Origin of the sequence: Ensifer adhaerens (genome assembly GCF_002940685.1) — a bacterium.
GTDB lineage: Bacteria > Pseudomonadota > Alphaproteobacteria > Rhizobiales > Rhizobiaceae > Ensifer > Ensifer adhaerens_E.
Window position 1 is genome coordinate 114286 of the sequence record NZ_PNFP01000016.1, and the last position, 91350, is coordinate 205635.

Below are 91350 nucleotides of genomic sequence, written 5' to 3' on the forward strand. Positions count from 1 at the left end.
TCAGACCGATGACCGGCGAGCGCAGCCAGCCGGACTAGCGGCTATCGCAGGACCGCGCGCAATCGCGGGACGGCGAAATCGACGAAGGCCCTGAGCTTCATCGGCACCAGCCCTTGAGGAAGATAGACGAGCTGGACCGGCAGTGCCGGGTGCTCGAAGGCCTCCAGCAGCGGGACGAGCAGACCGTCGGCGACCGGGCGTGCCACCTGATAGGAAAGCACCCGTGTCAACCCGAGACCGGATATCGCCGCGTCGACGGCGGATTCCGCCGTGTTGACGACAAGCCGTGAGCGGATCGGCGCGGCCAGTTCGCGCCCATCGTCGAGAAAGCGCCAGACATGGGCGGCCGTGACGTTCTCGAAGGTGATGCAATCATGGTCGGCAAGTTCGCTCGGGTGCCCGAGCACACCGTGCCGCGCAACATAATCGGGGCTCGCATAGACCACCCGGCGCACCGTGCCGATCTTCGTCGCCACGAGGTTGCTGTCGGGCAGATTGCCGATCCTCAGCGCCACGTCGATGTGATCGTCGACGAGATTGGCAAACCGGTCGCCCAGCGCAAGTCGCATATCGACCTCGGGATGGGCCTTGAGGAAATCGACCACCACGGGAAGCACATGCAGCCGCCCGAAAACGATGGGCGCGGAGACCGTCAGGTCACCCTTGATCGTGCTGTACTCGCCGGCCGCCACCCGCTCCGCTTCCTCAACGCGCGCGAGGATCTCCTTGGCGGCCTCGACATAGGCACGCCCGGCCTCGGTCAGGAGGATCTTGCGGTTGGTCCTGGTGACGAGCTGCGCGCCGAGATGTGCTTCCAGCTCGGAGACCTTCCGGCTGATCGTGGCCAGCGGCACCTTGAGGTGCCGGGAGGCGGCCGACAGGCTGCCGTTTTCGATGACGGCGAGCAGAACCCCCATGGCGTCGAGACGGTCCATCCTATCCTTCCATAATTTGGAAATCAGACTTTCGAAATCGCATTCTACTGCCGAAAATTGGAAAGTCCTAGATTGATCTCGAAGGCGGTTCATCCCGGACCGCCGGAGGGCCGCGACGGTTCTCAAGCTCTTCGAGGACATCTCCCATGAAACTCTACCGCCATCCGCTCTCCGGCCACTCGCACCGGGCGCAGCTTTTCCTGTCGCTGCTCGGCGTGCCGCATGAGTTGATCGACGTCGATCTCAAGGCACGGGCACACAAGGCGCCGGAATTCCTGGCGCTCAATCCCTTCGGCCAGGTTCCGGTGCTCGACGACGACGGCACGGTCATCGCCGACAGCAACGCCATCCTTGTCTATCTCGCCAAGAAGCTCGGTCGCATCGACTGGCTGCCGGAAGATCCGGCCGCGGCGGCGAAGGTGCAGAAGTGGCTCTCGGTTGCCGCCGGCGACATCGCCTTCGGTCCGGCGGCAGCGCGCCTCGTCACCGTCTTCGGCGCCAATCTGCGCGCCGAGGACGCAATCGCCCGGGCACACCGGGTGCTTGCGCAGATCGATGCCGAACTCGCCGGGCACGACTTCCTGGTCGGTGCGCGGCCGACCATCGCCGACATCTCGCTCTATAGCTACATATCCGCAGCCCCCGAAGGCAATGTCGACCTTTCCGACTACGCCCATGTTCGCGCCTGGCTTTCGCGCATCGAGCACCTGCCCGGTTTCGTCGGCTTTGAGAAGACCGCCGTCGGCCTCGCCGCCTGACCCAAGCTCCCCGGGGCGGCAACGCTGCCCCGGTCCTCCTTCCAACCGGGACACCCGACCATGCCGGACAACGCACAGCAGAAAAAGCCGGATTCGCCGTGGCACGAAGGCGAACTCGCCATCCAGCGCAGCCTCGGCGTCGCCGAGCGCATGGATGCGACCGGACGCAATTTCGTGCGCACGTTCATGCCCGAGCAGCACCAGCAATTCTTCCCGATGCTGCCCTTCGCCATGTTCGGGGCCGTCGATGCGAACGGCGATGTCTGGGCGACGATGCGCGCAGCGGAACCCGGCTTCATGCAGGCGCCGGACGCCTGGAACCTCGATATACGGTTGCCGCGCGACCCGGACGATCCGGCCGATGCCGGCATGGAGGACGCGCACTCCATCGGCATGCTCGGCATCCAGCTCGAAACCCGGCGCCGGAACCGGCTGAATGGCGCGATCCGGCGCGACAGCGACGACGGCTTCACGCTCCGCGTCCGCCAGAGCTTCGGCAATTGCCCGCAATATATCCAGCTTCGCCAGTTCGCCTTCGTTCGCGACCCGCACCAGCCGGCCTCGGTGCGCCCGGTGCACGGCACCGCCATCGACGACCGCGCGCGCACCGTCATCGCCAATGCCGACACCTTCTTCGTCGCCTCCTACGTCGATCGTGACAGTGGCGAGCGCCAGGTCGACGTCTCCCATCGCGGCGGCAAGGCCGGTTTCGTACAGATCGGCGAGGACGGGGTGCTGACGATCCCGGACTTCTCCGGAAACCTGTTCTTCAACACGCTCGGCAATTTCATGCTCAACCCGCGCGCCGGGCTGCTGTTCGTCGATTTTGCCACCGGCGACATGCTGCAGATGACCGGTAGCGCCGAGGTCATCCTGTCTTCTCCGGAGGTTGCGGCCTTTCAAGGTGCCGAACGGCTGTGGCGCTTCCGGCCGGAAAAGGTCGTCTATCGCGAGGATGGCCTGCCGCTCCGCTGGGCCTTCGAGGAAGGCGGCTGGTCGCCGAGCCTCTCATCGACAGGCGACTGGGACCAGGCGAAGGTCCGGCTTGAGGCCGCATCGCTTGCCGATGCTTGGCGTCCGTTCCGCATTGCCCGCGTCGAGGACGAGAGCACGACGATCCGCTCGCTCTATCTTCAGCCGGACGATGGCGTCGGGCTCATGGCCCACCAGGCCGGTCAGCACCTGCCCATTCGTATCAACCCTGAAGACGGCCAAAAGCCGCTCGTCAGGAGCTATACGCTTTCCTCGGCGCCGACGGATGGTCTCTATCGCATCAGCGTCAAGAAGGATGGTGCGGTTTCGAGACACCTGCACGGGCTGAAGCCGGGCGATCGGATCGAGGCGCGGGCGCCGGCAGGCAGCTTCACCATCGACGGGACCGAACGGCGTCCCGCCGTGCTGATCGGCGCCGGCGTCGGCATCACGCCGGTCATCGCCATGCTCAAGCACATCGTCACCGAAAGCCGCCGCAAGCGGCGCACACGCCCGACCTGGGTCTTCCAGGCGGCCCGCTCCCTGGAAGAGCGCGCCTTCGATGGCGAAATCGCAAAGCTGGTCGAGGAAGGCGAGGGCAACATTCGTCTGGTGCGGGCACTGAGCCAACCGGCAACGGCCATCGAGAGCCGCGACTATGACATTGCCGGTCGCATCGACCTCAGCCATCTCAAGGCCACCCTGCCCTTCGACGACTACGATTTCTATCTCTGCGGCCCGGCCGCCTTCACCCAGTCGCTCTATGACGGTCTGCGGGCGCTCAACATCGCCGATGCCCGCATCCATGCGGAGGCCTTTGGGCTGTCGTCGCTGACGCGGCGGCCGGATGGTGGCTCCGCCCCTGCAACAGCACCGGCTGCCAGCGCCCCCGTTCACGTCGTCTTTGCCAAGTCGAGCAAGGAGGCGCGCTGGCAGCCGGGCAATGGAAGCCTGCTCGATCTGGCCGAGGCGCGTGGGCTCAGCCCCGAATACGGTTGCCGCAACGGCAGTTGCGGCTCCTGCCGGACGCCGGTGCTGGAGGGTAAGGTAACCTACCCCTCGCAGCCCTCCTTCCCGGTCGCCGAAGGCGAAGCGCTCATCTGCTGCGCCGTGCCGGCGGAAAGCGAGGCGGGCAATCTGCATCTTTCGCTCTGAGCCCTGGTTCGGCTATGGATGATGCACCACATCATCATGCAGTCGACCTCGGCCGAGCGGGATGCGCCATGAACGACCAACAGATACGCGATATCGTGCTCTGGCTCTCCGAACAGGGCCTCAAGGGACTGGACGAGCCGGAACTCTTTGCCGGGTTCTGCGAACAATGTCGGGCAGCCGGTCTCGACCTTGCCCGCGCGCTCGGACTGATCGACACGTTGCATCCCGAATTCGAGGGGCGCGCGTTCCAGTGGAACGATGAAAGCGAGATCACCCCGGAAGTCATCCAGTATGGCTCGACAACCACCGGCGAGGCCCTGCTGAACTGGCAGAACTCGATCTTCTACCACATGCTCTGCGATCAGGCGGCCGAGCGCCGCATCCGGCTCTCGGCCGGCGAAGGGACCACCTACAACATACTGGACCGGTTGAAGGGCGAAGGCCACACCGACTGCGTCAGCATGATCCACCACTTCACCGACCAGGGCCGCGTCGGCGAGATGGACTGTTTCTACTCCTATTGGACCACGCGGAGCGACGGCGGCTTCAGCGAGGATGATATCGCCGCACTCCGTATCCTGCTGCCGACGCTTGCGCTTGCGGTCAAGGCCGGCTCATGCGTGCGCATCATCGGCACCCTTGCGGACGTCTATCTCGGCGCCGACGCCGGCCAGCGCGTCGTCAAGGGCAGCATTGCCCGCGGGTCGGCCGAGCGCATCGAAACGGTGATGTGGTTTTCGGACCTGCGCGGCTATACGCGCATCTCGGACACCGCCGCGCCCGACGAAATCATCCCGCTCCTGAACGACTATTCGGGAACCGTGATCACCGCCATTCACGACCATGGCGGCAGCGTGCTAAAGCTGATCGGTGACGGTGTCCTGGCGATCTTCAATGCCGACGATCCGGGAACCGCCTGCGCCAACGCGATCGCCGCCGAACGGCAGCTGCGCCGCATGCTCGCGGAACTCAACGCCCGCCGGCAAGGCGAAGGCAAGCCGACCACCGAGGTCTATCTCGGGCTTCACATCGGCGAAGTCTTCTACGGCAATATCGGCAGCCAGACCCGCCTCGATTTCACCGTGGTCGGGCCGGCGGTTAACGAAGTGAGCCGTATCTCTTCGATGTGCCGTTCGGTCGAGCGGCAGATGATCATGTCGTCTGAATTCGTTGAGGCCTGCCCGCCGGAAGAGCAGCAACACGCAGTGTCGCTCGGCCGTTTTGCGCTGCGCGGCATCGCCAGGGCAAAGGAGCTCTTTACCTGGGATCCGGAGTTGCCGGTGACGTGAAAAGTCGGCGGTTACTGGCTCATCACGCCTGCCGAGAGGCGCGAGAGATGGCGGTGCTGCAGCTCCACCTGCACCTCGTCCTGAAAGTCCATCACCTGGCGGCGGACCTCGTCCTCCGAGCAGCCGCAGGCGAAAAGTTCGTCGGCAAGCGCCCGGCACCGGCGGCGCCAGAATTGCAGCGCTTCGGCACCGTGCAGGTCTTCAAGTTCGGCGGCAGCGTTGCGGATGGCATTCAATCTCCTTGCCACCGGAAACGGAACAATGGTGTTGGTTTCCGTGGCTTCCACTGATTGATTGCCTGCCATCGTCTCGTTTGCCCCCTGGACTTCATGCGTTGACGTGAACGCACGAAGACGCCCTACGCTGTCGATATCGAGCAACTGCTCCGCCTCCGGTGTCCCCAATCGAAGGCGAACTGCTCTGCTGATTCCATTTCTACGAAGCCTATGGTTAACGTTTCCTTCCCAGCGGTGCCGAAGTGAACCGATTGCGTCTCGCAGGTGCCAGAGACATCGGTCGCGTCACGTGGCCGACACGCTTTCACGCTTTTCTGGGTTGGTTTCGATCCAAAAACATGACATTGAAAATCATCTTTCTATCAGCGCCCCCACGGCGCCCCCGCCCCCAGTGAGTGCACGTGCATGCTGAAGCGTTTCTTCGCGTTCTACCGCCCCTATCGTGGCCTGTTCATCCTCGACTTCTCCTGTGCCGTGCTGTCGGGTCTTCTCGAACTCGGCTTCCCGATCGCGGTGAAGCTGTTCGTCGACCAGCTTCTGCCGAGCCAGGAATGGACGCTGATCCTGCTCTCCTCGGTCGGACTCCTCATCGTCTATCTGCTCAATACCGGCCTGATGGCGACCGTCACCTATTGGGGGCACATGCTTGGCATCAATATCGAGACGGACATGCGTCGCATGGCCTTCGACCACATGCAAAAGCTCTCCTTCTCGTTCTTCGACAACCAGAAGACCGGCCATCTGGTCGGCCGGCTGACGAAGGATCTCGAAGAAATCGGCGAGGTCGCCCATCACGGACCCGAGGATCTGTTCATCGCGGTCATGACTTTCATCGGCGCGCTGGTGTTGATGCTGATGGTGCACTGGCAGCTGGCGCTGATAACGGCTGCCGTCGTGCCGCTGACCGCCTGGGTGACCAGCCGCTACGGCGGACGCATGACGCGGAATTTCCGCAATCTCTACGGCCGGGTCGGCGATTTCAACGCCCGCATCGAGGAGAATGTCGGCGGCATGCGCGTGGTGCAGGCCTTCGCCAACGAAGCGCATGAGCGCAGCCTGTTCGAAACCGACAACCAGAACTATCGCCGCACCAAGCTCGAAGCCTACCGCATCATGGCCGCAAGCACGTCGCTCAGCTACATGAGCATGCGGCTGACGCAACTGATCGTGATGATCACCGGCTGCTATTTCGTGCTGACGGGCGAACTGACGAATGGCGGCTTCGTCAGCTTCCTGCTTCTGGTCGGCGTCTTTTTCCGGCCGGTCGAGAAGATCAACTCGGTGATCGAGACCTATCCGAAGGGCATCGCCGGCTTCAGGCGCTTCCTCGAACTGATGGAGACCGAGCCCGATATCGAGGATCGCGCCGGTGCGGCCGCCGTCGCCGGCCTCAAGGGTGACATTTCCTATCGCGGCGTTTCGTTCGGCTACAGCGCCGAGAAACCGATCATCCAGAACATCGACCTGACGATCCATGCCGGCGAGACCATCGCCTTTGTCGGCCCGTCAGGCGCCGGCAAGACGACGATCTGCTCGCTGCTGCCGCGCTTCTACGAGGTGAGCGAAGGCGCGATCACCGTCGACGGCACCGACATCCGCGATATCACCCTTTCGTCGCTGCGCGGCCAGATCGGCATCGTGCAACAGGATGTCTTCCTCTTCGCCGGCACCATTCGCGACAACATCGCCTATGGCCGGCTCGGGGCGAGCGAAGCCGATATCCTCGACGCGGCGCGGCGCGCCAAGCTCGACCAGATGATCGCCGCCCTGCCCGATGGCATGGACACGGTGATCGGCGAACGCGGCGTCAAGCTTTCCGGCGGGCAGAAGCAGCGATTGGCGATCGCCCGCATGTTCCTGAAAAACCCGGCGATCCTCATTCTCGACGAGGCCACCTCGGCGCTCGACACCGAAACCGAGAGGGCGATCCAGCAGTCGCTTGCCGAGCTGTCCAGGGGACGGACGACGCTGATCATCGCGCACCGGCTGGCGACGATCCGCGATGCCGACCGCATCGTCGTCGTCGACGGCAGCGGCATTCGCGAGCAGGGTCCGCACGCAACGCTGCTTGCCGCCAAGGGCGCCTACAGCCGGCTCTACCACGCGCAGGCGGGCGCCGGCTGAAGAGAGCTGCCGGCGCGGCATTGCATGTGCAGAAAGGGGGCGGTACGAACACAGGCAAACACCGCCCCTGCCCCTCGTCGGACCGATCCGCCAGCGCCATGACCTCTTCTGCACTCTCCGCCCTCGAACGCGCCCTAACCGCCCTGCCGCAAAACTATCCCGGCCCCGGCGGCGTCGCCGGTGTGGTCCGGGACGGGCAGGTTATCCTGCGCCATAGCTGGGGCTATGCGGATCTCAGCGCCCGCAGGCCGATGACGGCGGCAACGCGCATACCGATATGCTCGATCACCAAGCAATTAACCTGCGCCGTGCTTCTAGATGCCGTCGGCGAGCCGGCGAAGCTCGACCGCGCACTCGACGCCTACCTGCCGCTGCTTGAAGGCAAGCGCCCGACCGTGGCCCATCTCTGTCACAACCAGTCGGGGCTGCGCGACTACTGGGCGCTGACCGTGCTCCAGGGCGCCAGGCACGACGGCGTCTTCCGCCGTGAGGACGCACGCCCCCTGCTCTCCTCCGCCCGCTCCACGCATTTCGAGCCGGGCACGCGCTACTCCTATTCGAACGGCAATTTCCGTATCCTCGCCGACCTCATCGAAGAGCATACCGGCCGCTCGATGGCCGAACTCTACCAGCGCTCCGTCTTCGCTCCGGCTGACATGCCGACCGCGGCCCTCACCCCCGACACGAGCCTGCCACCCGGCGAGATCGTCGGCTATGAGGGCAATGAGGCGGTGGGCTACTTCGAGGCGATGAATCGCATCTACTGGGCGGGGGACGCCGGTGTTTCCGCCTCGCTCGACGATATGCTTGCCTGGGAATGTTTCATCGACCGGACGCGTGACGACGAGGGCAGCCTCTATCGCCGGCTTGCGGCACCGCAGGCCTATGCCGACGGCCGCCCGGCTTCCTATGGCTTCGGCCTTGCGCATGAAAATATCGGCGACGTCGCCGTCAGCGGCCATGGCGGCGCGCTTCGCGGCTTCCGCAGCCGCAGGCTTTACGCACCCGCTGAACGCCTTTCCGTCGTGGTGATGTTCAACCACGAAGCCGATGCCTACGCGGCGGCAACGACAGTGATGAAGGCAGCCCTTGGCCATGGGGATGCCGAGCCCGCGGCCGGCACTTGGGATGCCGGCGGCACCGGCAGCTATCTCGACCCTGAAACGGGCCTCGCACTCGTCACCAGGCCCATCGGCCAATCCCGCGTTTCGCTCAGCTTCGCCACGGCTGCCGAATCGCTTGTTGCCGGCCCTGATGGCGGAGCACGCTCGCCGGCCGTTAGCCTTCGTGTGGATGGCACCTCGCTTCACATGGACCGCCCGCGCGAGAACCTCACGGTCAATGCCGCGCGCATTTCCGGCAGCGCGCGACCCGACATCGCCGGCCGCTACCAGGCGGCTGAACTCGACGCCCGTCTCGACATCGTCTCCACCAACGGCGTCTTCTACGGCGGGTTCGACGGTCCGCTTGGCACAGGCGCCATGCATGCCATGCGACCCCTGGCCGAAGATGTCTGGCTGCTTCGCTGCAAACGCTCGATGGATGCGCCGGCACCGGGAGACTGGACCGTGCTCATCCGGCGTGACGCCGAAGGCAAGGTGACGGGGCTGACTATCGGCTGCTGGCTCGCCCGGCGGATCGACTATGCCAAGATCGGCTGATGCGGCGCCCGCGTTGTCGGATATGTTGAGCAGAAGGGCGGCGACATGCCGCCAGTGACCTGGAACCGGAAGACCACAGCGTGAAACAGAAGCGACCGACAGCCGCCCGCGACACCGGTCGACGCCCCGCGGCCGATGCCGGCAAACGCGTGACGATCGCCCGCGCGCTTTCCAAGCTTGGTTACTGCTCACGCACGCAGGCCGAGACGCTCGTGCTTGAAGGACGCGTCAGCATAAACGGACGCAAAGCCCTGGATCTCACCGCATGGGTCGATATCGACAAGGATCGCCTTGCCGTCGACGGTAAGGCCGTCCTTGCCGAAAACAAGGTCTATCTGATGCTGAACAAGCCGCGCGGACTGGTGACCACCCGGCACGACCCCGAGGGCCGACCGACAGTCTTCGATTGCCTGAAGGATATCGATTCCACCCATCTGTCGCCCGTCGGCCGCCTCGACAAGGCGAGCGAGGGCCTTCTGCTCTTCACCAACGACACCGTGCTCGCGCAGCGGCTGCTCGACCCGGAAACCCATGTCGGCAAGGTCTACCACGTGCAACTGGCCGGGCAGATCGGCGACGCCCAGCTAACGCAAATGGTCGCCGGCATTGACGAAGGTGGCGAGACATTGCGTGCGGCCCGGGCCCAAAGTTTGAGGGCGGGCGACCGCAACATGTGGATCGAAGTAGAGCTCGAAGAAGGGCGCAATCGCCAGATCCGCCGCATGCTCGACGCGCTCGGCTTCGAGGTGCTGCGGCTGCTGCGGGTTTCGATCGGGACGGTCGCTCTCGGCGGCTTGCCGAAGGGCGCGACGCGTGCGCTCACCGCGGATGAAATCGCCTATCTGAGGCAGCGCACGGGCCTCTAGGTAAAACCGCGCCGATGCTTCCAGCGTCCGCGATGGGTGGAAATCCACCCACGCCGGTGCCGTCATGTTTCCAAATCCACCCAAAGTCGATCCAGGCTCCTGACAAATGCGTCGGATCATGGGGACAGACCGTTGTCTGTGCTAAGATTGCGTCCGCAAATGGGGGCACCCAGTACCGGCGTGGGAGGAAACCTTGCCGGCTGGCCATGTTTCATCCGGGAGGAAGAAGATGAAAACCCTCAATACATTGCTTGGCGCCGTTGCCGCCCTTTCAATTTTTGCCGTTTCCGCCAACGCACAAACCTATCCCGAACGTTCGATCACCATGGTCGTGCCCTTCTCCGCCGGTGGCCCGACGGATACGGTTGCGCGCCTGGTCGCTGAATCCATGTCGAAGGATCTCGGCCAGCAGATCATCGTCGAGAATGTCGGCGGTGCCGGCGGCACGCTCGGCGCCGGTCGCGTCGCCCAGGCCGATCCGGACGGCTACACCGTACTGCTCCACCACATCGGCATGGCGACCAGCGCGACGCTCTACCGCAAGCTTGCCTATGACACGCTGAACGCCTTCGAATATGTCGGCCTCGTCACCGAAGTGCCGATGACCATCGTCGCGCGCAAGGACCTCGAGCCGACCGACCTCAAGGGTCTCGTCGAATATGTGAAGGCGAACAAGGACACGGTCACCGTCGCCAACGCCGGCATCGGCGCCGCCTCGCATCTCTGCGGCATGATGTTCATGAGCGCCATCGAAACACCGCTGACGACCGTCCCCTACAAGGGCACCGGCCCGGCGATGACCGATCTCCTCGGCGGCCAGGTCGACATCATGTGCGACCAGACCACCAACACCACGAAGCAGATCCAGGGCGGCACGATCAAGGCCTATGCGGTCACCTCGCCCGAGCGCCTCAAGGTCTTCCCTGACCTGCCGACCACCTCCGAAGGCGGCCTGCCGAACCTTCAGGTCGGCATCTGGCACGGCATCTACACGCCGAAGGGTACGCCCGCCGAAGTGAACGAGCGCCTGTCGAAGTCGCTGCAGGTCGCGCTCAAGGATGCCAACGTCGTCGCACGCTTCGGTGAACTCGGCACCGAGCCGTCCTCGGACGCCGACGCCACCCCGGCCGCACTGAAGACCAAGCTCGAAGGCGAGATCGCCCGCTGGAAGCCGGTGATCGAAGCTGCCGGCCAGTACGCCGACTGATCCGTCACTCATCGCGCCGCGCTCTCGATCGATGTCGGAGCGCGGCGGTTCTGACATGGGACGTTCGGGCGGTATCCGAGAGGAGCCGTCAACAGCGGTTGACAGCTGTCAACGCGGTATAGCCCAATGTGCGAACCCGGCGTGAGCCGGCAATGCCAATGCGGGAGGCCGTCAACGCCTCGGCCCGGCTACCCCGCTAAAAGAAATGGGGACACGATGAAATCACTCTCCTTCGATAGCACCAACGCGCTCTGCGGCGGCATCTTGACTGCGGTCGGGCTGTTCTTCGCCTGGCAGGCCTTCAACCTGGAGCTCGGCACCGCCTTTCGCATGGGCCCCGGCTATTTCCCGCTCTTGCTTGCGATCATCCTGACGCTCCTTGGCATCGTGATCCTGGTGCAATCCACGCGCGTCCAGGGGGAGCCGATCGGCGCGATCGCCTTGCGCGGCATGCTCTTCATTCTGCCGGCGCCTGTTTTCTTCGGCCTGACCGTCCGCGGTCTTGGCTTCGTACCGGCCCTGTTCTTCACGGCGCTCATCGCCTGCTTTGCCTCCGGCCGCATGACGCCGCTCATGGCGTTGGCGCTTTCGGCAGCGCTGACCGCGTTCTCGGTCGCCGTATTCAGCTACGGCCTCGGTCTCCCCTTCCAGCGCTTCGGCCCCTGGGTCCAGTTCTAGGAGGCGCGTGATGGAACTCTTCAGCAATCTCGCGCTCGGTTTCGCGACCGCCGCCTCCCCCGCCAATCTGCTCTTCTGCCTGATCGGCGTGCTGCTCGGCACCCTGATCGGCGTCCTGCCCGGCATCGGCGCCACGGCGACCATCGCCATGCTCCTGCCGATCACCTTCCAGCTCGAGCCGGTCTCCTCGCTGATCATGCTCGCCGGTATCTACTACGGCGCGCAATATGGCGGCTCGACCACGGCGATCCTGATCAACATGCCGGGCGAATCCTCCTCGGCGGTCACGGCAATCGACGGCTACCAGATGGCCCGCAAGGGTCGTGCCGGCGCGGCCCTGGCAATCGCCGCCCTCGGCTCGTTCTTTGCCGGCACCGTCTCGACCTTTCTCGTCGCCGTGTTTGCACCGCCGCTGACGGAAATCGCCCTGAAGTTCGGCGCTGCCGAATACTTCTCGCTGATGATCGTCGGCCTTGTCTCCTCGATCGCGCTCGCGCACGGGTCGATCGTCAAGGCACTGGCCATGGTCGCCTTGGGACTGCTGCTCGGCCTTGTCGGCACCGACATCTATTCCGGCACACCCCGCTTTACCCTCGGCATCCGCGAATATGCCGACGGCCTGAACTTCGTGGCGCTTGCCGTCGGCGTCTTCGGCATCGCCGAAATTCTCCGCAACCTTGAAAACGAACGCACCCGCGAGGTGCTGATGGCCAAGGTCACCGACCTGATGCCGACCAGGGACGACTTCAGGCGCATGTTCGCGCCGGTCGTGCGCGGCACCATCATCGGCTCGGCGCTCGGCATTCTGCCCGGCGGCGGAGCGATCCTTGCCGCCTTCGCCTCCTACACGGTGGAGAAGCGCGTTTCGGATCGTCCCGAGGAGTTCGGCCACGGCGCCATTGCCGGCGTCGCCGGTCCGGAAAGCGCCAACAATGCCGGCGCGCAGACGTCGTTCATTCCGCTGCTCACCCTCGGCATTCCCGCCAATCCGGTGATGGCCTTGATGATCGGTGCGATGATCATTCAGGGCATCGTGCCCGGTCCAAACGTCGCCTCCGAACAGCCCGCCCTCTTCTGGGGCATCATCGCCTCGATGTGGATCGGCAATCTGATGCTGGTGGTCCTGAACCTGCCGTTGATCGGGCTTTGGGTAAAACTGCTCAAGATCCCCTACTACGTGCTGTTCCCGATCATCATGGCCTTCTGCTCGATCGGGGTCTACAGCGTCAACTCCAACGTCTACGACCTCTATGCCGTCGCCTTCTTCGGCCTTGTCGGCTACCTGCTCCTGAAGTTGCGCTGCGAGCCGGCGCCGCTGTTGCTCGGCTTCGTCCTCGGACCGCTGCTTGAGGAAAACCTCCGCCGGGCCATGATCCTGTCGCGCGGCGACCCGACCACCTTCGTCACCCGGCCGATCAGCGCCATCCTGCTTCTGATCGCCGCGCTCGTGCTCGTCGTCGTCTTCCTGCCGAGCGTGAAGGCGAAACGGCAGGAGGTTTTTGTCGAGGAGGACTGATCCCTGCCCGCCATTTTCTGGATAATACCAATATAATTCAATAGGTTAATCGCCGCGCTTCCATCCGGATGCGCGGCGATTTCATGACTGCGGCATTCTGCCCCTGCGCGGTTTGCCACATTGAGCTTTATCAAGCCGCTCGCCTATCTCTGGCTCATCGAAACAGGGACAAACCGGGCGATGACACGTCGCGAAAAGACCAGATGGGACAATGCCGTGCGCATGCTGTGCGCCGCGGCCCTGTTCCTGCTTGGTTTTGCCCATCTCGGCCCGGTCCTCGCAACGCCCCTGTCGGCGACCGAGCGGGCGCTTTATGCCCTGCCCGACGGATCCCTGCCCGACTTTTGCCAGACCGGCGCGGACGAAGACGGCAAGGACCGGCCCGGTCATAAACATGTCTGCAGCGCCTGCCGGTTCTTCTTGGCCCTGCTGACGCCGCCGGATGGTTCGCTGAGCGAACGCCTGGAAGGAGACCGCTCTCCCGCAGTTCGCATCACGACGGTTCGATCGACACCACAATTTCACTCGCCGAATGCCAGTCCGCGAGGCCCGCCGCAGGTCGTCACCCGGCTTTGACCTCCGTTGACAGCTGTCAACATCCTCTTCGACGCCGGTCGGCATCGAGGCACGTCGCCTCGTTTGCATCGGTTATGCGGACATTTTTCATGCCAGAAACCCTGATCCCCACCGCCGCTTCGGCGGTTCCTCCTCGTGCGTCCTCGATAAGGCCACCGCGCCCGACGCCACGCAGCCGCGTCGTCGGCGAAAATTCCACCCTTCTCTACGAGGGCGGACGCAACCGTTCGCTCTACCGCGTCGTCGACGGCTGCATCGTGCTTTCGCAGCTTCTCGACGACGGGCGTCGGCAGATCACCGACGTGCTTGGTCCCGGCCGGCTCTTCGGATTCACCGTCGACGGCCGCAACATCGCCACCGCCGAAACGCTCAGCATCGCGCGCATCGAGCCTTTGGGCGACGCCGACCTCAATGCCACCAATCCGACCGTTGCCAGTGAGCTGAAAACGACGCTGCAGCGGATGCAGGTCCATGCCACGCTGCTCGGTCGCAAGACCGCCAGCGAGAAGGTCGCAAGCGCCCTGGTCGAACTGGCGCGCCTGTTCAACCGAACTGGCCGCAATGGCGCCCCTGCCCGGCTGGGCTTTCATCTGCACCTCACCCGCGCTGACCTCGCGGACTGGCTGGGCCTTACCGTCGAAACGGTCAGCCGCTGTCTCAACCGCTTCAAGCGCGAGGGTCTGATCGACTTCAGCCATCCGAAGACGATGCGCGTGCTCGACCCCGAACGCCTCGAGGCCACTGCCGGCTTCACCCGCCACCGGACCGGCGACGCCGCACGGCCCTGAATAAACCTCGCGCCGCCTGTCCCCCCATGCGGCCACCCACGCAAAGGAAAAGCAATGATTGCGAGACTCGTCTACCACGTGCCGGTGTTCGGCTGGATGCTCAAGGAGGCCGTGCAGGGTTCACAGACGGCCAAGGTGCTGTTCCTCGTCAACTGCGCGCTGATCTGGTTGCTCGCCATCGTCACCTTCGGATATCCGGCGATCATCATTCCGGCATTGACGCTCGTGCCCGTGATCTTCGTTCTGTTGATCCTGATCACGACGGGCTGACGCCGATCCACCCCGGCGTCAGTTAGCGCTGCGGAGCGCCCTCAGCTAAAGCACGCCCCAGCCGCGGTAGCGCCCGCGGCCGGTCATTTCACGGATGCCGAGTTCGCGAACAAGGTTCAATGCGCCGCGTGGCGTCACGCCGACGTGCCGGGCGACCAAGCCCGCCGACACGATCGGTCGCGACAGAACGAGCTCGATCAAGGCCGGCAGGCTGCTGTTGGAACGGCGATCGCGAATGCGCATATCCATCTGGGTCTTGGCAAGCGACAGCCGGTCGAGTTCTTTCAGACCGAGTTCGGCCGTCACCGTCATCGCCTCCAGAAAGGCACTCCAGCGGGTCAATGCGTCCTGGGACCGTCGCCGCTCGTGGCGGATCGTCTTCAGCCCGGTGTTGAACGACAACAGATGCGTGGTGACCTTGCCTCTTGTGCGCAGATAGGCGCCAACCATCAGCGACCCCAACCAATGCTGCCGGCGCAAGGGCTCTTTGCGATCCCAGGCGTCGAAGAGCAAGGCGGCGCCGAGGCAGGGCGGCAGTTGATCGGCCGCTGAGAGCATCTGGCGCCAGTCGTCAAGCCGCGCGTCCTCATCCCAATCTTCATCGAAGAGCAGGCCGAGCTGTCCCTCCGGCTCCCGGGCCGTCGCAAGGGCCATCCGCTCCGCGACCTCCAGCGTATCTTGGTCATGCGCATCGAGCAGGCGCTGCGAGCGGGCGATGGCTGCATCGATGGCCGCAAACTCGGCCGCCATCGGATTGCTGTCGCCATCGTCCTCCAAAGCGCGCTCAGGCTCGCGGTCGGGACTATCCGCTATCTGCCGCTTCTGCGGCGGCGGGACATCGACCGGATCCGCGGTTGCGCTCTGTTCGCCCCTGAGCGCGGCGAGCCCTTGGACGGATAGAGCCCAGCCGGGCTCCGCCAGCCAGATGCGTCGGCGGGCTTTCAGGACGGAGTGAGCGATGGTCAACTCATGGGTCGGCGTTCGCGCATCCATGTGGGCGTCATGCAGCACAAGATCCTCGACGTGAACGAGTTCGCCGGCCACCCAAAGAGCAGCAGCCGCATCAAAGAAATGCCCGCGTTCGCGATAGCCGTCCTCCACAACATGGCGGTTCGTGCGCTCATCGAGGCGCGCCAATGCGTCTTCGGCGGAGATCATCAGGGGAATTAGCGTCGGATGGTACGGATCGGAAGACTGGTATCGCATCTTGAACGAAGACGGTTGCTGCAAAAACGGAGCGTAACACGAGAATCATTTCCCCCACAGACAGGAGACGTTTTCTCCACTGATTGAAGACCGGCAGGCTCGCCTTGGTGATCCAAGCGATCGATCGGGGGAAGTACCACGCTGGCCCTGTTGACCTTACCCTATCGCAGGCGTGCTTCCGCCAACGTGTTGACAGCTGTCAACTGTTTTCCGGCACCGCGTTCGAGGAGATAGAAGCGGTCAGCGCGTCCAGTATGATTTGCGCGGTCTCCTGCGGCCCAGCTGAGTTCGCGATCACGCGGCCCAGGGTTTCCAGATTTTTCTCAAGGACTCCAAGCGTCGTTGCGGTGAACCACCGTCTCCAGCGGTGCCCACAGGGTAAAGACATGGACGGACACATTCAGCGGCAGATGGCTTCGGAACAGGGTTATGTTCTCCGGCCGTTCGAAGACGTAATCGAATAGGTGCGTCTGGCCCCCATCTGCACGCAACTGGCAACAAGCGCCGCGCCGGCCCTATAGGTCGATCCAGCCCCCAGGTGGTCCCGCGCGTTGGCGGGCGCGAAGTGGCGCAACGCATCGCCCGAGATGTTTATCGTTCCGTCCCAGCGGTTCGCCAGGATCCGGCTCACTGTCGACTTACCGACACCCCGCCGGTCCATTGATGATTACGACTTGCGCCACTTGTTTGCATCCTTTTGAGCCCAGTCCCGGTTTCTCGGGAGGTGAGGCTGGAATGGAGCGTATCCGCCTACGTTGGGAAGTCTTGCATCTCACAACGTGCCTTTAGCCGGGGAAGGGGGCTTTACAACCCGCAAACGGCCCTGGTTGACAGCTGGCAACAGCTCGCAATTCTGTCTGCCGCTGCGGTCATGCAGATCGAACTTCAAGCGGGACGCAAGACTTTCATCGATCGACTCCATGGAGAGAAGAACGAAGCATTTTCCAACCCGTCCGGGCAACGGAACAAAGCGGACCCTTACTTTCCGTAAGGTATCGAAACGGTAATGTTTTCTGAGGAGTGGGAGGTGTCCGAAAACAGCCTCAAGCGCAAGAATAACCCAGAGATGTCAACGAATCCCTTCTCCTACAGTGTCCCGCATTTCCCCGTCACAGACAAGCCGGAGCATTCCCGAACATGCTTCAGCCTGGGCGCCATTGCTCCTTATCCGCTCATGGCAACAGTTCCCGCCTGGGCCCGCAGACGCGCCGCGAGCATCGCCGACACGGTGAATGTCCGGCCTTTTGCCCGACGCGTCAGGTCACGCAGATATCCCCCGGCGGAATGGATGTGCTCGGACCGTTCGAGCAGGCACGCGAGCACTGTCGCGGTCGTTTGTGGACCAAGCACCGCGCAGGCCTCGTGGTAGGCCTCGGTGCTGATGCCGAGCATCGTGCTGACGACGTTTGCCGCAGCAAACATGTCGCGCCAGCTGCCGATGCGCCCCGTCGGCCCATAGTCTCGGATCTGAGGGCACGCCTTCAGGACCACCGGCAGCGTGGTGAGATGTTCGTGCAGGCGGGCAGGGGAGGGCGACGGTGGGGTCCCCGCGACAATGTCATCATCGGCGTTGCATTGCGTCTCGGCGGCGGCCTCAGCCGAAATTTCCCGGTCAGACCGTTCACAAGCGATTTCAGATTCAGATTGATAATCGGATTCTGAATTCTGTATGTGCCGCTCATTCTGGCGTTCATTGGCAGCCGTATTCTGCGTTTTCAGCAAGTTTTCCAGATAATTAGTCAGATCGTCGCGAAGGACGGAAAGAAGGCCGAGCGCGCGCTCCACGTCGGTGATCGACGGCTTGCGTGAAAGGGCCATATAGACGGTCTGGCATTGCATGTCTGCCTCATCCGCCCGTGCGATATCGGACGGACGCAGGAGTTCGACGAGCTTGACGACGTCACGGCGGCAAAGGCTTAAGCGCTCGCGCATCATCTGCAGGTAACGACGATCGGCTTCCAGCCGCGCCGCTTCCCGAGTGAACTCGGACGCTCGCGTCAGCATCGGTGCGAGGTCGAAGCCAAAGGCCTGGCCGATGGCGCCCTTGCGGTCGCGCCGGGCGTAACGCTTGCCGTTGGGGCTGTCGCGCCGCAGGATGAGGCCGGCCTCGACGAGGGCCGTCAGATGCCGCCTCAGCGTCGTTTCGGCCATGCCATGCGTGCGGAGGGAAAGCTGCGCATTCGATGGAAACACGACGAGCCCGGCGGACGGGTCGAGTTCAGCTTTCGGATAGAAAGACAGCAGTGCATTGAGCACCGCAAGCGAACGGTCGGAAACCCCAAGGCCTGTCTTGGCGGCGCATACCGTTCGAAACAATTTCCACTTGTCGACGCTCCCGTCGTCGACGGCCGGTGCGCTGGAAAGTTGGTGTGCCAACATCCCAAGCGTCATCGACCGCCGCCCGAAGGGCGTCGTGACAATCCCACGATCCATTTTCTTCACCTTTTCCAAGGCAAAAGAAATCCGTTCGCCGAAACGACGTTGAAAACTCTTGACACCGATTCGCGGAAATGGGATTCTCTAGTTGCTACACGAGAGAAGGGTTTCCGCAGCGCTAGTCGTTCGGAAGCCTTTTTCTTTTGCTCAGTTAGTCTCCTGTTTCCTCTTGATATTCGAGGTACAGAGATTTGAGCCTCTGCCTCACGAAATCTGCAAAGCCGGGTGCCGTCTTGCTGTTGAAGGCAAGCGTCGTCTCTCCGTCCGTTTCACGGATACGCACCGGGGTTGTGTTGTCCGGCGCCAGCCATGGGATCGGCTTGGCGCGCGCCTTGGTGGCGCTCAAGAAGGTGCACAGAGCGTCAAAGCGCTGATCGCTGCCGGCCTTCTGAAATTCTCTGCGTTGCATGAAGGCGTCTGCGGCTTCGGGCTTGCCGTCCTGTGCGAAGAGGTCGGCGAGTTCGAACCAACGGCGCCGACCGATCGACGGTGCAGGACCGATGGCCTCGATCGCCGCAATTGGTAGCCGGCGAACAACTGAAATCATCTTCGACAGGGCGGCTTTGTCGACGCCAAGCGCGGACATGATGATCTCGCGCGAAAACCCGCGATCCTCGAGGCGGCTGGCAAAGAGCGCGCGCTCGATGAAGGAAAGATCGGAACGCGCGTTGTTTTCCTGCCCCTGCGAGACGACCAGCTGCTCGTCGTTGAGCGTGCGGACGACGGCACGAACGCTGCTGCCGATCTCACGGGCGGCAGCGAGCCGGCGATGGCCGTAGGCGACCTGGTATCGCCCTTCGGCAGTCGGATGCGGCCGCACCAGGATCGGCACCTGTTGCCCGTGCTCTCGCATCTGATCGGCGAGGCTCAATTGGGCTTCGGCGGCAATGCCGAGGCGATCGGCGATGAAGGATGCGTCGATGAGCGCGGGATCGAGTTCGACGACGGTCAGCCCTTCGGCGAGCTGCCGTTCGAGTTCCTGGGCGCGCTCGACCTTCTGCGTGATGTTCGACAGCGAACGGGTGATGCCGCCGACGGCAGTCGGTGGTCGCGCGCCGGCATTGAGCCCGGCGATCGGCCGGTCATTGCCCGACGCGAGGCTGGCGTCGTCGATGCGCTCGTCCGATATCGCGATCAGGTTCTTGCGGGCCATGGATTACTTCCTCCCCCAGACCTTGCGGACCAGATCCTCGATCTCGCCGTTGACCAGGTTGAGCGAGTCCATGGCGCGATCATAGGTGCCGCGGACAAACTGGGAGCGCTCGACTTCGTAGAGCGTCTGCTTCGTGACGCCGGCATCCGAGATGGCCGTCGATTTCACCATGGCGTTCTGCAGCATGCGATTGCCGAAAATGGCGCGCATGAAACCGGTCATCTGGCTCTGAGGACCGTCGTTGGGTTCGAACCGCGTTCCGAGATACCGCATCCAGTCATAGCTGGTGCGCCCGCCCGCCTTCTCGACGACGCTCATCAGCTCGCTCGTCATCGACAGGAACTGCGACATCGACATGACGTCGAGCATCTGCGGGTGCACTGTGATCAGTACCGAGGTCGCGGCGCACAGCGCCGACATGGTGAGGAAGCCGAGCTGCGGCGGGCAGTCGATGACGACGATGTCGTAGAAGCTCTCGATATCGGCGAGCACGTCGCCGATGCGGGCGAAGAAAAGGGTCTCGGCGGCCCCACCCGTCATCATCGCCTTCGGCGTTTCGTGCTCGAACTCCATGAGTTCGAGGTTGCCGGGAATGAGATGCAGGTTGGCGGTGTAGGTTGATCGCACGATGTCGGCGACCGGTCGCGGGGCGTCATAGCGGATTGCGCCATAAAGCGTTTCGCCTTCGCCGACATCCAGTTCCGGCTGGTGGCCGAACAGGGCAGAAAGCGAGGCCTGCGGATCGAGATCGATCGCGAGGGTGCGATAGCCGCGGAGCGCCAGATATTGGGCGAGATGGGCGGCTGTCGTCGTCTTTGCAGACCCGCCCTTGAAGTTCATGACGGACAGCACCTGCAGCTTTTCATCGCCGCGCCGGTGCGGGACATACTTGCCCGACTTGCCGCCATCGTCGAGAACGCGACGGATGCGTTCTATGTCAGAAACCGCATACAGGCGCCGACCGTTTGACAAGGGCGCCGGGCCGTGGCCCTCTGAAGCCACCTGCCTCAGGTAGCCTTCGCCGATTCCGATGAAGGCGGCCGCCTCGGCAGGGCTGAAGAGGCGCATCTGCTTTTGTGCCTGCGGGGGGAAGATTTTCTTCTGGTGCTGCTGCAACTGATGGGCAAGCTCCAAAGCATCGGCAGCCAGAAGCGTCGGCAGATGCTCCTGTACGTCCTGGCTTTGAATTTTTTGCTGCAGCATTGATATCCCCGAAAACTGCGCAAAAATCGTCATATCCGGACAATATGCGCAGATGCACTATGCTCCGATTCGGCGCGGTTTTACAAATGCATAGCGTTTTGGCCGATGGGCCGCTCTGGCGCGCGAAGGGAGCTGGCGCGGCCCGTTGGGTTGTCCGCGGACAACTGCCGTAAAGGCATCAAACCATCCTCAATTAAATCATAGATTTAATAGACTATTGACAGCCGATCCGATTGTGTCAGGATTGTGTCCAGTAGCGATCGGACGCACGGAGCTTCATGATGTTCTATCTCGGCGGTATGACCCTCGGCTATCTTGCGCCGCCCCCGCCCAAGGCGGCGAAGACAAAACGGCTGGCCGGAGCGGATGTCGAAGTCGCGACGGCCGCCGACAGGACGGCGTGCGAAGACGCCGATCGCAATCAGGCCGATCGCAATCAGGAATGGGCGCGCGCATTCCTGACACCCTGGCACCTCCTCTACTGAGGATCGCAAGGAGGGCGTAACGCGCAGGCGAAACGTTGACAGCTGTCAACGGCGAGAGCGCTTTCTACCGTCGTGGAAAAGCGTGATTGTGAGAGAGAAGGGCTGTTTCGCGGCTGCGAATTGATTAAGTTCGCTGTCATGGACACCAAGCACGATCGATCCGTTTCAAGTGACCCGCCCGCTAGCGGGGCCGACAATCAGGGACAGGCGCTGTCGCTGCACCAGCGCATCCTCGGTGACGTCGAAGGGCGCATTCTTTCCGGCGAGTGGCCGCCCGGGCACCGTATCCCGTTTGAACACGAACTGACCGAGCAATACGACTGCTCGCGCATGACCGTGAACAAGGCGCTGACAGAACTCGTCAAGCGCGGACTGATCGAGCGGCGCCGCAAGTCGGGAAGCTACGTTACCTTTCCGCAGGTCCAGTCCGCCGTCATGGAGATCCACGACGTCAAGCTCGAAGTTCAGTCGCTGGGGCTAGACTACAGTTTCCGCGTGGACGAGCGAAAGGTGCGCAAGGTCGAGGGCAGGGATCGCGAGCGACTGGATCTTCCGACTGCGAGCAAGCTGCTGGACGTGACATGCCGGCATTTTGCCGGCACGCGTCCCTTCTGCTTCGAGGAACGGTTGATCAGCCTTGCTGCCGTTCCGGAGGCGGAGGAGGAACTGTTCGAGGCGGCGGCGCCCGGTTCGTGGTTGCTCGGCAAGGTGCCGTGGAGTACGGCCGAACATCGCATTCGCGCGGTGGCAGCCAGCAAATCGGCAGCGCAGGCGCTCGATATCGCCACCGGCACCGCCTGCCTGGTCATCGAGCGGCGCACCTGGAGCGGGCGGGCGCCGGTCACGCATGTGCGGCTCACCTATCCGGGCGACCGCCACGAGCTCGTTGCGCAATTCGCGCCAAGTCCGATCGGCTAAATCATGTCGGGCCATGTGCGCAGCGGTTCGTGACGACGAACCCGCGCAATAGTGCGTCGCGCGCAGGTTTGCCTAATGCGCCTTAAGATATTGATTTGTCACATGTCGTTATCGCAGCGGCTACGCACTTTTGCGCGACATGCTCCAGTCGCGGGGATCGGTTGTCCGCGGACAACCGATGGATCGCACTTGCCGAGGGGAGGGCGACGCGGCGCCGATTATCCTGCGGCGACGCGCAGCTTCGGTGCTGGTTCGTTGCCGGAAAAAGCGAATACCTCGATGGGTTCACCGATGCCCCTGACCGGGTAGGCGCCGAGATGCTCCATACTGGAGGCGCACCCGGCCAGCTCGACAAAGGCGCGCGACAAGAGCACCGGACGCTTGGTTTCCTTGGTCAGGCTTTCGAGCCTCGAGGCGATGTTGACGGCGGGGCCGATGACGGTGAAGTCGAGCCGGCGGCGCGAGCCGATATTGCCATACATCACGTCGCCGACATGCACGCCGATGCCGTAGCCCAGCGGCTCGCGGCCTTTCGAGAGGTTGTCCTGGTTGAGGGCGGCGATGGCTGCCTCCGCCTCCCGGATCGCCTGGAGCAGATTCTCCGCGGCGTCGGGGTTGCTTAGCGGAAAAATCGCCAGCAGCCCGTCGCCCATGAATTTGAGGATCTCGCCGCCATGGCGCTCGATCGGTTCCGACATGGCGTCGAAATAGGCGTTGAGGAGATCGATCACGTCGTCGCGCGGCCAGAGGTCGGAAAGCTTCGTGAAATTGCGCAGGTCGCAGATCAGGATGGCGGCACCGACGGTGACGCCGCTGCCCCGAGTGGTGGCACCGGCAAGGATCTGTTCGCTCGCGTGCGGGCCGACATAGGTTTCGAGCAGCGTTCGGACGAAGCGGTTCTTCAGCCTGATTTCACTGACCAGTGCCAGCGCCGGGACGATTGCCGAGAGAAAGGCCAGATGCTCGTCCTCAAAGCCGCCCTTCCGGTCGGTGGTAAAGGTGACGATGTGGCGCTTGCCGAGCGTGTGCTCGAGCGGCCAGGCGATGTATTCCGTCAGCCCTTCGGCCCTGAGGTCGGCATAGAGTGAGTTCTGGGCCTGCTCTTCCGTCAAGTCCTCCAGGTTGGTTCGAACCTCCGCGCCACCGTTGTTGATCACGTAGAGCGGGCTGTTGATGTAGAGAGCAGTGTTCTGTGTGCCATAGTCGTAGAGATCGATTTCGCCCTCGGCCAGTCCCTTGCGCCACAGGATACGGGCGCCGAGCCACTGCGGATGGTTGATGCGGAAGTGCAACGTGGCGCGCGCGACGGGAACACCGGCTGCCTGCAGCCGTTCGCCCAGCTCGACAAGGATGTTGTCGATGAAGCGCTCGTTGCGCGTTTCGATGATCAGCCAATCGAGCACGCTTTGGCGTCGGGCCGGCCAGCTGCCATCCTCAGGTGAATTCGAGACGGGCTGCGATGGGGTCTGCATTGCTGTTCTCCATGACGCTCGAACGGGTGAACCCGCGTAAGCCGAACGGTGTATCGCAGCAAATGTGGAGCATCAGCAGCGCCTTGATAAGGGGGCAAGCTGAAAAGCTTTTGAGAAATCTGGGCGGCATGGCCACCTGGTTCTGTCAGGCGATTGGAGCTGCCGGTGCTGCTGCGGGTCGAATCCTGTCGATCAGCGGCAATTGCAGGCGCACCCGGGTGCCGCGCCACGGGCCGGCGAGGATGTCGATACGGCCGCCATGGAGCCGCGCGATCTCGCGGGCGAGATTGAGGCCGAGGCCGGCGCCGGTGGAGCGGGGCCGCAATCGATAGAAAGGCTCGAAGACGCGCTCGCGTTCTTCCGCGGGAATGCCGGGACCTTCGTCGTGGATTTCGAGCCCGCCGGCGCCATCGACGAGCACGGTGATGGTGCCGGCGCCGCCGCCATGTTCGATGGCATTGCGCAGGAGGTTGGCGACAGCCTGTTCGATCTGCCGCGGGCGCGCGGCTACCAAAGCGGCCGGCGCTTCGGCTTCGAATGCCAGCTCGTAGCCGGCTTCGAACGCCAGCGGCGCGAAGTCCGCCGCGATCGCCTTCCCGAGAGAAACGAGGTCCACCGTCTCGACCGGTCCGCCGGCCTGTTCGAGGACCTGCCGGTCAAGAAGCTGCTGGGCGAGATGCGAAAGGCGCTCGATATCCAACCTCAGGCGGGTGGTCTCAGGATCTTCCTGCAAGAGCTCGGCGCGGGTCCGCAGGATCGCGATCGGGGTGCGCAACTCATGCGCCGCATCGGTCAGGAAGCGGTTGCGCTGGTCGTATCCTTCTCCAAGCCGCGCCAAGGCCCTGTTGAAGGCTTGCACCAGAGGAGCGATTTCGGTCGGCACCTCCTCGGTTTCGAGCTGGACAGCGCGATTGTCGATGTCGATGCGCCCCGCCTGGTCGGCGGTCGAGACGAGGCTTTCGAGCGAGCGGCGCACGACGGCCGGCGTCGTCAGCAGGGTGGAGACGCCCATGACCAGAACGATTGGCAACAGGAAACAAAGGACGACGAGGACGAGCGTCGGCATGACCTCCATCCAGGCTGTCCTGCCGTCGAGGTCTCGTGCCATGTCGACATTGATGCTGATCTGCACGTCCAAGGGCCCATTGTCGCGCCGGGAAGAGACGGTCGCGGCAAGGATCTGGACCCGGCCGGCTTCGGTCTCGATATTCTGGAGGACCGCGTCCGGCAACGTTCCGCCTTCCTCGAAGAGCAATTTTGCCCCCTCGACGCGTCGGAGCAGATCATCGCCGGCTTCCTCGTAGGGGGCAGGGACGCTTCCGTAGTGCACGACCTGGCCGGCGCCGTCCCGGACGACGTACCAGAGATTGGGGTAGGATTGGCGAAGCTCGCGCAGTTCCTCGGTATCGCGCACGATCAGCGCGCCGGTCGCGTCGCGCCCGACGGCGCGGACGAGGACATCGGCGGCAGCTTCGTTGTCGACGAGGAGACGCGGCTGGGCGATGAACACGGCCAGAAAAAGCAGGCCGATGAAGACGCACAACGTGGCTGCCTGCAAAAGGATCAGCCGACGAACGAGCACCCATTGCAGCGAGCGCGGACGGGCCTTGGTCATGTCGTGGCGCGCAGGAGATAACCGAGGTTGCGGATCGCCCGGATCTCGACGCCGGCGCCGACGTCGTCGAGCTTGCGGCGCAGGCGCGAAAGATGGGAGTCGAGCGCGTTGGATTCGATCTCGTCTTCCATGGCGTAGACGGATTCCTCCAGCGACGCCCTGAGCACGGTTCGCCCGGGCCGCCGCATCAGTGCCTCGAGTGCCAGCCGTTCCCGGCGCAGGAGGTCGAGAGGCTTGTCGTCCACGGCCGCCTCGCGATGACGGAAATCGTAGATCAACCGTCCGACCTTGGTCTGCTCCGACTTGAGCGTGACCGGCCGGCGGACAAGGGCGCGCAGCCGCGCCATCAATTCCTCGACCGCAAAAGGCTTGGAAAGATAGTCGTCGGCACCGGCATCGAGCCCGCTGACCCGGTCGTTGATCGATCCGAGCGCCGTCAGCATCAGGACCGGCGCCTCGACGCCGAGGCTTCTGAGCTTCGGGATGAGGTCCAGCCCTTCGCCATCGGGCACCCGACGGTCGAGCACGACCACGTCATAGGGCCAGAGCTCGGCGACGGCTTCGGCATCCGCAAGCGTCGAGACGTGATCGACGATCACCTGGCGCCGCGCCAGGGCGGCCTTGAGTGCCGAGGCCATCTCCGGCTCGTCTTCCAGCAGCAAGATGCGCATGTCGGTGTTCCTCCCATGCCCGCATCCATGCGGGTCGCTGATCCGTCACTTCGCCTGCCCGCCCGACGCGTCATTCGCATTCCAGCTTCGGCTGGCGGAAGTTGGTGATATACCAGCGGCCGTGCTGCATCCGGGCGTAGAAGGTATAGAAACATTCCTGTTCCTCGACATAGCCCGGCGTCGAATATTCCTCGTAGCGCATTCCGCGCCGGGTGTCCCTGATTTCACCGCTGGATGTGCCGGAGACGACGTTCGTCGAGATCTTGCGCCACTGATAGGCCCGTTCGTTCCAGCCGAGGTCGAGGATGTTGGTCGGCGGACCATAGTCGATGATGACGGATTCGACCGGCTGGCCGATATAGGTCTTCATCGTGTCGGAAGCACAACCGGTCAGAAATGCGGCAGCGGCGGCGAAGCAGGCGAGGGTGCGAAACCCCTTGATGGCGAACATGGCGGATCCCGGTTTTCCTGCAGCGCCCGTCGTCCAGAGGACGCGCGATGCCAGCAGTGATCGTCGACGTGTCACCCGTCCGGAACGACTGCGATCCGGATCGATGTGACGTTTGATTGACCGGGAGCTAAAGGGCCAAGATTACAGGGGCATTGCAGGGGAGGGGCGGGACTGGCGAAAGCCGCCCGACGAAACGTCGGCAGGGCCGCCTGATGGCGTTCCGAGCGTGGTCAAGCTGCTCCGCGGGCGCTCAGGCGGCGCGGTTCGTTTCATTTTTCCGCTTCGTCACCTTGGGATCCGCTGCGTAGACCAGGCCTGGCGACACGATCCATTCGCCGGAGCGAAGTGCCAGCACGTCAAGGCCGCCGCCAATCAGGCGCGGCGCAACGCCGACGAAACGATAGACAAGGCCATCTCCATCCCGCACGGCTTCCCGTATGGGACGATCGCCCAGATAGCCGATAACCGCCCCCTCGAATGCGACATCCGCCAGCATGAAGTATTCCGTCGGCAGGCGGCGGCTTGTCTTGGAGGAGAGTTTGAACCCGTTCCTGAATTTCATAAGTCTTGCTCGTCATGGGACGCTTTGCGAACCGGGATGGGCCGGTGCGGGCCAGCGTCTGGGCTGTTTGCTGTGTTCGCGCCCGCAGCCAGGCGGTATCCCACCAACGGAAATCGGGCCGATCACTGGAAAGATGTATGCGGCGGCACCGTATGTTCCGGTGCGGCGCGCGCGACGTCTCAAGCCATCGAAAAGCGGCACCAGCATGGCAGGTGGCCGCAGGCGGGCATCGGCCCAGTGCCGCTTTGCTCTTGTCTAGCGCGGATCGGGATAGGGAATCGTTTGGGAAGCTGGGGCGGGAAGATCAGGAAAGCATAAAGGCGAAGCCGGGCGATTGCTCACGGTACGCTAGCAAAGCATCGCGTTTGGCGCATGGCGCAGTTCGCCGCCGAACAACGGGCTGAGCGTCGGTTCGGAAAGCAGAAAACCCTGGACATGGGTTGCACCGGCAGCTTGCGCCGCCTCGAATTGCGCATAGGTTTCAACGCCTTCGACCACCACGACCGGGGCGACGCAGGATGCGAGCCCCACCATGTGGGAAAGGAAACGCTCGGCGTCGGCGCGTCCAAGACGCAGGAAGAACCCGTCGATCTTGACGATGTCGACCGGCAGGGACAGAAGCGCCTCCGGCGTCGAGAAACCCGTTCCGAAGTCATCGACGGCGACACGGTATCCGAGGTCGCGCACGTTTCGCACGAAACGCTCGGCCATCGGAAGGGCCGTGATCGGCAGGCTCTCGGCGAGTTCCAGCACGAGACGCGAAGCCATCCACCGATGGGTGGAGAGCAGGTCCAGGAGAAGCGCCCTGTTGCGTTCGTCGCAGATACTCTCGACCGAGATGTTGCAGCCGAGGTCACCCGCCGGGTGTCGCGCCAGCCAGTCGAAGGCCAGCGTGAGCATGTGCCTGTCGAGTGCGGCGATGCGACCGGCCGCCTCCAGATAGCGAATGAACTCGCTGGCGGTCATGATCTCGCCGTCCGTCCTCACGAGCCTCCCCAGACATTCGGAATAGAGGACAATGCCGACATCGGCGACCGAATTGACGTGTTGCAGTGAAAAGCCGACGCGTCCTTCTCTGGCTGCGTGATCGAAGACTTCCACAACACGATCAAACATTTAAACTCCATGGGATGGGACGCGGTCCTGCTGTGGCCGCCGGCGCCCGGAAGGAGCGCCGGCGGCCACCTGTCGATTACTGGGCGATCTCGGGCTCCGGTTCGACCACAACCACGGTCGGCGCGGGCAGCGTGTTGCGGATTTCGTCGATCTTGCCGACCGTCGGACCTACACCGAGGATCCCTTTGGCTTCCGCGAGCATGTCGTCGGTTACCACGCCGTCCTTGGTGAAGCCCGCAAGCGCCTCGCGCAACGCTTCGTCGCTCAGCGCCGGGTCGGCCGGGATGGCGTCAACGCCGTTTTCCGCCTCGAACTGCGCATAGGCGATTGCGTAGGCGGAGACTGCCGCCATCTTCGGATCGTTCGAATTGAGATAGGCGTGGTAATTGCGGTTGAGTGAGCTGAACCCTCGCTTAGACCCGGGCGCCACCACGGGATCGACCACTGGATCGACCACCGGGGCCGATACGACCGCGACCGATTTGGCGGGTTTCTCGACTTTTGCCGACTTGGCTGCCTTGGTCGCCTTCGTTGCCTTGGTCTTGCTGCCGGAGGTCCCGGATCTGTGCTGCGACTTTCCGCTGGACTTGCCGGTCTTCGTATCCTTGCTTCCGCGGGCGCTGTCGGACTTGCCGTGACTGGAACCGCCACCGTGGCTGCCGCCATTGCCGCCACCGTTGCCGCCACCGCCACCATTGCCACCACCATTACCACCACCGCCGCCGTTGCCGTCCTTGGCGTAGGCGGAATCGATCAGCCCCAAGGTACCGGCGGCCACTGGCGCAACGGCCAGCGTCAAGGCCATGATGCTCCGGGCGATCAGCTTCGTCACAGGCATAGATATCTCCTCATTTCCAACCAGTCGTTCTCATTTGCTTACGGATGGAGGAACGACATTCGATGCGAGGACGATATCTGCGCCTCCGCAGCGGCGCCATCGGTCCCCGACCATTGCCTTTTCGCCTAGGACCTAGGTCCTATTTCCACGGGTCAAAGGTCCGAAGACGGCGGGGGAGATGGCGGTGTCATTGACCCTGTCATGAGAGTGGTTAGGTTGGCGCGGCCTTGCTACAATCGTCGCGCCGCACGAGCCGGCGGCCCGATCCGAGAGACCTGGTGCGCATTCATCGACTCATTACCCGCTGGAATTCGCAATCCCTTGCCAGGCAGTTCCTGCTGATCGGAGGAGCGGTCGCGGCCTTTGCCATGGTGTTGGTGGGTGCCTTCGTTTCCGACAGGATTGAAGATGCGGTCACGCGAAACTCCGCTGCGACGACGGCGCTCTACGTCGACAGCGTGATCGCGCCGCTGCTGCCCGACATGCAGACGAACGAGGTGCTCGACGAAACGGTCGCTCGTGCACTGGACGAGACCCTTGGCCAGGGAGCGCTGGGCGAACGGCTCCTCTCGTTCCGGCTCTGGCGTGCGGACGGCACGCTCCTCTATGCGAGCGACCAGGCCGCTGTCGGCACGAAGGTCGAACTCAGCGGCGAACTGCAGACGGCCTTCTCCGGAAGGATGGTCGCGCGGTTCGACCAGGAAGGGGATGTCGCAGCTGAAAAGGGGGCGGGCGTGCCGGCGCTTGCGATCTACAATCCCGTGCTGCAGCCCTGGTCGGGGCAGGTGGTTGCGGTGTCGGAATTTCATGAAGTCGCCAATGATTTTCAGCAAAGTCTCAATCAGGCCCGCACGCACACCTGGTTGGCCGTAGCAGCCTTCACGCTCGCCTTCTTTGTCGTGCTGTCGGCGATCGTGCTTCGCGGCAGCAAGACGATCGAAAGCCAGCGCCATGCGCTGGCGCAACGCGTCGACGAGCTTTCGGCATCGCTTGCGCAGAACGAAACGTTGCGCGGCCGGCTCCAACGTGCGTCGCAGCGCGCCACCGCGTTGAACGAAAGCTATCTGAGGCGCATCGGTGCGGATCTGCACGATGGCCCCGCCCAGCTCGTCGCCTATGCCTCGCTGAGGCTGGGGAGCGAGACCTTGAAGCGGGCTGCAACCCCAGCGGCCACACGCGAGCGCGAAATTGGTGCGATCAAGGCGAGCCTGGACGAGGCGATGCAGGAAATCCGCACGATCTGCGGTGGCCTGGTCCTGCCGCAGATCGAGACGGCCGGTCTCGCCGAAATCCTGCAGCGTTGCGTAAAGGCTCATCAGCAGCGGACGGGGTCCTCGGTCGAACTCCATCTGACCAACCCTCCTGATCGTCTCTCGCAGGCGGCGAAGATCTGCATCTACCGCTTCGTGCAGGAAACCCTCAACAACGGCTATCGGCATGCGGGCGGCGTGGGACAGCGGGTCTCGCAACGGATCGTCGGCGATCGCGTCACGATCGAGGTTGCCGATGGCGGTCCGGGTTTTGATCCGGACAAAGTTCCGCCCACAAGTCTTGGTCTTGCCGGCCTCAGGGAACGGATCGAAAGTCTCGGCGGAACATTTGAGGTCATCGTGGCCGCGACCGGCACCACCGTTCGCATGACGACCAGCGTCAAGGAGATCTGACAATCATGGTGGCAAGGATACGCGTTGCGGTGGTCGACGATCATCCTCTGTTTCGCGAAGGCGTGACCCGCAGCCTGTCGGAGATCGACGGCTTCGAGATCGTCGCCGAGGGCAGTTCGAAGGACGATGCGATCGAGATAGCGCAGAGCCTCGGGCCGGATGTCATGCTCATGGACATCTCCATGCCGGGCGGCGGGCTGGAAGCGATACCGGCGATCCTGGAGCTCGCCCCGGGGCAGAGGATCATCATGCTGACCGTTTCCGAAGATGGAGACGATGTGACCACGGCGCTCGACCGGGGCGCCACCGGCTATGTGCTGAAGGGGGTCGGCGCAACCGCGCTCGCCGAGGTCATTCGCACCGTGGCGTCGGGCGAGCGCTACGTGGCGCCGACCCTGTCGGCCAAGCTTTTGTCTCCCAAAGTGCCGGCGCCGCCTGGGAAATCCGGTCTGATCGCGAGCCTGACGCCCCGCGAGAAGGAAGTCCTGCAGCTGGTGGCGGCGGGCATGAGCAACAAGCATGTGGCGATCGAGCTGGACTTGCAGGAAAAGACCGTGAAACATCACATGACGCAGATCATGACGAAGCTGGGTGTCGCCAACCGCACCGAAGCGGCGATGGTGCTGCGCGACGCGCGCGAGCTGTAAGCCCCGAACATCGATCGAAACCGTGGATTAGCCGTCGCCGGCCTTTGGCGACGGGCCATCGTTCCGTGCCCGGTGGCGGCTTGGGATGATCGTGCGAAGGGCGCGCCAACGCCATGCGTGCAGTCAAACGCCTGACGAGCAGCAGCGACCTGAAAGAGGCTCTAATGCGCGAAGGTCTGCATGCGCTGCTTGTCGGCCGCCGTCGCGCGCCGGTTGATGATCGTCCGTCCGCGGGCGTCCTTCATGATATAGCGCCCCTTCCTGACTTGCTCGGTTATGCCGCCCTTGTGGCGGATGCCGGTTTCGCTGTCGCCTTCATCATCGACGGCGTCTTTGCTGGTGCGTGAGGCCTTGGAGTTCCCGCCGGAGCGGTTATCGTTGGCACTCCCTTTCCCGTTGCCACTGCCATTTCCGCCGCCGTTCCCACCGCTATTGCCACCGCTATTGCCGCCACTGTTCCCGCCGCTGTTGCCCCCATTCCCGCCGTTGCCGCCGCCGCTGCCACCGCCGTTCTTGGCAAAGGCAGCCGTCTCGGTGATCGACAGGCCTGCGGGCGTCAGGTCGAGCTTGTAGGGAAGGGTGGTTGCCAGGAGGACCGCCGAACAGAAGGATGCAGCAAGAAAAATTCGGCAGTTGGCCATTTCAGTCCTCTGGCGATGGTCGCGACACGCGGGCGGACGCGTTCCGGCGGATACCGGCAGCTCGACTTTGCTCATGGCCGGCATGGCCAGTCAACGTGCGTCTGCACCGGCGGCGCCTTCCCGGACCTTTCCCCGGCAGCGGCCGGACAATCGTCGGATTCCTCTAGGACCAAAGTCCGGCTCCGTGCGTCGCAATTGCCGACCGCCACCGCGGTTCGCGTCGAACGGCGCTCCTGGCACGGCGGGACGATTGGCGCGATCGAAAATGTCGGACCCGCCATCGGATCGGTTCGTTTGGCCATATTCTCGACACCGAGATCGCTGAGGTCTCCGGCAGGCTGGGACCACCTGGCGCTCACGAGCGCCCGCTCCGCGCGTCTCTTCGGAGATCCGGGGCGGGCGTTTTGCGCCTATTGAAAGATCACCACTTGTCACACGACAAATCGACTGGGCACGTCAAGAAGCGCATTGTGCTGCACTTTCCCGGCTTCGAGCCGCTGGATGCCGTCAAGCATCAGGCGCGCTACAAGCGATCGGCGGCAAAGACCGCGAAACTCCAGGATTTTAATGTTGAGGTCGGGCCGGTGCAGATCGAGGGGACCGGCCGCTACTTCGACGTGGACAGCCAGGGCGCCGATTGGCAAACGGCCAGCCGGGTCTTCATCTTCGATCACGACGATATCGTCAGGCGTCTGAACGGCCGCCGCACGTCGCATAGAATGGTCGCCGGCTACCTGAGCGCCGCGCGTGTCGTCTGGGAAGGCGGAGCATTCGGCTATTTTCGGCATGCCTGGCGGTTCGGCCTGTTCTTTCTCTTTCCGTTCCTGCTGGTGGCAATCGGGCTCGTCGTGAGCCTGTTGATCGGCACCGCGCCCTATTGGCTCGCGCTTGAGTCATCGCTTCTGGTCGTGAGCGCAATTGCCGCCTACCTGGCCTTCTTCAGGCTGTTCCTGCCCTGGTCGGACAGGTGGCACACCCTGCACCTCTTTTCCGACTGGGAACTGGCCGTTGCCGTCGCCAGTCTGGAAAAACCCTATGTAAAGCAATGGGTTGAGGACAAGCTGGCGTCCGTGCGCGCTGCTCTCAGCGAGCCGGCCGACGAGTATGTCATCAGCTCCCATAGCATGGGCTCCAGCATCGCCACCCAGGTTATCGGCACCTTGGTGGAGCGGGAACCGGACCTGTTTACGGGAAAACGCGTCGTCTTCGTCACGCTCGGCGGCGCGATCCTGCAATGTGCGCTGCTGCGCTCGGCCGAGGTCTTGCGCGCGCGTGTCGGTGCCATCGCCCGGGTCAAGGATATCTTCTGGTTCGATGTCCAATGCCTGACCGATGCGATCAATTTCTACAGATGCCAGGTCGTGGCACTTGCCGGACACAAGGACGCGCCGCAACCGCCCATCGTCTTCATCCGGCTCAAGCACATGCTGTCGCCCGAGCGCTATCGCCGGATCAAGCGCGACTTCCTGCGCGTCCATCGCCAATACGTGCTCGACGCCGATGTTCGCGCACCCTTCGATTTTACGATGATGACAGCCGGGCCGCTCCCGGCTGCCTCGCTCGCTAGTCCTTCTGACGGTGGCGAACTTGGTTCTGATAACGGAAACGGCGACAGCCGGGCCAAGGCAGCGGGCTGATCGTGTGTCCTGGGGGAGCGGGGCCTTACGGCTTTCGCAAGGACAATCCGCTTTCCCGATCGAACAGGTGCATGCTTTCCGGCCCGAACTCGAAAGAGACGGCCTCCCCAGGATTCGGGCAGACGCTGGCCTTGACCAGAGCACCGATCTCCTTGTCGGCAAACGCGAAGGTCACCAGAGCGTCGTTGCCGTGAAATTCGACGAGATCGGCAATGCCGGAGAGGCAGCCTGAAGCGGTCGCTGTTGGTTGCAGGTCGGCCGGGCGAACACCGAGCACCAGCTGCTGACCATGGCGCAGGCTGAACTTTTCATTCGGAACGACGAAGTTGCCGCCGGCGCTGCGCAGCAACCATGCACCTTCGGTCCTTTCGGCCGTGACGTCGATGAAGTTCATGTTGGGCGTGCCGATGAAGCCGGCGACGAAGAGCGTGCGCGGCCGCTCGTAGATCTCTGCGGGGGTGCCGACCTGTTCGATCGCGCCGCCCTTCATCAAGACGATCCGATCGGCGAGCGTCATCGCCTCCAGCTGGTCGTGCGTCACATAGATCGTCGTGGTCTTCAGCTTCTGGTGCAGCCGCGCGATCTCGACGCGCATGTGATTGCGCAGCTTCGCGTCGAGATTGGAGAGCGGCTCGTCGAAGAGGAAGACGCGCGGCGTCTTGATCATGGCGCGGGCGATCGCGACGCGCTGCTGCTGCCCGCCGGACAGCTCGGTCGGCTTGCGGGCGAGATAGGGCTCGAGGCCGAGCGTTGCCGAAACAGCGCGAATGCGCGTATCGATTTCCGCCTTCGGTACCTTCATGCGCTTCAGCCCGAAGGCGATGTTGTCGTAGATCGTCATATGCGGATAGAGCGCATAGTTCTGGAAGACCATGGCAACGCCGCGGTCGCGCGGCGGCAGGTCGTTGACCGCCCGCCCGCCGATCGACACGGTGCCGCCGGAAATGTCCTCAAGTCCGGCGATCATGCGCAGAAGCGTGGACTTGCCGCAGCCCGACGGCCCGAGAAATACGATGAATTCGTGATCGGCGACATCGAGGTTGAAATCCCTGATCACATCCACGGCGCCGTATTGTTTGTCGACGCCGGAGCAGACGATGTTCGCCATGGCTCAATCCTTCCCACTGTCCATGATGATCTGCAGCTTGATATCGGTCGGTCGCGCCGAGGCGGCTCGCTCGAAAGCCTTGATGCTGTCCTTGAAGCGGAACGTCTCGGTGATCAGCGGCTTCAGGTCGACCTTGCCCGAAGCGATCAGTTGCAGCGCCCGATCGAAGATGTTGGCATAGCGAAACACCGTTTCGATGCGGACCTCCTTCGAGATCGCGCCGGGCACGTCGAACTGAACGGCTTCGACCGGCAGCCCGACCAGCACGATGGCACCGCCCGGGCGTACCAGGTTGAAGATGCCGGAGAATGCCTTTGCGCTGCCGCTCGCTTCAAAGACGACGTCCGCGCCCCAGCCGTCCGTCTCGGCGGAAATCACATCGACAAGAGAACCTTCGGCAATGTTGACCGGGGTGATGCCGGGATATTGCGCGGCGATCGCCAGTTTTTCGGCACTGAAATCGGAAATGAAGACGCGGCTGCAGCCGCCGGCAAGGGCGGCGAGCGCAACCATGATGCCGATCGGGCCACAGCCGATCACGGCCGCGACATCGCCGGGCACGATCCGGGCGCGGGCGGCCGCCTGCATGCCGATCGCGAAGGGTTCGACCATGGCACCCTCGGCAAAGGAGACATTATCAGGGAGCTTGTAGGTGAAGGCGGCCGGGTGGATGACGAAGGGCGCCAGCACCCCATGCACCGGCGGCGTCGCCCAGAAGCGCACCTTGGGGTCGACATTGTAGATGCCGAGCTTGGAAGCGCGGGAGGTCAGTTCCGGAACACCCGGCTCCATGCAGACGCGGTCGCCGACGTCGAGCGTTTCGACATTGCTGCCGACTGCGACGACGGTGCCGGCCGCCTCATGCCCGAGCACCATCGGTTCGCGCACCACATAGGGGCCGATGGCGCCGTGGGTGTAGTAGTGCACGTCGCTGCCGCAGACGCCGACCGTGTGGATGGCGATCTTGACATCATCGGGACCAAGTTCCAGCGGGAGATCGATCTCCCGGATTGCGAGCTTGCCTTTTTGCTCGAGGACCAACGCTTGCATGAAGAATTTCCTTGTTTTTTCAGTCTTGGGATTCATTGGGTCTTGCGCTTGAAGGCGCTGTTGAGCATGCCGCTTAGAACCCCGATGAAGAGCAGCGGCGGGATGGAGAGCAGCACGACGGATGCGTTGAGGATGCCCCAGGGCACGTCGCGACCGAGCTGCGTCAGCTCCGAGGCGACGATCGGCAACGTCTTGGCGTCGGACGTCGTCAGCATCAACGCAATCAGGAATTCGTTCCAGACGAGCACGAAGGCAAAGGCGACAGCGCCGATCAGCGACCGAAGGGCAATCGGCAGCGCGATAAGGAAGAAGATCGCATAAGGACCGTAGCCATCGACGCGGGCAGCCTCCTCGACTTCCTTCGGCACCCGCGCAAAGGCCGGAACACTCAGCCAGATGATGGTCGCGAGCGTCAGCAGCGAATAGGTGACGATCATCGACAGGCGCGTGTCATAAAGCCCGAAATCGAGCCAGATCACCATCAGCGGAATGGCGATCGCTACCGGCGGCAGGAAGCGCAGCGACAGTACGAAGAACTGAATGTCGCGGGACCAGCGGTTGGGATAGCGCGCGATCGCATAGGCGGCCGGCAGGCCGAGGACGGCACCGATCAGCACCGCGGCGGCCGATATCAGCAGCGAATTGACGAGGCCGGCAAAGACGCTTTCGCGACCGAGCACATAGGCGAAGTTGTCGAGCGTTGGCTCGAAGATGAAGAGCGGTGTCGGGGTGACGATGTCGACGCGGTTCTTGAAGGCGTTGAGTGTCGTCCAGACCATCGGGAAGACGGCGGAGAAGGCGGCGAGGCCAAGGATCAGCCGGCCGATGAGACGGCCAATGGTGTGAGCGGTCATCACTGAACCCTCTTCCAGATGAAGGTGAAGGCGATCGAGGTGGCGATCATCATCAGAACCGCCATGCTGGAGGCATAGGAGATGCGGCCGGACTCGATGAAGCCTTGCGAGAAGGCGTACATGTCGAGCGTTTCGGTTGAGATGCCGGGGCCGCCGCGGGTCATGACGTAGATCAGGTCGAAGGCGCGCAGCGACTCGATCATCTTGACGAAGGCAAGCGAGATCAGCGGCGCCTTCAGCATCGGCAGCGCGATGAAGGCATAGATCTCCCAGGTCCGAGCATGGTCGAGTTTTGCGGCCTCGAACGGCTGCGGTGGCAAAGTCTCCAGCAGTTTCAGAACGATGACAGCGAAGAACAGGCCCCATTGCCAGACGTCCACTAGCGCAACGGTCGCAAGTGCCGTCGCCGGATTGGAGAGCAGGTCGAGCGGCTGGCCAGTAATCGCCTTGTAGGGGTAGGTGGCGATGCCATAGAGCGGATGGAAGGCGAACTTCCAGACGAAGGCGGCCGATACCCGCGGCAGGATGACCGGCACCAGAAACAGAAGCGCCAGCAGATTGCGCGTGCGCGGCGAGACGCATTCGAACAGCAGGATGCCAAGGCCGACGGCGATCAGGAGCGTCATGCCGACGGTCACCGCTTCCCAGGTAAGAGAGACGCCGATGGCGTTGATGAAGCGCCGATCCGAGAACAGGTCGATGTAGTTGGCAAAGCCGATAAGATTGCCGTCGGGACGACTGAGCTCCCGGTTCTGGAAGGAAATGTAGATCGCATAAGCCGTCGGCACGAGGGCGAGAACGGCGAGGATCCCCATGGCCGGGGTGAGGAACACCGCCGGCAGGTTGTTTTTTTGGCTCATGTCATGACGTCCTGCGGCTGAACGCGAAACGCGCCACCGATGGTGCGGTGGGCCACCGACCGGCTTTCCGCCTGCCGATGGCCCTGGGAGGAACGGTTACTGGCTGCGGGCAACCAAGTCCTTGGCAAAGCCGTCGAGCTCGTCGAGGCCTTCCTTGATGTCGGTGCGCGTTCCGGTGATCAGCTCCTCGAGGATGATGCCCCAGCGGTCGCCAAGATCAGGCCATTGCGGGTTCTGCCAGAAGTTGACGGCGGTGACCTTGCCGGTATCGGCGAGCGCCTGGCCGAGATCGGGGCCGTAGAGTTCGGCGAATTTCGGGCTGGTCATGATGCTGGTGCGATTGAGTTCGCTAAACTGTCCAGCTTCGAGCCGCCGGGCCTCGTTTTCCTTCGAGGTCGCCCAAGCGACGAACAGACCGGCGCAGGCCTTGGAGGCCTCATCCTTGTTGGCCTTCATGCCGATCGCGAGACCATGGCCGTAGCCGCCGCCCGTCAGCGGTGCCGGAGGCGGCAGATAGCCGACCTTGCCGGCCACCTTCGAGGACTTCGGATCGATCGCCATGCCGACGAGCGGCGTGGATTCGATCAGCATCGCCACCTGGCCGGAGGTAAATGCACCAACCGCTTCGTCCCAGCCGCCGGTCTGGCTGCCCGGTGCCGAGTACTTGAAGAGTTCGAGATAGGTCTCGGTCGCCTTGACCGCCTGTTCGCCGTCAAAAACCGGCGTCTTGCCGTCGAACCAGTTGCCGCCAAAGCCCTTGAAGAATGGCATCCAGCGCCAGACATTGGCGCCCGAACCGCGCTGGCCGCGAAGGGCCGTGCCGTAGATGCCCTGGTCGGGCTGGTTGAGCTTCTTCACTGCGGCAACATATTCATCGAGCGTCTTCGGCGGCGTAATGCCAGCTGCCTCGAGCAGGTCCTTGCGGTAGACCATCAGGTCGCCGCCGCCGGTGACCGGCGCAAACCAGACCTTGCCGTCATAGGTGGCAACCTTCTGCCGGCCCGGATCGAAATCGGCGTAGTCGTATTCCGCCGGATAATAATCCGTCAGCGGCGCGACCCAGCCGGCCGACGCAAACAGCGCCACATTGGCTTCGTCGATGTAGTAGACGTTGTATTTGCCGATGGTCGAGGCGTCGGCCTTGGTCTTGGCGCGCCGATCGTTTTCGTTGAGATAGTCGATCTCGAAGGATGCGCCGCCGGATAGCTTCTCGAATTCGGACTTGTAGTCCTCAAGAAGCGTCAGCCCGTCGCGCGGCTGGGCCAGCACCTTGATCGTGCCGGAGCATTCGGCCGCGACCGCAAGAGTCGTCAGGCCGGTGGAAAAAAGGCATGCAAACGCGATGCTCGAAACGAGCGTTTTGGCTTTAGTCATTGTGAAAAGACCTCCCCAGGTCTGCGATGCGCGCCGGATACTCCTCAGGTCCGGTGCGTCTCCTCATAGCGAACCGTTTCGCTGATCCTGATGATAGACCTTACACTCCGCCGAACTAGCGTGCCCGATGCGGCGATTCTATACTTTCATGCGGAGTTCTACCCACATAGGACTATTTGCAGCGCAGCAAATGCAAGGATTCATCGTTGGCGCCGAAAATTGCGCCTAGGAGCGGGAGGTCCGGCGCTGGCTGGTCAGCCGCCGGTAAGCCGATGGCGTCATCTTGTGCTGACGCAGGAAGGTGCGGTTGAAATTCGAGATGTTGAGATAGCCAACCTCGAAGCAGATGTCGGTGATCGGCATGTCGGTCTCGGCGAGCAGCTTGCAGGCCTGCCAGATCCTCAGCTTGTTCACGTGGTCGGTAAAGGTGTTGCCGGTGTTCTTCTTGAAGAAACGCGAAAAGGCGGTTTCGCTCATCCCGGCGCCTTCGGCGAGATCGGCCAGATGGATGTCGGTGGCGATGTTCTCGTAGATGAAGGCAAGCGCCCGGCGCAGCACATCCAGCGATTCCTGATCGAGTTCCGGCGCGAATTCCGGCGATGACAGCAGCTCGTACTCCTCGGTGTTGACCAGGAGGTCCAGCAACTGGATGAAGAGCGAAAGGCGTGAGAGCCCCTTGAGGCCGCCCATTCGTTCGATCAGGTCCGCGCCCTGCCGGCGGGCGTCCCCGTGAAACACCAGCCCGCGCTCAGCGCGGGCAAAGAAGGCTTCGAGTTCTGCAAATTCCGGCAGCGCGTCGGTGATCTCGCGCATCCGGTCCGGATGAAACTGCATGACGATGTCGCGCCCTTCGATCACCTCGCCGGGCTCGGTGACCGTCACCCAGTCATGCGGCAGGTTGCTGCCGATGACGGTGAGATAACCCGGACCGAACTGGCCGATATGGTCGCCGACGAAGGCAAGGCCTGTGGCCTTGCGGATGAGATGGATTTCGATCTCCGGATGGAAGTTCCAGACGTTGCGTTCCCAGGGATAGTTGTCGAGACGCCAGAGGAAGCTTTCGTTGACGCCGGTGACGATGTGCTCGAAGGTCGGCGGGTTCGTTGCGAGCGAAGCGGGCTTTGCCGGCGCGCGTTTTGAACCTCGCGCCGGACTCATCGCATGATCCTCGTCCATCCCGTGCCTATCGGACGTCTCCTTTGGAGAAGGGGCGGCCGCCTATCGCTGTCAGGCGGCCCGTTACTGGAAAAATGTCAGGCGCGCTCGGCCCAGATCTTTGCCAGTTCGACCAGCGTCTTCACGCTCAACTCCATGTCCTGGTGGCTCACCCATTCGAGCGGCGAGTGGAAGGCATGACCGCCGGCAAAGAGATTGGCCGACGGCAGGCCCATGAAGGAAAGCCGCGAACCGTCGGTGCCGCCGCGGATGCTGCCGCGCATCGGCTGCATGCCGGCGCGGCGGATCGCCTCGATGGCGTTCTCGACGATCTCCGGGTGGCGGTCGAGGATCGCCTTCATGTTGCGGTACTGCTGCTTGACCTCGAAACTATAGGTGGAACCCGGATAGGCTTTCATCACGTCCTTGACGATGGACTCGAGCATCGCTTCCTTCTGGGTAAGGCCAGCCTCGTCGAAGTCGCGCACGATGAGGCCGATTTGCGCCCTGTCCATGGAGCCGGTCACGCCGGTCGGATGCACGAAGCCGTCGCGGTCCTCTGTGCCTTCGGGAGACACGTCTCTTGGTAGCCGGCCAATGATCGCCCCGGCAATCTTGATTGCGTTCTCCATCCTGTCCTTGGCAAAACCCGGATGGATCGCCACGCCATGAATGACGATCTCGACGCCATCGGCGGAGAAGGTCTCGTCCTCGATATGGCCGGCGGTTTCGCCGTCGACCGTATAGCAGAACTCGGCACCGAGCTTTTTCAGATCGACCTTGTCGACGCCGCGACCGATCTCTTCGTCGGTGGTGAAGAGCAGCTTGATCGTGCCGTGCTTGATATCGGGATTGGCGACGAGAACTTGAGCGGCAGTGACGATTTCGGCAAGGCCGGCCTTGTCGTCGGCGCCGAGCAGCGTCGTGCCGTCGGTCGTGACGATGTCATTGCCGATCTGGTCGTTCAGAACCGGATGGTCGGCGACGCGGATCACCTGCTGCGGGTCGCCTACAAGCTGGATATCGCCGCCCTGGTAGTTGCTGACGATCTGTGGCTTGACGTTGGTTCCCGTGAAATCGGGCGCCGTGTCCATGTGCGAACACCAGCAGATGACCGGCACCGGCTTGTCCACGTTCGAAGGAATGGTGGCGTAGACATAGCCGTTCTCGTCGAGATGGGCATCGGCAAGGCCGATCGCCAGCAGTTCCTCGACGAGCACGCGACCCAGGTTCTTCTGCTTCTCCGTGGAAGGCTGGGTCTTCGACCTGGCGTCGGACTGGGTGTCGATGACGACATAACGGAGGAAGCGGTCGAGAACGGTATCGGTCATGAGCGGGATCCAATGCTGGTGGGCGTGGAACCGCTATACTCCCGCGTCACGATTCCTCAAACCGGATTCGGTGGAGGGAATGTCGAGGCTATTGGCCCAGGCCCGTAACGTCTGGTGGTCGATAAGAAAGCCTGCGTCGACATCTGAAATGCTTCGAGTGTCAAATGGCGTCGTCTTTCGTCCCGGTCGACCTTTACCGTCCGCGGCAACAGGTCGTCGGCAGTCGGTTCTTTCGGTTCCCTTTGCATCTCCTTGGTCAGATTGAATCATGACGATTGTCTCCGACCAAGTCGATGCACCGAGCGCGCTTCAGTAAGTGCCGCCCGATCGCCCTGTCGTTCCGGCATCGCCACTCCGAGCTTTGAACTCCGCAGCGAGCTTGGACGTCGCGCCGACCAGCAGGCTGACGTCGTTGCCGACGGCGACGAAGGTGGCGCCAAGTTCGAGGTAGCGGCGGGCAAGCGCCGGATCGGACGTAAGAATGCCGGCCGCTTTCCCGTGCGACTGAATGCGCAGCAGCGCCGCTTCGACCGCCTCCTGCACTTCCGGCGCGCCCGGCTTGCCGAGGAAACCCATGTCGGCGGCGAGGTCGGCCGGGCCGATGAACACGCCATCGACGCCGTCGGTCGTCGCGATCGCGTCGAGCGCGGCGAGACCGGCGCGGCTCTCGATCTGTACGAGCAGGCAGATCTCGTCATTGGCGGTCTGCAGATAATCCGGGATGCGGTTGAAGGCCGACGCGCGGGCAAGGGCAGCGCCGACGCCGCGCACCCCATGCGGCGGGTAACGCACGGCCCGCACCAGCGCGCGGGCCTGTTCGGCGCTTTCGACCATCGGCACCAGAAGCGTCTGTGCGCCGATGTCGAGGATCTGCTTGATCATCCAGGTTTCGCCGATCGGCGGGCGCACGATCGCGTGGCTTGGCGACGCTGAAAGCGCCTGAAGCTGCGCTGCCAGAAGCGGCACGTCGTTCGGGGCATGCTCGGCATCGATCAGCAGCCAGTCGAAACCGGCGCCGCCGCAGACCTCGGCGGTATAGGGGTTGGCAAGCGCCAGCCAGAGCCCGATCTGCGGGCGCTTCTCGGCGAGCGCCTGTTTGAATGGATTGCGCGGAGCGGGCATGGTCTGTCCTATTCGAAGTAGCAGCTGACGGTGCCGGAGGGGCCGAAGTCGGCGACGATGGTGTCGCCATGGCGGGCCTCGACCGGACGGATGAAGGAACCGGCAAGCACAATCTGGCCGGCCTCGATGCGATCGCCATAGAGCGAAAGGCGGTTGGCGAGCCAGGCGATGCCGCGGGCCGGATGGTTGAGCACGCCGGCGCCGAGCCCGGTCTCCTCCACCTCGGCGTTGCGCGAGACGATCGCACCCATCCAGCGCATGTCGATCGCATCGGGCCGCATCTGCCGCCCACCGAGAACGATGCCGGCATTGGCGGCATTGTCGGAGATGGTATCGACGATGGTGCGCGCCTTCTTCGTCTCCGGATCGACGCGCAGGATGCGGGTGTCCAGGATTTCGAGTGCCGGCGTCACGTAATCGGTGGCGTTCAGCACGTCGAAGACGGTGACGTTGGGCCCCGCGAGCGGTGCCTTCATCACGAAGGCGATCTCGGCCTCGATGCGTGGCTGGATGAAACGATTGCCCGGAACGCGCGCGCCATCCTCGAACAGCATGTCGTCGAAGAGCACGCCGGAATCTGGGATGTCGATGTTCAGCGCAGATTGCATTGCCTTCGAGGTGAGGCCGATCTTCCAGCCGATCACCCGGCGCCCCGCGGCGATCTTCTTTTTCACCCAGGCGGACTGGACGGCATAGGCGTCGTCCATGGTCATTTCAGGATGTTTGAGTGACAGCAGCCCGGTCTGGACACGCTCGCGTTCGGCGGTGTCGAGGGCGATGGCCGCCGCCTCGATCTGGGACTTTTCGAGCATGACGTCAGGCCTCGTCGGCGACAGGGTTGATGAGCGTGCCGATGCCTTCGGCCTCGATCTCGACGACATCACCGGGCTTCAGCCAGATCGGAGGATCGAAGCGGGCGCCGGCCCCGGTTGGCGTGCCGGTCACGATGACGTCGCCCGGAACCAGCGTCGTGAAGGTCGAGACATAGTTGATGATCTTGCGGAAGGAGAAGATCATCCGGCTCGTGCGGTCCTGCTGGCGTACCTCGCCGTTCACCCGGGTTTCCAGCCTGATATCGGCAAGCTGGGCCTCATCCGTAAAGGGCACCAGCCAGGGACCGATCGAGCCGGTGCGATCGAAGTTCTTGCCCTGGGTGACGTTGAACTTGGCGTGGCGCACCCAGTCGCGGATCGTGCCCTCATTGCAGAGCGAAAGTGCTGCGATATGGTCGAGGGCGCTCGCCTCGGGGATGCGACGGCCGCCTTTGCCGATGACGATGACGATCTCGCCTTCGTAGTCGAGCTGCGGACTCTCCGGTGGGCGGATCAGCGGCTGACCGTGACCGGTGAACGAGCGCGGAAAGCGGATGAACAGCGACGGGTTGGCGGGTGCTGCCTGGCCGTCCTTGTATTCCTCGTTGCGGTCGGGGAAATTGACGCCGACGCAGATGATCTTTTCCGGCGCCGGCACCGGGATTTCGTAGCGGATGTCATCAAGCGAGCAGTCGGCTGCCAATCCCGCCGCCTGTTCTGCAAGCCGGGTAAGGGCGCCCGCCTCGATGACTTCGCGCAGGGTCGGGTAGGTCGATCCGTGACGTTTGGAGAGGTCGATCAGGCCATTGCCGGAAACGAGACCGTAGCCCCGCCGATCTCCGACAGAAAAGGTGACGAAACGGGGAGGGGTCATCGGGAAGCCTTCGTTCTTTCGTGGTGTCCGTCGAGCGCGGCGGCGACCTCGACGATCACGTCGAACGCCGTTTCCGCATCCTTTTCCGTCATGTCGAACTGTCCGGCCTGGAAACGGATCGCCACGCGGCCGTCGACGCGGGTCTGGGTCAGGTAGATGCGGCCGTCGTCGTTGATTGCGTTGACGAGCGCGATGGTATGGGCGTCCGGATCCCCTTCGCTCAGATGGCGGAACGAAAACAGCGACAGCATCGGCGCTGTGACGATCTCGAAATCCTTGCGCGCACCAAGCCGCTCCGCCAGCCGCTCGGACCAGCGCACATGGTTGCGGATCATCGTCTGCAAGCCGTCCAGGCCATGGAAGCGCAACAGGAACCAGAGTTTCAGCGCGCGGAATCGCCGCCCGAGCGGGATCGTCCATTCCGAATAGTTGATGATGCCGTCGCGACCATGTGTCTTCAGGTATTCCGGCTGGATCGCCAGGGTCTTGACCAGGTCGTCCGGGCTGCGGATGAAATGCGCCGAGCAATCGAATTGCGCGCCGAGCCATTTGTGCGGGTTGAAGACGACGGAATCCGCCGCCTCGACGCCGGACCAGAGATGGCGGAACTCTTCGCAGATCATCGCGGCCCCGGCCCAGGCGGCGTCGACATGGACGTAGAGACCGTGCGCGTGGGCGACCCGCACCACCTCGGCGATGTCGTCGCAGGCACCCGTGCTCGTGCCGCCGGTGCAGGCAATCACGCCGGCCGGCAACAGGCCTGCTGCCTTGTCCTTCAGGATCGCCGCTTCTAGCGCGATTGTGTCCATTGCGCGCCGCGCCCCCTTCGCCGGGATGCGCACGAGGTTCTCCTCGCCGATACCCGACACCCAGATGGCCCGATCGATCGAGGTGTGGACCTGATCCGACGAGTAGATGCGCAGTTGCGGCTGGCCGGAAAGACCCTTTTTGTTGCCATTCCAGCCGAGCGCCTTCTCGCGCATGACCAGCACGGCCGAGAGCGTCGCCGAGGAGGCCGAATCCTGGATGACGCCGGAGAAGCCCTCGGGCAGGCCGATCGCCTGGCGCAGCCAGTCGAGCACCTTCGTCTCAAGCTCGGTCGCCGCCGGCGAGGTCTGCCAGAGCATGCACTGCGCCGCCATGGCGGTGACGAGATATTCGGCGACGACGGAGACGGGGGCGGCGTTGGCGGGGAAATAGGCGAAGAAACGCGGATGCTGCCAATGGGTCATGCCGGGCAGGATAATCTTTTCGAAGTCCTCGAAGATCGCCTGCATGTCCTCGCCGGTGCGCGGCGGCTGCGCCGGGATCTGGGCGGCAATCGCCCCCGGTGCCGTCTGCGCCCGCACCGGCCGGTCGCGGAGCGACGCCCGATAGTCGGCACCCCATTTCGCCGCCTTCAGCGACCATTCGCCGAAACTCTTCTGATCCATCCGCATCCTCCCGTCGTTTGTGCCGCTTTACCCGATCCGTCTTTCGAAAATGTCAGGGCGCGACGATCGGTTGGGCCTTGAGGATCGAGTCACGGATCTCGGCGCCGGCAAAGGCGCTGCCTTCCTCGAACCAGGATTTCGGCGCCGGCGCACCCCAGAGCGTCTGGCGCTGCGGGTCCTTCAGGTCCCACTTGATCGGCTCAAGGTCCGGGTCGACGGTCTGGTAGTCCGAGCAGTAGATCTCGATCCGATGGCCATCCGGATCGCGGACATAGAGGAAGAAGGCGTTGGAGATGCCGTGGCGGCCGGGGCCGCGCTCGATATTGGCGAGCCAGCCCGAGGTCGACATCAGGTCGAGCAGGTCGATGATGTTGAGCGGCGTCGGCACCCAGAAGGCGGTGTGGTGCAGGCGTGGGCCGCGACCGTTGGTAAAGGCGATATCGTGAACGCCGCCCTTGCGGTGGGTCCAGGCGGCCCAGAGCCGTCCGGTTTCTTCATCGGCCGTGTATTCCGTCACGCGGAAACCGATCTCGTTGTAGAAGGCGACCGCCTCGTCGACATTGGGCGAGAAGCAGTTGAAATGGTCGATGCGCAGCGGTTTGACGCCGCGATAGAGCGCATACTTCTGGTGAATCGGCGGCAGGCGGTCCATCTTCGAATAGAATTCGAGCGGGATGCCCTGCGGATCGCGGGTGCGGAAGGTGCGCGATTGATAGGGACGTTCGATCCATTCGACCGGCAAGTCCTTGCCCTTGAAGAAATGCGCCGCCTTTTCGAGATCCTCGTCGCCATAGACCTTGAAGCCGAGGTCGCGCGCCTCTGCAGTCGCCGCCTTCTTGAGGATGATGCAATGGTGGCCACGCTCCTCCATGGCGCGCAGATAGATCGTGTCCGCCGTCTCGTCGGTGACCTGCAGGCCGAGCACGTCGACATAGAAGGCGCGGGACTTGGCAAGGTCGGTGACGGCGAGTTCCACATGGCTCAGCCGCACGATGTTGAAGGGCGGATAAAGGTTCGGTTTCGGCAAGGGCATTGATGTCTCCTCCAGATATTTCTGCCAGCGCGCTCAACCGCCGAGCTTGGCGATCGCATGCGCCGAGCTGGCAAAGGCGATGTTCTTGGTTTCCATGTAAAAATCGAACGACCAGTCGCCGCCGTCGCGGCCGATGCCCGAGCTCTTGACGCCACCGAAGGGGGTCGGCAGGTGGCGCACGTTTTCCGAGTTCACCCAGATCATCCCGGCCTCGAGATGGTCGGTGAAGCGGAAGGCCCGGGTAACGTCGGACGTCCAGAGATAGCCGGTCAGGCCGTATTGCGTATCGTTGGCAAGCGCCAGCGCTTCCGCCTCGTCGGCAAACGGGATCGCCGTCAGCACCGGCCCAAAAATTTCCTCCTGGGCGATGCGCATGCCGTTGTTGGCACCGGTGAAGAGTGTCGGGCTGACATAGCAACCGCCGCCGGGACCGGCGAACTTCTCGCCGCCGGCTGCAACGGTCGCACCTTCCTCGCGGCCGATGCGAATATAGTCGAGCACCTTCTTCTCGTGCACCGGATGGATGAGCGGGCCGACGACGGTTTCCGGGTCAAGCGGATGGCCGACCTTGATGCGCTTCGCCTTTTCGGCGACGAGCGCCGTGAAGCGATCGTAGATGCTGTCTTCGACCAAAAGGCGCGAGGACGAGGTGCAGCGCTCGCCGTTCAGCGAGTAGATCATGAAAACCGCGGCATCGGCGGCCCGTTCGAGATCGGCGTCGGCAAAGACGATCACCGGGTTCTTGCCGCCAAGCTCGAAATGAACGCGCTTCAGCGTCTCGGCGCCCTGCTTCATGATCATCGAGCCGGTGCGGCTTTCGCCGACGAAGCCGATCGCCTTGATATCGGGATGTTCCGTCAGCGCACGGCCGGCATCCTCACCGAAGCCGTTGACGAGGTTCCAGACCCCCTTCGGCAGGCCCGCTTCCTCGGCGATCTCCACCAGCAGCCGTGCGGTCAGCGGCGAGAATTCCGCCGGCTTGTGCACGACCGTGCAGCCGGCGGCAAGCGCCGGCGCGATCTTCCAGGTCGAGAGCATGAACGGCGTGTTCCACGGCGTGATGATGCCGACCGGGCCGATCGGCACGCGGGTCGTCATGTTGATCTGGTTGCCGCCGCGCAGCACCTTGCCGTCGCGCGCCTCCGGCGCCCGGTCGGCGAAGAAGCGGAAGTTTTCCGCACCGCGCAGCGCCGCCTTCGCCATGAACTTCAGCGATTGTCCGGTGTCCATGCACTCGACGAAGGCGATTTCCTCGGCGCGGGCGACGATCGCGTCGGCTATTTTATGCAGCAGTTTCTTGCGTGCTTCGCCGGGCATGGCCGCCCACTCGGCGAAAGCGGCCTTCGCAGCCTTTGCCGCCCGGTCGATATCGGCAGCCTTGCCGCGGGCGATCCTTGCGAGCGGCTTCAGATCGACGGGCGAAATCGTCTCGAAGGTTTCGCCGTCTAGCGCCGGCGCCGCCTCGCCGTTGATATGGTTGAGCACGCCTTCGCCCTTGAAGCGGGCGAGGTAGCGTTCGGCCTTGGCGAGGTTTTCTTCGAGCTTGGACATGATGGTCTCCGATGCTGGCGCAGACTTTCGCCGCGCACTGCTGTTTTTGTGAGAGGGCCGCGCTCAGCCGTTGGAGGCGCGCAGCCTGGGGTGAATGGCGTTTTTCTTCCAGCTCAGCTCCGGATCGATCTCACGGATCTCTAGGCTGAGGGCGAAATGCGGTGTCTCGAACAGGGAGGAAAGCTCGTCGCTCACAGCCTTGAAAATGGCTTCCCCGGTCACCTTCTTTTCGGCCGCCGTGCGGCCGCGGCCGATGCGGAAGGACAGGTCGATGAAGCCGTTTTCCGGCAAAAGGTCGGCGATCGCATAGTCACAGCTCTGGATCGTGCGCACCCTGACGGCACCAAGCTCGAACAGGCCGGTGCCGAGGATGGTCGCGTGGATCGTGCGGCACAACTTCGCAAAGTCGACGCGGCCGTCGAGATTGGCGGAGTATTCGATTGTCAGGTGCGGCATCTTTCCTCCCGATGCGCTCTCATATATTTAACACGTTAATGAAATTGATGGCGGTGTCAAGCAGCCCGGAGTCACTGCCCGCGCCTGCCAATTGCGGAACGAAAGAAAATGTCCGATAGAACGCCCATGAGCCGCGAGAAAAAACCTGATGACCTGGGCCATGACGCCCTTCTGCCGCACAATACGCGTCGATCGCTGCCGATCGCCCTTTTGCGCGCCCGTGAAGCGGTGATGGCGCATTTCCGCCCGATGCTCGCCCGCCATGATATCACCGAGCAGCAATGGCGGGTGATCCGCATTCTCGCCGAGGCCGGCCGGGTCGATGCCTCCGAGATGGCCGACAAGGCCTTCATCCTGGCGCCGAGCCTCACCCGCATCATCCGCTCGCTCGAGGAGCGCGGCCTGATCACCAAGCACAAGGACGCCGACGACGGCCGGCGCGTGCTGCTCGAGATCGCGCCCGAGGGCATGCGTGTGATCGCCGATGTCAGCCCGGAGAGCCGGGCGATCTACGAGGAGCTCGAAACCCGCTACGGCCGCGAGCGTGTCGAAGTCCTGCTCGACATGCTGGACGAGCTGGCGACCCTCAACGACTAAGGGCTGCGGCAGCGCCCCGATCATCTGAAACCCAATTCGTCTGCGAGCGCCAGCGTCTCGTCGGCGTAGCGCAGGACGCGTTCGCGCGCACCGGGCAGTTCCGGGCGAGCGGCAAACCAGCCGATGTAGGTGAGGCTGCGAAACACCAGAAACAGCGGCAGACCGGACAGCGCTTCCTCCGTCAGGCTGCGCCTGCTGCGATAGCCGGCGATAAGAGCCGCCTCGATGGCCTCATAGGCAGGTTCGCGGCGGTTTTTCAGAAGCGCGGTGGCGATGTCGAAAAGGCGAAAACCGTAGCCGGCATCGTCGAAATCGATGAAGACTACGCCCCTCTCGCCGACGAGCACATTTTCCCGAACGAGATCCGCATGGATCAATCCGAAATCCTGAGCGGGTAGCGTCGCCAGCCTTCGCCGAAGATCATGGCGCAACGCCGAAAGCGCTGCTGCCTGCGTCGAAGACAGGGCGTCGCAGTCCCAGAACCGTCCCCAAAGCGGCCGCTCGCCGAGCAGGCCTTCCGCATCCCAGGCGGGACGCCAGAATCCCTCCGGTGGAGTCCAGCGGTCGGCGAGATTGTGCATCTCGGCCATGGTGGCGCCGAGTGCCGAGAAGATCGCGCCGAGCTTTTCGGGCGCGTGGGACAGCGGCTTTCCGCTTTCTCCGAGCGCCTGTCCGTCCATCCAGCCGATGATATCGGCGTGCTGCGCGGTAAAATCGCCGGCGTCAGGCAGGGCGACAAGCAGGCGTCCGTCCGCCGCTGCGATCGGCCGCGGCACCGCCAGACCGCCATCGCCGAGTGCTGCCATCCATTGCAACTCCGAGCGAAGGGCTGCTTCGCCGTGATAGCCGGCGCGGTGCAGCCGCAGCGCTGCGGGGCGGCCGTCGCCGAGACGGACGCGGAATACGGCGTTTTCCCGATACTTCAGCAACTCCGGTCGCTGGTCGGCGGCGCCCCAGTGGACGAGCGCCTGTCGGGCCCGCCGGTCGAGCGCGGCGCGAAAGTGCGGCGGCAGGTCGGTAACCATCGACGGCTCAAAGACCCGAGAGCACGTCGTCGAGCGTCGACAGCATGAAATCGGCATTGTCACGGGTAAACGGCATCGGCGGCCTGATCTTCGTCGTGCATTGGTGGATACCAAGCTTGCCCATCAGCACGCCTCGCTCTCGCATTGCGTTGACCACCTTGGTCGCGAGCGTGCTCGCCGGTGTTTTTTCGGCGCGGTCGATGACGAGTTCGGCACCGAAGAACAGGCCGCTGCCCCTGATATCGCCGATCATCCCGTGTTTCTCCGCCAGCCGCGTGAGACCGGCCTTGGCATAGGCGCCGACATCGGCGGCGTTCTCGATGAGCTTCTCAGTTTCGATCACGTCGAGCACCGCCATGGCCGCCGCGCAGGAGACCGGGTTGCCGCCGAAGGTGTTGAAGTAGCGAAACGCCTTGCGGAACGCGTTGAGCATATCGGCACCCGCGACCACCCCTCCGATCGGGTGGCCGTTGCCCATCGGTTTTCCGAGCGTGACGATATCGGGCACGATGCCGGCCTTCTGGTGTCCCCACATATGGCCGCCGGTGCGACCGAAACCCGGCTGGACCTCGTCGGCAATGACAAGGCCGCCCGCCTTCCTGACGGCGGCGACGGCGCCGTCGAGAAAGCCCGCAGGCAATTCCGGAAAACCTTCGTTGGCGAAGAAGGGATCGATGATCAGCGCCGAGAAACCGTGCGGGCTCGCTTCAAGCGAGGCGATCGCCTCCTCGACCTTGGCGGTAAACGCCGCTGCAAAGGCCGCACCCGGCTCGCCGCCGAGCGGCCGGTAGCTGTCCGGCGCCGGCACGTGGCGGACGTGTCCGCCGAAGCCGCCGACCGGCGGCATGCGGGTCGAAAGCTGCGACACGGCTACCGTATTGCCGTGATAGGTGTGGTCGGTGGCAATCACCCCGGTCTTGCCGGTTACGGCCTGGGCCATGCGCAACGCGACATCGTTCGCCTCGCTGCCGGTGCAGGTGAGGATCGCCGTGTCGAGGCTGTTGTCGAAGGTGGCTGTCAGCCGCTCGACATAGTCGAGAATGCCTTCATGCAGATAGCGGGTGTGGGTGTTGAGGGTAGATGCCTGCCGGGCAATCGCCTCGGTCACCCGTGGATGGCAATGGCCGACATGCGGCACATTGTTATAGCAGTCGAGATAACGGCGGCCGTCGGCGTCGAAAAGCCAGACGCCCTCGCCGCGCACCAGATGCACCGGCTCTTCGTAGAAGAGCGACATGTTGCGCCCGAGCAGCCGCTCGCGGCGCGCGATCAGATCCGCGTTGCCGGTCATGCTCCTAACCCCTTGCGGCGGAGAGGCCGGCGTCGAGCGCCGTGAGGATGCGGGTGACGTCTTCGGCGGTCACGATCAGCGGCGGCGACAGGATGACGTTGGCGCCCGAGGTGCGCACCATGACGCCAGCGTCATAGGTCACGTCCTGGACCTTCTGCACGATGTCCTTCGCGGCGCCTGATTTCTTCTCGCGGTCAGAAACCAGTTCGAGGGCGCACATCAGCCCCTTGCCGCGCACGTCGCCGATCAGCTCGTGCCGGGCCTTCAGCGCTTCGAGGCCGGCGATCAGCTCTTCGCCGCGCGCCTTGGCATTGGCCGCCACGTTCTGCTTGCGCGTCTCCTTGAGTGTTGCAACGGCTGCCGCCGCGCCGACCGGGTGGCCGGAATAGGTGTAGCCATGGCCGATCGATCCGGCGGCCGTCCTGTTGCTCTCGAAGACTTGCGCAACCTTGTCGGCGATCATCACGGCGCCGAAGGGATAGTAGCCGTTGGTGATCGCCTTGGCGGTCGACATGAAGTCCGGCTTCACGCCGAAGAGGCGCGAGCCGGTCCAGGCGCCGGTGCGGCCGAAGGCAGTGATCACTTCGTCGGCGATCAGGAGGATGCCGTGGCGGTCGCAGATCTCGCGCATCAGCGGCATGAAGGTCTCGTGCGGCACGATCACGCCGCCGGCGCCGAGCACCGGCTCCATGATCAGTGCCGCGATCGTGTCGGCGCCCTGGAAGGCGATCTCGTCTTCAAAAAGCCGCGCGATCGCCTTTGCAATGATGGCGCCATCGGTGGTGTCGAACGGGTTGCGATAGGTGTAGGGGGCCGGCAGATGGAAGACGCCCGGCAGCAGCGGCTCGTAGTTGCGGCGGAAATTGGCGTTGCCGTTGACCGAGGCACCGCCGAAATGGGTGCCGTGATAGCCCTTTTTCAACGCGACGAACTTGGTGCGCTCCGGCTGGCCGTTGAGCTTGTGATACTGGCGGGCAAGCCTGAGGCAGGTCTCGACGGAATCCGAGCCGCCAGAGGTGAAGAAGGAGCGGGTCAGGCCATCCTCGCGGAACCATTCCGAGAGTTCGTAGGAAAGCTCGATCAGCGGCGAATTGGTGGTGCCGCGGAAGGTCGAATAATAGGGCAGCTCGTCGAGCTGGCGGCGGATCGCCTCCTTCACCGGTTCGCAGGAATAGCCGAGATTGACGTTCCAGAGCCCGCCGACCGCATCGAGCACCTTCTTGCCGTGGATGTCTACGATCTCGACGCCCTCGCCGGCATTGATGATGCGCGGCGGGCTCGCCTGCATCTCGGCCGGATGGGCCATCGGGTGCCAGAGGTGGCGGGCATTGTTCTCGATGAGGAAGTTGGTTTCGCGCATGGTCATGCTCCTGTCAGTTCGAGGCCGAGCATCCGAAGCGCCCGGGCATAGCTCTCGGTGGGGCGGGTGACGTCGAAATGGACGTGAGGCAGGCCGACGGCCCGCGCACCCTCGATGTTCTTCAACTGGTCATCCACGAAGACGCAGGCCTCGCGCGGCAAGTTGAGCTGGTTCAGCACCAGCTCGTAGGCGCGCGGATCCGGCTTCAGGACGTTGGTGTAGGTGGCGTCGACGATCGTCTCGAAGAGCTCGATCAGCGGAAAACGCTTACGGAACGCGACGCCGTAGAAGAGGTCGAGTTCGTTGGAGAGGATCGCGAGCCGGATACCGGATTTGTGAGCCGCAAGGATCGCGTCGCGTGCTTCAGGGCGCAGCACGAGTTCGGGTTCCGCCCCGCGTGCTCGCTGCACGAAGGTCTTCATGTCGCTCCAGTCTTCGCCGAGCAACTGTCCGACCTCGCGCGTGCGTGTCGTCCAGTAGTCGCGCTCGGTGATCTCGCGCCGCTGCATCGCCGCCCAGAGCGGATCGCTTGCCGGATCGAAGGGCCCGCGCCAGGTGAGTGTGCCGGCCGCAAGGCCGAGCGCGCGTTCGGTGATGTCGTGGGTTTCGAACAGCGTGCGGGTGACGACGCCGCCGAAATCGAGGATCAAGGCGCGTTCGGTCATGGTGTTCGTCATGGCCGGCCCTCGGGCACGATGCCGCGCGCCACCCAGTCGTCGAAGATCGCCAGTGCCGCCTTCGAGAATTCCGGCGCGTTGATGTGGCTGTCGACTTCGTGCAAGGCGACGCCTGACGGGATCGACCGGCGCATCTCGTCGATGAAGGCGTCGAGCGCGTCGGGCTCGTGCAGGGGCTCGTTCGGCTGGTCCCATTCCTGGATCCCCTTCAGCGGCAGGATGAAGGCGACCTCGGCACCGGTGCCGGCAAGTTTTCCGCCGATGACCCGGGCGATCTCACGTCGCCCTTCCGACGCGGTGGTCACGGAGCCGAGCAGCCGGTTGTGGGCATGGTAGGGACGATCGGCGAAAACCTCCGGAACCGGTTGCCAGGCGGGCAGGTCGACCATGTCGACGGCACCGGGTGCGACGATCTGCGGAATGCCGGAGCGTCCGGCATTTTCCAGCCGGTCCGGTCCTGAGGTGACGACCGTTCCATGATGGTGGTTGCTGACCTCCTGGATGCAGAGGTCGAAGACGGCGGTGAAACCCTTCTCAGCGGCAATCGCCTCGAAGGCGCGCCCGCCCATGCCGGTTGCGTGGAAGACGGCGACGTCGTAGCCGCGGCGTTCGAGTTCGGGTTTCAGGTGTTTCATGTATTTGAGGCAGCTCGAGCCGAGCGAGGTCATGCCGATCACCGGCCGCGACCCGTGCGGTTTCGTGCCGAAACGCGCCGCGCCGACAATGGCGCCGCAGGCCTGCGAAAGCACGGAGCGGCAGATGCCGTTGAGGCCGTAGAGCCCTCCGGCCCACAGGATCATCATCAGGTCGGGGGCGATGCGTTCCGGCGGCAGCAGGTGCGAAAAGGCAATCGTCGAGACGATGAATTTCGGCACGCCGAGCGGAAGCGCCGCGGCAACGTCCAGCGCCAGGTCGGTGCCCATGGAGCCGCCGAGAATGATGACGCCATCGGCCTGGCCAGCGTCGTAGAGCGAGCGGGCGAGGGCGGCGGCACCTTCTGCCATCAGCGCCATGGCACTGTGCTCGTCGCCGCTGGCGGCAATTGCTGCGATGGTGACGCCGGCCGCTTCGGCGATGTCATGGCGGGAATATTCGGGCACATAGGGTGGGTCGCCGAGAATGCTGACATCCATCATCACGGGCAGGCCGCCGGCGTCGCGGATGACGGACGCCATGAACTGGAGTTCGTCGCATTTGGTGTCTCCCGTACCCACGACCAGGATATTGGGGAGACGGTTCATTGCATTCATCAGCCGGCCCTCCTTGCCAGCGGATCGGCAGCAACCTGCTCCAACCCGAAAAGTCTTTCGGAAATGCGCCGGGCCGTTGCCATCACGGCACGACCCATCTGCTCCACCGTCTCCTTTTCCGCGCGCGTTGACGGCGCTGCGACGGCGATGGCTCCAACCGGCAGGCTTCCCGGCGCCCGGATCGGGGCGGCGACGCTGACCACGCCGGTCTCAAGCCCGTGATGGCAGATCGAGTAGCCGCGCCGGAGCGTCTCGCCCAAGGTCTGGCGCAGAGCGGTCGGGTCGGTCAGCGTCTGGTCGGTGTAGGCCTGGAGCGGCACCGACAGCGCCGCGTCGATGTCCTTCTGCGCGCAGAAGGCGAGAAAGCCGAGGCCGGACGCGGTCGCATGGAAGGGCAGGATGCTGCCGATATCGACGATGACCCGGTGCGCCCTTTGTGAGTCCTCCACGTGGATGGTCGAGAGGCGACCGGCTGCATGTTCGGAGAGGTGTACGGTCTCGCCGGTGAGACTCGCGAGTTCCCGGGCGAAAGGCGTCGCCACGCTCAGATAGGGAAAACGCGTCTCGCGAATACGCGCAAGCCGGACCGGCGCGCCGCCGAGCCGATAGCGGCGCGTCTCCATGTCCTGCTCAACGAAGCCGTGTTTTTCCAGTTCGACGAGGAAGCGCCGCGCCGTCGCCTTGTCGAGCCCGCAGTGGCGGGCGATGTCGCTCAAGCCCGCTTCCTTCTCCAGGCGCGAGATCGCGTCGAGCAAAGTCAGGGCCTTACCGATGGTGCTCATCCATTCCTCCGTTGTCGAGCGCCTGTCAGTCCTCTCGCCTGTTCCCTCCTAAGGAGCGGTAGACCCGCTCTCCCGGTCGTTCTGGGTCGAGATACTTAACATGCGAAATAACTTGACAGGGCCAGATGCAATTTGCAAGTCTATATTTGAAGCTAAGGTTCAAATAATGAACCGAAAGACTTGCGCGGCAAAGACAAAAAGCAAGCCCCGCGCCTCCAGTCCGCTTCAGGGAGCAGCCGCCGGAGAAAAGGACCGGAGGCGAAAAGGCGTTCGCGCCAGCAAGGGGAGCCAAGACCATGACCAATTCGCCTGCGCCCGTGACCGGGGCGAACCAATTGCGCAAGAACGCCCTCGGCGTCGGCGCCGTCACCTTTCTCGTCGTTTCCGCCGCTGCACCGCTGACCGCGGTTGCCGGCGGCGTTCCATTGTCGATGATGCTCGGAAACGGTGCGGGCATTCCCGGCACCTTCCTGATCGTCACCGCGATCCTGCTTCTGTTCTCGGTCGGATATGTCGCCATGGCGAGGCATATACGCAATGCCGGCGCCTTCTATGCCTATACGGCACAGGGCCTCGGCGGGCTGATGGGCGGTGCCGCGGCGATGATCGCGATCCTTGCCTATAACGCCATGCAGATCGGCGTCTTCGGCCTCTTCGGCGCGGCGACCGCGGGGCTTTTCGCCGGCTTCGGGATCGACCTGCCCTGGTGGGTCTGGACCTTCATCGGCATCGCCGCGGTCGGCGTTCTCGGCTATCGCCGCGTCGATCTCTCCGCCAAGGTGCTGACCGTCCTCGTCATCCTTGAGTATCTCGTGGTGCTGGTTATCGACGTGGCGATCCTCGCCAAGGGTGGTGACAGCGGCTTGAACACGGTCTCGTTCACGCCCTCGGCCATTCTGTCCGGTTCACCGTCGATCGGCATTCTCTTCTGCTTTGCCGCCTTCATCGGCTTCGAGGCGACGACGATCTACAGCGAGGAGGCCCGTGACCCCGAAAAGACCGTGCCGCGCGCGACATACATCTCTGTTCTCATCATCGGCGTTTTCTACATGTTCACCTCCTGGCTGATGGTGAACGCCGCCGGTGCCGACAAGCTGGTGCCGGAACTGCAGGGGCTTGCCGACCCGACCACCTTCCTCTTCGGCCTTGCCGAACGTTATGCCGGTGGCTGGCTGCCGCCGCTGATGAACGTGCTGTTCGTCACCAGCCTGTTTGCCGGCGTGCTGGCGTTCCACAACGGCGTTGCCCGCTACCTCTATGTCGCCGGACGCGAACGGCTGCTGCCGGCTTCGCTCGGCGTCACCCATCCGGTCTATCACAGCCCGCATGTAGGCTCGCTGATCCAGACGGTGATCGCCGTGCTCGTCGTGGCGCTGTTTGCCGCAACCGGTCAGGATCCGGTGCTGGCGCTGTTCTCCTGGCTCACCAATGTCGGCACGCTCGCCGTCATGACACTGATGGCCTTTACCGCCTTTGCGATCGTCGCCTTCTTCAACCGCAATCCCGGCCTTGAAACGAACCCGCTGGTGACCAAGGTCATTCCCGTCGTCACGGGCCTGATCCTCATTGCCGTCATCATTGCGATCGCCGCCAATTTCGGCGATCTCGCCGGCGCCACCGGCATGCTCGCGGTGTTCTTGCCGGGGCTCGTCGTGATCTTTGGGGTCATCGGGCTCTTCTTGGCGGCGTCATTGAAGTCGGGCAATCCGATCGAGTTCGCCCGCCTCGGTGCCGGCCAGGAGATCTGAGCATAAACTTCCAAGGTTAGGGATGGCGGGTTAGCCGCCGTCCCTGCAAGTCAAACGGGACCGGACATCATGCAGGACAAGATCGATCAATTGCGGAACCTTTCCATCGCGGGGCAGAAGCTGTTCATCGGCGGCCGCTGGCAGGGGAGCCTGTCCGGCCAAACCCTCGATGTCGTCTCGCCGATCGACGGACGCCATCTGACGACGATTGCCGATGCGGATGCCGGCGATGTCGACGCGGCCGTTCGAGCCGCCCGCACCGCCTTCGAGAAGGGAAGCTGGTCGAGGGCGGCACCAGCGGCGCGCAAGAAGGTTCTGACCCGCATTGCCGCAATCATCGAGGCGCAGGCTCTGGAACTGGCGGTCCTCGGGGTGCGCGACAACGGCACCGAAATTTCCATGGCGCTGAAGGCGGAGCCCGGCAGTGCCGCCGGGACCTTTCGCTACTATGCCGAGGCGCTCGACAAGGTCTATGGCGAGATCGCGCCGACGGCCGATACCATCCTCGGCCTCATCCATCGCGAACCGATCGGTGTGGTCGCTGCGATCGTCCCCTGGAACTTCCCGCTGATGATCGGCGCCTGGAAAATCGCGCCGGCGCTCGCCGCCGGCAACTCCGTCGTGCTGAAGCCGGCCGAAGGCGCGTCGCTCAGCCTGCTCCGGCTTGCGGAAATCTGCGCCGAGGCTGGCCTGCCCGAGGGCGTCCTGAACGTCGTCACCGGCCGCGGTGCGACGACGGGCGAGGCGATCGGTCTGCATGGCGATATCGACGTGCTCGCCTTCACCGGATCCGGTGGCGTCGGCCGGCGCCTGCTCGAATATTCCGCCCGCTCTAACCTGAAGCGCGTCTATCTCGAACTCGGCGGCAAGTCGCCGAACGTCGTCTTTGCCGACGCGCCGGATCTCGATCAGGCGGCGCGCATTTCCGCCTATGGCATCTTCCGCAATTCCGGACAGGTCTGCGTCGCCGGCTCTAGGCTGCTTGTCGAGCGCTCGATCCACGAAGCCTTCTCGGAGAAGGTGGCAGCGATAGCGGCATCCATAAAGGTCGGTGACCCCTTGCTTCTTGCGACAGAGGCCGGCGCGATCTCCAGCGATGTGCAACTCCGGAAGAACCTCGCATTCGTCCGCGAGGCTAAAGAGGACGGTGCGCGCCTGCGCTGGGGCGGCAAGCGCATCCTTGAAGAAACCGGCGGCTACTACATGCAGCCGACCGTCTTCGACGTCGATCCGGATATGAAGCTGGCAAAGGAGGAGGTGTTCGGCCCGGTTCTCGCAGTCATTCCCTTCGACGACGAGGCGGACGCGCTCCGGATCGCCAATGGGACGGAATACGGTCTGGCGTCGGCCGTCTGGACCGCGAACCTGTCGCGCGCGCACCGGATGGTGCGCGGCATCCGGGCCGGCGTCGTGCACGTCAACACCTATGGCGGCGCCGACAATACGGTGCCGCTCGGCGGCGTCCGGCAATCCGGCAACGGTCACGACAAGTCGCTGCACGCGCTCGACAAATATACCGACCTGAAAACGGCCTGGATCCAGCTCTGACGAGGGGAGCGAGGCCGTATCTGTCCCAAACAGGTGAGCCGGCTATTCCATCGTCGCCCGCAAGGCCCGGATGATCTCTTCGGCAAACATGGCGGCGGCCAGGCCATGCCCGCGCCTTTCCCGCTGCACCAGGGAAAGCACGTTCTTTGCGAAGGTCCGGTCGCGGATCTGCAGGTAGGTCAGCACGCCGTTTCGCTGTTCCTCGGTAATGTCGAACTTGCTGAGAAAGGCGATGCCGTCGCCGGCGGCGGCCAGGAACTTCATCGCCTCGATGGAATTGGTGAGATAGGTGGGCTCGACCGTTAGTCCGGCCTCGGCAAAGGCATCGGCGACGGTGCCATGGATCTGCATCGACTTGTCGGCAAAGATCAGCGGGTAGGGCTGGCAGTAGGCAAGCGGCAAGGTCTCCATGCCGACTAGCGGGTGTTCGGGAGCCACCACCGCGCCTAGGCGGGTGTCCATCTTCCACAGCGTCTCGACCTGCGGCGTCGGCGGGAGACTGAAGGCAAAGCCGAGATCGGCCTCGCCATCGGCCACCGCCTGAACGATGTCGCGGGCAAACATCACCCGGATGGTGATCTTCAGACGCGGATGGCGTGCGCCGAAGATCGCGGCCACCTTGGGCACGATGCCGCCGGCAAGGCCGTTCATGGTGGCGATGATCACTTCGCCGCTCTGCAGCGCCTTGATATCGCGAATTTCGGCCTCGACCTGGCTATATTCCTTCATCGTCCGGCGTACATGCGCGACGAGGATTTCGCCGGCCGGCGTCAGCCTGAGGCCACGCGGCAGCCGCTCGAACAGCGGCTCGCCGATGTCCTCCTCCAGCTGCAACACATGCTTGTTGATGGCCGAGGCAGCGACGTTCAGCCGTTCGCTCGCCCCGCGGATCGAGCCTGAGCGCGCGACCTCGTCGATATAGCGCAGCACACGTGAATGCAGCATGGTCTTCCCCATTCAAGCGCTCTCGAAAAGCGAACGGTACGAGCATAAAATACTGCTTTTCGGAAGCGGTGCAATGACTTCTTATGGTTCGCGAGGGGCGCGATCTCAGCGCCCGCGGGAGCTCAACCGTTGGCGCAGTCGAACCGGCTGCGTGTCTGCAGGCGCCAACGGTATCGAAAGTGGAGGACTATTCGTGAACCAGACTGAAACCGCGCATTACGACAAGGTGCGCGCCATCTTCGACATCCTGAACGGCGAGGGGGAGGCGGATCTTCTTTTGAAGAACCTGAACATCCTCGATGTGCACGGCGAGACCGTCTATCAGGGCTCCATTCTCGTCTATGACAAGCGCATCGTTGCGCTCAACCCCGATGAGACGGTCCTGAAAGTCAGGCAAGTCTTCGACGGCAAGGGTCTTTACGCGATCCCCGGCCTGATCGATGCGCATATCCATTTCGAATCCCAGCTTGCGCACCCGACAGCGCTCGCCGAGGCGATGGTGCCCTGCGGCACGACAACGATCTATGCCGAGTGCCTGGATCTGCTTAGCGCCGCCGGCAAGGAAGGCGTGGAAGCCGCCGAGGCGCTGTTTAAGGATCACGATCAGCTGCCCTACCGGCTCTATGCCTTTGCGCCCGGCAAGAAGACCGCGGCATCGGTAACCGAGGCGGTGCTCAAGATGGAGCCGGTGATCGGGCTCGGCGAGTTCGAGCACTTCACCTACAGCTCCGGCAACGACGACGACTTCCGCAAGGCGGCCTGGGTCCGCGCCAAGGGCGGCTTCATGAACGGCCACTGGGGCGTCACCGCCCTCTCGGACATGATCCTCAACTACCTGCCGGCGATCGGCGTCTCCAACAATCACGATGTCTGGAACGAGAAGGACATCGAAAAAAGCATCCGCTACGGCTTCCCGACGCATATCAAGTTCGGCGTCGGCAGCAGCGAAGTGATCAAGGTGCTCCTGCGCGCGATCGTCGACCGCAAATGGCCGACCGACAACTTCATGCTGTGCACCGACAACATCTCGATCGAGCGCCTGCTGACCATGGGCCACATGGACTGGATCATCTCGCTTTGTGCCGAGATGGGCATCAACCCGATCCACGCGATCAAGATGGCGACCTACAACACGGCGCGCTCGTTCCACATGGAAGACAGGATCGGCTCGCTGACGCCAGGTCGTTTCGCCGACATCGTCCTGACCGACAGTCTGTCGAAGATCAATCCGCTCTACGTGTTCAAGGACGGCGAACTGGTCGCAAAGGACCGCAAGCTCCTGAAGAACGCCGTCATCGACTATTCCGGCATGTGCAAGGATGGTGTCAGTGGGCTCGGCGATCTCACACCGGAACAACTGGACATCGTACCCCTGGAGGTGTCGGAGGACGGGACACGGGCCAAGGTCTATCTCTTCGACGTCTACGGCCGCGGCCATGCCAAGTTCTACCAGGAAATCTGGGTTCCGCTGAAGGATGGCAGGATCGTCGCCGAGCATGAGGGCGCGAAGCTGAGCCGGCTGTCGGTCGTGCAGCGTTATGCCGATGGCAAGCGCCACGTGGTCAACGGCCTGTTCAAGGGCGTGCATGTCGATCGTGGCGCAGTGGCGACCTTTTGGCCGGCGCCAAAACCCTATTTCGTCGTCGTCGGGCAGGACAGCGCCGAAATGTGCCATTGCCTCAAGCGGGTCGATACCCATGCCGGCGCCTGCATCGTAACCGACGGCAAGGTGGAGAAGGCGGTCATGCCGCTCGAGATCTACGGCGTCATGGCCAACATGACGGTGAAGGAGTTGACGGAGAGCGCGGCTGCGATCGATGCGGCGCTTGAAGCTTTGGGCAACCGCAACGAAGGCGAGCCGGTGGTCAACAAGCTGCTCAGCCTGTTCATCTCGTTGCATCGCTTCCGCTTCATGGCCTAGAGCCGTTCAGAAAAAGAGACGGGCGTTTCGGCGTCCGTCCGCCCGGAAAGTGGCGTGCTTCCGCGACAATGGGCGCACATGCCGAAAGATTTAAAAGCGCATCGCTGAGGGGCGATGGGCCGGCGGGGTAAGGAGCTCCGCATACGTTTCGAGGGAGGAAACAATGGAACACAATGCGGCGGAAGCCGAGATCGTCGATACCGGCAGCCTGACGCGGCGCTGGATCATGTATGTCGTCGGCATCTATGTGCTGACCTTCGGCGTCAGCCTGGCGATCCGGGCGGGCATCGGCATTTCACCCCAGAGCAGCCTGACGCGGACGATGACGCTGGTCTACCCGCCGTTCAGCCAGGGCACCTACAACTTCATGCTCGAACTGATCATGCTATTTCTGACCTATCTGGTGCTGCCGAAGGACTTCAAGCTCAAGAACTTCGCATCCCTGATCCCGGCCTTCGTGCTGGCGGTCTTCCTCGACTTCAACCTGGGTCTCACCGAGTTCATCAAGCTCGACGCCTATCCGCTCAGGGTGGCGCTCCTGGTCTTTGCCGATGCGGCGCTCGCCTTCGGCCTGTTCCTGATGATCCGCGCCAATCTCGTGCTGATGCCGATCGACATGTTCGTCAACACGATCTTCAAGCGCACCGGCTGGAAGTGGGGCAACATCAAGACCGGCTTCGATTGCACGTTGCTGGTTCTCTCGGCCTGTATCGGTCTGCTCTTCCTTGCCGAGGTCAAGTTCATCCGCGAGGGCACGATCCTCAACGCCATCCTCGTCGGCCAGTACATCAAGCTCTATTTCTTCCTGTACAGGAAGATGCAGGGCCGCAAGGCATCGGCCTCACCGAAGGGGCTGGAAGCCGCCGCAAAGTGACATTTGTCGCGCGATCTGGGGGGCGGCCGAACCGGCGGCCCCCTTTGTGCTATCCGAAAGCGAGTTCGAGGTTCTGGCGGTCTCGCGCGACCACGTGGCATTTGGCTTCGAAACCGTCGCCGGCGACGACCAGCACGAACTCCGGCGGAATCCCTGCGGAGTTCGAAACGGTGATCGCCGCACCGTCGGCGCCAAGCGACCTGATCGTGCAGTCGATGCTCGAGTGACTGTCGTCGAAGAGAATGGTGCCGGCCTTCAGAACCCGTTGGCGGGGTCCGGCCTGATAACCGGCATCGAGGCTGAGCCAATCGACACAGCGGTTCCGGCCGGCGGCCTTGGCCAGATACATCGCCGCGTCCGCCTGAGAGAGCAAGGTGCCACCGTCCCTGGTCTTGGTCGACAACGTCGAGGTGCCGAAGCTTGCAGTGACCGCAAGCGAACCAAAGTCGCCATGGATTGTTTGTGCGGCGATCGCTGCCCTCAGCTTTTCCGCCGCAGCGACGGCCCCTTTGCTGTCGACATGCGGCAGGATCACCGCAAATTCCTCGCCGCCAAGTCGTCCGAACAGGTCACTCGCGCGCAGATTGGACTGGCAGGTGGCCGCAACGGCCTTCAAGACCTCGTCGCCTGCCGCATGTCCATATGTGTCGTTGACCCGCTTGAAGTGGTCGACATCGAGCACGATGCAGGAAAGTTCGTGCTGGTGCCGGACGGCAAGGGATATCAGCTTTTCGGCTTCCTCGCGAAAGGCGCGCCGCGTCAGCGTGCCGGTGAGCCCGTCCGTCGCGGCCGACTGCAGCAACTCGATCCGGTCCATCGCCACCCCCGCCAGTTCCGTCAGAACCGAAAGGTCCCGGGGCGTGAACTCTCTTGGGCTGCGATCGATCGCGCACACGGTCCCGACCGTGTGTCCGTCGCGGGTCTTGAGCGGTACTCCGGCATAAAAGCGAAGATGGTCTGCGCCGGTGACGGCGGGATGCCGGGCAAAGCGCGGATCCTTCGTGGCATCTTCCACAACGAGGGGCTCGTCGCAGGCAACAACGTAGCGGCAGAACGTGTCCTTGAGCGGGACCTCCTCGGCCAGAAGACCGGAGCAGGCCTTGTACCATTGTCGATGAGCATCGATCAGAGAAACGATGCCGATTTCGATGGCAAAGACGTGTTTGATCAGCCGCACGACGCGGTCAATGCCGTCATCCCTTGGTGTGTCGAGGATATCGAGTGCATCAAGGGCGGCCAGGCGATCGGTTTCCCGGTCGTTCGCATCCGCCATCGATCGTCCGGTCGGTTCGGCAACCACCATTCCGTTTCCTTTCTCACTCCGCGCCAAGCAAATAGACGCGTTTCGACAAAAAACAAATGGCGCTGTTCAGTATCTGGATATCGACTGTGTCGGCTCTGCGGCGAAAGCCCGCCATTGCGGCAAACACGTCGATCTTATGGTCTGGACAAATGGTGGCCCTTACCCGCCGAAACTTCCGAGCTGCGTCGGAACATGCACGTAGTTGCGATCGAAATAGAGCAGCGCATTGCCGTCGTTGCGCGAACGGATGCCGACGACCCGGCCGATCAGGATATGGTGTGTTCCCAAGAGCCGTGCCTCTGACAGTTCGCAGTCGAGCGAGACGATCGCATCCTTGACGGCAAGGCTGCCCGATTGCATCTCGACCCAGTCGGCGGCTGCATAGCGCGCCGCCATGTCCTGCGTTGCGCCGGCGAAATGCCCGGCGAGGTCCCGGTGGTCGTGGCTGAGCACGTTGACGCAGAAGCGCCGGTTGTCGATGAACAGGCCGCATTGGGCGGAGTTGCGGTTCATGCAGACGAGCAGCGTCGGCGGTTCGTCGGTCACCGAGCACATGGCGGTGGCGGTGAACCCGCCGCGTCCGGCCGGTCCGTTGGTGGTGATGACGTTGACCGGCGCGCAGACCCGCGCCATGGCGTTGCGAAACTCGGTTTTCGAGACGAGCGGTTCCATGGCGGACCTCATTCGGCGGCATTGCGCAGCGATTGATCGTCGTCGAGCGGCGGCAGCCAGGTGTTTCCGGTCCAGCCGTTCTCGTCGTAGTCGGCCATGCACTGGTCGACGAGCGCTTCCATTTCCTTCAGTCGCCCGCCGCGCTCGGCGCCTTTCAGCACCTGCAGCCTCACCTCTTCCGGGGCGCCGGCATAGTTCAGCTCATAGAGTGCATGCCGCCCGCCGAACTCGGTGCCGGTCGCGTCCCAGAGCAGCTTCATGATCTTGATGCGTTCGATGTGGCCCATGTCGTTGGAGCCGCGCACATATTGCGCCAGATAACGATCGATCTCGGGGTTGCCGAAGTCGCGTGCCGAGGACGGCAGGTAGATGAGGCCGGAGGCAACGACCTTGCGGATCGTTTCGACGACGCGCGGATAGGCCTCCGACATGAAGGTACGGTAGGAAAGGGCCGCCTCGAGATTCGGAAGCACGGCGCCGTCGGCCCAGGGGATCGGGTTGTGCGCCATGGCATTGGAGAAGCTCCAGAACATGTGCCTGAGCGCGATCACTTCGCCGAGTGCCGCCTGGTTGCCGCGAAACGCATCGCCGCCGGTGGCGCGCAGCGCCTTGGCAAGCAGCCCCGCCAGGAAGTCGAGCTTCACCGCGAAGCGGGTGCAGCCCTGGAAGCAGTAGCCGTGCATGAAGCCGGAGGCCGGGTGGAAGGAGAGGATCTTGGCGGCATCGCGCAGCACCAGCACGTCCTCCCAGGGCACGAAGACGTTGTCGAGCACCAGGATCGCGTCGTTTTCGTCGAAGCGCGACGACAGCGGGTAGTCGAAGGGATGGCCGACGGTGTTGGCCGTCTGCTCGTAGGAAACCCGGCAGAACATCTTGATGCCGGGTGCGTTCATCGGGACGATGAACATGACCGAGAGCGAGGGATCCTCCGTCACCGTTGCCGAACTCTGCGCCAGGAAATTATAGTGCGTCAGCGCCGAGGAGGTCGCGACCACCTTGGCCCCGGAGACATAGATGCCGGCATCGGTTTCCTTGGTGATGTGGACGAAGACGTCCTTGACCGCATCGGCCGGCTTGTGGCGGTCGATCGGCGGGTTGACGATCGCGTGGTTCATGAAGAGAGCGGCTTCCTGGGCGCGTTTGTGCCAGGCGAGCGCATTGTCCTTGAATGGGCCATACCAGTTGGCATTGGCGCCGAGCGTGTTCATCAGCGCCGCCTTGTAATCGGCAGTTCGACCCATCCAGCCATAGGACATGCGCGCCCATTCGGCGATCGCTCCCTGCTGTGCTGCAAGGTCGGTGGAGGAACGGGCGACGCGGAAATACTTGTGGGTGTAGCCGCCGGAGCCGGTGTCGGTCGGTGACGTCAGGATCTCCTTCTTCGCCGGGTCGTGCAGCGCGTCGTAGAGCCGTGCCAGCGACCGGGCGGAGTTGCGCATCGCCGGGTGGCTGGTAACGTCCTTAATGCGCTCGCCATTGATATAGACCTCGCGGCCGTCGCGCAGGCTCTCCAGATATTCGGCGCCGGTGAAGGGCCGCGTCCTGTCGGCGCGGAAATCCTCTGCTCTCATTCTCTCCTCCCTTGAGTTTCGTCAAGGCTAGGCGTTGAAATCGTCGGCCACCATGGACAGAATGGCAAAATGACTTGCACTTTTTTCGGTGGAGCATGACCGGCAATATCCCAAGTTTCTTCGTCTATGGCGAGCCGGAGCAAAAGCTCGAGCCCGGGTTCTTTCACGTCGAAACGGTGATGGCCCGGCGAAGCCTGCATCAGGGGCAGGTGAAGGCCCACAAGCACGACCAGATGGGGCAGATCACCTACTGGCTGAGCGGTGGGGGGACCTACTTCATCGACGACAAGCCATTGGACTTTTCCGCACCAGCGGTGAGCTTCGTTCCAAGCGGCATCGTGCACGGTTTCTCCGTCGACCCGGAGACGAGCGATGCCATCGTCGTCTCGGTTGCCGACGGCGCGCTGCTCTCGATCCGCGAGAATACGGCGCTTTCGCTCGACAGGCCCACGATGATCCGCGGCGATGGCGAGGACCGGGGCTGGGGGCGCCTCGGTGAGTTGCTGGATATCGTTGCCGAGGAATATGCGGGTGGCGCCCCCGGCACCCAACAGATGCTCGCCTCGCTGGTCGCCGCCGCGCTGACCCAGATCTCCCGCCTCGCTTCCGCGACGCCAGCCGGCCAGCCGGCACAGGCGGCGCTGGCAACGGAATTGCGCCGGCTCATCGATGTGCATTTCCGCGAGAACTGGAGCGTCGGGCAATATACCGATGCATTGGCCACGACGCCGCATCTGCTGGCCAAGGCGAGCAGGGACGCCTTCGGCATGCAGGTGAAGGAGCTCATCAACGAACGGCGACTGCTCGAAGCCAAGCGCCTGCTGCTCTTCACCGTGCGGCCGCTCGAAGACATTGCCTACGAAATCGGCTTTACCGACGCCGCCTATTTTTCGCGGTTCTTCCGCTTGCGGTTGGGCGAGGCGCCGAGCGACTGGCGCCGGGCGCGCGTGAGCGGATCCGGAGCCGGCTAAACCACCGAGCCCCGGGCTTATGGCCGCAGGCTATCGGCCATAGGCCCGCATCACTTCCATCAGCGGTTCGTGGCGGATTGCCTGGATCTTGAAGCGATCGTGGGCGGTGCCGCCGGAATCCTCGGCTGCAATCATTGCATTGACGACCGCCTCTTCGACACTGTCGACGGTTGCGAGATAAACAGGATCGAGCAGTTCGTCGTTGACGATCTCCAGCGACAGGCGCGGCGGCGCCTTGTGCGCCATCGGCTGGGTATTGGCGGTGGAGAAGGCGAGGAAGATGTCGCCGGAATTGTTGCCGCCCGGTGTGCCGTTGCGGCCGATGCCGATCGCCGCGCGCCGCGCCAGCCGCTTCAATTGGTGCGGCGCCATCGGCAGGTCGGTGGCGATCACCACGATGATCGAACCGCGTTCCTGCATCTGGCTTTGCGGCGTGCCGTCGCGCATGTGCTTGCCGACAGGAACGCCTCCGATCGTCAACCAGTCGCGCTGGCCGTGATTGGCCTGCACCAGCGTGCCGATCGTATAGTCGCGGCCCCCGAACCCGACGACGCGGGATGCCGTGCCGGTGCCGCCCTTGAAGCCATAGGCGATCATGCCGGTGCCGCCACCGCAATTGCCCTCCTGAACGGGGCCGGACGTGGCGCTGTCGAGTGCTGCGCGCACATCGACCTCGGTGATCGGCTGGCCGTTGATGTCGTTCAAGACGCCGTCATAGGTCTCCGCGACGACAGGCATCAGCCAGAGAAAATCGTCCGTGTCGTAGGTCGACCGGTAGCGCTCCAGCATCCACTTTATGGTCGCGTGGTGCGTCATGCCGACGGCGTGGGTGTTGGTGATCATGACCGGCCCGAGGAAGAAGCCGCCGTCTTCGATCCAGTGGGTTCCGGTCATTTCGCCGTTGCCGTTGAAGCGATGCACGCCCGCATAGACGGGGACGGGCGTTTCGGATCCGGCGTGCGGCAGGATGGCGGTGACACCGGTGCGCACCGGGCGCTTGCGCCCGGGGCGCGGCGTTTGCTCCTCGATGGTGCGAAAGCCGACGGCAATGCCGTCGACATCGGTGATCGCATTGAGGCGGCCGGTGCGGCCGGAAAAGGGCAGGCCGATATCGCGGGCGCGAGCGCTGGAGGGCTTGGAGGTTTTGTCGTTCATGATCATTTCTGCCGGGAGCGAAGGTAGAGGCCGAGCGAGGCGACGACGAAGGAGAAGGTCAGCATCATCACGGCGATGGCGTTGATCTCCGGTTTGATGCCGCGCCGAAGCATGGAGAAGATGAACATCGGCAGCGTCGTGACGTCGACGCCGGCGATGAAGTAGGTGATGACGAGGTCGTCCATCGAGATGATGAAGGCGAGCAGCGCGCCGCCGACGATCGCCGGAAAGAGTTGCGGCAGCACCACCCGGCGAAAGGTCATCCATTCGTTGGCGCCGAGATCGGCGGATGCGTGTTCCAGCGTCCGGTCCATGCCGGCAAGGCGCGCCGAGACGACGATGAAGACATAGGAAATCAGGAAGGTGCACTGGCCGATGATGATCGTCGTTAGGCCGAGCTTGATGCCGGAATTGACGAAGAAGATCAGAAGCGCAATGCCGAGAACGATATCCGGCATCAGCATCGGCATGAACATCACCACCCGGTAGAAGCGCTGGCCGACGAATTCGAAGCGGTAGAGCGCAATCGCGATCGCCGTGCCGAAGACCGTGGCGATGGCCGTCGTCGAGGCCGCGATCACCAGGCTGTTCCAGACGGCCTGCAGAAGCTGCCCCGTCGACTCGATGTAGAGCGCGCTCTCGGAGACCTTGGTCTTGAAGCCGAGCACCTGGGCGTACCATTCGGTGGTGAAGCCGGTCCAGGTCATCATGTTCACCGGATTGGCGTTGAACGAATAGACGGCGATGACCACCAGGGGGATATAGATGAAGGCGAAGAAGAGAGCGGTATAGGCGACCAGTCCGCCGTTAAAGAGGGATCGAGCGATCTTCATGCTCACCTCACCGTGCCAGAGCTGCGGCGGCGCTGCGGCGGCCGGAAAGCACCACATGGGCGATCATCAGGACCAGCATGACGCTCATCACCATCATCGCCAGCGCCGCCCCGAAGGGCCAGTTGCGGGCGGCCAGGAACTGCTGCTCGATCAGGTTGCCGAACATCATCACCTTGGCGCCGCCAAGCACCGCCGGCACGACGAAGTTGCCAAGCGCCGGGATGAAGACGATGACGGCACCGCCGGCAATGCCTGGGGCCGTCAGCGGCAGGATGATGCGCCAGAAGGTGCGCACCGGTCCGGCGCCGAGATCGAGCGAGGCGCGCACCAGCGTCCAGTCGAGTTTCTCGACGCTCGCATAGACGGGCATGAACATGAAGGGAATGAACACATAGGTCATTCCGAGGATGATCGCGCCCTTCGTATAAATGAGATCGAGCGGGCGTTCGATCAGCCCGGTCGAGAGCAGCGCCTCGTTGACGAGCCCGGTCTGGCGCAGGATCAGCACCCAGACGAAAAGCCGCACGATCAGGCTGGTGAAGAACGGCAGCGTGATCAGGAACAGGCAGAAGTTCTTCCAGCGCTCGGAAAGCCGGGCGATGCAGAAGGCGGCGGGATAGCAGACGAGAAGCGTCGCAAGCACCGTCAGCGCCGCGATCTCGATCGAACGCAGGAAGATCGCGATATAGATCGGATCGAATTCCTCGAACATCGGATCGGCAAAGCCGAGGATGCGGCCGAAATTATGCGGGTAGAAGGTCCATTCCACGCCGCCGTAAAGGCCGGGTGCGAGGAAGCTGGTCACGACCATGATCGCAAGCGGCCCGAGAAAGAAGACGGCGAGAAAGGCCGAGACGGGTCCGAGCAGGAGGCCGAGTTGAAAGCGGCGGCGGCTGGCGATCGACATCTCAGGCCCCCGCGCTTTCGCCGATCAGGTGCACGGCAGAGGGATCATAGGCAAGCCGCGCCTTGCGGGTCCGTTCCACCGTACCGACGAGGCTGCGGCGGTTGGCCGGAACCTCCGCCACGACCTTGCGGCCCTCGGCGGTGCGGCCGAACAGTTCGAAGGTGGAGCCGACGAAAACGATCTGGTCGAGATCGACGTCGATCGTCGGGAACGGGGCGTTGTCCTCGGCGAGGAAGAACTGTTCCGGGCGGATCAGCGCCGTCGCCTGTGTCGAGATCTGCCGCTCGCAGGGCCGGTGGCGGATCGCCATGCCGTCAGCCGTCATCAGCCGGTCGCCGTCGAGCCTGCCTTCGAAGAGATTGCTGGCGCCAATGAAGGTGGCGACGAAGGTGTTGACCGGGTGGTCGTAGATGGCGCGCGGCGTGTCGAGCTGCTGGATGCGGCCGCCTGACAGAACCGCCACACGATCCGACATCGTCAGCGCTTCCTGCTGGTCGTGCGTGACGAAGATGAAGGAGATGCCGAGCTCGTTCTGCAGCGTCTTCAGCTCGATCTGCATGGCCTGGCGAAGGTTCTTGTCGAGCGCCGACAGCGGCTCGTCGAGCAGAAGCAGCTTCGGACGGGCGATGATGGCGCGCGCGAGCGCCACGCGCTGCTGCTGGCCGCCGGAGAGCTGTCGCGGTTTACGACCTTCCATGCCTTCGAGCCCGACCATCTTCAGGGCGGAAGCAACCTTTTCGCTTCTCGCCGGCTTGGCGACGCCCGCGACCTCCAGCGAATAGGCGACGTTTTCGCCGACGGTCATGTGCGGAAACAGCGCGTAGTTCTGGAAGACGGTGTTGACAGGGCGACGATAGGGCGGCCGGTCGGTCATGTCCTCGCCGTCGATCAGGATCGAGCCTTGGTCGAGCTCGACGAAGCCGCTGATCGCCTGCAGCAGCGTGGTCTTGCCGCAACCCGATGGCCCGAGCAAGGTCAGGAATTCATTGCGTCGGACATCGAGATCAATCCTGTCGAGAGCGATCACGCTGCCGCCTTCCGGAGTGGTGAAGGCCTTGCTTGCCTCCACCAGCCGGACGATGGAATTCTGCATACTTCTGTTCCCCAAAATGTTATGCAAATAACGCTTGTGCGTTTTCGATATATGGATACCATTTGCCCATCGGAGTCAACGGCCACCAGAAGCCGTGATCCGGAAGCGGCGGCCGGGGAAGGCCGCACGGGGCCATCGGGCCGCAAACCATCAGAGGAGAACATCGATGACGATGACAAACGGGACGACGCGCGAAGGCAGGAGAGCTTTCGCGACCCGTGCACGCACTGTGGCACTGTCCTTGGCGACGCTGACCGCCCTGTTCGGCACGGCGCAAGCGGCCGAACTCAACATCTACAACTGGGGCGAATACATCAATCCGGCCGTGCTGAAGAAGTTCGAGGAAGAGACCCAGATCAAGGTCAACCTCTCGACCTACTCCTCCAACGAGGAGATGCTGGCGAAGATCCAGGGCGGCGCCACGGGCTACGACATCGTCTTCCCGTCGGTGCACATGCAGGACATCATGTCCAAGCTCGACCTGCTCGAAAAGACCGACATCAACGCCTATGAGGGCTTCAAGAACATCGACCCGACGTTCCTGCGCGCCAAGAGCGACCCGAAGGGCGAGTATTGCCTGCCTTACGCCTTCGGCTCGGTCGGTATCCTCTACAACCGCAAACTGCTCGGCAAGGACGTGACCGGCTGGCGCGACCTGATCGAGACCGTGAAGGCGAAGGGCCTGAAGTTCACCCTGCTCGATGACATGCGCGAGGTGCTCTCGGTCGGCCTCATCCTCAATGGCCACAAGGTCAATTCCACCGACCCGGCGGAGCTGCAGCAGGCGGCCGACACGATCATCGCGATGAAGCCGGACGTGGCCGCGTTCACCTATGACACCCGCCCGATGGTCGCCGCCGGCGACGTGGCGGCCGGGCACTTCTTCGTCGGCTCGATGGTCGACGTCTTCGCCAATCCGAAAGATCTCGGCTACGTGATCCCGGAGGAAGGCGCGACGATGTACCAGGAGGATATCTGCGTCCTGAAGTCCGCGCCGAACAAGGAGAACGCCCTCAAGTTCCTGCAGTTCTACACCCGTCCGGAGGTGGCGGCGCTCAACATCGAACAACAGACCAACGGCACGGCCAACGTGCCGGCGCGGCAATTGACCCCCGAGCAGATCAAGAATAGCAAGGAAATCAACCCGCCGCCGGAAACCATGCAGAAGCTGCAGATCTTCGAAGATCTCGGCCCCGGCGTGCGCCAGCTCGACCGGGTCTGGACGAAGGTGAAGACGGCGCAATAATCATGTGATGCGATCGAGCGGGATGGCGGCGGAGCTTGCTGCTCTCCCGCTCTGATCATGCAATGGGAGGGGACGTGGCACAGCGCATCCTGAAGCTGCTGCGCAGCGACGAGCTCAGACGCTCGAAATCGGACAAGCTCATCGCCAACTACATCGAGCGCAATCTCGCGGAGATCCCGTTCGAGACCGCGCGCTCGATCGCGACGCGTCTCGAGGTCTCGCCGATGACGGTCGGCCGTTATCTCCGGCGAATGGGTTTCGACGGTCTCGACGAGTTGAAGCACGCGCTCAGGCGCGACGGCTCCAACAATCCCGCCTGGCAGGTCAAGGGCTCGGTCGGGCGGCTGCGGGAGGACAATCGCGAGGGCAAGCTGCTGGCCGGCCTGATCCAGCAGCAGGTCGACAATCTCGGCATGATCTACGAGCTGACGACGGCGCCGGAATGGCAGCAGGCGATCGAGGCGCTGATCGCTGCCAGCGAAGTCTATGTCGCCGCCTACCAGAACGTTCGCGGCATCGCGCAATACTTTGCCAGCCAACTGTCCTACACCCGGCCGCGTGTTCAGTTTGTCGATGGTCTCAACGGCACCTATGCCGAACTGCTCGACGGTTCCGTCGAGGGGCGCGTGCTGTTCCTGCACGATGTTCGCCGGTTTGCCGCCAAGGCGCGCCCGCTTGCCGAGGAAGCCCGCCGCGCCGGCGTCAAGGTCATCCTCTTCACCGACGAGTTCTGCCCCTGGGCGCCCGAGGTTTCCGACATCTGCCTCGTCGTGCCCGGCTCGCATGGTCCGCTCTGGGACGGAGCCGCGACGACGGTCGCTGTCATGGACCTGCTGTTGAGCAACATTATCGTCGTGCTCGGCGACGAGGTCGGCGAACGTGTCGCCCAATTGACCCGACTACAGAACGTCTTCGGCGATTTCGAGGACTAGGTCCTGACGGGTTGATGGCGTGTAGCTGACATCACCCAATTCGCCAGCTATCGAGATTGGTGCTGGGAGGGCGGGAGAAACCCCTCTGCTCTTCTTGGAGCCCCAGCTGATCCCCTCGCCAAGTCTTCATCTCCCGGCTTGACTAAGAGCACCATCTGCGTAGCTCCATCGGTTCAGTCATGCAAGTTTTGGGCGCGCGACCCAATGGGCACTCCAGAACGAGCGTGCCGCGTATTTCGGTCGGGCAGGGAGGTTCGGGGAGCACTCAAGGCGCCGGCGTCTGTGGGATGTCGTCCAGTCCGATATCGATCGAGGCCGGCCGGCCGTCGAGAAAGAGTTCGCCGATGCGCGGTGCCGTGCGGGCGATGATCTTGCCGGCCTTGATGACGAAGAGCCGGTTGGGCTTCAGCCGCAGGGCCTCGCTCACGTCGGCGGCCTGCAGCAGCACCAGATCGGCCTTGCAGCCGACGGCGAGGCCATAACCTTCAAGTCCCATGGTCTTTGCCGAATTCACGGTGATGGCGTCGAAGATCTTCTGCTTGTCGTCGATGCCGCCCATCTGTGTGACGTGGATCGCCATGTGAGCCACTTCCAGCATGTCGCCCGACCCCATCGAGTACCAGGGATCCATGACGCAGTCGTGGCCGAAGGAGACGTTGAGGCCGGCCGCCATCAACTCTCTCACCCGCGTCATGCCGCGCCGCTTCGGATAGGTGTCGTGGCGGCCCTGCAACATGATGTTGATCAGCGGATTGGGAATGACGTTGATCCGGGCTTCCGCCATCAGCGGAATGAGCTTGGAGACGTAGTAGTTGTCCATCGAGTGCATCGAGGTCAGGTGTGATCCGGCGACGCGGCCCTGAAGTCCGAAGCGAACCGTTTCAGCCGCCAAGGTCTCGATGTGGCGCGACATCGGGTCGTCGGTCTCGTCGCAATGCATGTCGACCGGCAGGCCGCGCTCGGCGGCGATCCGGCAGAGCGCTTCGACGGAGCGGGTGCCGTCCTCCATCGTGCGCTCGAAATGCGGGATGCCGCCGACGATGTCGACGCCCATGTCAAGGGCGCGGTTGAGCGACGCCACGCCGTGGCTTGCGCGAAAATAGCCGTCCTGCGGGAAAGCGACGAGCTGCAGGTCGATATAGGGCGCGACCTTCTCCTTGACCTCCAGCAACGCCTCGGCGGTGACGAGCCGCGGATCGGAGGTATCCACGTGGCTGCGGATGGCAAGAAGCCCCTGGCTGACCGCGAGATCGCAATAGCGCAGCGCCCGCTCGACCAGCGCTTCCTTCGTCAACGCCGGGCGCAACTCGCCCCAGAGCGCGATGCCCTCGAGCAGCGTGCCGGAGACGTTCATGCGCGGAAGCCCGAGCGACAGCGTCGCATCCATGTGGAAATGCGGATCGCAGAAGGGCGGGCTGAGCAGCCGGCCGGTGGCGTCGATCTCGTCGCCTGCTGTTGCGGCAATGGCCTTTTCGATTGTCGCGATCCTGCCGGCCCTGACGCCGACATCGAAACCCTGACGTCCGTCCGGAAGATTGGCGTTGCGGATGATCAGATCGAACATGGTCGCCCCCTTGCTCACTGCCCATTGGATCCTGGCGAACACGCGACACCGATCCCGAGCGATGCCTTGTGATAGCATCGGAACCGGCTTTGCGGTCAAGCGTCGCCGGCCAAGGACGCGTGGAGGAGATCACGCTGCTCCGTAGCTGCGCCAGAGAACATAGAGGCTGACGGAAAAGATGATGGCGCGGAAAATCTGGGTCAGCGTGTCGCGCTGGGTCGCAAGCCGGGTGGAGACGATGGTGCCGATCACGCCGCCGACGATCCCGCCGGCAATGAAATAGCCGGCGATGCGCCAGTCCACCAGGCCCGAGGCTGCGTAGTTGATCGCCGTCGTCAGGCCGAAGGTCCCGACGGCGAGCAGAGAGGTGCCGACCGCGTTGATGAGCGGCATCCCGGTCGCGAGCAGCAAGCCTGGAACGATCAGGAAGCCGCCGCCGATGCCGAAGAAGCCGGAACAGGTGCCGGTCACGAGCGCCGTCAGTCCGGTCTTGCCGTGTGTTCCGATCGAAAGCGACTGCGGCGTCGCCGCCGTGTCGCACTTGACCTTCCGCATGGCGAAGCTGACGAACATCATCACGAGGCCGAACAGGAACAGCAGGCGCTGGCCGTCGATCAGCTTGCCGAGACTGGAGCCGAAGAAGGCCCCGAGGGAACCGGCGACCGTGAAGATCAGCGCGCAGCGCCACCAGAGATGGCCGCGAAGCGCATGGCTGATCAGGTTGAGATAGGCGTTTGCGGAAACCGCGAGCGCGCCGGTGCCGAGCGCGGTATGGACGTCGCGGATACCGACCACATAGATCAAAAGCGGCGTCGCAAGGATCGAGCCGCCGCCGCCGATCAGGCCGAGCGTGAAGCCGGTGAGCGAACCGGAGCCGATCGCGAGCAGCATCTGCTGGAAGGGGTCCGCCACGTCGGCCTACCCCCAGACCGAGCCGGGAAGCGCGTCGAGCGGGATCTTCAGATAGCGCCGTCCATTGTCCTCGGCCGGCGGCAGCTCGCCGCCGCGCACATTCACCTGCAGCGCATGCAGAATGAGTTTCGGCATCGGCAGGGTGCGGTCGCGCGCCTCGCGCAGATTGACATAATCCGCTTCTGTCTTCCCCGCGACGTGCGGGTTCATGGCCTTCTGTTCGGCGACCGTGCTTTCCCAGCGCGCCTCGCGCCCGCCCTGGCAATAGTCGTGACCGGTAAAAAGCCGTGTCTCGTCCGGCAGCGCCAGAATGGCCTGGATCGAACGCCAGAGGTCGCTCGCGCTGCCGCCCGGGAAATCCGCGCGGGCCGAGCCACTGTCGGGCATGAACAGCGTGTCGTGAATGAAGGCGGCGTCGCCGATCACGTAGGAGATCGAGGCGAGCGTATGTCCGGGCGAATGGATGACGCGGGCCTTGAGTTCGCCGATGCGGAAAGTCTCGCCGTCGGTGAACAACCGGTCCCATTGCGAGCCGTCGCAGGCAAAGTCCGGCCAGTTGTAGATCGTCTTCCAGATCCGCTGGACGCCCTTCACATGCTCGCCGATCGCCGTCGGCGCGCCGGTCTTCGCTCTCAGATAACGCGCCGCCGAGAAATGGTCCGCATGCGGGTGCGTGTCGAGGATCCATTCGACGGTCAGCCCTTTGCGGGCAACATGATCGAGGATAGCGTCGGCATTGCGCGTGGCGGTCGAACCGGACTTCTCGTCGAAGTCGAGCACCGGGTCGATGATGGCGCATTTGCCCGTCGCCGGATCGGCGACGACGTACTGGATGCTGCCGGTGCGGGCATCGTAGAAGCCGGTCACATCGGGCTTATGCATAGGCGCGCGCCTCTTCGGCCGTCGCCCGTGGGAAGAAGATGGCGCGGGCCGGATCGAAATCATAGTCGGCTTCGTAAGCCGGCGCGTCCGCCGCGAGCTCGGCGACGCAATCGAGGATGAACTTCACCTTCTCGTCCGAAAGCAGGACGCTGAAGTTCAGCCGGGTGAAGCCGGGCTTTTCGATTTCTTCGCCGGCAAGGATCGCCCGGCGGATCTCTTCCGAGTGGGCCGCGTCGATCGACAGCAACCGGTGAACGTAAGGCCCGGCGCAGGCGCAGCCGCCGCGCGCCTGGATGCCGAAGCGGTCGCTCAGCATGCGGGTGACGAGCTGCTGGTGCACATAGCCGCCCTTGCCGTTGCGAATGCGGAACGAGAAGATCGGCAACCGATCCGGCTCCTGCAGGCCGAGCAGTTCCAGTTGCGGCACGGCTTTCCAGGCGGCAAACGCCTGTCGGGCCAAGGCGCGGTTGCGCCGTTCCATCTCCTCAAGACCGATCGCGTGCTTGACGATGAAGGCCAGCGCGGCGCGGATGTCGCCGACGACGTTCGGCGTTCCCGCTTCCTCCCGGGCCTCGAGGTTGCCGCTGTAATCATGGGCATCCGGCGAGACGAACTTCACCGTGCCGCCTCCCGGCCAGGTCGGCTTGTCGGCGGTTACGCTGTCGCGGCGAACGATCAGGATGCCGGAGGCGCCCGGTCCGCCGATGAACTTGTGCGGCGAGACGACGATCGCGTCGATCTCGGCACCCGTTGCCGGCGTCATCGCAATCGCTACATAGGGCCCGGCGCCTGCATAATCCCAGATCATCTTCGCGCCGGCAGCCTTGACCATGCGGGTGATCTCAGCCACGTCGCTGGTGATCCCCGTGATGTTCGAGCCGGCCGACAGCGCGCAGACCGTCAGGTCCCGCGAGCCGCCGAGCGCTTCCTTCAGGAGAGCGAGATCCGGGCCGCCCGCCGGGCATTCGGCAATCTCGACGATCTCGGCACCGCTTTCGCGCCAGGGCAGGATGTTGGAGTGGTGTTCGTAGGGACCGATGATGACGCGGACGTTTTTGCCCGCGGCGACGGCCTCCGTGACGCCGAGCAGCTTGACCAGGCGGTTGATGCCGGAGGTCGCGCCGGAGCCGGTGAAGATGACGGCGTGCGCGGCCGTGGCGCCGCAGAATTCGCCGATCATGGCCCGCGCTTCCCGTCGCATCCGGGTCATGAAGCCCCCGCAATAGGAAGCTTCCGTGTGGCTGTTGGCGTAATAGGGCAGGACGTCGTCGAGCACGAACTCTTCGATGACGCGCAAGGCGCGGCCGGAGGCGACATAGTCGGCATAGACCAGTGCTTTCGTGCCGTAGGGACCGTCAATCCGCGCCTTCGCTCCGATGAGATCGTCGCGAAGGTCGGCGACAAGGTCCGGCCGGTTCAGGGACTGGCGGAAGCGGGAAAGCGGCGAGAGCGCCTCGCAGGGCTGGTGGACGGCGGACACGATCATCTCGCTTACTCCTCGGAGCGGACATTGACAGCAATTGTAATCCCGTCCAGGGTCGAAAACTTCACCTATCTTCTGCGGTATCATCGAGGAATTGTGTCAAATGATCGAATCGTCGCTCAAAATCGATGCTTTCGATCTGAACATTCTTGCCGCATTGCAAAAAGATTCGTCGCTGTCGCAACGGGATCTGGCCGAGAAGGTCGGCCTGTCGCAAAACGCCTGCTGGCGCCGCCTCCAGCGCCTGCAGTCGCTCGGGGTAATCCGGGGCTCGCACGCGGACATCGATCTCGATGCGCTGGGGCTGGATCTGACCGTGTTTGTGATGATCCGCACGCGTCATCACTCCAAGGAGTGGAGCGACGGTTTCCGGCAACATGTCGAGCGGCTGCCGGAGGTGATCGATTTCTATCGCATCGGGGGAGACTGGGACTATCTGATCAAGGTGGTGACCCGCGGCATGCGCGGCTACGATGGCTTCTATCAGAAGCTCATCACCAATTTCGATCTGGCGACCGTCACCGGCTTCTTCTCGATGGAGGCGATCATCAACAACCGCCCGGTGGATCTGAGCCGGTTGAAGTGAGGCGCCGGGTTCCGGCGCCTCCACCTGTCGTCACATGACGCCGAAGCGTTCGAAGGCTTCGACGGTGCTCATGCCCGCCTCGATCGCCAGGCGGACCTTGTTTTCGGTCTCGGCCTTTTCCAGCGCCAGTGCGATCGCTTCTCGCTCCGCCTCCTTCGGGATGACGAGCACGCCGTCGCGGTCGCCGAAGAGGATGTCGCCCGGCCGGATGCGGATGCCGCCGATCTCGATCGGGATGCCGTAGTCGACGACCTTGCCGCGCGGGCCCTGGTCCTGCGCATAGGATCCGTAGCAGAACGTCGGGAAATCGAGCGCGAGAATACCGGCGCTGTCGCGGCAGTAGCCGTCGCAGATAGCACCCGCGGCCTTCAGCTTCAGAGCGCGCGTCGACATCAGTTCGCCCCAGACCGCGTAACGCGGCGACGAGCCCGAGCAGACATAGATCTCGTTTTCCTTGAGGCTGTCGAGTGCATGGAACATCAGGCCGAAAGGCTTGGCACTGAATTCCGAATGGCCGCCAGCCTCTGTCGTTGCGAAGAAATCCGCTTCGAGAACAGGCATCGCCCGACCGACGGCGACCATGTCGTCGCGCAGCGCCTTGATTTGCGGCGGCAGGAACTGGTGCTGCAGGCCCATCGTGTCGAGGATGTCGCCGACCACGGCCGTGAACAGCCGGCTGCGCATGGCGGCAAAGAGTGCGGTGTCGTCTTCAAAGCGTGTCATGTCTTCCCTCAAGCCTTGTGCGCCGTGGCAGTCGCGATGCCCTGCATGACGCCTCTGATTTCTGCGAGACCCTTCAGCCGGCCGATCAGCGAATAGCCTGGATTGATCCGTTCCTTGCCGATATCGTCGGCGAGCAGGTGCCCATGGTCCGGCCTAAGCGGGATCTGCCAGTCCGTGCGTCCCTCGCGCACCCGCCGTTCCTGTTCCTGCATCAGTGCGAAGATCACCGCCGGCATGTCGGTCGATCCGCCGAGATGGTCGGCCTCGTAGAAGGAGCCGTCCTCCTCGCGCTGGACATTGCGCAGATGCGCGAAATGAATGCGCGGCCCGAATTCACGCACCATGGCCGGCAGGTCGTTTTCCGCGCGCGTGCCATAGGAACCGGTGCAGAAGGTGATGCCATTGGCCGGGCTGTCGACGGCGGCGAGAATCCGCCTGATGTCGGCCGGCGTGGAGACGATGCGCGGCAGGCCGTAGAGCGAAAAGGCCGGATCGTCGGGGTGGATGCAGAGCCGGATACCGACCTCTTCGGCGACCGGCACGATCTCCTTGAGGAAACGCGCCAGATTGGCGTGCAGCCCGTCGGCGGTCACACCGTCATATTCCGAGAGGGCTGCCAGAAAGCTCGCCCGGTTGTACTGGCGCTCGGTCGCAGGCAGGCCGGCAATGAGGTTGCGCTCGATCCGGTCGATCTTTGCCTGGTCCATCTGGTCGAAGCGTTGGCGCGCCACGAACATCTGGCGCTCGGAATAGCTTGCTTCGACGTGGGGCCGCTTGAGCACGAAGAGATCGTAGGCGGCAAAGTCGACTGCATCGAACCTCAGTGCGTAACCGCCATTGGCCAATGGCTGCATCAACTCGGTGCGCGTCCAATCGACCACCGGCATGAAATTGTAGCAGACGATGCTTATGCCGGCGCGCGCCAAGGCGCGCAGCGTGTCCTTGTACCAGCCGATGTAGCGAGCGCTTTCCGGTGTCGCAAGCTTGATCGAATTGTGCACCGGAATGCTCTCGACGACGCTCCAGCGCATGCCGGCGGCTTCGATCAGCGCCTTCTGCGCCAGGATGGCGTCATCCGGCCAGGGCGACCCGTCATAGATGTGGTGCAGCGCTGAGACGATACCCGTGGCCCCCGCCTGGCGGATGTGGCTGAGCGGCACCGGATCGTTCGGCCCATACCATCGAAAGCACTCTTCCATCGTTCTCATGCAGAACTCCTACCCACTTTGGTCGCATATTGTTGGACCACGCTGATCATTAATGCCGTACTGGTCCAACAATTCAAGCCTTGAAGTGATGATTTTGGCTCGAAATCATAATGCGCGACGAATTTTTAAGTTTTGCGCTTGACTGATAGCGCAATCTGGACCAACAAATAAGGCATCGCAGGGAGGATGGCGGGTGAGTAGTTCCGTACGGGAAGAGGCATTGTCGGGCGTGGAAGCCGTGGAACCGGGAAAAACCTCTGCCGTCGACCGGCTGGTCGAGCAGATCCGCGACATGATCTCCGAGCGTGGCCTTGGCGTCGGCGACGCACTGCCGACCGAGCGTGATCTTGGCGAGCAGTTCCAGGCCGGCCGCAATACCGTGCGCGAGGCGCTGCAGGTGCTGCGCGCCTATGGCATGGTCGAGACCCGCCCGAAGGTCGGTGCCGTCATCAGCGGCGGCCACGGCGAGGCGATCCGCCGGCTCTTCGCCTTCCACAACGGCATCTCGCCGGACTCCTTCCATGATCTGCAGGGCTTCCGCCGGATCATCGAGACTGGTGTCGGCGAGCACATCATCCTGACGGCCAGCGATGCCGACTTCGACCGGCTGGATGCGATCAACGCCCGCATTCTGGAGGCCGAGAGCGTCGAGGCAGCCGCACAGTGCGACTATGAGTTCCACTCGGCGATCGTCGAGCTTTCGGGCAACCGCACGACGCTGGCCGCTTACCACATGCTGCGTTCGGTGATCGAGGAGGTCATGCGGCTCGGAAAGGCCGAACGTCCGGTGCATGCGGCAACCTTCGAGGCGCATGCCGAAATCATCCGGGCGCTGAGGGCCCGCGACCGCATCGCCTACGTCTATCTGATGAGCCGTCACCTGGAATTCGGCATTCGCTTCGTCGATGCCGCGCCGGGCAGTCAGCCGACGCGGTGAAAACATAGGAGTTTTGGCTTGGGCCGCTTCCCGTGGGGTCGCGGTGCAGGCAGCCGTTTGCCGGATTTTCGCCCGTTGGTCCGGCGGCACGAACAGGGCACTTGGGAGGAGAACCAACATGAGCAATATCAAACGACTGGCACTTGCCACGCTGCTTGCCACCGTCAGCTTCGCGCCGGGTACGGCTTTCGCGGGCGGCAAGGCGATCGCCGGCATCGTCTTCCAGCAGGACCAGTACTTCCGCGGCATCCAGATCGGCATGGAAAAGGCGGCGGAAGCCGCCGGCGACGAGCTTCTTGCCGGCAACAGCGACAGCAAGCTGGAGAAGGAAGCCCAGCTGATCGACACCTACATCGCCCGCGGCGTGAACTCGATCGTCGTTGCGCCGCTTTCGGCCGATGCCTCGGTGCCGGCGCTGAAGAAGGCGCGCGACGCCGGCATCACCGTCGTCACCTACGGCACGTCTGCCAATGGCGACGTCGCCCAGGCGACGGTGACGAGCTCGGACCGCGATATCGGCATCGGTACCGGCAAGGCGGCGACCGATTTCCTGAAGACGCTCGGCAATGGCGGCAAGGTCAAGATCGGCACGCTCGCCTTCAAGGCGCTGCTGCCCGAGCAGTCGAACGCCCGTGTCGACGGGTTCCTGAGCGTCGTCAAGGATCAGGTCGACATCGTCGCCCAGCAGGATGCCTGGCTTGCCGAAAAGGCGCTTGCGGTTGCCAGCGACATGCTGACCGCCAATCCGGATATCCAGGTGATCTACGCCGCCAACGAAGGCGGCACGATCGGCGCCGTGCAGGCGGTCAAGAAGGCAGGGCTTGAAGGCAAGGTCTTCGTCTTCGGCACCGACGGTTCCGAGCAGCTCGCCAACATGCTCCTGAATTCCGACAACGTGCTGCAGGCAACGACGGCGCAGCAGCCGCTCGAGGTCGGCAAGCAGGCGATCGAAGCGGCGCAGAACCTGCTCGACGGCAAGACGATCGAGACCAAGGTCAACGTGCCGGTGCTGCCCTTGACCCGCGCCGATACGCAGGCGGTCGCTGCCTACAAGGAAGGCCTGAAGGCCCTGAAGTAAGGGCCTGGACGTGAGCCGGGCGGCGGGCATTGTCCGCCGCTCCTTCGCAGCCGACAGCAGGAAATCCGCATGAGTTATCCGCAACCAAGGTCAGCCGCGTTGCAAGGGGTGCAGGGACGGCTGGACTTTCGGGCCGTGACCAAGCGTTACGGCCCGACTGTCGCCCTTTCGGAATTCACCCACAGCTTCGTGCCCGGTAAGGTGCATGCCCTGATGGGCAAGAACGGCTCGGGCAAGTCGACGCTCGTCAAGCTGCTCGCCGGCGTCACCGAGCCGACCTCCGGCACGATCAGCGTCAATGGCGAGGACCGTCATTTCACCTCGCCGCACGATGCCTTTGCCGCCGGTATCGTCACCGTGCACCAGGAACTGTCGCTCGTGCCGGAACTTTCGGTCGGCGAGAACATCTTTCTCGGTCGCCTGCCGCACAAGCGCCGCGCCGGCTTCAGCGTCGTCGACTGGGCGGGCCTGCATCGCCGCGCCGGCGAGCTGCTCGCCGACATGGGCCTCGCGATCGATTCCCGCCAGCCGGTGTCGGCGCTGAGCGTCGGCCAGCAGCAGGTGGTCGAGATCGTCAAGGCGATGTCCTTCAACCCGTCGATCCTGCTTCTGGACGAGCCGACATCGGCGCTGGCGTCGCGCGAGGTCAAGCAGCTCTTCGCGCTGATCGAACGCCTGCGCGCCCGCGGCGTGACGATGATCTACATCACCCACCGGATGAGCGAACTCTTCGAGATCGCCGACACCTGCACGGTGATCCGCGACGGCCATTACATCGGCGCGGTCGAGATGAAGGAGACCACGCCGTCGGCCATTGTCGGCATGATGTTTGGGGACGCAGCGCGCGCGACGCGGCCGCCGCGGCGCAGGCTCGACCGCACCAAACCGGTGCTCGAAGTGCGCGACCTCAGCCGGTCGGGGCATTTCCACAACGTGTCCTTCGATCTCTATCCCGGCGAAATCCTCGGCATTGCCGGCCTGCTCGGCGCCGGGCGGACGGAACTAATGCGGGCGATCTTCGGCGCCGACCGGATCGACGGCGGCTCCGTCACGTTCGACGGTCGCGTCATGACCGGCGCGAGCCCCCGCGACATGCGCAAGGCCGGTCTCGGCTACACGCCCGAGAACCGCAAGGAGGTCGGCCTCGTGCAGTCGCTTTCGACCGCCGACAATCTTTGCATGGCGAGCCTTGGCCCGATCTCCAACAGGGGTTTCATCTCGCGCCGGCGCGAACAGCCGCATGTGCGCCGCCAGATCGCCGATCTGCACATCAAATGCGGCGATCCGGAACTGCCCGTGTCGTCGCTATCGGGCGGCAACCAGCAGAAGGTGGTGATCGGCAAATGGCTGAACCGACAGCCGTCGGTGATGTTCTTCGACGAGCCGAGCCGCGGCGTCGACGTTCAGGCCAAGCGCCAGATCTTCGACATCATCTGGCAACAGGCCGCCGATGGTCTTGCCAGCCTCTTCGTCTCGACGGAGCTCGAGGAGGTGCTGGAGGTCGCCGACCGCATCCTCGTCATGCATCACGGCGCCGTCGTCGCCGAGGTGGATCCGACGAAAACCGACCTGACCGAACTCTACGGCCTGTGCATGGAAGGGGCCAGACAATGACACTCGTGAGCCAGACCACGGAAACAGGCGGGCAGAACACGCCGCTCAAGTTTCTGAAAACCTATCCGATGGAGATCATTCTCGCCGCATTGGTGATCTTCCTGATCTTCGTCGCACCGGGCTTCGCCTCCACCAGTAACATCTTAAACGTGCTGCGCACGGTGTCGATGCTCGGCATCATCGCCTTCGGCATGACCGCTGTCATCATCAGCGGCGAGATCGACTTGTCTGTCGGCGCCGGCGCCGCCCTTGCCGGCTGCATCGTCGCCTGGTTTGCCGACCGCTTCACCGATGTGTTCGGCGACTGGGGCGCGGTCACCGTCGGCTTTGGCGTTGCGCTTCTGCTCGGCTTCACGCTCGGCTATCTCACCGGCCGCTTCCGGCAATGGTTCAACGTGCCGACCTTCATTACCACGCTCGCCTTGTTCGCGGCGCTGCGCGGCGTCGCCAATCTCATCACCGGCGGCTTCCCGATGTCGTCCTTCCCGCTCGGCTTCGATTTCCTTGGCGGCGGTTATCTCTTCGGCATTCCGTTCCCTGTCTACATCTTCGCGCTCACCTTTGCCGGCATGCACTTCCTGATGAAGTACACGAGCTTCGGTCGCGAGGTTTATGCCGTCGGCGGCAACATGGAGGCGGCACGCCTTTCGGGCATCGACATCTGGAAGGTGAAGGCGCTGACACTGGGGCTGACGGGCGCGCTGACGGCCGTCTCCGGCACGCTGATCGCCTCGCAGATCGGCGCCGGCACAGGGACGACGGCGACCGGCATGGAGCTCGACGTGATCGCGGCCGTCATCATCGGCGGCACCTCGCTCTTCGGCGGCAAGGGTCGCATCTGGGGCACGCTGATCGGGGTGCTGTTCCTCGGCTGCATCTCCAACGGCATGACGCTGATGAATGTCAGCGAATATTGGCAATACGTCGTGCGCGGCGGGATCATCCTCGGCGCCGTGCTCCTGAACCAGGTCCTGGAACGGGTGCGCTGAGACCGGCGCGGGGTGTCCGCATCCCGCTCCCCTTATGACCAACGATCACGCTTATGATCTCGGGTCGACGCCGGCCCGGATCATCGCGATCCATCGCGGAGACAATCATGACTGAATTCAAGGGAAAAATCGCGCTGGTCACCGGCACGTCCGGGATCGGGCTTGCCTCGGCGATCCGGCTCGCCTCGTCGGGCGCGACGGTGCTTGCCTGCGGCAATGACGTCGCCACCAACGAGGTCTTCGACCGCATCGCCAGGGAGCGCGACCTGCCGATGTCGACCCGGCTGACGGACGTCTCCGTCGAGGCCGAGGTGGAAGCGGCCGTGCGCGAGGCGGTGCTGCGCCACGGCGGCCTCGACATCATCGTCAATGCCGCGGCCGTTCACCCCTATGGCACGGTTCTCGACACCAGTGCGGAAACCTTTGCCCGCTGCCTTCAGGTCAATGTCGGCTCGATCTACCTGACCGGCCGCTTCGGTATTCCCGAGATGATGAAGCGCGGCGGCGGCGCGATCGTCAACATCTCCTCGGTGCAGGGCCATGCCTGCCAGCAGAATGTCGCGGCCTATGTTGCCTCGAAGGGCGCGATCCATGCCCTGACGCGCGCCATGGCGCTCGACCATGCGACCGCCAAGGTGCGGGTCAATTCGGTCAGCCCCGGCTCGGTGCGCACGCCGCTCTTGTCGCTGGCCGCCCGCACCTATGGCGGCGAGGGCGTCAGCGAGGCGGAAGCCTTTGCCCGCTTCGGCGCCGCGCACCCGATCGGCCGCATCGGCGAACCCGAAGAAGTGGCGGAACTGGTCGCCTATCTCGCGTCGGATCGCGCCGCCTTCGTCACCGGCTCGGATTTCCGCATCGACGGTGGCCTCACCGCCGGCATCGGCGTCAAGTAATCAGACAGGAAAAGAACAGATGAAGATCGGCCTTGGGCTCTACCGGGAGCAACTGACCCCGGACAACTTTCAGTTTGCGCAGCAGGCAGGCGCGACCCACGTCGTCGCGCATCTGACCAACTATTTCGCCGGCAAGGATCCGAAGATCGACAGCGGCGATCAGGGCGGCTGGGGCGACTGCTCCGGCGACCGGCTCTGGACTTACGAAGAGCTGTCGGCGCTGGTGAAGGACATCAGGGCCGGTGGCCTGGAGGTCGCGGCGATCGAAAATTTCTCGCCGCGCTTCTGGCACGACGTGCTGCTCGACGGGCCTGAGCGGGCTGAGCAGATCGAGGGGCTGAAGCAGCTCATCCGCGACGCCGGCCGCGCCGGCATCCCCTGCATCGGCTACAATTTCTCGCTCGCCGGCGTCTATGGCTGGACGCGCGGCCCCTATGCCCGCGGCGGTGCGGAGTCCGTCGGCTTCGGCGTCGAAAACAGCATCGCGCCCAGCCCGGATGCGCCGATCCCCGACGGCATGGTGTGGAACATGCGCTACCGTCGCGGCGTTCCCGGCGCCGCATCCGTCTCCGTCAGCTCGGCCGAGCTTTGGGATCGTCTTTCCCACTTCCTGAAGGAGGTCGTGCCGGTTGCAGAGGAGGCGGGCGTCGTGCTCGGCGCTCATCCGGACGATCCGCCGGCCGAAGAACTGCGCGGCACGGCCCGGCTCGTCAACCGCCCGGAGAAATACGACCGGCTGATGGCGATCGTCGACTCGCCCTCGAACGGGCTCGAACTCTGCCTCGGCTCGCTGCAGGAGATGCCGGGCGGCGACATCTACGAGCATGTCCGCCGTTTCGCCCGTTCGGGCCGCATCGGCTACATCCACTTCCGCAACGTGCGTGGAAAGATGCCGCGTTATGTCGAGACGTTCGTTGACGAGGGCGATATCGACATGGCCGAAATCATCCGCATCCTGCGTGACGAGAACTATCAGGGCGTGATGATCCCGGACCATACGCCGGCCATGACCTGCGGCGCGTCCTGGCATGCGGGCAAGGCCTTTGCGCTCGGCTACATGAAGGCGCTGGTACAGAACGCCGAGGCGCTCGGCCCGTCGCGATCGATCCCGACGAGCATGGCGGCGGAATAGGAGGCGGCGATGGCACGCGAGCTTGTCTGTGTCGCACCCGTCGGCGACCGCTGCGGCGAGGGTGCCGTCTGGTCGGCGGACGAGGCGGCGGTCTATTGGACCGACATCAACCGGTTTCTCATCCATCGCTACGACGAGGCGACGCGGGCGGTCAGGACTTGGCTGTTCGACGAACCGGTGGTCGCGATCTCGCTGACGAGCGAAGACGGCCGCCTGCTTGTGGCGCTCGGCTCGAAGCTGATCTGGTGGTGGCCGAAAACCGACCGGCGGCAGGATCACGGCTTTGCCCTGCCCGGTGCGCCCAGGGTGCGGCTCAATGATGGCCGCGCCGATCCGGCCGGAAACTTCTGGGTCGGCTCGATGAAGAACAACGTTCTTCCCGACGGTCAACTCGGCGACGTTGCGCCGGGCGAGGGCATCCTCTATCGCATCGCGCCCGATGGCGCCGTCACCGAATGGCGGCATGGACTTGGCATATCCAACACGCTGTGCTGGAGCCCGGATCGAAGCACCTTCTATTTCGGCGATACGCTCGCCAACGAGGTCTATGCCTTCGACTATCATGCCACGGACGGATCGATTTCCGGCGAACGACCCTTCTTAGTCGGTTTCGATCGTGGCGCGCCGGACGGTTCGGCGATCGACAGCGAAGGCTTTCTCTGGAACTGCCGCTATGGCGGACGGTGCATGGCCCGCATTGCGCCCGACGGCACCCTCGCCGAGGTGATCGAGATGCCGGTCAGCAACATCACCACCTGTACCTTCGGCGGCGCGGACCGCATGACGCTCTACATCACGACGGCCAGCGGCGGACCGGCCGAGCGCCTTGCCGGCAGTCTTTATGCCATGCGGGTAGACGTCGCCGGTCTTCCGGAAAATCGCTACGGGATGGCGACAAGGTGAGCGTGCAGACGACACGGCGCGCGCTCGCCTGGGCGCATGGATGCCTTTCGGTGCAGTCGCTCGGCGGCATGCTCGGCCCGGTGCTGTTCCTGCTGCCGGACGGGCGCCAGGTCAGCCCCTTGCAGGTGGCGCCCTGGGGCAACGATCCCGAGCGCGAGACATTGCCGGAAATCCTGAGGGAGCTGCGCGGCGAGTGGCCCTGCGTCCCCTTCGGCAGCGACGCGGACCGATCGCTCCCCGATGGATGGTCGGCGACGGGCGAGAGTTTTGAAGGCGCCGGCGTGCCGCATGGCCATAGTTCCAACGTCCATTGGGCGTGGGGCGCCTGCGACGACCGCCAGATCACCATGGAATGCCGCTATCCGGAGAACCATCCGATCAGCCTGCTGCGGCGGCGGATCGTACCGGATCCACATGCGGCGGCCATCGACCTCACTTTGGAAATCGAGGCGCGGCGCTCATGCCGCCTGCCGATCGGTTTGCATCCCACCTTCCGGCTGTCCACCCGGCCGGCATCGGTCGCGATCGAACCGGGAGCTTATGATCGCGTCTGGAGTTTTCCGGGCGATGTCGAGCCGGGCGCGGCGCTGTTCGCACCGGATCGGCAATGGCCATCGTTCCGCAAGGTCGAGGCGCGCGACGGATTGACCATCGACGCATCCCAGGTTCCGCTGGTCGAGGAAACCGAGGACTTGCTGCAGCTCTCGGGCATCGACGGCACCCTCGCGCTCCACTATCGCGATGAAGGTTTTCGCGCGCGGCTTAGCTGGCAAAAGGAACATTTTCCGAGCCTGCTGCTCTGGTACAGCAACCGCGGCCGCAAGGCCTACCCCTGGAACGGCCGGCACGTGGCGCTCGGTGTCGAGCCGATCGCGTCCGCCTTCGATCTCGGATCGGCGGTCTCCACGGACAACAACCCCATCGCGGCCTCGGGCGTTGCGACAGCGATTGCCTTTGAACCCGGTCAGACGTTCACCACCCGTTACCGGCTTTCCGTCGAAGCCGCTCCGATCGACTGAGTCCGCTACTCGCCCAGCTATTCCAACTGAAAGGCCAAGAGAATGAAATTGCTGCGTCTCACCGTCGACGGCTCGCCCGCGCCCTGCATCCTCGATGGCGGGGGCGAGGCGCGCGACGTGTCTTCGCTCGTCCCGGATTTCATGGCGGAGACCTTGCCTCAAGTCGTCGCGGCACTCTCCGGTGCGGATCTCGCGGCTCTGCCCCTGCTGCCGGTGACCGATGCCGACATCCTGCCGCCGGTGGCAAGGCCGGGCACGATCTGGTGCGTCGGTCTCAATTATTCAGACCACGCCGAAGAGGCGGGCCTGCCGGTGCCATCCGAACCGATCCTCTTCAACAAGGCGGCCGGCACCTATTGCGGGCCGAACGCGCCGCTTCTTCACTCGGAGAAAATGTCGAAGCTCGACTGGGAGGTCGAACTCGGCATCGTTATCGGCAAGCGGGCGCTCAACGTCTCTCGCGACACGGCGATGGATCACGTGTTCGGCTACACGGTTGTCAACGATGTCTCCGAGCGCGCGTGGCAAATGGAGCGTGGCGGGCAATGGGTGAAGGGCAAGAGCTTTCCGAATTTCTGCCCGACGGGCCCGTGGCTCGTGACCCGCGACGAGGTTCCGGATCCACAGGCGCTGTCGATGTGGCTCGACGTCAACGGCGAGCGCATGCAGGCCGGCACAACGGCGCGCATGATCTTCGACGTCGCAACCATCGTCTCCTACATGAGCGAATTCTGCGTGCTCGAGCCCGGCGACCTCATCTGCACCGGCACGCCACCGGGCGTCGGCATGGGCAAGAAGCCGCCGCGCTACCTGAAGCCGGGCGACGTGGTCGAACTGGGGATCGACGGCCTCGGCCGCCAGCGCCAGGTCGTTCAATCCCTCTAGAACGCTCGCAAAGGAAATGGATCATGAGTGAGAAGACTGGGCGATTGGCCGGACGCGTGGCCGTGGTCACCGCCGCCGGCCAGGGCATCGGTCGCGCGGTGGCCGAACGACTGATGGCTGAAGGCGCCGAGGTCCACGCCAGCGACATCAACAAAGGCCTGCTGGGCACGCTCGACGGCGCCGTAACGACGCGGCTCGATGCGACGGATCATGCAGCGGTCGCGGACTATTTTGCCGGCTTCGCGCGGGTCGATATCCTCGTGCATGCGGTCGGCTACGTGCACCAGGGCACGATCGAGGAGTGCTCGCCCGAGGACTGGCGGCGCTCGGTCAACATCACGCTCGACAGCGCCTACAACGTCATCGCCGGTGCCGTCCCGAAGATGAAGGCCAAAGGCGGCAGCATCATCACCATCGGTTCGGTCGCCTCGTCGATCAAGGGCTTCCCGCGGCGCGCCGCCTACGGTGCCGCCAAGGGTGGTATCATCGGCCTCACCAAGGCGGTCGCAGCGGATTACGTGTCAGAAGGCATCCGCTGCAATTCGGTCTGCCCCGGAACGGTTGCGTCGCCCTCTTTGGAAGAGCGCATCGGCGAACTCGGCGAAAAGCTCGGAAGCCGGGATGAGGCCTACCGGTACTTCATCAGCCGGCAACCGGCCGGGCGCTTCGGCACGGTGGAGGAGGTGGCCGCCATCTGCGCCTTCCTTGCCTCCGACGAGGCAGCCTTCATCACCGGCCAGGCCATCAACATCGACGGCGGCATTACGATCTGAGCCACGCGGCCACGACCTGTGCGCTCACGATGACCGCGAAGACCTACCCCGCACTCTGTCTTCCTCGCCCTTGTGGCGGGGATCCAGCGACCCGACGGACGTCGGGTCAAAGAACCTTTCAGCCCAAGGACTTGGGCTGGTCCCGCAGCTCCAGCGGAACTGCCAGAGATTTCTGTGACGAGCACAGAAATGAGGGGCATGTAAGCTCCTCGTGGTCCAAAGTTCCGATTACGGCTTACGCCGAGAGCGCCTTGAACTCGGCGAGGATGGCGTCGCCCATCTCCGTCGTGCCGACCTTTTTCGCGCCTT

General features: G+C 63.7%; 85 protein-coding genes (1 of these 85 only partly in view). 37 read left to right on the forward strand and 48 right to left on the reverse strand.

Going from position 1 to position 91350, the window contains the following annotated elements; genetic code table 11:
* A protein-coding gene (locus C1A35_RS27445) for a LytR/AlgR family response regulator transcription factor (protein WP_104667405.1) crosses the window boundary here: on the forward strand, positions 1–38 show its final stretch. 766 nt of this gene lie to the left of the window's left edge; 38 of the gene's 804 nt are visible here — the last part of the coding sequence; its start codon lies off the left edge, out of view; it ends in the stop codon at positions 36–38.
* Positions 39–41: 3 nt separating this feature from the next.
* Here the strand turns inward: C1A35_RS27445 and C1A35_RS27450 are convergent, their stop codons facing one another.
* On the reverse strand, positions 42–935 hold the full coding sequence (locus C1A35_RS27450; protein ID WP_104667406.1) for a LysR family transcriptional regulator: 894 nt from the start codon (positions 933–935) through the stop codon (positions 42–44).
* 146 nt (positions 936–1081) lie between these two features.
* Between C1A35_RS27450 and C1A35_RS27455 the strand changes: the two genes are divergently transcribed.
* From C1A35_RS27455 to C1A35_RS27465, 3 genes are all read left to right on the forward strand, one after another.
* A complete protein-coding gene (locus C1A35_RS27455; RefSeq protein ID WP_104667407.1) occupies positions 1082–1693 on the forward strand; it encodes a glutathione S-transferase family protein in 612 nt (203 codons plus the stop codon).
* A 60-nt stretch (positions 1694–1753) separates the two neighbouring features.
* Positions 1754–3820 carry a 2Fe-2S iron-sulfur cluster-binding protein gene (locus tag C1A35_RS27460; protein ID WP_104667408.1) on the forward strand — a complete coding sequence of 689 codons (2067 nt, stop codon included), beginning with the start codon at positions 1754–1756 and terminating at the stop codon, positions 3818–3820.
* A 68-nt stretch (positions 3821–3888) separates the two neighbouring features.
* Positions 3889–5109, forward strand: coding sequence for an adenylate/guanylate cyclase domain-containing protein (locus C1A35_RS27465; protein ID WP_104667409.1), 1221 nt, complete (start codon positions 3889–3891; stop codon positions 5107–5109).
* 11 nt (positions 5110–5120) lie between these two features.
* Here the strand turns inward: C1A35_RS27465 and C1A35_RS27470 are convergent, their stop codons facing one another.
* Positions 5121–5489, reverse strand: coding sequence for a DUF6074 family protein (locus C1A35_RS27470; RefSeq protein ID WP_234823032.1), 369 nt, complete (start codon positions 5487–5489; stop codon positions 5121–5123).
* 261 nt (positions 5490–5750) lie between these two features.
* Between C1A35_RS27470 and C1A35_RS27475 the strand changes: the two genes are divergently transcribed.
* The 9 genes from C1A35_RS27475 to C1A35_RS27515 all read left to right on the forward strand — a co-directional run bounded on the left by C1A35_RS27475 (position 5751) and on the right by C1A35_RS27515 (position 15031).
* On the forward strand, positions 5751–7469 hold the full coding sequence (locus C1A35_RS27475; RefSeq protein WP_104667411.1) for an ABC transporter ATP-binding protein: 1719 nt from the start codon (positions 5751–5753) through the stop codon (positions 7467–7469).
* A 98-nt stretch (positions 7470–7567) separates the two neighbouring features.
* On the forward strand, positions 7568–9130 hold the full coding sequence (locus C1A35_RS27480; RefSeq protein WP_104667412.1) for a D-aminopeptidase: 1563 nt from the start codon (positions 7568–7570) through the stop codon (positions 9128–9130).
* Positions 9131–9210: 80 nt separating this feature from the next.
* Positions 9211–9996 carry a pseudouridine synthase gene (locus C1A35_RS27485; protein ID WP_104667413.1) on the forward strand — a complete coding sequence of 262 codons (786 nt, stop codon included), beginning with the start codon at positions 9211–9213 and terminating at the stop codon, positions 9994–9996.
* Between the two features lie 229 nt (positions 9997–10225).
* The gene (locus C1A35_RS27490; RefSeq protein ID WP_104667414.1) at positions 10226–11203 is read left to right on the forward strand and encodes a tripartite tricarboxylate transporter substrate-binding protein; all 978 of its coding nucleotides are present in this window, start codon (positions 10226–10228) and stop codon (positions 11201–11203) included.
* A 216-nt stretch (positions 11204–11419) separates the two neighbouring features.
* Positions 11420–11881, forward strand: coding sequence for a tripartite tricarboxylate transporter TctB family protein (locus C1A35_RS27495; protein ID WP_104667415.1), 462 nt, complete (start codon positions 11420–11422; stop codon positions 11879–11881).
* Positions 11882–11891: 10 nt separating this feature from the next.
* Complete coding sequence (locus tag C1A35_RS27500) at positions 11892–13397, forward strand: tripartite tricarboxylate transporter permease (RefSeq protein WP_104667416.1); 1506 nt, start codon at positions 11892–11894, stop codon at positions 13395–13397.
* 120 nt (positions 13398–13517) lie between these two features.
* Positions 13518–13973, forward strand: a complete 456-nt coding sequence (locus tag C1A35_RS27505) for a hypothetical protein (RefSeq protein ID WP_104667417.1) — start codon at positions 13518–13520, stop codon at positions 13971–13973.
* A gap of 89 nt (positions 13974–14062) precedes the next feature.
* Positions 14063–14761 (forward strand): helix-turn-helix domain-containing protein, encoded by a 699-nt coding sequence (locus C1A35_RS27510; protein ID WP_158665182.1) that lies wholly within the window; start codon positions 14063–14065, stop codon positions 14759–14761.
* 54 nt (positions 14762–14815) lie between these two features.
* Positions 14816–15031, forward strand: a complete 216-nt coding sequence (locus C1A35_RS27515; RefSeq protein ID WP_077963379.1) for a hypothetical protein — start codon at positions 14816–14818, stop codon at positions 15029–15031.
* A gap of 45 nt (positions 15032–15076) precedes the next feature.
* Here C1A35_RS27515 and C1A35_RS27520 read toward each other — a convergent pair whose 3' ends face one another.
* From C1A35_RS27520 to repA, 4 genes are all read right to left on the reverse strand, one after another.
* A complete protein-coding gene (locus C1A35_RS27520; protein ID WP_104667486.1) occupies positions 15077–16237 on the reverse strand; it encodes an RHE_PE00001 family protein in 1161 nt (386 codons plus the stop codon).
* 1164 nt (positions 16238–17401) lie between these two features.
* Entirely contained in the window at positions 17402–18670 is a 1269-nt protein-coding gene (repC, locus tag C1A35_RS27530) for a plasmid replication protein RepC (RefSeq protein WP_104667420.1), read from the reverse strand.
* 154 nt (positions 18671–18824) lie between these two features.
* Entirely contained in the window at positions 18825–19826 is a 1002-nt protein-coding gene (gene repB / locus C1A35_RS27535) for a plasmid partitioning protein RepB (RefSeq protein ID WP_104667421.1), read from the reverse strand.
* Between the two features lie 3 nt (positions 19827–19829).
* Positions 19830–21026, reverse strand: a complete 1197-nt coding sequence (repA, locus tag C1A35_RS27540) for a plasmid partitioning protein RepA (RefSeq protein WP_440271571.1) — start codon at positions 21024–21026, stop codon at positions 19830–19832.
* A 281-nt stretch (positions 21027–21307) separates the two neighbouring features.
* Between repA and C1A35_RS27545 the strand changes: the two genes are divergently transcribed.
* Entirely contained in the window at positions 21308–21514 is a 207-nt protein-coding gene (locus C1A35_RS27545) for a hypothetical protein (RefSeq protein WP_234823033.1), read from the forward strand.
* Positions 21515–21652: 138 nt separating this feature from the next.
* On the forward strand, positions 21653–22432 hold the full coding sequence (hutC, locus tag C1A35_RS27550) for a histidine utilization repressor (protein WP_199773043.1): 780 nt from the start codon (positions 21653–21655) through the stop codon (positions 22430–22432).
* A gap of 218 nt (positions 22433–22650) precedes the next feature.
* On the opposite strand, the gene C1A35_RS27555 is transcribed toward hutC, so the two are convergent.
* The 7 genes from C1A35_RS27555 to C1A35_RS27585 all read right to left on the reverse strand — a co-directional run bounded on the left by C1A35_RS27555 (position 22651) and on the right by C1A35_RS27585 (position 29157).
* Positions 22651–23904, reverse strand: a complete 1254-nt coding sequence (locus tag C1A35_RS27555; protein WP_104667423.1) for an adenylate/guanylate cyclase domain-containing protein — start codon at positions 23902–23904, stop codon at positions 22651–22653.
* 145 nt (positions 23905–24049) lie between these two features.
* Positions 24050–25519 (reverse strand): sensor histidine kinase, encoded by a 1470-nt coding sequence (locus C1A35_RS27560; RefSeq protein ID WP_104667424.1) that lies wholly within the window; start codon positions 25517–25519, stop codon positions 24050–24052.
* Complete coding sequence (locus C1A35_RS27565) at positions 25516–26190, reverse strand: response regulator transcription factor (protein WP_104667425.1); 675 nt, start codon at positions 26188–26190, stop codon at positions 25516–25518. Before C1A35_RS27565 ends, C1A35_RS27560 begins: the two co-directional genes overlap by 4 nt.
* Positions 26191–26260: 70 nt before the next feature.
* The gene (locus C1A35_RS27570; RefSeq protein WP_104667426.1) at positions 26261–26641 is read right to left on the reverse strand and encodes a hypothetical protein; all 381 of its coding nucleotides are present in this window, start codon (positions 26639–26641) and stop codon (positions 26261–26263) included.
* Between the two features lie 250 nt (positions 26642–26891).
* Complete coding sequence (locus C1A35_RS27575) at positions 26892–27137, reverse strand: hypothetical protein (protein WP_234823034.1); 246 nt, start codon at positions 27135–27137, stop codon at positions 26892–26894.
* Positions 27138–27551: 414 nt separating this feature from the next.
* Positions 27552–28319 (reverse strand): EAL domain-containing protein, encoded by a 768-nt coding sequence (locus C1A35_RS27580; RefSeq protein ID WP_104667428.1) that lies wholly within the window; start codon positions 28317–28319, stop codon positions 27552–27554.
* Between the two features lie 76 nt (positions 28320–28395).
* A complete protein-coding gene (locus C1A35_RS27585) occupies positions 28396–29157 on the reverse strand; it encodes a hypothetical protein (RefSeq protein ID WP_104667429.1) in 762 nt (253 codons plus the stop codon).
* 278 nt (positions 29158–29435) lie between these two features.
* Here C1A35_RS27585 and C1A35_RS27590 point away from each other — a divergent pair, with 278 nt between their 5' ends.
* Positions 29436–30821 carry a sensor histidine kinase gene (locus C1A35_RS27590; RefSeq protein WP_104667430.1) on the forward strand — a complete coding sequence of 462 codons (1386 nt, stop codon included), beginning with the start codon at positions 29436–29438 and terminating at the stop codon, positions 30819–30821.
* 5 nt (positions 30822–30826) lie between these two features.
* Positions 30827–31468 (forward strand): response regulator, encoded by a 642-nt coding sequence (locus C1A35_RS27595; protein ID WP_104667431.1) that lies wholly within the window; start codon positions 30827–30829, stop codon positions 31466–31468.
* A 161-nt stretch (positions 31469–31629) separates the two neighbouring features.
* On the opposite strand, the gene C1A35_RS27600 is transcribed toward C1A35_RS27595, so the two are convergent.
* Positions 31630–32184, reverse strand: coding sequence for a hypothetical protein (locus tag C1A35_RS27600; RefSeq protein WP_234823035.1), 555 nt, complete (start codon positions 32182–32184; stop codon positions 31630–31632).
* A gap of 353 nt (positions 32185–32537) precedes the next feature.
* Here C1A35_RS27600 and C1A35_RS27605 point away from each other — a divergent pair, with 353 nt between their 5' ends.
* Positions 32538–33746 (forward strand): hypothetical protein, encoded by a 1209-nt coding sequence (locus C1A35_RS27605; RefSeq protein ID WP_104667432.1) that lies wholly within the window; start codon positions 32538–32540, stop codon positions 33744–33746.
* Positions 33747–33771: 25 nt separating this feature from the next.
* On the opposite strand, the gene C1A35_RS27610 is transcribed toward C1A35_RS27605, so the two are convergent.
* From C1A35_RS27610 to C1A35_RS27675, 14 genes are all read right to left on the reverse strand, one after another.
* Positions 33772–34854, reverse strand: coding sequence for an ABC transporter ATP-binding protein (locus C1A35_RS27610; RefSeq protein ID WP_104667433.1), 1083 nt, complete (start codon positions 34852–34854; stop codon positions 33772–33774).
* Positions 34855–34857: 3 nt separating this feature from the next.
* Entirely contained in the window at positions 34858–35904 is a 1047-nt protein-coding gene (locus C1A35_RS27615) for an NAD(P)-dependent alcohol dehydrogenase (protein WP_104667434.1), read from the reverse strand.
* Between the two features lie 32 nt (positions 35905–35936).
* Positions 35937–36758: a carbohydrate ABC transporter permease gene (locus C1A35_RS27620; RefSeq protein WP_104667435.1), complete on the reverse strand. Its 822-nt coding sequence runs from the start codon at positions 36756–36758 to the stop codon at positions 35937–35939.
* Positions 36758–37618 (reverse strand): carbohydrate ABC transporter permease, encoded by an 861-nt coding sequence (locus C1A35_RS27625; RefSeq protein WP_043612248.1) that lies wholly within the window; start codon positions 37616–37618, stop codon positions 36758–36760. The genes C1A35_RS27620 and C1A35_RS27625 overlap by 1 nt, the downstream gene beginning before the upstream one ends.
* A gap of 96 nt (positions 37619–37714) precedes the next feature.
* Positions 37715–38992 carry an ABC transporter substrate-binding protein gene (locus tag C1A35_RS27630; protein WP_043612246.1) on the reverse strand — a complete coding sequence of 426 codons (1278 nt, stop codon included), beginning with the start codon at positions 38990–38992 and terminating at the stop codon, positions 37715–37717.
* Positions 38993–39217: 225 nt separating this feature from the next.
* A complete protein-coding gene (locus C1A35_RS27635; protein ID WP_104667490.1) occupies positions 39218–40150 on the reverse strand; it encodes a helix-turn-helix domain-containing protein in 933 nt (310 codons plus the stop codon).
* Between the two features lie 95 nt (positions 40151–40245).
* Positions 40246–41478, reverse strand: a complete 1233-nt coding sequence (pepT, locus tag C1A35_RS27640) for a peptidase T (protein WP_104667436.1) — start codon at positions 41476–41478, stop codon at positions 40246–40248.
* A 309-nt stretch (positions 41479–41787) separates the two neighbouring features.
* Positions 41788–42600 carry a 4-hydroxy-2-oxoheptanedioate aldolase gene (gene hpaI / locus C1A35_RS27645; protein ID WP_104667437.1) on the reverse strand — a complete coding sequence of 271 codons (813 nt, stop codon included), beginning with the start codon at positions 42598–42600 and terminating at the stop codon, positions 41788–41790.
* 8 nt (positions 42601–42608) lie between these two features.
* Positions 42609–43412, reverse strand: a complete 804-nt coding sequence (hpaH, locus tag C1A35_RS27650) for a 2-oxo-hept-4-ene-1,7-dioate hydratase (RefSeq protein WP_104667438.1) — start codon at positions 43410–43412, stop codon at positions 42609–42611.
* A gap of 4 nt (positions 43413–43416) precedes the next feature.
* On the reverse strand, positions 43417–44286 hold the full coding sequence (locus C1A35_RS27655) for a fumarylacetoacetate hydrolase family protein (RefSeq protein WP_104667439.1): 870 nt from the start codon (positions 44284–44286) through the stop codon (positions 43417–43419).
* Positions 44283–45719 carry a pyridoxal phosphate-dependent decarboxylase family protein gene (locus C1A35_RS27660; protein WP_104667440.1) on the reverse strand — a complete coding sequence of 479 codons (1437 nt, stop codon included), beginning with the start codon at positions 45717–45719 and terminating at the stop codon, positions 44283–44285. The genes C1A35_RS27655 and C1A35_RS27660 overlap by 4 nt, the downstream gene beginning before the upstream one ends.
* Before the next feature lie 52 nt (positions 45720–45771).
* Positions 45772–46752 (reverse strand): 3,4-dihydroxyphenylacetate 2,3-dioxygenase, encoded by a 981-nt coding sequence (hpaD, locus tag C1A35_RS27665; RefSeq protein ID WP_104667441.1) that lies wholly within the window; start codon positions 46750–46752, stop codon positions 45772–45774.
* A 33-nt stretch (positions 46753–46785) separates the two neighbouring features.
* Positions 46786–48303 carry a 5-carboxymethyl-2-hydroxymuconate semialdehyde dehydrogenase gene (gene hpaE / locus C1A35_RS27670; RefSeq protein ID WP_104667442.1) on the reverse strand — a complete coding sequence of 506 codons (1518 nt, stop codon included), beginning with the start codon at positions 48301–48303 and terminating at the stop codon, positions 46786–46788.
* Positions 48304–48366: 63 nt separating this feature from the next.
* Positions 48367–48759: a 5-carboxymethyl-2-hydroxymuconate Delta-isomerase gene (locus C1A35_RS27675; RefSeq protein ID WP_104667443.1), complete on the reverse strand. Its 393-nt coding sequence runs from the start codon at positions 48757–48759 to the stop codon at positions 48367–48369.
* A 108-nt stretch (positions 48760–48867) separates the two neighbouring features.
* Here C1A35_RS27675 and hpaR point away from each other — a divergent pair, with 108 nt between their 5' ends.
* Positions 48868–49356, forward strand: coding sequence for a homoprotocatechuate degradation operon regulator HpaR (gene hpaR / locus C1A35_RS27680; RefSeq protein WP_104667444.1), 489 nt, complete (start codon positions 48868–48870; stop codon positions 49354–49356).
* Positions 49357–49376: 20 nt separating this feature from the next.
* Here hpaR and C1A35_RS27685 read toward each other — a convergent pair whose 3' ends face one another.
* Genes C1A35_RS27685 through C1A35_RS27710 form a run of 6 tightly spaced genes read right to left on the reverse strand, consistent with a single transcriptional unit; the run spans position 49377 to position 55741 of the window.
* Complete coding sequence (locus tag C1A35_RS27685; protein WP_104667445.1) at positions 49377–50381, reverse strand: phosphotransferase enzyme family protein; 1005 nt, start codon at positions 50379–50381, stop codon at positions 49377–49379.
* Positions 50382–50388: 7 nt separating this feature from the next.
* Positions 50389–51672 carry an aspartate aminotransferase family protein gene (locus C1A35_RS27690; RefSeq protein WP_104667446.1) on the reverse strand — a complete coding sequence of 428 codons (1284 nt, stop codon included), beginning with the start codon at positions 51670–51672 and terminating at the stop codon, positions 50389–50391.
* A 4-nt stretch (positions 51673–51676) separates the two neighbouring features.
* Entirely contained in the window at positions 51677–53032 is a 1356-nt protein-coding gene (locus tag C1A35_RS27695; RefSeq protein WP_104667447.1) for an aspartate aminotransferase family protein, read from the reverse strand.
* Positions 53033–53034: 2 nt separating this feature from the next.
* The gene (locus C1A35_RS27700) at positions 53035–53709 is read right to left on the reverse strand and encodes an HAD family hydrolase (RefSeq protein WP_440271569.1); all 675 of its coding nucleotides are present in this window, start codon (positions 53707–53709) and stop codon (positions 53035–53037) included.
* Positions 53706–54959, reverse strand: coding sequence for a Tm-1-like ATP-binding domain-containing protein (locus C1A35_RS27705; RefSeq protein ID WP_104667448.1), 1254 nt, complete (start codon positions 54957–54959; stop codon positions 53706–53708). The genes C1A35_RS27700 and C1A35_RS27705 overlap by 4 nt, the downstream gene beginning before the upstream one ends.
* On the reverse strand, positions 54959–55741 hold the full coding sequence (locus C1A35_RS27710; protein ID WP_104667449.1) for an IclR family transcriptional regulator: 783 nt from the start codon (positions 55739–55741) through the stop codon (positions 54959–54961). The genes C1A35_RS27705 and C1A35_RS27710 overlap by 1 nt, the downstream gene beginning before the upstream one ends.
* A gap of 296 nt (positions 55742–56037) precedes the next feature.
* Between C1A35_RS27710 and C1A35_RS27715 the strand changes: the two genes are divergently transcribed.
* Both C1A35_RS27715 and C1A35_RS27720 read left to right on the forward strand, forming a co-directional pair.
* Positions 56038–57489 carry an APC family permease gene (locus tag C1A35_RS27715; RefSeq protein WP_104667450.1) on the forward strand — a complete coding sequence of 484 codons (1452 nt, stop codon included), beginning with the start codon at positions 56038–56040 and terminating at the stop codon, positions 57487–57489.
* 69 nt (positions 57490–57558) lie between these two features.
* Positions 57559–59037: an aldehyde dehydrogenase gene (locus tag C1A35_RS27720; RefSeq protein WP_104667451.1), complete on the forward strand. Its 1479-nt coding sequence runs from the start codon at positions 57559–57561 to the stop codon at positions 59035–59037.
* A 42-nt stretch (positions 59038–59079) separates the two neighbouring features.
* On the opposite strand, the gene C1A35_RS27725 is transcribed toward C1A35_RS27720, so the two are convergent.
* On the reverse strand, positions 59080–59982 hold the full coding sequence (locus C1A35_RS27725; RefSeq protein ID WP_104667452.1) for a LysR family transcriptional regulator: 903 nt from the start codon (positions 59980–59982) through the stop codon (positions 59080–59082).
* 193 nt (positions 59983–60175) lie between these two features.
* Between C1A35_RS27725 and C1A35_RS27730 the strand changes: the two genes are divergently transcribed.
* Together C1A35_RS27730 and C1A35_RS27735 are read left to right on the forward strand one after the other, a co-directional pair.
* Complete coding sequence (locus C1A35_RS27730; protein ID WP_199773044.1) at positions 60176–61903, forward strand: amidohydrolase family protein; 1728 nt, start codon at positions 60176–60178, stop codon at positions 61901–61903.
* 163 nt (positions 61904–62066) lie between these two features.
* Positions 62067–62777: a YczE/YyaS/YitT family protein gene (locus tag C1A35_RS27735; protein WP_104667454.1), complete on the forward strand. Its 711-nt coding sequence runs from the start codon at positions 62067–62069 to the stop codon at positions 62775–62777.
* A 49-nt stretch (positions 62778–62826) separates the two neighbouring features.
* On the opposite strand, the gene C1A35_RS27740 is transcribed toward C1A35_RS27735, so the two are convergent.
* The 3 genes from C1A35_RS27740 to C1A35_RS27750 form a co-directional block, all read right to left on the reverse strand.
* Positions 62827–64080 (reverse strand): sensor domain-containing diguanylate cyclase, encoded by a 1254-nt coding sequence (locus tag C1A35_RS27740; RefSeq protein ID WP_104667455.1) that lies wholly within the window; start codon positions 64078–64080, stop codon positions 62827–62829.
* A 159-nt stretch (positions 64081–64239) separates the two neighbouring features.
* Positions 64240–64752 (reverse strand): flavin reductase, encoded by a 513-nt coding sequence (locus C1A35_RS27745; protein WP_104667456.1) that lies wholly within the window; start codon positions 64750–64752, stop codon positions 64240–64242.
* A gap of 8 nt (positions 64753–64760) precedes the next feature.
* Positions 64761–66323, reverse strand: coding sequence for a 4-hydroxyphenylacetate 3-hydroxylase N-terminal domain-containing protein (locus C1A35_RS27750; protein WP_104667457.1), 1563 nt, complete (start codon positions 66321–66323; stop codon positions 64761–64763).
* A 95-nt stretch (positions 66324–66418) separates the two neighbouring features.
* Between C1A35_RS27750 and C1A35_RS27755 the strand changes: the two genes are divergently transcribed.
* Positions 66419–67294 carry a helix-turn-helix domain-containing protein gene (locus tag C1A35_RS27755; protein ID WP_104667458.1) on the forward strand — a complete coding sequence of 292 codons (876 nt, stop codon included), beginning with the start codon at positions 66419–66421 and terminating at the stop codon, positions 67292–67294.
* A gap of 30 nt (positions 67295–67324) precedes the next feature.
* Here C1A35_RS27755 and C1A35_RS27760 read toward each other — a convergent pair whose 3' ends face one another.
* The 4 genes from C1A35_RS27760 to C1A35_RS27775 are packed head-to-tail and all read right to left on the reverse strand — an operon-like array spanning position 67325 to position 71282.
* Positions 67325–68449, reverse strand: coding sequence for a DmpA family aminopeptidase (locus C1A35_RS27760; protein ID WP_104667492.1), 1125 nt, complete (start codon positions 68447–68449; stop codon positions 67325–67327).
* Positions 68450–68451: 2 nt separating this feature from the next.
* Positions 68452–69282 (reverse strand): ABC transporter permease, encoded by an 831-nt coding sequence (locus tag C1A35_RS27765; RefSeq protein ID WP_104667493.1) that lies wholly within the window; start codon positions 69280–69282, stop codon positions 68452–68454.
* Positions 69283–69289: 7 nt separating this feature from the next.
* Positions 69290–70189: an ABC transporter permease gene (locus tag C1A35_RS27770; RefSeq protein ID WP_104667459.1), complete on the reverse strand. Its 900-nt coding sequence runs from the start codon at positions 70187–70189 to the stop codon at positions 69290–69292.
* A 1-nt stretch (position 70190) separates the two neighbouring features.
* A complete protein-coding gene (locus C1A35_RS27775) occupies positions 70191–71282 on the reverse strand; it encodes an ABC transporter ATP-binding protein (RefSeq protein ID WP_104667460.1) in 1092 nt (363 codons plus the stop codon).
* Positions 71283–71448: 166 nt separating this feature from the next.
* Here C1A35_RS27775 and C1A35_RS27780 point away from each other — a divergent pair, with 166 nt between their 5' ends.
* Entirely contained in the window at positions 71449–72528 is a 1080-nt protein-coding gene (locus C1A35_RS27780) for a polyamine ABC transporter substrate-binding protein (RefSeq protein ID WP_234823036.1), read from the forward strand.
* A gap of 74 nt (positions 72529–72602) precedes the next feature.
* A complete protein-coding gene (locus C1A35_RS27785) occupies positions 72603–73460 on the forward strand; it encodes a MurR/RpiR family transcriptional regulator (RefSeq protein ID WP_104667461.1) in 858 nt (285 codons plus the stop codon).
* 265 nt (positions 73461–73725) lie between these two features.
* Here C1A35_RS27785 and C1A35_RS27790 read toward each other — a convergent pair whose 3' ends face one another.
* From C1A35_RS27790 to C1A35_RS27805, 4 genes are all read right to left on the reverse strand, one after another.
* Positions 73726–75024 carry an amidohydrolase family protein gene (locus C1A35_RS27790; RefSeq protein WP_104667462.1) on the reverse strand — a complete coding sequence of 433 codons (1299 nt, stop codon included), beginning with the start codon at positions 75022–75024 and terminating at the stop codon, positions 73726–73728.
* A 129-nt stretch (positions 75025–75153) separates the two neighbouring features.
* Positions 75154–75915, reverse strand: a complete 762-nt coding sequence (locus C1A35_RS27795; protein ID WP_104667463.1) for a sulfite exporter TauE/SafE family protein — start codon at positions 75913–75915, stop codon at positions 75154–75156.
* A 27-nt stretch (positions 75916–75942) separates the two neighbouring features.
* The gene (locus C1A35_RS27800; RefSeq protein WP_104667464.1) at positions 75943–76818 is read right to left on the reverse strand and encodes an MBL fold metallo-hydrolase; all 876 of its coding nucleotides are present in this window, start codon (positions 76816–76818) and stop codon (positions 75943–75945) included.
* Positions 76811–78304: an aminotransferase class V-fold PLP-dependent enzyme gene (locus C1A35_RS27805; RefSeq protein WP_199773045.1), complete on the reverse strand. Its 1494-nt coding sequence runs from the start codon at positions 78302–78304 to the stop codon at positions 76811–76813. The genes C1A35_RS27800 and C1A35_RS27805 overlap by 8 nt, the downstream gene beginning before the upstream one ends.
* A 100-nt stretch (positions 78305–78404) precedes the next feature.
* Between C1A35_RS27805 and C1A35_RS27810 the strand changes: the two genes are divergently transcribed.
* Positions 78405–78887, forward strand: a complete 483-nt coding sequence (locus C1A35_RS27810) for an Lrp/AsnC family transcriptional regulator (protein ID WP_104667465.1) — start codon at positions 78405–78407, stop codon at positions 78885–78887.
* Between the two features lie 30 nt (positions 78888–78917).
* Here C1A35_RS27810 and C1A35_RS27815 read toward each other — a convergent pair whose 3' ends face one another.
* Both C1A35_RS27815 and uxuA read right to left on the reverse strand, forming a co-directional pair.
* Positions 78918–79610 carry an RraA family protein gene (locus C1A35_RS27815; protein WP_104667466.1) on the reverse strand — a complete coding sequence of 231 codons (693 nt, stop codon included), beginning with the start codon at positions 79608–79610 and terminating at the stop codon, positions 78918–78920.
* A gap of 8 nt (positions 79611–79618) precedes the next feature.
* Positions 79619–80809, reverse strand: a complete 1191-nt coding sequence (gene uxuA, locus C1A35_RS27820) for a mannonate dehydratase (protein ID WP_104667467.1) — start codon at positions 80807–80809, stop codon at positions 79619–79621.
* Positions 80810–81011: 202 nt separating this feature from the next.
* Here uxuA and C1A35_RS27825 point away from each other — a divergent pair, with 202 nt between their 5' ends.
* From C1A35_RS27825 to C1A35_RS27870, 10 genes are all read left to right on the forward strand, one after another.
* Positions 81012–81755, forward strand: a complete 744-nt coding sequence (locus C1A35_RS27825) for a FadR/GntR family transcriptional regulator (RefSeq protein WP_104667468.1) — start codon at positions 81012–81014, stop codon at positions 81753–81755.
* A 118-nt stretch (positions 81756–81873) separates the two neighbouring features.
* Positions 81874–82833, forward strand: a complete 960-nt coding sequence (locus C1A35_RS27830; protein WP_158665183.1) for a substrate-binding domain-containing protein — start codon at positions 81874–81876, stop codon at positions 82831–82833.
* A 69-nt stretch (positions 82834–82902) separates the two neighbouring features.
* The gene (locus tag C1A35_RS27835) at positions 82903–84447 is read left to right on the forward strand and encodes a sugar ABC transporter ATP-binding protein (protein WP_104667470.1); all 1545 of its coding nucleotides are present in this window, start codon (positions 82903–82905) and stop codon (positions 84445–84447) included.
* A complete protein-coding gene (locus C1A35_RS27840) occupies positions 84444–85436 on the forward strand; it encodes an ABC transporter permease (RefSeq protein WP_104667471.1) in 993 nt (330 codons plus the stop codon). The genes C1A35_RS27835 and C1A35_RS27840 overlap by 4 nt, the downstream gene beginning before the upstream one ends.
* 107 nt (positions 85437–85543) lie before the next feature.
* Positions 85544–86329 carry an SDR family NAD(P)-dependent oxidoreductase gene (locus tag C1A35_RS27845; RefSeq protein WP_104667472.1) on the forward strand — a complete coding sequence of 262 codons (786 nt, stop codon included), beginning with the start codon at positions 85544–85546 and terminating at the stop codon, positions 86327–86329.
* Between the two features lie 19 nt (positions 86330–86348).
* Positions 86349–87461: a mannonate dehydratase gene (locus C1A35_RS27850; RefSeq protein WP_104667473.1), complete on the forward strand. Its 1113-nt coding sequence runs from the start codon at positions 86349–86351 to the stop codon at positions 87459–87461.
* Positions 87462–87470: 9 nt separating this feature from the next.
* Positions 87471–88364: an SMP-30/gluconolactonase/LRE family protein gene (locus C1A35_RS27855; RefSeq protein WP_104667474.1), complete on the forward strand. Its 894-nt coding sequence runs from the start codon at positions 87471–87473 to the stop codon at positions 88362–88364.
* Positions 88361–89383: a hypothetical protein gene (locus C1A35_RS27860; RefSeq protein ID WP_104667475.1), complete on the forward strand. Its 1023-nt coding sequence runs from the start codon at positions 88361–88363 to the stop codon at positions 89381–89383. Before C1A35_RS27855 ends, C1A35_RS27860 begins: the two co-directional genes overlap by 4 nt.
* Before the next feature lie 42 nt (positions 89384–89425).
* Positions 89426–90268: a fumarylacetoacetate hydrolase family protein gene (locus C1A35_RS27865; RefSeq protein ID WP_104667476.1), complete on the forward strand. Its 843-nt coding sequence runs from the start codon at positions 89426–89428 to the stop codon at positions 90266–90268.
* A 23-nt stretch (positions 90269–90291) separates the two neighbouring features.
* Positions 90292–91041 carry an SDR family oxidoreductase gene (locus tag C1A35_RS27870; protein WP_104667477.1) on the forward strand — a complete coding sequence of 250 codons (750 nt, stop codon included), beginning with the start codon at positions 90292–90294 and terminating at the stop codon, positions 91039–91041.
* Positions 91042–91350: the final 309 nt, after the last annotated feature.

What these genes read in the sequence shown, in the direction of transcription:
- C1A35_RS27465 (WP_104667409.1), top strand. Translation starts at nt 3,889, where the DNA reads ATGAACGACCAACAGATACGCGATATCGTGCTCTGGCTCTCCGAACAG.
- C1A35_RS27515 (WP_077963379.1), top strand. Translation starts at nt 14,816, where the DNA reads ATGATTGCGAGACTCGTCTACCACGTGCCGGTGTTCGGCTGGATGCTC.
- C1A35_RS27800 (WP_104667464.1), bottom strand. Translation starts at nt 76,818, where the DNA reads ATGCATAAGCCCGATGTGACCGGCTTCTACGATGCCCGCACCGGCAGC.
- C1A35_RS27710 (WP_104667449.1), bottom strand. Translation starts at nt 55,741, where the DNA reads ATGAGCACCATCGGTAAGGCCCTGACTTTGCTCGACGCGATCTCGCGC.
- C1A35_RS27760 (WP_104667492.1), bottom strand. Translation starts at nt 68,449, where the DNA reads ATGAACGACAAAACCTCCAAGCCCTCCAGCGCTCGCGCCCGCGATATC.
- C1A35_RS27750 (WP_104667457.1), bottom strand. Translation starts at nt 66,323, where the DNA reads ATGAGAGCAGAGGATTTCCGCGCCGACAGGACGCGGCCCTTCACCGGC.
- C1A35_RS27855 (WP_104667474.1), top strand. Translation starts at nt 87,471, where the DNA reads ATGGCACGCGAGCTTGTCTGTGTCGCACCCGTCGGCGACCGCTGCGGC.
- hpaD (WP_104667441.1), bottom strand. Translation starts at nt 46,752, where the DNA reads ATGCCCTTGCCGAAACCGAACCTTTATCCGCCCTTCAACATCGTGCGG.
- C1A35_RS27780 (WP_234823036.1), top strand. Translation starts at nt 71,449, where the DNA reads ATGACGATGACAAACGGGACGACGCGCGAAGGCAGGAGAGCTTTCGCG.
- hpaR (WP_104667444.1), top strand. Translation starts at nt 48,868, where the DNA reads ATGTCCGATAGAACGCCCATGAGCCGCGAGAAAAAACCTGATGACCTG.
- pepT (WP_104667436.1), bottom strand. Translation starts at nt 41,478, where the DNA reads ATGACCGATACCGTTCTCGACCGCTTCCTCCGTTATGTCGTCATCGAC.
- C1A35_RS27495 (WP_104667415.1), top strand. Translation starts at nt 11,420, where the DNA reads ATGAAATCACTCTCCTTCGATAGCACCAACGCGCTCTGCGGCGGCATC.
- C1A35_RS27615 (WP_104667434.1), bottom strand. Translation starts at nt 35,904, where the DNA reads ATGCAAGCGTTGGTCCTCGAGCAAAAAGGCAAGCTCGCAATCCGGGAG.
- hutC (WP_199773043.1), top strand. Translation starts at nt 21,653, where the DNA reads ATGGACACCAAGCACGATCGATCCGTTTCAAGTGACCCGCCCGCTAGC.
- C1A35_RS27765 (WP_104667493.1), bottom strand. Translation starts at nt 69,282, where the DNA reads ATGAAGATCGCTCGATCCCTCTTTAACGGCGGACTGGTCGCCTATACC.
- C1A35_RS27600 (WP_234823035.1), bottom strand. Translation starts at nt 32,184, where the DNA reads ATGAGCAAAGTCGAGCTGCCGGTATCCGCCGGAACGCGTCCGCCCGCG.
- C1A35_RS27520 (WP_104667486.1), bottom strand. Translation starts at nt 16,237, where the DNA reads ATGCGATACCAGTCTTCCGATCCGTACCATCCGACGCTAATTCCCCTG.
- C1A35_RS27755 (WP_104667458.1), top strand. Translation starts at nt 66,419, where the DNA reads ATGACCGGCAATATCCCAAGTTTCTTCGTCTATGGCGAGCCGGAGCAA.
- C1A35_RS27770 (WP_104667459.1), bottom strand. Translation starts at nt 70,189, where the DNA reads ATGTCGATCGCCAGCCGCCGCCGCTTTCAACTCGGCCTCCTGCTCGGA.
- C1A35_RS27480 (WP_104667412.1), top strand. Translation starts at nt 7,568, where the DNA reads ATGACCTCTTCTGCACTCTCCGCCCTCGAACGCGCCCTAACCGCCCTG.
- C1A35_RS27510 (WP_158665182.1), top strand. Translation starts at nt 14,063, where the DNA reads ATGCCAGAAACCCTGATCCCCACCGCCGCTTCGGCGGTTCCTCCTCGT.
- C1A35_RS27845 (WP_104667472.1), top strand. Translation starts at nt 85,544, where the DNA reads ATGACTGAATTCAAGGGAAAAATCGCGCTGGTCACCGGCACGTCCGGG.
- C1A35_RS27685 (WP_104667445.1), bottom strand. Translation starts at nt 50,381, where the DNA reads ATGGTTACCGACCTGCCGCCGCACTTTCGCGCCGCGCTCGACCGGCGG.
- C1A35_RS27740 (WP_104667455.1), bottom strand. Translation starts at nt 64,080, where the DNA reads ATGGTGGTTGCCGAACCGACCGGACGATCGATGGCGGATGCGAACGAC.
- C1A35_RS27775 (WP_104667460.1), bottom strand. Translation starts at nt 71,282, where the DNA reads ATGCAGAATTCCATCGTCCGGCTGGTGGAGGCAAGCAAGGCCTTCACC.
- C1A35_RS27715 (WP_104667450.1), top strand. Translation starts at nt 56,038, where the DNA reads ATGACCAATTCGCCTGCGCCCGTGACCGGGGCGAACCAATTGCGCAAG.
- C1A35_RS27565 (WP_104667425.1), bottom strand. Translation starts at nt 26,190, where the DNA reads ATGCGCATCTTGCTGCTGGAAGACGAGCCGGAGATGGCCTCGGCACTC.
- uxuA (WP_104667467.1), bottom strand. Translation starts at nt 80,809, where the DNA reads ATGGAAGAGTGCTTTCGATGGTATGGGCCGAACGATCCGGTGCCGCTC.
- C1A35_RS27450 (WP_104667406.1), bottom strand. Translation starts at nt 935, where the DNA reads ATGGACCGTCTCGACGCCATGGGGGTTCTGCTCGCCGTCATCGAAAAC.
- hpaI (WP_104667437.1), bottom strand. Translation starts at nt 42,600, where the DNA reads ATGCCCGCTCCGCGCAATCCATTCAAACAGGCGCTCGCCGAGAAGCGC.
- C1A35_RS27660 (WP_104667440.1), bottom strand. Translation starts at nt 45,719, where the DNA reads ATGGATCAGAAGAGTTTCGGCGAATGGTCGCTGAAGGCGGCGAAATGG.
- C1A35_RS27850 (WP_104667473.1), top strand. Translation starts at nt 86,349, where the DNA reads ATGAAGATCGGCCTTGGGCTCTACCGGGAGCAACTGACCCCGGACAAC.
- C1A35_RS27810 (WP_104667465.1), top strand. Translation starts at nt 78,405, where the DNA reads ATGATCGAATCGTCGCTCAAAATCGATGCTTTCGATCTGAACATTCTT.
- C1A35_RS27815 (WP_104667466.1), bottom strand. Translation starts at nt 79,610, where the DNA reads ATGACACGCTTTGAAGACGACACCGCACTCTTTGCCGCCATGCGCAGC.
- C1A35_RS27555 (WP_104667423.1), bottom strand. Translation starts at nt 23,904, where the DNA reads ATGCAGACCCCATCGCAGCCCGTCTCGAATTCACCTGAGGATGGCAGC.
- C1A35_RS27735 (WP_104667454.1), top strand. Translation starts at nt 62,067, where the DNA reads ATGGAACACAATGCGGCGGAAGCCGAGATCGTCGATACCGGCAGCCTG.
- repB (WP_104667421.1), bottom strand. Translation starts at nt 19,826, where the DNA reads ATGGCCCGCAAGAACCTGATCGCGATATCGGACGAGCGCATCGACGAC.
- C1A35_RS27870 (WP_104667477.1), top strand. Translation starts at nt 90,292, where the DNA reads ATGAGTGAGAAGACTGGGCGATTGGCCGGACGCGTGGCCGTGGTCACC.
- hpaH (WP_104667438.1), bottom strand. Translation starts at nt 43,412, where the DNA reads ATGCTCGAAAAGTCCCAGATCGAGGCGGCGGCCATCGCCCTCGACACC.
- C1A35_RS27705 (WP_104667448.1), bottom strand. Translation starts at nt 54,959, where the DNA reads ATGAATGCAATGAACCGTCTCCCCAATATCCTGGTCGTGGGTACGGGA.
- C1A35_RS27570 (WP_104667426.1), bottom strand. Translation starts at nt 26,641, where the DNA reads ATGTTCGCCATCAAGGGGTTTCGCACCCTCGCCTGCTTCGCCGCCGCT.
- C1A35_RS27720 (WP_104667451.1), top strand. Translation starts at nt 57,559, where the DNA reads ATGCAGGACAAGATCGATCAATTGCGGAACCTTTCCATCGCGGGGCAG.
- C1A35_RS27835 (WP_104667470.1), top strand. Translation starts at nt 82,903, where the DNA reads ATGAGTTATCCGCAACCAAGGTCAGCCGCGTTGCAAGGGGTGCAGGGA.
- C1A35_RS27690 (WP_104667446.1), bottom strand. Translation starts at nt 51,672, where the DNA reads ATGACCGGCAACGCGGATCTGATCGCGCGCCGCGAGCGGCTGCTCGGG.
- C1A35_RS27695 (WP_104667447.1), bottom strand. Translation starts at nt 53,032, where the DNA reads ATGCGCGAAACCAACTTCCTCATCGAGAACAATGCCCGCCACCTCTGG.
- C1A35_RS27625 (WP_043612248.1), bottom strand. Translation starts at nt 37,618, where the DNA reads ATGAGCCAAAAAAACAACCTGCCGGCGGTGTTCCTCACCCCGGCCATG.
- C1A35_RS27475 (WP_104667411.1), top strand. Translation starts at nt 5,751, where the DNA reads ATGCTGAAGCGTTTCTTCGCGTTCTACCGCCCCTATCGTGGCCTGTTC.
- C1A35_RS27560 (WP_104667424.1), bottom strand. Translation starts at nt 25,519, where the DNA reads ATGACCAAGGCCCGTCCGCGCTCGCTGCAATGGGTGCTCGTTCGTCGG.
- C1A35_RS27840 (WP_104667471.1), top strand. Translation starts at nt 84,444, where the DNA reads ATGACACTCGTGAGCCAGACCACGGAAACAGGCGGGCAGAACACGCCG.
- C1A35_RS27490 (WP_104667414.1), top strand. Translation starts at nt 10,226, where the DNA reads ATGAAAACCCTCAATACATTGCTTGGCGCCGTTGCCGCCCTTTCAATT.
- C1A35_RS27805 (WP_199773045.1), bottom strand. Translation starts at nt 78,304, where the DNA reads ATGATCGTGTCCGCCGTCCACCAGCCCTGCGAGGCGCTCTCGCCGCTT.
- C1A35_RS27580 (WP_104667428.1), bottom strand. Translation starts at nt 28,319, where the DNA reads ATGTTTGATCGTGTTGTGGAAGTCTTCGATCACGCAGCCAGAGAAGGA.
- C1A35_RS27585 (WP_104667429.1), bottom strand. Translation starts at nt 29,157, where the DNA reads ATGCCTGTGACGAAGCTGATCGCCCGGAGCATCATGGCCTTGACGCTG.
- C1A35_RS27620 (WP_104667435.1), bottom strand. Translation starts at nt 36,758, where the DNA reads ATGACCGCTCACACCATTGGCCGTCTCATCGGCCGGCTGATCCTTGGC.
- C1A35_RS27745 (WP_104667456.1), bottom strand. Translation starts at nt 64,752, where the DNA reads ATGGAACCGCTCGTCTCGAAAACCGAGTTTCGCAACGCCATGGCGCGG.
- C1A35_RS27790 (WP_104667462.1), bottom strand. Translation starts at nt 75,024, where the DNA reads ATGTTCGATCTGATCATCCGCAACGCCAATCTTCCGGACGGACGTCAG.
- C1A35_RS27500 (WP_104667416.1), top strand. Translation starts at nt 11,892, where the DNA reads ATGGAACTCTTCAGCAATCTCGCGCTCGGTTTCGCGACCGCCGCCTCC.
- C1A35_RS27595 (WP_104667431.1), top strand. Translation starts at nt 30,827, where the DNA reads ATGGTGGCAAGGATACGCGTTGCGGTGGTCGACGATCATCCTCTGTTT.
- C1A35_RS27865 (WP_104667476.1), top strand. Translation starts at nt 89,426, where the DNA reads ATGAAATTGCTGCGTCTCACCGTCGACGGCTCGCCCGCGCCCTGCATC.
- C1A35_RS27575 (WP_234823034.1), bottom strand. Translation starts at nt 27,137, where the DNA reads ATGCTGGCGGATGTCGCATTCGAGGGGGCGGTTATCGGCTATCTGGGC.
- C1A35_RS27830 (WP_158665183.1), top strand. Translation starts at nt 81,874, where the DNA reads ATGAGCAATATCAAACGACTGGCACTTGCCACGCTGCTTGCCACCGTC.
- C1A35_RS27630 (WP_043612246.1), bottom strand. Translation starts at nt 38,992, where the DNA reads ATGACTAAAGCCAAAACGCTCGTTTCGAGCATCGCGTTTGCATGCCTT.
- C1A35_RS27635 (WP_104667490.1), bottom strand. Translation starts at nt 40,150, where the DNA reads ATGAGTCCGGCGCGAGGTTCAAAACGCGCGCCGGCAAAGCCCGCTTCG.
- C1A35_RS27610 (WP_104667433.1), bottom strand. Translation starts at nt 34,854, where the DNA reads ATGGCGAACATCGTCTGCTCCGGCGTCGACAAACAATACGGCGCCGTG.
- C1A35_RS27725 (WP_104667452.1), bottom strand. Translation starts at nt 59,982, where the DNA reads ATGCTGCATTCACGTGTGCTGCGCTATATCGACGAGGTCGCGCGCTCA.
- C1A35_RS27700 (WP_440271569.1), bottom strand. Translation starts at nt 53,709, where the DNA reads ATGACGAACACCATGACCGAACGCGCCTTGATCCTCGATTTCGGCGGC.
- C1A35_RS27460 (WP_104667408.1), top strand. Translation starts at nt 1,754, where the DNA reads ATGCCGGACAACGCACAGCAGAAAAAGCCGGATTCGCCGTGGCACGAA.
- repC (WP_104667420.1), bottom strand. Translation starts at nt 18,670, where the DNA reads ATGGATCGTGGGATTGTCACGACGCCCTTCGGGCGGCGGTCGATGACG.
- C1A35_RS27655 (WP_104667439.1), bottom strand. Translation starts at nt 44,286, where the DNA reads ATGACCCCTCCCCGTTTCGTCACCTTTTCTGTCGGAGATCGGCGGGGC.
- C1A35_RS27795 (WP_104667463.1), bottom strand. Translation starts at nt 75,915, where the DNA reads ATGCTGCTCGCGATCGGCTCCGGTTCGCTCACCGGCTTCACGCTCGGC.
- C1A35_RS27675 (WP_104667443.1), bottom strand. Translation starts at nt 48,759, where the DNA reads ATGCCGCACCTGACAATCGAATACTCCGCCAATCTCGACGGCCGCGTC.
- C1A35_RS27455 (WP_104667407.1), top strand. Translation starts at nt 1,082, where the DNA reads ATGAAACTCTACCGCCATCCGCTCTCCGGCCACTCGCACCGGGCGCAG.
- C1A35_RS27545 (WP_234823033.1), top strand. Translation starts at nt 21,308, where the DNA reads ATGATGTTCTATCTCGGCGGTATGACCCTCGGCTATCTTGCGCCGCCC.
- hpaE (WP_104667442.1), bottom strand. Translation starts at nt 48,303, where the DNA reads ATGTCCAAGCTCGAAGAAAACCTCGCCAAGGCCGAACGCTACCTCGCC.